The organism is Streptomyces xiamenensis (assembly GCF_000993785.3).
Classification (GTDB): domain Bacteria; phylum Actinomycetota; class Actinomycetes; order Streptomycetales; family Streptomycetaceae; genus Streptomyces; species Streptomyces xiamenensis.
Genome location: NZ_CP009922.3, coordinates 2,273,327 through 2,384,970, shown reverse-complemented (window position 1 = coordinate 2,384,970; position 111,644 = coordinate 2,273,327). Strand labels below are relative to the sequence as shown.

The window sequence follows — 111,644 nt, the reverse complement described above, 5'->3', positions numbered from 1 at the left end:
CCCCGTCCACGAGGCGTACGGCCTCACCGAGACGGCCGCCACCGCCGTCCTCGCCCCACCGCACGCCCCGCGCCTGGGCACCGTGGGCTGGCCGCTGCCCGGTACGGCGGTGCGCATCGCCGACGACGGCGAGATCCTGCTGCGCGGCGGCCAGATATGCAGCGGCTACTGGGACTCCCGCACCCGCAGCATCCGCCCCGTCACCGGCAACGGCGGCTGGCTGCCCACCGGCGACCTCGGCACGTTGGACGACGACGGCTATCTGACCGTCGACGGACGCAAGCAGGACCTCATCACCACGGCGGACGGCGGGCGCTTCGTCCCCGGACCGCTGGAACGGGCGGTGCGCGCCGACCCGCTGATCGGCCACTGCGTGGTGGTCGGCGACCGGCGCCCGTACCTCACCGCGCTGCTCACCCTGGACCCCGAAGGGCTCACCCAGTGGCTGCGGGCCGCCGGGCGCCGCCCCGCGGCGGCCGAGCGGATGGCCGAGGACCCCGAACTGCTGCGCCACATCCAGCGGGTGGTGGAGGACGCCGGACGCATCCAGCGATTCCGGCTGCTGCCCCGCCCCTTCACGGTCGCGTCCGGCTACCTGACCCCGGCCGGCACCCTGCGCCGGGCGGCGGTGCTGCGCGACCACCCCCGCGAGATCGAGGCCCTGTACGAGCGGCGGCAGCGGTGAACGGCGCGCCGCCCGGGGGCCGCGCGGGTCGCCGCGGGACCGGCCGCGTGGTGCGGGACGGGCCGATTCAGCTAAGAGCGTAGGTCCCGGCGGCGCACCGTGCGGACCCCGCAGGCCTCGCCGAGGACGTCGCCGTCCTCCAGCAGCATCGCGAGGATGAAGAGAAAGTAACCGGCGAGCCAACGGCGTACCGACTGGAACGCACGCGGGCGTCCGATGTCGGTCACGCGGACCATCCGCAGACCCCACAGCAGCTTTCCGAGGCTCGCTCGAAAGAGGCGGACCACAATCACATGGTTGGCGAAGGAGAGGCCGAGCGCCACGGCCGCCAGCACCGCCAGGAATTCACCCGGGCCATCGGTATCCGGGAACATTCCCCGGGCCAGGACGAGGCCCCCCATAAGTGCGAAAAGGACATCGGTGAACACGGCCGTCATCAGCCGGCCGGTACCCGCTTCCGGGGGCAGTGCGGGGTGGGCGGAACGCTTTTTCTGTCGCACGCATGACAGGACGCCGGTGCCGGGACGCGGGTTCCCGGAAAGGCAGGAGCCCCCGCCGATGGCGGGGGCTCCTTGGGTACTTCAATTCGACGCCCTGGGGCGGCGGATCAGGCCGGGGTGACGTTCTCGGCCTGCGGGCCCTTCGGACCCTGGGTGACGTCGAAGGTCACCTGCTGGCTTTCCTCAAGCGAGCGGAAGCCGGCAGCGTTGATGGCGGAGTAGTGCACGAAGACATCGGGGCCGCCGCCGTCCTGGGCGATGAAGCCGAAGCCCTTCTCGGCGTTGAACCACTTGACGGTTCCGGTAGCCATAAGCCCTCCCTGGGCCTATAAGGGTCGCCCTGCTCCAGAACCTGCAAGAAGTCTGAAAACGACGAAAGCCTGCGGTTACATGCTCCGCAGGCTCGTACTGCAAGGGAAACCAAACTGCAACTTGCTGCGAGCGTAGCACGCTGTGTGCACGACCGGAAGGATGGAAGTCCCCCGTCGGGGGGAATCGCAACTCGCGGCCGGCTCGCATGACACCAGGCGTACCCTCACAGGGGTGAGTACACACCCCCGGACCCGTCCCCGTGTCGGGCACATTCAGTTTCTGAACTGCCTCCCCCTGTACTGGGGCCTGGCCAGGACCGGCACGCTGCTGGATCTGGAACTCACCAAGGACACCCCCGAGAAGCTGAGCGAGCGCCTGGTCGCCGGGGACCTCGACATCGGACCGGTCACCCTCGTCGAGTACCTGCGGCACGCCGACGAACTGGTGGCCCTGCCCGACATCGCCGTGGGCTGCGACGGCCCGGTGATGTCCTGCGTGATCGTCTCCCAGAAGCCGCTTGAGGAACTGGACGGGGCGCGCGTCGCCCTCGGGTCCACCTCCCGCACCTCCGTGCGCCTGGCCCGGCTGCTGCTCGCCGAACGGTTCGGCGTCACCCCCGACTACTACACCTGCCCGCCCGACCTGGGGCTGATGATGCAGGAGGCGGACGCCGCCGTCCTCATCGGGGACGCCGCGCTGCGCGCCGCCCTGCACGACGCGCCCCGGCTGGGGCTCCAGGTGCACGACCTGGGCCAGATGTGGCACGACTGGACGGGCCTGCCCTTCGTGTTCGCGGTCTGGGCGGTGCGCCCCGACTACCTGGAACGCGAGGAGGCGACGGTGCGCGAGGTGCACCGGGCGTTCCTCGCCTCGCGTGACCTGTCGCTGGCCGAGGTGTCCAAGGTCGCCGAGCAGGCCGCGCGCTGGGAGGCGTTCGACGCCACCGTGCTGGAGCGGTACTTCACCACGCTGGACTTCCGCTTCGGCGAGCGGCAGCTGGGCGGGGCCCGGGAGTTCGCCCGCCGGATCGGCTTCGCGGGCGCGGACCGGGTACGGCTGCTGCCGCCCGGCTGACGGGCGCCGCACGTACGGGGACAGGACAGGGACGGGGAGGACCGACGGTGGAGCCGCTGGCGAGCGACGACGCGCCCGTGGTGGGCGCGTACCGGCTGCTGCGCCGCCTGGACCGTGGCGGCATGGGCCGGGTGTACCTGGGCCGCAGCGCCGGGGGCCGTACGGTCGCGGTGAAGGTGGTGCACCCGCAGTTCGCCGTCGACGAGCGGTTCCGGGCGCGCTTCGCCCGTGAGGTGGCCGCGGCCCGGCTGGTGGGCGGCAGCGGCGCGTTCACGGCGCCGGTGCTGGACGCCGACCCGGAAGCGGAGCTGCCCTGGGTGGCCACCGGCTATGTGGCCGGGCCCGATCTGCGGCGCGCGGTGGGCGAGGTGGGGCCGCTGCCGGTGCGCACCGTACGGGCGCTGGGCGCGGGCCTGGCCGAGGCGCTGGTCGCGGTGCACGGGCACGGCCTGGTGCACCGGGACGTCAAGCCCTCCAACGTGCTGCTCGCGGTGGACGGGCCCCGGCTGATCGACTTCGGGATCGCGCGGGCGGTGGACGCGGCGGGCGAACTGACCGCCACCGGCGTCTCGCTGGGCTCGCCCGCGTACATGTCGCCCGAGCAGGTGCTGGGCGCGGAGGCCGGGGATTCCGGCGCGGTGGGCCCGGCCACGGATGTGTTCTCGCTGGGCGCGGTACTGGCGTACGCGGCGGCCGGGCGGCCGCCGTTCCCCGGGGAGTCGCTGACCCAGCTGCTGTACCAGGTGGTGCACCAGGCGCCCTCGCTCGCCGGGATCCCGCAGGAACTGCGCCCTCTGGTGGCGGCGATGCTGGCCAAGGAGCCGGCCGCGCGGCCCTCGCCCGGGGAGGTGGCGCGGGCGCTGGCCGGGGACGGCGGGGCGGCGCCCCTCGTGCGGGCCGGGTGGCTGCCGCCCGAGGTGGTCGAGGGCATCGGCCGGCGGGCCGTCGAACTGCTCGACCTGGACCTGGATGTGGCGCCGCCGCCGGACGGGGGCGCGGCCGGACCCGTACCGGCTCCCGTCTCCGCTCCCGCCGCCGCGTCCTCCCCGGCCGCCGTGCCGCCCGGTTTCGGCCCGGCGATCCCGCTGCCGGTGCCCGCCCCCGCCCTCCCGCCGGCGCCGCCCGCAGCGCCGACCGTAGCGCCCCGGCCGCGGCGCGGCCTGCGGGCCGCGCTCGCCGCCGCGCTGGTGCTGGGGCTCGCCGGGGCCGGCGTGTACGCCTTCACCCGCCCGGACACGGACGGCGCCGCGGACGCCGGGGACCCGGTGGTCGAGGAGAGCCCGCGCGAACCGGTGGCACAAGAACTTCCCGAAGAGTTCCTGGGGGAGTGGCAGGGCGATCTGACCCTGGACATCGGCATCCCCGGCGGCCGGATGACGCTGACCTTGGAGGGCGGCGCGGTCGGCGAGGAGACCGGCTACGCCTCCACCAAGGACGTCCTGGGCATCTCCACCTGCGTGGACCGGATGACCCTGACCTCCGTCAGCGGGAACGAGGCGGTCTTCGACGCGCTGCTGGACACCGAGCAGTCCACCCGGGGCACCTGTGTGACCGAGGAGTTCCGGATGGTCCTGCGGCTGGACGGCGAGGGGCAGGTGCTGCGCTATACCAGCGTGCACCCGGACAGCGGGGCACAGGGAGTGCTCAATCGTCCGGGTTAGCCCCTGGCGTACGCTGGCTCCCGGAATTGCCCACCCCTGTCTCCGCCCGCCGAAGGGACGCCCTCCATGGCCCTGAGTGCTCAGCTCAAGTCCGCGCTCGACCGAGCCGCCGACGGTGGCCGGATCTCTCCGGAGGAGGCGCTGGAGCTCTACCGCAGCGCTCCGCTGCACGCGCTGGGGCGCGCGGCGGACGCGGCACGCCGTAAGCGGTACGCGGGCACCGAGCACATCGCCACGTACATCATCGAGCGGAACATCAACTACACCAACGCCTGCGTCACCGCCTGCAAGTTCTGCGCCTTCTACGCCGCTCCCAAGAGCGAGGACGTGTGGACGCGGGACCTGGACGACATCCTGCGGCGCTGCGCGGAGACGGTGGAACTGGGCGGGACCCAGATCATGTTCCAGGGCGGGCACCACCCGGACTACGGCGTCGAGTACTACGAGCAGCACTTCTCGGCCATCAAGGCGGCCTTCCCGCACCTGGTGATCCACTCGCTGGGCGCCTCCGAGATCGAGCACATGGCGCGGATCTCCGGGGTGTCGGCCGAGGAGGCGATCCGGCGCATCCACGCGGCCGGCCTGGACTCGTTCGCCGGCGCCGGAGCCGAACTGCTGCCGGAGCGCCCGCGCAAGGCCATCGCCCCGCTGAAGGAGTCGGGGGAGCGCTGGCTGGAGATCATGGAGACGGCGCACGGCCTGGGGGTCGAGTCGACGTCCACCATGCTGATGGGCACCGGCGAGACCAACGCCGAGCGGATCGAGCATCTGCGGATGATCCGCGACGTGCAGGACCGCACGGGCGGCTTCCGGGCGTTCATCCCGTACACCTACCAGCCCGAGAACAATCACCTGAAGGGCCGCACCCAGGCCACGATCTTCGAGTACCTGCGGCTCATCGCGATCGCCCGGCTGTTCCTGGACAACGTGGCGCACATCCAGGGCTCGTGGCTGACGACGGGCAAGGACGTGGGTCAGCTGACGCTGCACTACGGCGCGGACGACCTGGGGTCGGTCATGCTGGAGGAGAACGTGGTCTCCTCGGCCGGGGCCAAGCACCGTTCCAACCGGCTCGAACTCATCTCGCTGATCCGCTCGGCGGGCCGCGTCCCGGCGCAGCGGGCGACGACGTACGAGCACCTGGTAGTGCACGAGGACCCGGCGAACGACCCGGTGGACGACCGGGTGGTCTCCCACCTGTCCTCGACCGCGATCGAGGGCGGGACGGCCCACCCCGAGCTGAAGCTGCTCGACGCCCGCTAGCCGGTGGCCGGTGGCCGCGCCGGGCCCACGGCCCGGGGCGGCCACCGGCCCTGCCGCTTCGCGCGGGCCGGTCAGCTGCCGCCGAGCAGCGGGAGTCCGCCGAGCAGCGAGGTGACGGGGGCGGTGAGCCCGCCGAGCAGATCGTTGGTCGACGCGCCGTCGGAGAGCGGCTGGGTCAAGGTGGTGGTCCCCACCGGCTGGAAGTCGGCGACCTGGGTGTCCACCCCGTTGGTCAGCGGGTCGGCCACGGTGCCCGCCAGCGGGTTCAGCTGGAGGTCGAGCGGGCCGGCGAGGCCGTAGGTCAGCGCGGTCTGGGTGCCGGCCAGCGCCGCGCCGATGTTGTCGGTGGTGGGAGAGGCGGAGGCGCCGCCGGCGGCGGCGACAACGGCCCCCGTGGCGGCCGCGGTGGCGGCGGCCATCCGCAGCACGGGACGGGAGGGGCGGGAGTGGGAACCCATGAATTCCACCTGCTCGGGTAGGAAGAAGCGATACGGAACCGGCACGCCACGCTAGTGGGGCAGGGTCCCGCACTTCGCCTCGATCCGCCCCAAATCCACCGAACGGCGTAAGGCGCCGTCAACCGGTCAACCGGGTGGCTCCCCCACAGGGAGGGCCTGTCAGGGGACCCGGGGGCCGCTGATGTACGTGCCGTCCTCGTCGTACGGCCAGGCGTTGGCCTCGCAGCCGTCAAGGCCCTTGATCTGCTGCATCATCGCGGGGGCCAGGGCGCCCTCCTCCGGGCAGCCCTCGTGACCGTGGCCGAGCCGGTGGCCGACCTCGTGGTTGATGATCAGCGCCCGGTACTCGGTGACCGGCCCGGGGAACTGGGGCGAACCCTCCATCCAGCGCAGCAGGTTCACCACCACCGTCTGACCCACCTGGCAGTTGACCTCGCCGCCGGTGTCCAGCCCGTACTCGCCGCAGATGTCGTCCACCGTGCCGGGGGTGGCGACCTTCACCGTGAAGTCGACCGTGCCCTCCTCGGCGAGCTGGAAGGCGCTGATGCCGTCGGTGGTCCAGCCGCGCGGATCGGCCAGGATCGTCTCGATCTCCTGTGCGGTCTCCACCGGGTCCAGGTCGATGCCGTCCTCGATCTGCACCATGTAGCGGCGCACCGTGCCCTCGCCGACCCGGTGGCCGGTGGCCGGGGCGGTGCGGAAGGTGCCGGGCCCGGTGGACGGGATGTCGATCGGCTGTACATCCGGCGCATCGTCCTGCTCCGGCTCCTCCTCGGCGTCCGCGCCGGACTCCGGCTCCTCGTCCTGGTCCGGGGCGGGCTCCGGCTCCTCCACCGGGGGCGGCGCGGCGGCCGGGTCCTGCCCGGTACCGGCGTCGCCGTCCAGGAACAGCCGGGCTCCCATGCCCAGGACGACCAGCAGGACGAGGCCCGCGGCGGCGAAGAGAGCGACCGTCCGTCTGCGCCGCTGGAGCCTGCGGCGCCTCAGGACGGCACGGCCGGCACGGCGGATGGTTCGGTCTACGGAAGGCATCGGCGATGACGCTACAACACGTTGATCACTCCGGTGGCCTGGGTGTCCGACACCCGGGGGACCCTGCCCGCCACCACGGATCGCGACCCGCGACAATGGGACGGTGACCCGTGCCACGTTGGACAAGCAGCCCAGTGAAGTCGCCGCGATGTTCGACGCGGTGGCCGCGAAGTACGACCTGACCAATGATGTGCTGGCCCTGGGCCAGAACCGCCGCTGGCGCAAGGCCGTCGCCCGCGCCGTCGACGCCCGCCCCGGCGAGCGGGTCCTGGACCTCGCCGCCGGCACCGGCACCTCCTCCCTGCCCTTCGCCGCGGCCGGCGCGTACACCGTGCCGTGCGACTTCAGCATCGGGATGCTGAACGAGGGCAAGGGCCGCGAGCCCTGGCTGCCGTTCACCGCGGGGGACGCCACCAGGCTGCCGTTCCAGAACGATGTGTTCGACAAGGTGACCATTTCCTTCGGGCTGCGCAACGTCCAGGACACGGACGCGGCGCTGCGTGAACTGCTGCGCGTCACCCGGCCGGGCGGCCGGGTGGTGGTGTGCGAATTCAGCCACCCCACCTGGCAGCCGTTCCGCACCCTTTACACGGAGTACCTGATGCGGGGGTTGCCGCCGGTAGCCGAAAAGGTCTCCTCCAGCCCCGACGCGTACGTCTATCTCGCCGAGTCCATCCGCGCCTGGCCCGATCAGCCCGCCCTCGCGGCGCTGCTGCAGAAGGCCGGCTGGCAGCGGGTGGCCTGGCGCGACCTCACCGGCGGGATCGTCGCCCTGCACCGCGGGGCGAAGCCCGCCGCCGCCTGACTCCGTCCGACCGTTCCGACCTGCCCGACCTCAGATCCGCTCATAGACTCGTAGCCGCCGAACCCGGACCGATGGGGAGAGCCGACCGTGGCTGACATCGATGCAAGCGCTTCCGAACACTCAGCTGATGTGATCGTCGTCGGAGCCGGACCGGCCGGCTCGACGACCGCGTACCACCTCGCCCAGGCCGGGCTCGACGTCCTGCTGCTGGAGAAGACCTCCTTCCCCCGGGAGAAGGTCTGCGGCGACGGACTGACCCCGCGCGCCACCAAGCAGCTCGTGGGCATGGGCATCGATGTCTCCGAGGAAGCCGGCTGGCTGCGCAACAAGGGCCTGCGGATCATCGGCGGCGGGCACCGGCTCCAGCTGGACTGGCCCGAGCTGGCCGCCTACCCCGACTACGGACTCGTGCGGCGCCGCGAGGACTTCGACGAACTGCTCGCGCGGCAGGCCGAGAAGGCCGGCGCCCAGCTGTTCGAGCGCTGCAACGTGACCGGCCCGATCCAGGACGACCGGGCGGCCGGCCGGATCGTCGGCGTCACCGCCAAGCTCGGCGAGGACAAGCGCCAGGTCACCTTCCGCGCCCCCGTCGTGGTGGCCGCCGACGGCAACTCCTCGCGGCTGTCGCTGGCCATGGGCCTGCACCGCAACGACAAGCGCCCGATGGGCGTGGCGGTGCGCACGTATTTCACCAGCCCGCGCCACGACGACGACTACCTGGAGTCCTGGCTGGAGCTGTGGGACCGGCGCGGCGACGAGCCGCGGCTGCTCCCCGGCTACGGCTGGATCTTCGGGATGGGCGACGGCACCTCCAACGTGGGCCTGGGCATCCTCAACAGCTCCAGCGCGTTCCGGGAGCTGGACTGGCGCGAGGTGCTCAAGGCGTGGTGCGCCTCCATGCCCGAGGAGTGGGGCTACACGCCGGAGAACATGAGCGGCCCGATCCGGGGCGCCGCGCTGCCGATGGCGTTCAACCGGAAGCCGCACTACTCGCGCGGGCTGCTCCTGGTGGGTGACTCCGGCGGTCTGGTGAACCCGTTCAACGGCGAGGGCATCGCGTACGCCATGGAGTCCGGCGAGATCGCGGCCGAGGTGATCGTCCAGGCGCTGGCGCGGCAGTCCCCGGCACAGCGGGAGCTGACGCTGCGGGCGTACCCGAAGACGCTCCAGGAGACGTACGGCGGCTACTACACGCTCGGCCGGGCGTTCGTGAAGCTGATCGGCAACCCGAAGATCATGAAGCTGGCGACCGACCGGGGGCTGTCGCACCCGGTGCTGATGCGCTTCACGCTCAAGCTGCTGGCGAACCTCACCGACCCGACCGGCGGGGACGCCATGGACCGGGTCATCAACGGGCTGGCGAAGGTCGCGCCGAAGGCGTAGCCCCGGTGCGGGTTCCCGCTTGGCCTCGGCACTGATGTCAGGCCCTGCCGTCCGTGGTGGGCGGGCGGCGAGCGCCGGGGCCTGGCCAGGGCCTGCAGCCGCGGCGGCGCCGGGCTTCACGGCGCCGCCGCGGCGGGCGTACGAGGCGGCGCCGCTCAGGATGTTGTGACACGGGCCGGCCCCGGCCCTATCGTTATCATTCTTGATAATGATAACGTCGCGCCCGTGAGTGCTTCCTCAGAACGCTGGGCCGAACTGGCCTTCCACCCCGTCCGCATCCGGATCCTCGGCGCGGTGGCGGGCGGCCGGCACACGGCCTCCGGCCTCGCCGCCCAGCTCCCCGACGTGCCGCAGGCCACGCTGTACCGGCAGATCGCCACCCTCGCCAAGGCCGGCCTGCTGGTGGTGGTGGACGAACGCAGGGTCAAGGGGACGGCGGAACGCGTGTACGCGCTGCCGGAGGGCGGGGTCACCCCGTCCCCCGAGGCACTCGCCGCCGCCTCCCCGCAGGACCACGCGCGGTACTTCACCGCGTTCGTCTCCACCCTGCTCGCCGAGTACGCCCGCTACCTCACCAGGGACCACATCGACCTGGCCGCCGACGGCGCCGGGTACCAGCAGACGGTGCTGCACCTGAGCGACGAGGAGTTCGCGCGGTTCGCCCAGGGATTCGGCGAACTGGTGCGGCCCCTGCTCGCGAACGAGCCCGGCGGGGACCGGGTGCCCCGGCTGCTGGCGACCGTGCTCCTCCCGCTGACCACGACGAAGGGCGACGAGGAATGACCAGGACCCGGACCGGCGGGGCGCTGTGGACGGCGGCGCGCTCATGACCGGCATAGAGGTGCGCGGGGCGACCAAGCGGTACGGGGCCCTCACCGCCGTCGACGACCTCAGCTTCACCGTGCGGGAGGGCGCCGTCACGGCCTTCCTGGGCCCGAACGGCGCCGGCAAGACGACCACGATGCGCATGATGGTCGGTCACATCACCCCGACCTCCGGCAGCGTGACGATCGGCGGACGCCGCTACCGCGACATCCCCCGCCCGACCACGGTGGTGGGCGCCGCCTTCGACGCCGGCTCCTTCCACCCGCAGCACACGGCCCGCGACCACCTGCGGATCTACGCCGCGATGGGGGGCCATCCCGACGCCCGCGTGGCGGAACTGCTCGCCCTGCTGGCCCTGACCGAGGCCGCCGGGCGCCGGACCGCGACCTTCTCCACCGGCATGCGCCAGCGGCTCAACCTGGCCACCGCCCTGCTCGGCGACCCACGCGTGCTGCTGCTCGACGAACCGGGCAACGGCCTGGACCCGCAGGGCATGGCCTGGCTGCGCGCGTTCCTGCGCGGGCTGGCCGAGGAGGGCCGCACCGTCCTGGTCTCCAGCCACGCGCTCGGCGAGATGGAGCAGTTCGCCGACGACGTGGTGGTCATCGGGCGGGGCCGGCTGGTGACGGCCGGCCCGCTGGCCGAACTCGCCGGCGCGGCGCACGCCGTGCTGGTCCGGACACCCGACGCCACCGGACTGACCAAAACGCTGGCCGGCGCGGGCCACCGGGTGGAGGCGCTCGGCCCCCAGGAGCTGCGCGTGCGCGGGCTGGACGCGGCGGGCGTGGGTGACCTGGCCGCCCTCGAAGGGCTGCGTATCCACGGCCTGACCACCGAACACCTCGGCCTCGAACAGCTCTTCCTCGAACTCACCGGGCCCCCCGGCGCCACCGGCCCCGGCACCCCCGCCGACGGACGGAGCACGCCATGAAGCCCTTGATCCACGCGGAGCTGCGCCGGTTGCTCGCCACCCGGATGTGGCTGGGGATCCTGCTCGCCGCGGCGCTCCTGGGCGGCGGGACGATGGGCCTGCTCGCCTTCGTCGGGCCGGAGAACTTCGACCCGCCGATGCCCGGGCTGCACACCGAGGAGGGCGTGCGCTCCGTCCTCGGCTTCCTCGGTTTCACCGCCTTCGTCCCCGCCGCGATCGGCACGGTGGCCGTCACCTCGGAGTACCGGCACCGCACCGTCAACGTCACCTTCCTGTACGCGCCGGACCGCTGGCGGGTGCTGGCCGCCAAGCTCCTCACGTACGGGCTGGCGGGCATGGTCTACGGGCTGGTGCTGGCCGGCACCTCGGCGGTGGCGCTGTTCGGCGCCGCCGCCGCCCGCGGGGTCACACTGGGCCTGCCCACGGGAACCATCCTGGAACTGCTGGCCCGGCTCGGCGTCGCGATGGTCGCCTACACGGTCCTCGGCGTCGGCATGGGCGCCCTGATCCGCCACCAGATCGCGGCCCTGGCCGTGGTGGTCGGCTATCTGTACGGGGGTGAACTGCTCCTGATGATGATCCCTGGCGTCCGCCACCTCTACCCGTGGCTGCCCGGCGGGGCGACCGCGTCGCTGACCGACTTCACGGCCGTGGCCGACGCGCTGGCCGACCAGCTCTCCAGCGATCCCGTCGTGCTGCTGTCGCCGGTGGCCGGGGCGCTGATCCTGCTCGGCTACACCGCGCTCGCGAGCACGGCCGCCCTGCTGCGCCCGCTGCGCCGCGACATCGCCTGACCGCCGCCGCACGCCGTCCGGTGGCGCGGTGGTTCACGGGGCGGCGGCGCGCAGCAGGCCGGCGAAGGCGTCGGCGGCCGGGCTCGTCCAGCGGCGGGAGTGGCGGGCCAGTTGGACGGGGACGTCCGGGACCGGCGGCCCGGCGACGCTCCGGCCGGCGCGCAGCCGGGCGACGGCGTCCAGGACGTCCCCGGCCCGCTCCAGCAGCCGGCGGCCGGGGTCGGTGAGCACGGTGCCGGCGGGCAGCCGGTCGAAGAGCGGGGTGGCCGGCTCGCGTTCCAGGGTGCGGATGTGCACGGTGACCGTGGACTGGGCCAGATGCAGTTCGGCGGCGGTGGCGGTGAAGCTGCCGGTGCGGGCCAGGGTGGTGAAGGTGTGCAGGAGGCGGGTGTCCATCGGGCCCGGCTGTGCGCGAACCCGATGGAGAGCATCGGAATCCATCGTTGGACGCGATGGGGGAGCGGGTGGCAGCGTGGGGCCGTGACCGAAGGAACCCTGCGCTACACCGCGTTCACCGATGACCCGGCCGGCGGCAACCCGGCCGGGGTCCTCCTGGACGCCGCCGGCCTCGACGACGCCGCGATGCTCGCGACCGCCGCCGAGGTCGGCTACTCGGAGACGGTGTTCGTGACCGCCCGGGACGAGGCCGAGCGCCGTTTCGCGGTGCGCTACTTCAGCCCGCTCGCCGAGGTGGCGTTCTGCGGGCACGCGACGATCGCGCTGGCCGTGGCGCTCGCCGAGCGGATCGGCCCCGGTCCGCTCACCCTCGACACCGCCGCGGGCGAGATCCCGGTGCGGACGGTGGCGGACGGCGCGGGCCGGGTCCGGGCCACCCTCACCAGCGTGCCGACCCGTTCCCGCCCGGCGAGCGAGGCCGAGGTGGGCGCCACCCTGCGCGCCCTGGGGTGGGAGGCCGCCGACCTGGACCCGCGGCTGCCGCCGCATGTGGCCTTCGGGGGCAACGACCACCTGATCCTGGCGGCGGCCGGCCGGGAACGGCTGGCCGACCTCTCCTACGACTTCGACGCCCTGGCCGAGGTGATGCGGCGGCACAACTGGACGACGGTGGATCTGGTGTGGCGCGCGTCGCCGGTGCGGTTCCATGCCCGCAACCCGTTCCCGGTCGGCGGCGTCGTCGAGGACCCGGCGACCGGCGCCGCCGCGGCGGCCTTCGGCGGCTATCTGCGCGCCCTCGGCCTGGCACCGGCCGCCGGCACCCCCATCGCGATCCGGCAGGGCGAGGACATGGGCCGCCCCAGCGACCTGACGATCACCCTGGACCCGGGGGAGCCCCGTACCCACGTCACCGGCACGGCGGTCCCCACCGTCTGAGCGCCCGTCCGGCCCCAGCGGCCCGGCCTCACCCGGCCGTGTGCGCGAGGACGGCGGCGGCCAGTTCCCCGTGCGTCTCGGGCGGCAGGGTGTGGCCCATGCCCGCCACCATCATCAGCCGCGCCCCCGGGATCCGCTCCGCGATGACCGCCCCGTGCCCCGGCTTCACCGGTTCGTGGCTGCCCTCGATGACCAGCGTCGGCGCCGTCACCCGGTGCAGCACGCCCACCGGTTCGACGTCGGGCGCCGCCGCCGCGGCCAGCCGGTGGTTGACCACCGCCGACAGGTCGTTGGCCCGGTCGTGGATCCGCTCCTGGAGCCGGCGTGCCGCGTCCTCGTCGAACGGCAGCCCGGTGCCGTGCAGCACCCGCTGCTCGGAGATCATGCCGTCGATCCGCGCGCGCCGGTCCCGGGGCGGCGGGGCGGCCATCAGCGCGCGGTAGAAGGCCGTGAACTCCGGTGCCGGCGCGGGCAGGCTGCCCTCCTCCTGCGGTTCTCCCGTCAGCGCCCGCAGGAGCACCCGCCCCTCGCCGCCGCCCAGCGGCGAGGAGGCGATGAGCGTCAGCGAGCGCACCCGTTCCGGCCGCTCCACCGCGATGAGCTGTCCCAGCAGCCCGCCCGCCGAGTGGCACACCAGATGCGCGCTCTCCAGACCGTGGGTGTCCAGCACGCGGTGGACGTCGTTCTTGATCTCCTTCCAGGTGTACGGGTTCGCCGCGAAGTCGACGGTGTCCGACTTCCCGGTGTCCCGGTGGTCGTACCGGATCACCCGGCGGCCACCGGCGACGAGCCGGCCGACGAACGTGTCCGGCCACAGCACGCCCTGCGACATCGACCCCATGATCAACAGGATCGGCGCGTCCGTCGCCGCGCCGAACTCCTCGCTCCACATCCGCACATCACTCATGCCGCAGAGTCTGTCCGGATCCGGCTCCGGTGCCTTCCGTAGAACTACCGGTCGCCAGGACCATCAGCCGCGCCAGTTCCGTACGGGAGCCGATGCCGAGCTTCGGATAGATCTTGTACAGGTGGTACTCGACGGTGCGCGGGCTCAGGAACAGCCGGGCGGCGATCCGCTTGCTCGACAGCCCCTCGGCCACCAGACCCGCGATGCGCGACTCCTGCGGGGTCAGCGCGTCCAGCACCGCGGGGACCGGCGCCCGCCCGTCCTCGCCCGCCGCCCGCAGCTCACCCCGGGCGCGCCGAGCCCATGGCCCGGCGCCCGCCCGCTCGAACGTCTCGCACGCCCCGCGCAGATGGGCCCTGGCCTCCCCGGGGCGCTGCGCGCGGCGCAGCCGCTCGCCCAGCAGCAGCGCCGTCCTGGCCGCCTCGAACGCATTGGTGTGCAGCCGCAGCGCCTCGGCGAAGTCCTCCTCGCGGGAACGGACCAGCCCCCGGCAACGGGCCAGCACCGCCCGGGTCTCGGGCGTCGTGGCGTGCGCAGAGGTCCGTTCGTACGCCGCCAGCACCGCCCGCGCCGCCGCTTCCTCGCCCGCACCCATGGCGGCCTCGATGTGGTCCGGCGCCGCCCGCCACACCACGGCGGGCGACCCGGCGCCCGGACCCGCCGCCGTCAGGGCGGTGAACCGCTCGTGCGCCGCCGCGTGCCGCCCCAGGCCCAGATCCAGCAGCGCCCGCGCGTACCGGGCCACCCCCACCCGCAGGCCCACCCGGTGCGGTACGGCGATGGCCAGCGCCTCCCGCGCCAGCCGTTCGCACTCCTCCTCCGCGCCGCGCAGCGCCGCCACCATCGCCAGGTTCGCCAGATGCGCGGCCACCGTGTTCGGGTAGCCGGCCTCCCGCGCCAGACCCAGGCCCTCCTCGGAGACCGCCCGGCTGCTCGCCAGCCGGCCCGCCAGCCGTTCGGCCGTCGCCACGAACTCCAGCACGACGGGCAGTTGCCCGGTCATCCCCGACACCCTGGCCACCCGTCCGGCCCGCTCCGCCATCCCGGCCGCCAGATCCGTCTCGCCCAGCTGGCTCGCCGCGGCCGACGCCCACAGATAGTCCGCCGCCTCCCGGGCCCCGCCGGACCGCGCCCGCTCCAGCGCCCGCCGCAACAGGCCGGGCCCGGCCGGGTCGCCGTCCAGCGCCAGACCGATCCCGGCCACCGTGTCCCGCAGGAACCCGGCGGATGCGCCGCCGCCCTGCGCCCGAGGCCGATGAGGGCCGCGGTGTCCCCGACGTACGAAGCCGCCTCCGCGGCGTCGGCCAGCATCTCCAGGCTGTCGCCCGTGGACAGGATGCGGACGGCCTCGGCGGCGTCGCCGGAGTTCAGCTCGAACCGGCCCCGGAGCCGGGCGATCTCCAGGGCGAGAGCGGTGTCCGTGCCCGGCAGCTCGCGGGCCTCGGCCAGCAGGGACTCGGCCTGCCCGGGGCGGCCCCCGAGCCAGGCCGCGACGGCGGCGTCCTTCAGGCGCACCGCCCGGGGCCCCGGCTCCGGGGTCAGTTCGGCGGCCCTGGCCAGGGCGGTGGCTGCGCTGCCGTACCCGCCGCGCTCGCGCGCCCGCCGTGCCGCGGCCACCAGCTCGGCGGCGACCCGCTCGTCGCGGCCCACCGCGGCACCGGCCAGGTGCCAGGCGCGGCGGTCGCCCCCGGTCAGCTCCGCCAGGACGGCGTGCACGCGGCGGAGCCCGGCGGGGGTGGCCGCCTCGTACACCGCCGATCTGATGAGCGGATGACGGAAGCGCAGCCGGGTGCCGTCGAGCCCGGCGAGACCCGACTCCTCCAGTTCGGCCAGCGCGCACCGCGCGGCGCGGCCGGTGCCGTCGGACAGCAGCCGCGCGGTGGCGCGCAGCGCCGGATCGAGGTCGGCCTCCACAGCGGCGACCCGTGCCAGCAGCCCGGCGCCGGCGGACAGCGCCGCCACCCGGTCGCCGAACAGCCGGGCGCCACCGGGCAGCGGGTCGGGCAGCGGGGCGGCCCCGGCGAGCTGTGCGGGGGTCAGCCGGGCGGCGATCTCGCGCAGCGCCAGCGGGTTGCCGCCGGTGGCGGCGACGAGGTCCCGTGCCACGCCGGAAGGAACGGCGTGCCGCGCCCGCAGCAGTTCGGCCGCCGCGGCGTCGGGCAGCCCCCGTACCTCCACCGTCAGCGGCACCCCGGGCACCGGGGCGTCGCCGCGCACGGCGAACAGCAGCGCGATCCGTTCCGTGCCCAGCCGTCTGGCGGCGAACAGCAGAGCGTGGGCCGAGGCCCGGTCGATCCACTGGAAGTCGTCGACGATGCAGATCAGTCCGTGCGGGGCGGCGGCCTCCGCCAGCAGTGAGAGCACACCGGCACCCAGCGGATAGGGATCGCCCGCCGGCTCCGCGGCGAGCCCGAGGGCGGCGCGGACGGCGTCGCGCTGCGGCGCGGGCAGCTCCTCCAGCGCGCCGGTCACCGGCCACAGCAACTGGTGCAGCGCCGCGAACGCCAGGCCCGACTCGGCCTCGACGCCGGTGGCGCGCAGCACGCGGGCCGCGTCACCGCGCCCGGCCGCGGCGTCGAGCAGCGCCGTCTTGCCCGCTCCCGCCTCGCCCCGCAGTACCGCGGCCCCGCCCTGTCCTTCGCGGGCCCGCGCGATCACCTCGTCGAGCGCCGCGGACTCCGCCGATCTGCCATAGAGCACGGACAGACACTGTAGGAGAACCGCGCGCCGCCGGGCCGGTACGGAGTCGCTTCTCACATCGCGCGCGAGGGCCCCGGCCGACCGGCCGGGGCCCTCGACGACGACGGGTGGATCAGAGAACGCGGACCGCGCCGGTGGGGGTGTCCCACGCCATGTCGCGCTGGACGACACCGGTCGAGGAGTTCTGGGCGCCGATGAACTGGCCGCCACCGATGTAGATCGCCACGTGGTACGCGCTGCCCGCGCTGCCCCAGTACAGGATGTCGCCGGGCTGGAGGTTGCTCAGCGAGACCTGGGTGCCGGAGGTGGACTGCGGCTGGGAGGTGCGCGGGAGGGAGATGCCGGCCGAGGCGTAGGCCGCCTGGACCAGGCTGGAGCAGTCCCAGGCGTCCGGTCCTGTCGCGCCCATGACGTAGGCGTCGCCCAGCTGGGACTGGACGAAGGAGATGACGGCCGCGGCGCTGCCGCTCGCCGGTGCGGTGGCCGACTCGGTGGCCGCCGGGGCGGACGCCGCGGCCAGGGTGCTGCGTTCGGCGGAACGGGAGGCGGCGGCCTCCTCCGCCTCGCGGGCCGCGGCGGCTTCCTGGGCCTCGGCCTCCAGGCGGGCCGCCTCGGCCTCGGCCTCGGCCTGCGCCTCTTCCTCGGCGCGCAGTTCGGCCGCCGCGCGCTGGGCGGTGGTGAACGCCTTCCGCTCGGCGTCCGCGTGCTCGTGGCGCAGGCCGGTCAGGTCGGCGTAGGTCTCGGTGGCCTGGGCCGCCTCGCTGGTGGAGGTGGACAGGATCTCGTTCAGCGCGCGGAGTTCGGCGGTGGTCTCCACGGGGTCCTCGGCCGCGTGGGCGGGCGCGGCGGCGCCGGTGACGGCGACGGTGCCGACCACGCCGGAGAGGACTCCGCCGCGTATCAGAGTGCTGGCACGGGACGGCTTGCGGTGCCGGCCTCGGTAACGGATTGGGGACATGGACATCATCCGTACCAGTGATGTCCGGTTGTTCTCAATTGTTGTGGCGTGGGACACAGATACTGTAAGCGAGGTTTTGAATGGGGGGTTTGGTCCTTTTTGCTCCTCGTGATCCGGGCATATGCGCAGCGGGAGGGCGGGCCCTTGTGCTGGGCGTTGTCCGGAATGCCCGATTGGCTAGCACGCGGTGGGCCCCTGGGCAATCTGTCGGTGCGTCAGGTGGCCCCCGCCGTGGCGCACGTCACGACCACCACTGGTCGTACCCCAGCCGGACGACCAGCGCCGTCACGACCACGAGCAGGATCGCCCGCACGAAGCCGCTGCCCCGGCGCAGCGCCATGTGGGCGCCGATCCAGCCGCCCGCCATGTTGAACAGGGCCATGACGGCGGCCAGTTTCCACAGGACGGTGCCCTGGGCGGCGAAGCCCAGCAGGGCGCCCAGGTTTGTGCCGACGTTCACGACCTTGGCGGTCGCCGAGGCGGTGAGCATGTCCAGGTGGAGGATCGCCACCAGGGAAATGACCAGGAAGGTGCCGGTTCCCGGGCCGATCAGGCCGTCGTAGAAGGCGATGCCCACCCCGGCCACCGCCAGGGCCAGCCACCGGCGCCGCCGGGTCACCGCGCGGTCGTCCACGGTCGTACCGAACCGCGGTTTCCAGACGACGAATGCCGCCACTCCGAGCAGCACGACCATGATCAGCGGCTGCAGGACCTCTTTGTTCACTGCGGATGCGAACAGTGCGCCGCCGGCCGCCGACAGTGTCGCGAGGCCGCCGAGCCGGACGGCGAGACGCAGATCCACCGGTGCTTTGCGGGTGTAGGTGAGGGCCGCGATGGAGGTGCCGGTGATGGCCACCGCCTTGTTGGTGCCGAGCGCGTAGGTCGGGGCGTGCTGCGGCAGGCCGATGAGCAGGGCGGGGAGCAACAGGAGCCCACCGCCGCCCACCACGGCGTCGATCCAGCCGGCGAGTGCGGCGGCGAGGCAGAGCAGGACGACGGTGGTCAGGGATATGTCAGGCACTGCTCGGCATATACCAGATACCTGTTCCACCTGCGAATTTGCCTGTATCTCACACGTAGTGGTAGAGGCCGCGGCTTGTTTCGGTGTCCCGGCACCTCCCGATTTGGCGGGGCGTATCGGGTACGTTGCGTTCCGTGTCAGTGGGGTGGCTTACCTTGGCTTCGTCGCCTTCGTCGGGTGGGAGAGATCACAAACTTCGTCGGTGACCCAGTGTCGAAGGTCACAGGGTGCGGGCTTAGGATGCTCACCAGCCTTGTGAACTGACTCACATAGATCTGATCTTCATCGCTAGCAGTCGCCGTTGACTGGAAGGAGCGAGGTGCGGTGAACGCGTACGTTCCCATCCTCGTACTGGGGGCCCTCGGGGCCGGCTTCGTCGTGATGTCCCTGGTGCTCGCATCGATCGTCGGTCCCAAGCGCTACAACCGGGCCAAGTTGTCCGCCTACGAGTGCGGTGTGGAACCGACCCCGCAGCCGGCCGGTGGTGGCCGTTTCCCGGTGAAGTACTACCTGACGGCGATGCTCTTCATCATTTTCGACATCGAGATCGTCTTTCTCTATCCCTGGGCCGTGCACTTCGACGCACTGGGGATGTTCGGGCTCGCGCAGATGGCCGTCTTCGTCGGCCTCATCGGTGTCGCCTACGCCTATGACTGGCGCCGGGGAGGACTCGAATGGGACTGAGTTAGCCGGCGGAAGCCGTCGCGGGCCTGATACATGACAAACCCAGGAAGGGCGTTCCCATGGGTCTCGAAGACAAAATTCCCAGTGGATTCCTGCTGAGCACCGTCGAGCAGCTGGCCGGGCTGTCGCGGAAGTCGTCGGTCTTCCCGGCCACGTTCGGCCTGGCCTGCTGTGCGATCGAGATGATGACGACCGGGGCCGGGCGCTATGACCTGGCCCGTTTCGGTATGGAGGTCTTCCGCGGCTCGCCGCGGCAGGCGGACCTGATGATCGTGGCCGGGCGGGTCAGCCAGAAGATGGCGCCGGTGCTGCGGCAGGTCTACGACCAGATGGCCAACCCCAAGTGGGTCATCTCCATGGGGGTCTGCGCCTCCTCGGGCGGGATGTTCAACAACTACGCGATCGTGCAGGGCGTGGACCACGTGGTGCCGGTCGACATCTACCTGCCGGGATGCCCGCCCCGTCCCGAGATGCTGATGGACGCGATCTTGAAACTGCACCAGAAGATCCGCGAGGAGAAGCTCGGCGTCAACCGCGAGCAGGCCGCCCGGGAGGCGGAGGAGGCCGCGCTGAAGGCCCTCCCCACCATTGAGATGAAGGGGCTGCTGCGATGAGCGACGCCACGAGCGGCCCGCACGGGCGGACCGACGACGAGCGCGCCGGCGGAGTGCCGGCCCCGCGCGGAAACACCGGGGAGACCATCGCCCGGCGGCGCGGGATGTTCGGCGCCAACAACGGCGGGGACACCTCCGGTTACAGCGGCCTGCGGCGCACCGTCCGGATGCCCGGCGCCTCCTCCCGCCCCTACGGCGGGTACTTCGACGAGGTCGCCGACGAGTTGGAGGGCGCACTGGAGGAGCAGGGGGTCGACCCGGAGACGGCGATCGAGAAGACCGTCGTCGACCGCGACGAGCTGACCTTCCACATCGCCCGCGCCTATCTGCCCCAGGTCGCCCGGATCCTGCGGGACGACCCCGCGCTGCGGTTCGAGCTGTGCACCGGGGTGAGCGGGGTGCACAACCCCGCCGACACCGGCCGGGAACTGCACGCCGTCTACCACCTGCGCTCGATCACCCACACCCGGCTGATCCGGCTGGAGGTCTCCGTCGCGGACGCCGACCCGCACATCCCGTCCGTCGTCGACATCTATCCGACGAACGACTGGCACGAGCGCGAGACGTTCGACTTCTTCGGCATCGTCTTCGACGGCCACCCCTCGCTGACCCGGATCATGATGCCCGACGACTGGCAGGGCTTCCCGCAGCGCAAGGACTACCCGCTCGGCGGCATCCCCGTCGAGTACAAGGGCGCCCAGATTCCGGCTCCCGACCAGCGGAGGTCGTACAGCTGATGTCCACATCCCACACCACCCAGACCCCGCCCCGGGCGACGGCGTCGGCCGGGGCCCGGGAGACCACCGAGGGGACCGTCTACACCGTCAGCGGCGGCGACTGGGACGAGATCACCGAAGCCGTGGCCCAGCGGGCCGACGACGAGCGGATCATCGTCAACATGGGTCCCCAGCACCCGTCCACCCACGGGGTGCTGCGGCTGATCCTGGAGATCGACGGCGAGACGGTCACCGAGGCACGCGCCGGGATCGGTTATCTGCACACCGGCATCGAGAAGAACCTTGAATACCGGACGTGGACGCAGGGCACCACCTTCGTCACGCGGATGGATTATCTGACCCCTTTTTACAATGAGGCCGCCTACTGCCTGGGCGTCGAGAAACTGCTCGGCATCACGGACGAGGTGCCCGACCGGGCCACCGTCATCCGCGTGCTGCTGATGGAACTGAACCGGCTCTCCTCCCACCTGGTGGCCATCGCCACCGGCGGCATGGAGCTGGGCGCCACCACGGTGATGATCTACGGCTTCCGGGACCGCGAGCACTGCCTGGACATCTTCGAGCTCATCACCGGCCTGCGGATGAACAGCGCGTACATCCGCCCCGGCGGGCTCGCCCAGGACCTGCCGCCCGGCGCCATCGAGCAGCTGCGGGACTTCATCCGCAAGATGAAGAAGAACCTCCTCGAGTACGACAAGCTCTGCACCGGGAACCCGGTCTTCAAGGCCCGGCTGACCGACGTCGGCTACCTGGACCTGGCCGGCTGCCTGGCGCTGGGCGCCACCGGGCCCGTGCTGCGCTCCGCCGGACTCCCGCACGACCTGCGCGTCTCCGACCCGTACTGCGGTTACGAGACGTACGACTTCGAGGTGCCGACCACCGACACCTGCGACGCCATGGGCCGCTTCCTGCTGCGCCTGGAGGAGATGCACCAGTCGCTGAAGATCATGGAGCAGTGCATCGACCGCCTGGAGCCGGGCCCGGTGATGGTCGGCGACAAGAAGATCGCCTGGCCCGCGCAACTGGCGCTCGGCCCCGACGGGCTCGGCAACTCGCTGGACCACATCCGCAACATCATGGGCACCTCCATGGAAGCCCTGATCCACCACTTCAAGCTGGTGACCGAGGGCTTCCGGGTCCCGCCCGGCCAGGTGTACACGGCCGTGGAATCCCCCAAGGGCGAACTCGGCGTGCACATGGTCTCCGACGGCGGCACCCGCCCCTACCGGGTCCACTTCCGCGACCCGTCCTTCACCAACCTCCAGGCGACCGCCGCGATGTGCGAGGGCGGCATGATCGCCGACGTCATCGTCGCGGTGGCCTCCATCGACCCCGTGATGGGAGGAGTCGACCGATGACGGACGTCCAGCTGGGGATGCCCCAGCTCCCCGCGCCCGCCTACCCGGACGAGGTACGGGAGCGGCTGACCGCGGACGCCCGCGAGATCATCGGCCGCTACCCGGACTCCCGTTCGGCGCTGCTGCCGCTGCTGCACCTGGTGCAGTCGGAGGAGGGGTACGTCACCCGCACCGGCATGGGGTTCTGTGCCGACGTGCTCGGGCTGACCACCGCCGAGGTGACCGCGGTGGCCACCTTCTACTCCATGTACCGGCGCAAGCCCTCCGGCGACTACCAGGTCGGGGTGTGCACCAACACCCTGTGCGCGGTGCTCGGCGGGGACGCGATCTTCTCCGCGCTCCAGGAGCACCTGGAGCTGGGCAACGGGGAGACCACCGAGGACGGCAAGGTCACCCTGGAGCACATCGAGTGCAACGCGGCCTGCGACTTCGCCCCCGTGGTGATGATCAACTGGGAGTTCTTCGACAACCAGACCATCGAGTCCGCCAAGCGGCTCGTGGACGATCTGCGGGCCGGCCGCAAGGTGGTGCCGACCCGCGGCGCGCCGCTGTGCGACTTCAAGAAGACCGCCCGCACGCTGGCCGGATTCCCGGACGAGCGGCCGGGCGCCACCGCCGCCGGCGGCAGCGCGGGCCCCGCCTCGCTCGCCGGGCTGCGGCTCGCCAAGGGCGAGGCCGGCCCCGGCCGGGTGGTCACCCAGCGCGGCTCCGCCCCCGCGGGCGAGGAGCCGGCCGGCACCCCCAGCTCGCACGACGCGCCCCAGCAGACCTCGGCCTCCGACCCGCACCACTCGGCCGGACCCACCGCAGAGGAGGGCGAGTGATGACCACCGCTGCCAAGGACGTCCAGCACTCGGGGCCCGAGAAGCTGCTGTCCCCCGTGCTGTCCGCCTTCTGGGACGAGCCGGACTCCTGGACCCTGGACACCTACCGGGCGCACGGCGGGTACCGGGGCCTGCGCAAGGCACTGGACATGGAGCCGGACGAGGTCATCGCCTACGTCAAGGACTCCGGACTGCGCGGCCGCGGCGGGGCCGGGTTCCCCACCGGCATGAAGTGGCAGTTCATCCCGCAGGGCGACGGCAAGCCGCACTACCTCGTCGTCAACGCAGACGAGTCGGAGCCGGGCACCTGCAAGGACATCCCGCTGCTGTTCGCCAACCCGCACTCCCTCATCGAGGGGATCGTGATCGCCTGCTACGCGATCCGGTCCGCGCACGCCTTCATCTACCTGCGCGGCGAGGTGGTCCCCGTCCTGCGGCGGCTGCACGCCGCGGTGGCCGAGGCGTACGCGGCGGGTCTGCTCGGCAAGGACGCGCTGGGGCCCGGCAAGGACCTGGAGCTGACCGTGCACGCCGGGGCCGGCGCGTACATCTGCGGTGAGGAGACCGCGCTGCTCGACTCGCTGGAGGGCCGGCGCGGACAGCCCAGGCTGCGCCCGCCGTTCCCCGCCATCGCGGGTCTGTACGCCAGCCCCACCGTGGTGAACAACGTGGAGTCCATCGCCTCGGTGCCCGCGATCATGGACCGGGGCAAGGACTGGTTCAAGTCGATGGGCAGCGAGAAGTCCCCCGGCTTCACGCTCTACTCGCTCTCGGGGCACGTGGCCTCGCCGGGCCAGTACGAGGCACCGCTGGGCATCACGCTGCGCGAACTGCTGGAGCTGAGCGGCGGGATGCGCCCCGGGCACCGGCTGAAGTTCTGGACCCCGGGCGGCTCCTCCACCCCGATGTTCACCGACGAACACCTCGATGTGCCGCTGGACTACGAGGGCGTCGGCGCCGCCGGCTCCATGCTCGGCACCAAGGCACTCCAGTGCTTCGACGAGACCACCTGCGTGGTGCGCGCCGTCACCCGCTGGACCGAGTTCTACGCGCACGAGTCCTGCGGCAAGTGCACCCCGTGCCGCGAGGGCACGTACTGGCTGGTGCAACTGCTGCGCGACATCGAGGCGGGCAAGGGCCGCCCCGGCGACCTCGACAAGCTCGCGGACATCGCGGACAACATCAACGGCAAGTCGTTCTGCGCCCTCGGGGACGGAGCGGCCTCGCCGATCTTCTCGTCGCTCAAGTACTTCCGCGCGGAGTACGAACAGCACGTCACCGGGCGCGGCTGCCCCTTTGACCCCGCCAAGTCCACCGTCTGGGCGGATGACGACGCGAACGCATCTGTGGAGGTGAAGGCATGACGGTCACCACCGACGCCAAGAACGGTGGTGGGCAGGCCGCCAGGCCCGCGGAGGAGGACCTGGTCTCCCTCACGATCGACGGCATCGGGATCTCGGTCCCCAAGGGCACCCTGGTGATCCGTGCCGCCGAACAGCTCGGCATCGAGATCCCCCGGTTCTGCGACCATCCCGCACTCGACCCGGCCGGCGCCTGCCGGCAGTGCATCGTCGAGGTCGAGGGCCAGCGCAAGCCGATGGCGTCCTGCACCATCACCTGCACCGAGGGCATGGTCGTCAAGACCCAGCTGTCCTCGCCGGTCGCCGAGAAGGCGCAGCGCGGCGTGATGGAACTGCTGCTGATCAACCACCCGCTGGACTGCCCCGTCTGCGACAAGGGCGGCGAGTGCCCTCTGCAGAACCAGGCGATGACCACCGGCGACCCGGAGACCAGGTTCGAAGGTCGCAAGCGGACCTTCGAGAAGCCCATCCCGCTCTCCGCCCAGGTGCTGCTGGACCGCGAACGGTGCGTGCTGTGCGCGCGCTGCACCCGCTTCTCCAACCAGATCGCGGGCGACCCGATCATCGAGATGGTGGACCGGGGCGCGCTCCAGCAGGTGGGCATCGGCGCGGGGGATCCCTTCGAGTCCTACTTCTCCGGCAACACCATCCAGATCTGCCCGGTCGGGGCGCTCACCTCCGCGGCGTACCGCTTCCGCTCCCGGCCCTTCGACCTGGTGTCCTCGCCCGGCGTGTGCGAGCACTGCGCCGGGGGCTGCGGCATCCGCACCGATCACCGGCGCGGCAAGGTCATGCGCCGGCTGGCCGAGGACGTCCCCGAGGTCAACGAGGAATGGATCTGCGACAAGGGGCGGTTCGGCTTCCGGTACGCGCAGCAGCGCGACCGGCTGACGACGCCCCTGGTGCGCAACGCGGAGACCGGCGAGCTGGAGCGGACCAGCTGGCCCGAGGCGCTGGAGGCGGCGGCGCGCGGGCTGACCGCCGGGGCGCGGCGCGGCGCGGCGGTGCTCACCGGCGGCCGGCTGACCGTCGAGGACTCCTACGCGTACGCCAAGTTCGCCCGGGTCGCGCTGCACACCAATGACATCGACTTCCGGGCCCGGGTGCACAGCGCGGAGGAGGCGGCGTTCCTCGCCTCCCAGGTCGCGGGGCGCGGCGTCGATCTGGACGGCACCGAAGGGCTGACCTTCGGGGCGCTGGAGGCGGCGCCGGCCGTGCTGCTGGTGGGCTTCGAGTCGGAGGAGGAGGCGCCCAGCGTCTTCCTGCGGCTGCGCAAGGCGCACCGCAAGCACGGGCAGCGGGTGTTCTCGCTGGCCGGGCACATCACCAAGGGCCTGGCGAAGACCGGCGGCACGCTGCTGCCGGCCGCGCCGGGCACCGAGACGGCGTGGCTGGAGGCGCTGGCCTCCGGCTCCGGCCTCGGCCCGGACGGGAGCGCGGCGCGCGAGGCGATCGGCGCCGAGGGCGCGGTGATCGTGGTCGGCGAGCGGCTGGCCGGGGTCACCGGCGGGTTCACCGCCGCGGTGGCGCTGGCCGGTTCCAGCGGGGCGCGACTGGTGTGGATCCCGCGCCGCTCCGGTGAGCGGGGCGCCATCGAGACCGGCGCGCTGCCCGGGCTGCTGCCCGGCGGACGGCCTGCCGACGACGCGCGGGCCCGCCGGGAGATCGCCGCCGCCTGGGGCGTCGCGGCGCTGCCGGACCGGCCGGGCCGGGACACCGGAGCGATCATCGAGGCCGCGGCGGCCGGGGAGATCGGCGCGCTGGTGACCGGCGGGGTCGAGGTGGCGGATCTGCCCGATCCGGCGCTGGCCCGGCAGGCGCTGGACACCGTCGCCGCCGACGGGTTCCTCGTGTCGCTGGAACTGCGGCCCTCCGAGATCACCGACCGCGCCCATGTGGTGCTGCCGGTGGCGGCCGTGGTGGAGAAGGGCGGCACCTTCCTCAACTGGGAGGGCCGGGTGCGGCCGTTCGAGCCCGCCGTGAAGCCCGACCAGATGACACGGCGGCTGGTGCAGACCGACTCCCGCGCGCTGAACATGCTCGCGGACGCCATGGACGTCCACCTCGGGCTGCCCGATCTGCCCACCATCAGGGCCGAGATCGACGGACTGGAGCCGTGGGGCGGCGATCTGCCGCTGGGCCCGACCGCCACCCCCGTGGAACTGCCCAGCCCGGAGCCGGGCGAGGCCGTCCTGGCCGGGCACCGGATGCTGCTGGACCAGGGCCTGCTCCAGCAGGGCGACGCGGCACTGGCCGGCACCCGGCACGCCACCGTCGCCCGGCTGTCCGCCGCCACCGCCCAGGAGGCGGGGGTCGCGGACGGGCAGCCGCTGACCGTGACCGGCCCGGCCGGATCGATGGTCCTGCCGCTGGCCGTGACCGAGGAACTGCCGGACCGGGTCGTGTGGCTGCCGCTCAACTCGACCGGTGGCGGCGTGTACTCCGACCTCGGTGCCGTTCCCGGGACCGTCGTCACCATCGGCGCGACGACCGCTGAGGAGGTGAACGCCTGATGCGTACGACAACCCTCGCCCAGGAGGCGGATCTGTCGATGTTCGGGGGTGACCCCTTCTGGCTGATCCTGCTCAAGGCCGTGTTCGCCTTCGCCTTCCTCCTGCTGACAGTGCTGATCTGCATCGTCATGGAGCGCAAGGTGCTCGGCTGGATGCAGCTGCGGATCGGCCCCAACCGGCACGGTCCGTGGGGCATGCTCCAGTCACTGTTCGACGGCATCAAGCTGATGCTGAAGGAAGACATCGTCGTCAAGGGCGCGGACAAGGTGCTCTTCATCCTGGCCCCGGCCCTGGCGACGATCCCCGCGTTCATGGCCGTGGCGGTCATCCCGTTCGGGCCGGCCGACGACCCGGTGAGCATCTTCGGCACCAGCACGGTGCTGCAGCTCACCGATCTGCCGGTGGCGCTGCTGCTGGTGCTGGCCACCGCCGCGATCACCGTGTACGGCACGGTGCTGGCCGGCTGGTCCTCCAACTCCACCTATCCGCTGCTGGGCGGGGTGCGGGCCACGGCGCAGGTCATCTCCTACGAGGTGGCCATGGGCCTCAGCTTCGCCGCCGTCTTCCTGTACTCCGGGACGATGTCCACCTCGGGCATCGTGGACGCGCAGAGCGACCGCTGGTTCATGGTGCTGCTGCCGGTGTCCTTCCTGATCTACACGGTGGCGATGGTCGGCGAGTCGCACCGGCTGCCGTTCGACATGCCGGAGTCCGAGGGCGACCTGGTGGGCGGCTACCTCACCGAGTACTCGTCCATCAAGTTCGCGTTCTTCATGATGTCCGAGTACATCCACATGGTCATCGTCTCCATGCTGATGGTGACCCTGTTCCTGGGCGGCTGGCGGGCCCCGGCACCGCTGAGCTTCTGGGAGGGCGCCAACTCCGGCTGGTGGCCCATGCTGTGGTTCACCCTCAAGATGCTGGCCGTCATCTTCGTCTTCGTCTGGGCCCGGGCCTCGCTGCCGCGGGTGCGCTACGACCAGCTCATGAAGCTCGGCTGGAAGGTGCTGATCCCGGTCGCGCTGGTGTGGCTGATGCTGGTCGCCACCGTGCGCGGCATGCAGAACGAGGGCTACGGCTTCCGCGACATCGTCCTGTGGGTGGTCGGCGGCGTCATCTGCCTGCTGCTCGTCTCCTTCGTCGTGGACATCTTCCGCGACCGCGCCGACGAGAAGCGCGCCGCCGAAGAGGCGGACCGCGCCGAGGAGCCGTTCGACCCGATGGCGGGCGGGTTCCCCGTACCGCCGCTGCCGGGGCAGACCCTGCCACCGGTGCCCCGCCGGCCCTCACGCGGGCCCACGGCGGGCGTCGCGGCGAGCGACACCGCGGATACCGAGGCAACCCAAGGAAAGGAGGGCGACGGTGCCTGAGTTCCGGAATCCCGTGGGCGGCTTCGGCGTGACCTTCAAGGCCATGTTCAAGAAGCGCCTGACCGAGCAGTACCCGGAGGAGAAGAAGCCCACCGCGCCGCGCTTCCACGGCCGGCACCAGCTCAACCGTCACCCCGACGGTCTGGAGAAGTGCATCGGCTGTGAGCTGTGCGCCTGGGCCTGTCCCGCCGACGCCATCTATGTGGAGGGCGCCGACAACACCGAGGAGGAGCGCTACTCCCCGGGTGAGCGGTACGGCCGGGTCTACCAGATCAACTACCTGCGCTGCATCCTGTGCGGCCTGTGCGTCGAGGCGTGCCCCACCCGGGCGCTGACCATGACCAACGAGTACGAGCTGGCCGACCGCACCCGCGCCTCCCTGATCTTCACCAAGGAGGAGCTGCTGGCCGGCCTGCAGGACGGCATGGTCGACTCGCCGCACGCCATCTACCCCGGCGCCGACGAGCAGACGTACTACCGGGGCGAGGTGAAGGCCGCGGCGCCCGGGACCGAACGCCAGGTGGCGCGGTCCAAGGGCGAGCAGCCCCCGGCGGACGAGGACGACGCCCTGGCGGCGGCGTCCCGGCTGCGCGACCCCAATGGCGACGCGGGCGACTCCGGTTCGGGGGTGCGGGCATGAACGCCCTGACCACCCTGGCCGCCGAGAGCTCCACCTCCTCCGGTGAGGCGGTGCAGTTCTGGATCCTGGCCCCGATCGCGGTGGCCGGCGGCCTCGGCACGGTGCTGATGCGGCGCGCGGTGTACTCCGCGCTCTGCCTGGCCGGCACCATGATCATCCTGGCGCTGTTCTACCTGGCCAACGGCGCGTACTTCCTCGGCGTGGTGCAGATCGTCGTCTACACCGGCGCCGTGATGATGCTGTTCCTGTTCGTCCTGATGCTGGTCGGGGTGAGCGCGGCGGACTCCCTGAAGGAGACGCTCAAGGGCCAGCGCTGGCTGGCCGCCGGGCTCGGCCTGGGGCTCGGCATCCTGCTGATCGCCGGCATCGGGCAGGCCGCGGGCGGCTCGTTCACCGGGCTCGGCCAGGCGAACGCCGGCGGCAACGTGCAGGGCCTGGCCTCGCTGCTGTTCACCCGCTACGTGGTGGCCTTCGAGGTGACCGGCATCCTGCTGACGATCGCCGCCGTGGGCGCCACCATGCTCACCCACCGCGAGCGGATCGAGCGCATCAAGTCGCAGCGCGAGCAGTCGATCGACCGGATCAAGAACGCCACGCACGTCCCGCCGCTGCCCGCGCCGGGCGTGTACGCGCGGCACAACGGGGTGGACATCCCCGGCCTGCTGCCCGACGGCACCCCCTCCGAGCTGAGCGTCAGCGCCACCCTGCGCGGACGCGGCCAGATCCGGGAGGTGCACCGCGAGGCGCTGCGCGACCTGACCGCGCTGGAACAGCGGACCGCCACCTACCACGGTCAGCCGCGCCAGCACGGCATCAACGGCGGCGGTGACGGCAACGGCAACGGCAACGGCACGAGCGTGGCCACCGTCAACGGCGGCACCAAGGACAGCGAAGAGTCCGGGGAGGAGAACCGGTGAGCCCGGACAACTATCTGTATCTGGCGGCGCTGCTGTTCACCCTCGGCGCCTGCGGGGTCCTGCTGCGGCGGAACGCCATCGTCGTGTTCATGTGCATCGAGCTGATGCTGAACGCCAGCAACCTCGCGCTGGTCGCGTTCTCCCGGATGCACGGCAATCTCGACGGCCAGATCCTGGCGTTCTTCGTCATGGTCGTCGCCGCCGCCGAGGTCGTGGTCGGGCTCGCGATCATCGTCATGGTCTACCGGTCCCGCCACTCGGCCTCGGTCGACGACGCCTCACTGATGAAGCTGTAAGGGGTAATACCAGTGGAGTCATTGATCGGACTGCTCGTCGCGGCACCGCTGCTCGGCGCGCTGGTGCTGCTCGTGGGCGGCCGGCGGCTCGACCGTACGGGCCACTGGCTCGGTACCGGCCTGGCCTTCGTGTCCTTCGCCCTCGCGGCGGTGCTGTTCTTCGAACTGCTGGGCAGGGCGGACGGCGACCGCACCCTGCACCAGCATCTGTTCAGCTGGATTCCGGTGGCCGGTTTCCAGGCGGACGTGGCCTTCCAGCTCGACCAGCTGTCGATGACGTTCGCGCTGCTCATCACGGGTGTCGGCTCGCTGATCCATGTGTACTCCGTCGGTTACATGGAGCACGACCCGCGCCGGCGGCGGTTCTTCGGCTACCTCAACCTGTTCCTCGCCGCCATGCTGCTGCTGGTCCTGGCCGACAACTACCTGCTGCTGTACGCCGGCTGGGAGGGCGTGGGTCTCGCCTCCTACCTGCTGATCGGGTTCTGGCAGGACCGGCCGAGCGCGGCCACCGCGGCGAAGAAGGCGTTCATCGTCAACCGGGTCGGCGACATCGGCCTGTCCATCGCGATCATGCTGATGTTCACCACCTTCGGCACCTTCGCCTTCGGCCCCGTGCTCTCGAGCGCGGCGGACACCGGCGAGGGCACGCTCACCGCGATCGGGCTGATGCTGCTGCTGGCCGCCTGCGGCAAGTCGGCGCAGGTGCCGCTCCAGTCCTGGCTCGGTGACGCGATGGAGGGCCCGACCCCGGTCTCGGCCCTGATCCACGCGGCCACCATGGTGACCGCCGGTGTCTACCTGGTGGTGCGCTCCGGCGCGATCTTCAACGCGGCACCCGACGCGCAGACCGTCGTCATCGTGGTCGGCGCCGTCACGCTGGTCTTCGGTGCGATCGTCGGTTGCGCCAAGGACGACATCAAGAAGGCGCTGGCCGGCTCGACCATGTCGCAGATCGGCTACATGATGCTGGCCGCCGGGCTCGGCCCGATCGGCTACGCCTTCGCGATCATGCACCTGGTGACGCACGGCTTCTTCAAGGCGGGCCTGTTCCTGGGTGCAGGCTCGGTCATGCACGGCATGAACGACGAGGTCGACATGCGCAAGTACGGCGGCCTGCGGAAGTACATGCCGGTCACCTTCGTGACCTTCGGCCTCGCCTACCTGGCGATCATCGGCTTCCCGTATCTGTCCGGGTTCTTCTCCAAGGACGAGATCATCTACGCCGGGTTCTCCAAGGGCGGCACGCAGGGCTGGATCCTGGGCTCGGTGATGCTGCTGGGCGCGGCGCTCACCGCGTACTACATGACGCGCATCATGCTCCTGACGTTCTTCGGCGAGAAGCGCTGGCAGCCGGACGCCGCCGGGAAGCAGCCGCACCCGCACGAGTCGCCCGCCACCATGACGATCCCGATGATCGTGCTGGCGATCGGCTCGGTCGGCGCGGGCTTCGCGTTCAACCTGAACGAGTCCTTCGCACACTGGCTGGAGCCGGTCACCGGTCTGGCGCACGGCGACTCCCCGGTCGGCCACGGCACCGTGTCGCTGGCGGCCACCGCCGTGATGGTGATCGGCGTCGGGGTCGCGTACCTCCAGTACGGGCGGCGGCCGGCGCCGGTGGTGGCACCGCGCGGCAGCTTCGTCACCCGGGCGGCGCGCCGTGACCTGCTCCAGGACGACTTCAACCACGCCGCGTTCGTCACACCGGGCACGTATCTCACCCGGGGCCTGGTGTATGTCGACCACAAGCTGGTGGACGGCGTCGTCAACGGGCTGGCCGCCGCGTTCGGCGGTATGTCCGGGCGGCTGCGGCGGGTCCAGAACGGATATGCCCGCAGTTACGCGGTCTCGATGTTCGGCGGTGCGGCGATCCTGATCGCCGTGACCCTGCTGATGAGGGCGGTCTGAGATGTCATTTCCCCTGCTGACGGCCACGGCCCTGGCCCCCGCCATCGGCGCGGTGGCCACGGCCGCGGTGCCCGCGGCGCGCCGCACCCTCGCCAAATGGACGGCGCTGGGCTTCTCCGTGCTGACGGTGGTGTTCGCGGCGGCGGTGCTGCTGCGCTTCGACACCGGGCCCGGCGCCGACCGGTATCAGCTGACCGAATCCCTCACCTGGATCAGGGACTTCGGGGTCACCTACGAGCTCGGTGTGGACGGCATCGGTGTCGCCCTGATCGGGCTCACCGCGATCGTGATCCCGTTCCTGATCGGGGCCGGCTGGAACGACGCGGACCCGAAGGAAGGCGAGACACCCCAGGGCAAGCGGTGGCGGCCCACCCAGGGTTTCTTCGCGCTGATCCTGCTGGTCGAGGCCATGGTCATCATGTCCTTCGCCGCCACCGACATCTTCCTCTTCTACATCTTCTTCGAAGCCATGCTCATCCCGATGTACTTCCTCATCGGCGGCTTCGGGGACCGGGCCGGCGAGCACGACGAGGAGGGGCAGGCGCGGCAGCGTTCGTACGCCGCGGTCAAGTTCCTGCTGTACAACCTCGCCGGCGGTCTGGTGATGCTGGCGGCGGTGATCGGCCTGTGGGTCGCCACCAACGACCAGCTGGGCAACGGCACGTTCTCGCTGACGGCCATCGCGGACGCCAAGGCGGCCGGTGAGCTGACCTTCGGCACCGGCACCGAACGCTGGCTGTTCCTGGGCTTCTTCTTCGCCTTCGCCATCAAGGCCCCGCTGTGGCCGCTGCACACCTGGCTGCCGAACGCGATGGGCGAGTCGACGGCCCCGGTGGCCGTGCTCATCACGGCGGTCGTGGACAAGGTCGGCACCTTCGCGATGCTGCGGTTCTGCCTCGGCCTCTTCCCCGAGGCGAGCACCTGGGCCACCCCGGCGGTCATCGTGCTGTCGCTGGTGAGCATCGTGTACGGGGCGCTGCTGGCGCTCGGCCAGCGGGACATGAAGCGGCTGATCGCGTACGCCTCGATCTCCCACTTCGGGTTCATCGTGCTGGGCATCTTCGTGATGACCAGCCAGGGCCACTCCGGGGCCACGCTGTACATGATCAACCACGGGATCGCGACGGCCGCCCTGATGCTGGTGGCGGGCTTCCTGATCTCGCGGCGCGGCTCGCGGCTCATCGCCGACTACGGCGGGGTGCAGAAGACGGCGCCGGTGCTGGCGGGCACCTTCCTCATCGGCGGTCTCGCCACCCTGTCGCTGCCGGGCCTTGGCCCGTTCGTCAGCGAGTTCCTGGTGCTGGTGGGCACGTTCAGCCGGTACAAGGCGGCCGGGATCATCGCCACGGTGGGCATCGTGCTCGCGGCGCTGTACGTCCTGGTGCTGTACCAGCGGACCATGACCGGCCCCGTGAAGCCCGGCCTGGAGAAGCTGCCCGACCTGCGGATGCGGGAACTGGCGGTGGTGGCCCCGCTGATCGCGCTGCTGATCTTCCTCGGGGTGTACCCGAAGCCGGTCACCGATCTCGTGAACCCAGCTGTCGAACACACGCTGTCGGACGTCAACAAGAGCGATCCGCAGCCGGACGTGACCGTGACCGAAGCGGAGGGCGCCTCCCATGAATGATCTTCAGGCTCCTTCGATCGAATGGCTGGCGCTGCTGCCGAGCCTGATCGTGTTCGGCGTCGCCGTCATCGGGGTGCTGATCGAGGCGTTCGCGCCCCGGTCGGCCCGGTACGGCACGCAACTGGTGCTCACCACCCTCGGCTTCGCCGCGGCGTTCGCCGCGGTGGTGGGCCTGGCGGCGGGCGGGCACGCCACGGACAAGGCGCAGATCGCGGGCATGGGCTCGCTGGCGGTGGACGGGCCCGCGCTGTTCCTCCAGGGCGTGATCCTGCTGGTGGGGCTGCTGTCGGTGTTCCTGTTCGCGGAGCGGCGTCTCGAACCGGCCAAGCACGGCGCGCCGGTGGACTCGTTCGCCGCGCAGGCGGCGGCGGTGCCGGGCGGTGAGGCCGAGCAGGAGGCCGTGCGCGCCGGGCACATGACCACCGAGATCTTCCCGCTGCTGCTGTTCGCGGTCGGCGGCATGCTGCTCTTCCCGGCGGCCAACGATCTGCTGGTGCTGTTCATCGCGCTGGAAGTGCTGTCGCTGCCGCTGTACCTGCTGTGCGCACTCGCGCGCCGCAAGCGGCTGCTGTCGCAGGAGGCGGCGGTCAAGTACTTCCTGCTGGGCGCGTTCGCCTCCGCGTTCCTGCTGTTCGGCATCGCCCTGCTGTACGGGTACGCCGGGACCGTCACCTACGCCGGGATCGCCGAGGTCATCGGCGGGGCGCCGGCCGCTCTCGACCCGGGGCTCGCCTCGACGATGGGCAATGACGCGCTGCTGCTGATCGGCGGTGCGCTGGTGGTGATGGGCCTGCTGTTCAAGGTCGGCGCGGTGCCCTTCCACATGTGGACCCCGGACGTGTACCAGGGCGCCCCGACCCCGGTGACCGGCTTCATGGCGGCGGCGACCAAGGTGGCGGCGTTCGGCGCGCTGCTGCGGCTGCTGTACGTGGCGCTGGACGGCACCCGGTGGGACTGGGAGCCGGCGCTGTGGGGCGTGGCCATCGCGTCGATGGTGGCCGGTGCGGTCATCGCCATCACGCAGACCGACGTGAAGCGGCTGCTGGCGTACTCCTCGATCGCGCACGCCGGGTTCATCCTGGCGGGTGTGGTGGCGGTCAGCGAGGACGGCGTGTCCTCGGTGCTGTTCTACCTGGCGGCGTACTCGTTCGTGACGCTCGGCGCCTTCGCCGTGGTCACGCTGGTGCGGGACGCGGGCGGCGAGGCCACGCATCTGTCGAAGTGGGCCGGGCTGGGGCGGCGTTCGCCGCTGCTGGCCGGGGTGTTCGCGCTGTTCCTGCTGGCCTTCGCGGGCATTCCGCTGACCTCCGGGTTCGCCGGGAAGTTCGCGGTGTTCCGGGCGGCGGCGGACGCCGGGGCGATGGGCCTGGTCATCACGGGTGTGGCGGCGTCGGCGATCGCGGCGTTCTTCTACGTACGGGTGATCGTGCTGATGTTCTTCAGCGAGCCGAAGGCCGACGGTCCCTCGGTGGTGATCCCGAGCCCGCTGACCTCCTCGGTGGTGGGTCTGGCCGCGGTGGTCACGCTGGTGCTGGGCATCGCGCCGCAGTACTTCCTCGATCTGGCGGGTCAGGCCGGGGTGTTCGTGCTGCGGTAGGCCGGGCACGCCCGTGCTCACGCGGCGGTGGCCGCCCCGGACTCCGGGGCGGCCACCGTGCGTTCCGGACGGTTTTCCGCTGCCCGGCCGGGGAGTGTCAGCCGGAGTCGCCTCCGCCACCCGAACATCCGGTCGTGAGCAGGGCGGTGGCCGGCGCCGCTCCCGTCCCCCGTCCCCGTGGTGCGTGTCCAGGTGCGCATCGATCAGCGCCTGCGCGGTGCGATGTGCATGGCCCGGGCCCCTGGAATTCGCCGGTGGGGCCCGGGCCATGACGTGCTGCCTGGGGTGCCGTCAGCCTTCGGGCGTCAGGTCCGGATCCGGACCGAGGTCCAGGTCCTCCAGGTCGGGCATCTCGGACAGGTCCGGGATCAGGTTCTCCAGCTCCCGGAAGTCGTCCGCCCGCTTGTAGACGTGCGTCTCGCCCGAGGACCAGGAGACCGTCAGCGTCCCGCCGTCGAGGTCGACGGCGCCGGGGCCGAGGTCCCGGCAGTCCTCCATGGCGAGATGACCGGCCGCGAAGGCGCCCGTGCAGGTGCGCTCCTCGGCCAGGTCCGAGAAGGACACCAGCCCGCTCATGACGACCATGAAGCTGTCGTCGGGCTCGTAGCCGGTGATCCAGGAGCCCTCGAGGTCGGCGGCGGTCAGGCCGGTGCCCCCGGGCGGGGTGTCACCGGCGGCGTCGCCGGACTGCCCGCCGCTGCCGTTGTCGCCGGAGGCGTCGCCGCCCCCGTCGGCGGAGCCGCCGCTGTCGCCGCCGCAGCCGGCCAGGAGCAGGGCCACCGCCGCTGCGGCGGCGGGCACCGCCAGTCGTCCTGCCTCACGCATGGATCCCCCGTTGATCGCGTGCATGCGGTCGCTTCTCACTCCGGCCGGGTCAGAAGTCGAGGTCGAGGCCGCCCATGTCGCCGCCCAGGTCACCGAGGTCGAGGTCCTCCAGGCCCGGGATCTTGTTGTAGGTCTCGGTGGTGCCGCTGGACCAGGCGACCTGGAGCGTGTCGCCGTCCAGGGCCAGGGTGCCCTCGGTGAAGTCGGAGCCCAGCAGGCACTCCAGGGTCACCGTGCCGTCTGTGACGGTCCCGTTGCACAGGTCCGCCTCGTCCCCGCTGAGCGGCACCGCCATGGTGGCCTCGTCGGCGGAGAAGATCAGGGTGTTGGCCTCCGCGCCGGACAGGTCGGCGGTCCACCAGCCCTCGAGCTCCGCCGCGCTGGGCGCCTCGCCCGCCGGGGCGTCGTCCGCCGCGTCATCGGCGGCGTCGTCGGCCGCGTCGTCGCCACCGCCGGTGGTGGACTCCTGCTGGGAGTCGTTGCCCTTGGCGTCGTCGTCCTTGGAGTCGCTGCCGCACCCGGTCAGGATGAGAGCCGCCGCGGCTATCGCGGCGGGAGCGGCCAACCGTACTGCCTTGCGCATGTGTTCCCCTCATGCAGTGATGTGAGGGCACTTTATCCGGAGCCAACGACAGTCCCGACGAAAAGGGGCACGATCATCACATCGGTTACGCACCTATTGCGGTGGCGATTCCGCGCCGATACCTCGGGGCGGTCCGGTGCCGGGGCGCGTTCGGGCAGGACGGACACCTCCGGCGACCCGGCGACCCGGCGGGCCGGGCGGGGCAGCGGGGAACGCCGGGCCCGATCGTGCCGGGAACGAAGACCACGCCGTCCGGACCGGGTTGACGCCGATCCCGCAGGGGCACCCGGCCGGTCGCCCCTGCGGGCCCCCCGCGTGATGCCGCCGTCGTGCGTCCGGCCCGCCGGGCCGGACGCACGACGTACGACCGGGTCCGCTACGCGCCGCCGCCGTCCGGGGCGGCGGCGGGCGGTGCTCCCCGGGTCGGCTCGATCCGGCCGGTCACCTCGCCCAGGCCGATCCGGCTGCCCCCGGGCCCCGGCGCCCAGGCGCTCAGCGTCACCTCGTCGCCGTCCGCCAGGAAGGTGCGCTCGCCCCCGGCCCCGGCCGGCAGCCGCAGCGGCTCCGTGCCGCTCCAGGTCAGTTCGAGCAACGAGCCCCGCTCGCCCGGCTCCGGTCCCGAGACGGTGCCGGAGGCGAACAGGTCACCGGTGCGCAGGCTCGCGCCGTTCGCCGTGAGATGGGCCAGCTGCTGGGCGGCCGTCCAGTACATGGACGAGAACGGCGGCTCGCTGATGAGTTCGCCGTTCAGGTGGACCGACAGCCGCAGGTCGTACCCCTGCGGCTCGGCGCCCGGGCCCGTGTCGTCCAGGTACGGCAGCAGCGGGTGGCTGCGCGGCGGCGGGGCCACCGCGGCGTGCTCCAGGGCCTCCAGCGGCGTGATCCAGGGCGAGAGCGAGGTCGCGAAGGACTTGCCGAGGAACGGGCCCAGCGGCACGTACTCCCAGGCCTGGATGTCGCGCGCGGACCAGTCGTTGAGCAGTGCCACGCCGAAGACGTGGTCGCGGAAGGCGGACCGGGGCACCGGCTCGCCCGGCGTCGAGGGGGCGCCGACGACGAAACCGACCTCCGCCTCGATGTCCAGGCGGCGGCTGGGCCCGAAGTCGGGGGCATCGGCGCCCGGCGGCCTGCGCTGGCCCGAGGGGCGGACCACCGGCGTGCCGGAGACCACGACGGTGCCGGCGCGGCCGTGGTAACCGATCGGCAGATGCTTCCAGTTCGGGGTGAGCGGCTCGCCGTCCGGGCGGAACATCCGGCCGACGTTGGCGGCGTGGTGTTCGCTGGCGTAGAAGTCGACGTAATCGGCCACCTCGAAGGGGAGGTGGAAGACCGGGGCAGGGGATTCAGCGGCCGGGTGGAGGGGGAGAAGCAGCGGGGAAACGGTTTCCCGGTGCGCCGGGTTGCCGAGCCAGTCGCGCAGGGCGGCGCGTACGGACTGCCACACCGGCCGTCCGGCGGCCAGCAGCGGGCCCAGGGAGGGGGCCTGGAGCAGCGGGGTGTGGGGTGAGCCGAGGGCGCGGGCGGCCGCGCCGGCGTCCAGGACGTGGTCGCCGTACCGGACTCCGATCCGGCGCCGGGTGGGATCGCCCGGGGCGCCGGGGGTGTCCGGGCCACCGGGGGAGCCGGGCGTGCTGAACACTCCGTACGGCAAGTTGTCGAGACCGAAGAGATCCTGGGGAGTGACGGCCATGCGGTGCCTCGCCTTCGAGGTCGTCGGTTACGGGGCGGGGACAGCGTATGCCGGGTCGCTTGACGGGTACGCGCCGCTGATGGGGATGTGCCCGTGGTGATCCTTTGGTGACCGGCTACGCTGCCCAGGGACATGGCAACGGAGACAGGAGAACGCTCGTGACCGTCGTAGGTCCGTTCGGGGTGAGCGTGCGGGACCAGGCTCTGGAAGTGGACGTCCAGGCCGGTCTGGCGGCTGTCGAGGCGGGTCTGATAGAGGCCACGAAGAGCGATGTCCCCTTCATCACGGAGGCCGCCCAGCATCTGGTCCGGGCCGGGGGCAAGCGCTTCCGGCCGCTGCTGGTGATGCTTGCCGCGCGGTTCGGGGATCCGTACGCGCCGGGGGTCGTGCCGGCCGCGGTCGTGGTGGAGCTGACGCATCTGGCGACGCTGTACCACGACGACATCATGGACGAGGCGGAGGTACGGCGCGGGGTGCCCAGCGCCAACGCCCGCTGGGACAACTCGGTGGCGGTGCTGACCGGGGACTTCCTCTTCTCCCGGGCGTCCACGATGGTGGCCGACCTGGGTCCCGCGGCGGTCAGGATCCAGGCCGAGGCGTTCGAGCGCCTGGTGACGGGGCAGTTGCAGGAGACGGCGGGGCCCGGCAAGGGCGAGGACCCGGTGGCCCACTACCTGGATGTGATCGCCGGGAAGACCGGGTCGCTGATCGCGGTGGCCGGGCGCTTCGGGGCGATGATGTCCGGCGCCGACGAGGACGTGGTGGACGTGGTCACGCAGTTCGGTGAACGGATCGGGGTCGCCTTCCAGCTGGCGGACGATGTGCTCGACATCGCCAGCGACGGGGGCGAGTCGGGGAAGACACCGGGCACCGATCTGCGCGAGGGCGTGCCGACGATGCCCGTGCTGCGGCTGCGGGAGATGGCCGAGCAGGGCGGTGCGGCGCAGGACCGGCGGCTGTGCGAGCTGATCGCCGGTGACCTGAGCGACGACGCGCGGCTGGCGGAGGCGCTGGCCGGGCTGCGGGCGCACCCGGCGCTGGAGGCGGCGAAACGCGACACGCTGCGGTTCGCGGACGAGGCGCGAAGATGCCTGGCGCCGCTGCCCGACGGGCCGGCGAAGGCGTCGATGGCCGCGCTGTGCGATCTGGTCGCGGACCGCACGCGGTAGGGCCGTCGCGGCGGTGACATGAGGAAGGGGCGGTGCCTGCGCACCGCCCCTTCCTCATGTCCGCGTGTCCCGGAGACCCCCGTGGGGAGAAACCCTTACGGGTTTCGTACTCCGCGGGCCGGGCGGTCTACTCCGCGGGGAGGAGACGGGAGCCTCCCGGCGAAGGATGTCGAAAGGCCATCCGGCTGGTGCAATTGAGATTGCTTGGGGTGACGGGGGATCGAAGGCCGTTCGCGGACAGATGGGGATGAGAGTGACATGGGACTGAACGCGCGCATCCGCCGGGTGGGACTGCCGGTGGCCGTGGTGGTGGGAGCCGCCGCGATCGGGGCGGGTGTGTGGCCGGCGATCGCCAGTGACGGGGCACCGGACCTGCCCGACGTCTCGGCCGAAGAACTGCTGGTGCGGATCGCGGAGTCCGACACGACGCAACTGTCCGGCACGGTACGGGTCCAGGCCGATCTGGGGTTCTCGGGGGTGGCGGAGCTGGCCCGTGGCCTGGACGGCCCCGCGGGGCGGCTCGCGGATCTGGCGGGCGGCACCAGCACGCTGCGGATCGCCGTGGACGGCCCGGACCGGCAGCGGCTGGCGCTGGTGGAGGGCACCTCGGACCGCTTCGCGCTGATCCACCGCGGCCAGGAGGTCTGGGCGTACGACAGCGACAGCAACATCGCCTACCGGGCCGAGGTTCCGCTGGACGCGGAGCGCGGGGAGCCGGGGGCGGACGAGCTGGGGATGGCGCCGCAGGTGACCCCGCAGGCGGCGGTGGAGCAACTGCTGGAGCGGGCCGGTGAGGTCGCCGACGTCTCGGTGGACGGCACGGCGCGAGTGGCGGGGCGCAGTGCCTATCAGCTGCTGGTGGAGCCGAGGGACGAGGCGGGCGGCTCGGTGGAGTCGGCGCGGATCTCGGTGGACGCGGAGACGGGGGTGCCGCTGGCGGTGACGATGGTGGGCCCCGACGGGCCGCTGGTGGACCTGGCGTTCTCCCAGATCACCTACGGGCAGCCGTCGGGCGGCAGCTTCGACTTCACCCCGCCGCGGGACGCGACGGTGGTGGACATAGCGGCCGGTGATCCGCTCCCCGGGCTGCTGCCGGACGCGGTGCCGGACTTCCTGGCGGAGCTGCCGGTCCACTGACGGGCCGGGGCGGTCCGGCCCGGGGCGGCCGGGCCGGGCAATGACGCGCGGGGGCAGCTGGCCCGGCCCTGGCGGCCCTGGCGGGCTGGGCGGGTCAGGCGGCGCAGAAGACGTTGCCCTCGGGATCGGCCATGACCCACCAGTGGCCGGCCATGCCCTGGTCGACCTCACGGACGCGGGTGGCGCCCAGGGTTTCGAGGCGCTCGACGAGTTCGGTGAGGTGGCCGCGCTCACCGTGGACGTCGATGTGCAGCCGGTTCTTGCCGCTGTGCGCACTGCCTTCGGGCACGTTCTGGAACAGGATGCGGTGGCCCCGGCCGATGCCCGTCGCCGGGTCGTACGGCTCGTCGGGGTGCCGGACGGCGGCGAAGGCGGCCCAGACATGGCGGCCGTGATGCTCGGTGAGTGCGTCCTCGTCGATGTGCCCGGCGGCCAGCAGGCCGTCGATGAGGGTGCTGTGGTCCTCGACGGTGTAGCCGAGCGCGCCCGCCCAGAAGTCGGCCAGACGGTGGGCGTCGGCCGTGTCGACGACGAGTTTCCAGTGGAGCGCGGGTGTCGCTGCTGCGGTCATGTAACTCGTTATACTGGTTACATGGCTGGCACGGCAACTCACCACGGGATTCCGCTGCGCTCGGGTTCCGGACTGTCCTACCGGTTCGACCCCGGGGCACTGGGCTTCGAGCTGCTGCCCACCGGCGGGCCGGACTGGATGGCGCGCTACGAAGTGCTGCACACCCCCGAGGACCTGCGCCGCTGGGTGGGCCAGAGCCGCCTCGACCCCACTCCGGAGCCGGAGATCGGCGCCGAGGACGTACCGGCCGCCCGGGCCCTGCGGGACGCGCTGTGGCGCATCGGGCTCGCCCGGGTCGCGGGGGAGGGGCCCGCCGACGCCGACCTCGCCACCCTGAACGCGGCGGCGGCGCGTCCGCCGCTGGTCCCGGTGATCGGCCAGGACGGCGCGGCGGGCTGGGCGGCACCGGCCACGGGCGCGCAGGTGCTCTCGACGGTCGCCCGGGACGCGATAGCGGTCCTCACCGGCCCCTACGCGGACCGGATCCGGATCTGTTCGGGAGACAACTGCGCGCTGATGTACGTGGACACCTCACGGCCCGGACGGCGCCGCTGGTGCGCGATGGAGAACTGCGGCAACCGGCACAAGGTCCGGGCCCACCGTGCCCGGCAGAGCGGCGAGTAACGGCCACGGCGGCGGTCGCAGGACTGTCCCCGAGAGCTTCCGGCCCCCGCCTCCGTCCGCCTCCCGGACCCCGGTGCTGTCCCGGGGCCGTCAGCCGGCTGCTCCGGCCGACGGTGTCTCCTCGTCGGGCAGTGGGTGCCCCGGCTCGGGCGGCGCGAGGGCTCGTCCGCACACGGCGTGCGTCCAGTGCACCTCGTCCGCGCTCGCGTCGAACCCCCGCCCGGGCCCCCGCCCCGGGCGCCCCACCGGAGCGCGCTGTGTCATGGCTCGCCCACCTCTCTGGTCAGTGTCCGAGAGGGGGATGCCCGGTGCGGGGCCCGGACATGCCCATGACGGTCTAGCGGGAGAGCAGGCCGTCCAGATAGTCCTCCAGCCGGGCCTGGAGGAGGGAAGGGGTGAGGTCGGTGCGGCCCAGGGTGCGCCAGGGGGTGGCGACCTTCTCCGCGTCCGGCGCGTACGCCAGCGCGTCCAGCAGCCGCCAGTAGCGGCGGTCCGCCGCGTCGGCGGACAGGGCGCCGCCGGCCCGCTCGTAGTGGCCGGGGAACGCCAGGCCCGCCGCCGGGCCGTGCAGCAGGGCCAGGGCGGTGGCGCAGTGCGCCACGTCCAGGTCGGCCGGGCCCCAGGAGGTCTCCACCCAGTCGACGACGCCGCTGACGGTGTCCCCGTCGAGGAGCACATTGCCCGGGTGGAAGTCCCGGTGCAGGAACAGCGCCCGGTGCGGCGGCGGTTCGCGGTCGATGGCCGCGATCGCGTGTTCCCACAGGCCGGGGCGGCCGGTGCGCTCGGGGCGGCGCACCCGGGCGGGGGTGGTCCACGGCTGGTACGTGCGCGGCCGGTCCGCCGCGGCGACCGGGAGCCGGTGGATGCGGGCCAGCTGGCCGGCCAGTACGGCGGCGCGGGTCTGCGCGCCCTCGTCGGTGACCCGGACGGAGCCGGGCAGCAGCGTCATCAGCAGCGAGGGGTACGCGCAGTGCTCGGCCGTCGCGTCCACCCCCAGCAGCCGGGCGGCCGGGATGTCCGTACCGGCCAGCAGCCGCAGGACGTTCGCCTCCCGGGTGAGCAGCCCCTCCGCGTGCCGCAGGAAGAACGCGTCGGTGAAGGTGCGCAGCACCAGGCCGCGCCCCGCGGTGGTGGTCAGCCGGCGGATCTCGGAAGTCCAGCCGCCGGCCAGCGGCGCCACCGCCTCGACCCGTTCGCCGTCCGCCAGATGACGTTCCACCCACTGCCTGGTGCGTTTCCGCATGGCCCGCAGATTAGCGGGGAACGGGCGCGGCGGTCTCGGCCGGTGCGGGGGTGTGGGCTGCCACCGTACGGCGGGTGCGGCGGGCGGTGCGCAGCGCGTCGACCGTCAGGACGCACAGCGCGGCCCAGATCAGCAGGAAGCCGGCCCAGCGCTCGGGCGGCATCTCCTCCTGGAAGACGGTGAGGCCGAGCAGGAACATCATGGTGGGCGCGATGTACTGCATCAGTCCGACGGTGGACAGCGGCAGCCGGACGGCGGCGGCGCCGAAGAAGATCAGCGGCAGGGCGGTGGCCACCCCGCTGGCGACCAGCAGCAGGGCCTGTCCCGGACCGTCGGCGGTGAAGCCGGAGTCACCGCGCGCGGTGAGGTAGACGAGGTAGCCGATGGCGGGCAGGAACTGGAAGGCGGTGTCGGCGCTGAAGCCCTGCACCCCGTCCAGGCCGGTCTGCTTCTTCACCAGGCCGTAGGCGGCGAAGGAGAGGCTGAGCGTCAGCGCGATCCACGGCACCTGGCCGTAGGCGAGGGACATCACCAGTACGGAGGTCATGCCGATGCCGACCGCCACCCACTGGAGGCGGCGCAGCCGTTCGCCCAGCAGCAGCACGCCGGCGGCGATGGACAGCAGCGGGTTGATGAAGTAGCCGAGGGAGGATTCCAGGACCCGGTCATTGGCGATGGCCCAGATGAACAGGCCCCAGTTGACCGAGATCAGCGAGGCGGACAGGGCCACCATCGCCAGGCGCTTGGGCTGCCGCAGCAGCTGGGGTATCCAGGCCCAGCTGCGGACGACCGCGAGGATGATCAGCACCGTCGGCAGCGACCACACGATGCGGTGGGCCAGGATCTCGAAGGCCCCGAGGTCCTCCAGCAGCCGCCAGTACAACGGCAGCAGCCCCCACATGCCGAAGGCCGCGAACCCGAACGCCATTCCGGCCCGGCCGCCGCCCGCCCCTGAACCCACCGCTGCCTCCTTGTGATGCTGTCAACCTGCAAGAAGGTAGCGCCTGGGTGGGCCGTTGTCATTCCCGTTCGGAGCTATTGGTCCTGTCGCGTTGGTTACGCCAGGTGCGAGAGATCGATGTCGATCGCGAACGGCACGCCCAGCTTGAGCTGATCGTGGTGGATGCCGGTGAGCAGGTACGCCCTGGTCGCCGGGTCGACCTCATAGACATAGACAGCGGTCCGGCCCGACTTCTTGTCGTGCTCCACCCGCCAGAAGTGCGGAATGCCCGCCGCGGCGTACTTCCTGGGCTTCACCTCGCGGTCCCGCTTCAGGGAATCGGCCGAGACGACCTCAATGGCCAGCACCACGTCCTCGGGCAGGAACGAGGTCTGTTCGGGGCCGGTGTAGGCGGTCGCCTTCACCGCCATGACATCCGGCTCCGGGCGGTCCCGCTTGCCCAGGGTGACGGTCATCTCCCGGAAGATCTCCAGCCCTTCGGGGGCCAGCCGCAGAAGCTCGTTCTCCAGAAGTCGCATGGCCCTGGAGTGGAAGGCGGTCTGCGGACTCATCATGACAAGGCTCCCGTCGATCAGCTCCGTGTGGGGAGGCAGATTCGGCAGCCGGTCCAGGTCGTCGGCGGTGTAGCCGCCCACCGGAGGGCGCGGCCAGTCGTACTCGGGCTCGTGCTCGACATTCATCACTGCTCCCATGAGCCAGATCCTCGCCGACGAATCCAGCGTACGCGCCAAAAACGACAATCTCCCACTCGAACGTGCGAGCGGGAGATTGTCGGGTTGACGGATGGGGTGGAGATCAGCCCGCCACGGTCCAGGTGTCGTTGCCCTGGAGCAGCGCGGACAGATCGCCCTTGCCCTTGCGGTTGACGGCCTCGTCCAGCTGGTCCGCCATCAGGTCGTCGTACACCGGACGCCGCACGCTGCGCAGCACCCCGATCGGGGTGTGGTGCAGGGTGTCCGGGTCGGCCAGCCGGGACAGCGCGAACGCCGTCGTCGGGGAGGCGGAGTTCGCGTCGTGGACCAGCACCCGGGAGACGTTCTCCGGCGTGATCTCCGCGACCTCCATGTCGCCCGTCTCCTGGTTGCGGAAGACACCCTTGGTGCCCAGGCCGTCCTCGCCCGGCAGGCCGAAGCGGATCGGCTCGCCGTGCTCCAGGCGGATGACCGCCTCCTGCGCCCGCTGCTTGTCCTTCAGCGCCTCGAACGCACCGTCGTTGAAGATGTTGCAGTTCTGGTAGATCTCGATCAGCGCCGAGCCCTTGTGCTCCGCCGCCGCCCGCAGCACCGAGGTGAGGTGCTTGCGGTCCGAGTCCACCGTCCGTGCCACGAACGACGCCTCCGCGCCCAGCGCCAGCGACACCGGGTTGAACGGGGTGTCCAGCGAGCCCATCGGGCTGGACTTGGTGATCTTCCCGCCCTCGGAGGTCGGGCTGTACTGGCCCTTCGTCAGGCCGTAGATCCGGTTGTTGAACAGCAGGATCTTCAGGTTGACGTTGCGCCGCAGCGCGTGGATCAGGTGGTTGCCGCCGATCGACAGCGCGTCGCCGTCGCCCGTGACCACCCACACCGACAGGTCCCGCCGCGAGGTCGCCAGGCCGGTCGCGATCGCCGGGGCGCGCCCGTGGATGGAGTGCATCCCGTAGGTGTTCATGTAGTACGGGAAGCGGCTGGAGCAGCCGATGCCGGAGATGAAGGCGATGTTCTCCTTGGCCAGGCCCAGCTCGGGCATGAAGCCCTGCACGGCCGCCAGCACCGCGTAGTCACCGCAGCCGGGGCACCAGCGGACCTCCTGGTCCGACTTGAAGTCCTTCATCGACTGCTTGGCGCCGGCCTTGGGCACCAGCGACAGCGCGTCGATCACGGGAAGAGCCTCAGTGGTCATCGGAGGGGCCCCTTTCGGCGTCCTGGATGGCGTTCGCGAGCTGCTCCGCCTTGAACGGCAGCCCCGTCACCTGCGTGATGGACTCGACATCGACCAGATACCGGGCGCGCAGCAGCGAGGCCAGCTGGCCCAGGTTCATCTCCGGGACGACCACCCGGTCGTAGCCGGCCAGCACCTGGCCCAGGTTCGCCGGGAACGGGTTCAGGTTCCGCAGGTGCGCCTGCGCCACCGTGCCGCCCGCGCGGCGGATGCGCCGTACGGCGGCCGTGATCGGCCCGTACGTCGAACCCCAGCCCAGCACCAGCGTCCGCGCGTCCGCGCCCGGGTCGTCGACCTCCAGCAGCGGGACGTCGATCCCGTCGACCTTCGCCTGCCGGGTGCGCACCATGAACTCGTGGTTGCTCGGCGAGTACGAGATGTTGCCCGTGCCGTCCTGCTTCTCGATGCCGCCGATGCGGTGTTCGAGCCCCGGCGTGCCGGGGATCGCCCACGGGCGCGCCAGCGTCTGGGGGTCACGCTTGTACGGCCAGAAGACCTCGTTGCCGTCCTCCAGCGTGTGGTTCGGCCCGGTGGCGAACGACACCCGCAGGTCGGGCAGTTCGGAGACCTCCGGGACCCGCCACGGCTCGGAGCCGTTGGCCAGGTAGCCGTCGGAGAGCAGGAAGACCGGCGTGCGGTACGTCAGCGCGATCCGCGCCGCGTCCAGCGCCGCCGTGAAGCAGTCGGCCGGGGTCGCCGGGGCCACGATCGGCACCGGGGCCTCGCCGTTGCGCCCGTACATCGCCTGGAGCAGGTCCGCCTGCTCGGTCTTGGTGGGCAGCCCGGTGGAGGGGCCGCCGCGCTGGATGTCCACGATCAGCAGCGGCAGTTCGAGCGAGACGGCCAGGCCGATCGTCTCCGCCTTCAGCGCCACCCCGGGGCCCGAGGTGGTGGTGACGCCCAGCGCCCCGCCGAAGGCCGCGCCCAGCGCCGCGCCGATGCCGGCGATCTCGTCCTCCGCCTGGAAGGTACGGATGCCGAAGTTCTTGTGGCGGCTCAGCTCGTGCAGGATGTCCGAGGCCGGGGTGATCGGGTACGAGCCCAGGTACAGCGGCAGTTCGGACTGCTGGGCGGCGGCGATCAGGCCGTACGACAGCGCCAGGTTGCCGGAGATGTTGCGGTACGTGCCGGCCGGGAACGCGGAGGTGGCCGGGGCGACCTCGTAGGAGACCGCGAAGTCCTCGGTGGTCTCGCCGAAGTTCCAGCCGGCGCGGAACGCCGTGATGTTGGCCTCGGCGATCTCCGGGCGCTTGGCGAACTTCGCCCGCAGGAACGCCTCGGTGCCCTCGGTCGGCCGGTGGTACATCCACGACAGCAGCCCGAGCGCGAACATGTTCTTGGAGCGGCCGGCTTCCTTGCGGGTCAGCTCGAAGCCCTTGAGCGCCTCGACCGTCAGGGTCGTCAGCGGCACCTGGTGGACGCTGTAGCCCTCCAGGGAACCGTCCTCCAGCGGATTGCTGTCGTAGCCGACCTTGAGCATCGCCCGGCCGCCGAATTCGTCGGTGTTGACGATGATCTCGGCGCCGCGCGGCACGTCCGCGATATTGGCCTTGAGCGCCGCCGGATTCATCGCCACCAGGACATTCGGGGCATCGCCCGGGGTGAGGATGTCGTGATCGGCGAAATGCACCTGGAACGAGGACACCCCGGGGAGGGTCCCGGCGGGGGCGCGGATCTCGGCGGGAAAGTTCGGCAGCGTGGACAGGTCGTTCCCGAAGGAAGCCGTCTCGGAGGTGAAACGGTCGCCCGTCAGCTGCATACCATCGCCGGAGTCGCCCGCGAAGCGGATGATCACCCGGTCCAGGCGCTTCACTTCCTTGGCGTCAGCGCTGCCGCGCTCCTGGCCGGACGGATCGACCTGATCGACCTGGCTGGTCACTGCTTGTAGCCCTCCTTGAGGCGGCCCTTGTCAGCCATCGTACGTGGGTAAGGATCGCCTTACTGAAGCTGATCACATCATGGACGACGGGCCTGGCCGACCCGCACCCCGTTCAAAGGGTGTCCTGTGACCCCCCTCCCCACTCCAGCGTCGCAAGTCCGCTACGAATTCAGATAGGTCAGAACTGCCAGAACCCGACGGTGATCTGTGTCACTCTGCGCCAAACCGAGCTTCATGAAGATATTGCTCACATGCTTTTCTACCGCACCGTGGCTGACCACCAGGGCGGCCGCGATCGCCGAGTTCGTCCGCCCCTCCGCCATCAGACCTAGGACCTCGCGCTCGCGCGGAGTGAGCGCCGCCAGCACGTCCTGCTTGCGGCTGCGGCCCAGCAACTGGGCCACCACCTCGGGATCCAGCGCGGTGCCACCCCGGGCCACCCGCGCGACCGCCTCGGCGAACTCGCTCACATCCGCCACCCGGTCCTTCAGCAGATAACCCACCCCGCGGCTGGACCCGGCGATCAGCTCGGTCGCGTACTCCTCCTCCACATACTGCGAAAGTACGAGGACCCCCAGTTCCGGGAAATCGGCCCGCAACCGCACCGCCGCCCGCACCCCCTCGTCGGTGTGCGTGGGCGGCATCCGCACATCGGCCACCACCACGTCCGGCAGCTCGCCGCGGGCGGCGAGCTCACGCACCACCGCCACCAGCGCCTCCCCGTCACCGACCCCGGCGACCACCTCGTGCTCCCGGTCGGTCAGCAACCGGGTCAGCCCCTCCCGCAGCAGCACCGAATCCTCGGCGATGACCACCCGCACAAGCTCTCCCCGTTCCCGCTGACGTACCCCGACGACCGGCCCTGTCCGGACCGGCCGGGTTCAGGATCTCATCGGTCGCGCCAGGGCAGCTCGGCCGTCACGGTGGTCGGGCCGCCGGGCGGGGAGCTGATGGCGAGCAGTCCGTCCACTGCGGCGAGGCGTTCGGCCAGGCCGGCGAGTCCGGAGCCGGCGGTGCTGTCCGCGCCGCCGCGCCCGTCGTCGGTGACCTGGAGCAGCAGCCGGTCCTGTGCGGTGCGCCACGCCTCCAGCCGGGCGCGCGAGGCGTGGCTGTGCTTGCTGACGTTCTGGAGCAGTTCGGAGGCGGTGAAGTACGCGATCCCCTCGATCGCCTGCGCGGGCCGCACCGGCAGCTCCACCTCCACCGCCACCGGGACGGTGCAGCGGGAGGCGACGGCGGACAGCGCCGGGCCAAGACCCCGGTCGGTGAGGATCGCCGGATGGATGCCGCGCGCCAGATCGCGCAGCTCGGCCAGCGCCAGCTTCACCTCGCCGTGCGCCTCCTCCACCATGCGGGCCGCGGCCTGCGGGTCGGAGGCCAGCTTCTCCTTCGCCATGCCCAGATCCATGGCGAGCGAGACGAGGCGGGCCTGCGCCCCGTCGTGCAGATCACGCTCGATACGGCGCAGATCGGCCGCGGAGGTGTCCACGACGGCCGAGCGGTCCGACTCCAGCCGCCGCACCCGTTCCCCGGCGGCGGACGGGCCCAGCAGCCCCGTCACCAGCAGCCGGTCGACATGCGCCATGCCGCGGATCAGCAGCCCCGCCGCGTACAGGGACAGCACCCCCAGCAGCACGACCATGACGAACTCCGGCGGGCCGTCCCACAGCCAGCCGCCGCCCACGCCGTCGAGATTGACGCCCATCGGTTCGGACAGCGCCCACTGCCACAGCGGGTAGGTGACCCCGGCCCAGCCGAACGTCCACAGGAACATCACCGCGCAGAAGGTGAACAGCGCCCACGGGGCGTGCACGAGGCAGTACGTGGCGGTGCGCCACGAGACGCCGCTGCGCAGCATCGCGCCGACCCAGGCCAGCGGACCCCGGGCGCCGGGGCGCAGCCGCAGCGGCTCGGGCTCGGCGACGTCGCAGTGCAGCAGGAGGCGGGCACGCAGCCGTTCGAGGTGGCCGTAGCCGCGCAGCGCGAACAGGACCAGGGCCAGCAGCGGCACGCCGACCAGGGTGACGAGCAGCGCGCCGCTGATCGCGAGGCCGCAGACGGCGAAGAGGGCGGCGGCGAGGGCGAGCGGGAAGTTGAGCAGCAGGTGCAGGCCCTCGCGCCAGGTGCGGGCGGCGACGGGCAGCAGCCAGGGGTTGCCGGCCTGCTGATCGGCCGGACGGGTGGCCCGGGGGGCGGCCGGGTGCGGGGCCGGAGGGGCGGTGGGCCGGGCGGAGGTCATGAGGTCGGTCCTTCGCTGGGAGTGCGGTCGCGCCAGGGCAGCTCGGCCGTCACGGTGGTCGGGCCGCCGGGCGGGGAGCTGATGGCGAGCTGTCCGTCGACGGCGGCGAGGCGTTCGGCCAGGCCGGCGAGTCCGGAGCCGGCGGTGCTGTCCGCGCCGCCGTGCCCGTCGTCGGTGACCTGGAGCAGCAGCCGGTCCTCCGTACGCCACAGGGCGACCTCGGCGTGCCGGGCGCGGCTGTGCTTGCTGACGTTCTGGAGCAGCTCGGAGACCGTGAAGTAGCCGATGCCCTCGATGGCCGGGGCCGGGCGCACGGTGAGCGCGTCCTCCACGGTGACGGGGACGGTGCAGCGGGAGGCGACGGCGGACAGCGCCGGGCCAAGACCCCGGTCGGTGAGGATCGCCGGGTGGATGCCGCGCGCGAGATCGCGCAGCTCGGCCAGTGCCAGCTTCACCTCGCCGTGCGCCTCCTCCACCATGCGGGCGGCGTCGTCCGGGGAGCTGAGCAGCTTCTCCCGGGCGAGGCCCAGGTCCATGGCGAGCGAGACGAGACGGGCCTGCGCCCCGTCGTGCAGATCGCGCTCGATACGGCGCAGGTCGGCGGCGGAGGCGTCCAGCACGGTGGCCCGGTCCGACTCCAGTTCGGCGATCCGCCGCTCCAGACCGTCCGACGGTGCGAGCAGGGCCCGTACCAGCCCCCGGTCCACGTGGCTCGCGCCGCGCGCCAGCCACGGCAACAGCGGCCACAGCAGGAAGAAGCAGGGGAAGCACGCGGCGAAGGTGAACAGCCCCCACACCAGCCGCACCGGGAAGAAGAGGGCCGTGCGCCAGCCCACCGGGTCCTTGAGGGTGTTCCACAGCCAGCCGAAGAAGCCGGTGCCCCGGTAGGTGGCTGCCAGCGGGCTCGGCTCCTCGATGGGCAGGCCCAGCAGCGCCCGGGCGCGGGCCCGCTCGGCGCGGCCCAGCAGCCGGACCCCGGTCAGCCCGGCCGCCAGGAACGGCAGCCCGACCACCGTGAGCGAGAGCACGGAGGCGGCGAAGATCCACACCATGACGTAGCAGAAGGCCAGCAGATCCAGCGGCCAGCTGGTGGTGAGATAGGCCAGTTCGCGCCAGGTCTGCGCGCTGAGCGCCGGGCGCGGGCGCGGTAGCGCCCCTGTGGGGCCGGCGGGGGTCGTGGTGCCGCTCGTCATGCGTCAAGACTGCCGGGCGGGACCGGACGGGACCATGGGGGGCGTCGGTGGACCGCGGTAGGGCTACCCCCACCTTTCCGCTACCCCCTAGACTCCCGTGCTGACAGATCACCGGGCGCGCCGGAGGGGCAGGCAACCGTGCCGGAATACTTCCACGGCTACGCGGTCGTGGGCCTTGTCGCGGTGGTCGGTGCCGTCTTCGTGGCGGTGGCCTTCACCGCCGGGCGGCTGCTGCGCCCCGTGGTGCCCACCCCCGAGAAGCTCATGGTGTACGAGTGCGGGGTGGACCCGGTCGGCGAGGGCTGGGCGCACACCCAGGTGCGGTACTACATCTACGCGTTCCTCTACGTGATCTTCGCGGTGGACGCGATCTTCCTCTTCCCCTGGGCGACGGTCTTCGCGGGCGAGGGCTTCGGCGGTACGACGCTGGTGGAGATGTTCGTCTTCCTCGGCTTTCTGACAGTGGGCCTGCTGTACGCGTGGAAGAAGGGGGTCCTGACGTGGACGTGAAACTCGGTGCCCTGGCCCGGCTGGCTCCCGAGCCGATGAAGGTGGTGCTCAACTGGGGCCGCCGGTACAGCCTGTGGGTCTTCAACTTCGGACTGGCCTGCTGCGCGATCGAGTTCATCGCGGCGTCCATGTCGCGGCACGACTTCATCCGGCTGGGTGTCATCCCCTTCGCGCCGGGCCCCCGGCAGGCCGACCTGATGGTGGTCTCCGGGACGGTGACCGACAAGATGGCGCCCGCGGTGAAGCGGCTGTACGAGCAGATGCCGGAACCGAAGTACGTGATCTCCTTCGGCGCCTGCTCCAACTGCGGCGGCCCCTACTGGGACTCGTACTCCGTGACGAAGGGCGTGGACCAGATCATCCCCGTCGACGTGTACGTGCCGGGCTGCCCGCCGCGGCCGGAGGCGCTGCTCCAGGGCATCCTGAAGCTCCAGGAGAAGATCGCCGAGGAGTCGACGGCGCAGCGGTACGGGGCGCGGCCGGCCGCCGCCCCGCGGGCGTCGGCGGCGGAACTGACCAGCGGGCTGGTCACCCGGTGACGTCCGAGGAGTCCGGGGAAGCCGGGGAGTTCGGGGAGTTCGGGGAGGGTGCCACCGAGTCGGTGGCCTACGGGCTGCGGACCGTCGATGTGCCCGCTGACCGGTGGCTCGCCGCGCTGACGATCGCGCGTGACGGGCTGGGCTGCACGTTCTTCGACTGGCTGAGCGCGGTCGACGAGGGCGCGGACGGCTTCCGGGTGTGCGCGCACGTGGTCGCGCTGGGCGCGCCGCCGCGCGGGGTACTGATCCGGACCCTGGTGGGCCGGGAGACGCCGGCGCTGCCCAGCGCGACAGAGGTGTACGCGGGCGCGGCGTGGCACGAGCGCGAGACGCGGGAGATGTTCGGGGTGGACTTCCCCGGCCATCCCGGGCTGGCGCCGCTGCTGCTGCCGGACAGTTTCGAGGGCCACCCGCTGCGCAAGGACTTCGTCCTGGCGGCGCGGGTGGCGAAGGCGTGGCCGGGCGCGAAGGAGCCCGGCGAGTCGGGCCACGGCGCCCCCAAGCGCCGCCAGACCCTGCCCCGGGCGTCCCCGACCCGAACGAGTGGGGCCCGCAGAAGGGCCAGCTCCCGCCGGCTCCGTCCCGGCCCGCGCGGGGGCCGCGCCGGGGCCCGGCTCAGGACGGCGAGGAGGGCGCCGCCGCGCGCCCGCCCCGCCGCACCCGTACGGCGGGCGGCGGCTCGGCCAGCCAGCGGCCGGCCAGCGGGGAGGACCCGGGCGAGGGCGGCGCGGCACCGGAGACTCCGCGCCCGCCGCGCCGTTCGCGGTCCGCGTCGGGCGGCTCGGCGAGCCAGCGCGAGCCGGGGACCACGGAGGGCCCGGCGGCGGACGCTCCGTCGCCGGAGGCACCCCGTGGGCCGCGCCGTTCGCGGTCGGCGAGCGACGGTTCGGCGAGCCAGCGGGAGTCGGATGCTCCGTCGCCGGACGCTCCGCGCCCGCCGCGCCGGTCGCGGTCCGCGTCCGACGGCTCCGCGAGCCAGCGCGAGCCGGGAACGCCGCAGGGGCCGGCGGAGGAGGGCCCCGCGGCCACGTCCCCCCGCCCGGAGAACGGCGGCGGCTCCGCGACGCGGCGGGGCGCCCCCCGCGGCGGCGACGCGCCGTGGCACAACCCGGAGCCCGCCTTCCCCGACACCCCCCGCAGCAGCCCTGACGACAGCCGTGAGGACCCCGCCACCCCCGCCCCCGACGACGGCGGCCGGGCACCGGAGACAGCGGACGGGACCGAGCCACCGCGGGCGCGTGGCGGGGGACAGGACAGCGCTCGGCGGGCGCGTACCTCTTCCGCCCCCGAACAGCCTCCCGCCGAGCAGGAACAGCAGCGGGAGCAGGAACAGGAACCGCAGCAGGAGAACCGGAACCGGGACGAGGAAGGGGACGGCTGATGGATGTGCTGGACGTCGCCGTCCGCGTGGCGGCCGTGTTCGTCGCCTTCCTCGTCCTCCCGCTGCTCGTGGGGCAGCTGGAGCACAAGGTGATGGCCCACATGCAGGGCCGGGTCGGCCCCATGCACGCGGGCGGCTTCCACGGCTGGGCGCAACTCGTCGCGGACGGCGTGAAGTTCGTCCAGAAGGAGGACACCGTCCCGGACGGTGCCGACCGCCGGATCTTCCAGCTCGCGCCCGCCGTCGCCCTGATCCCGTACCTGGTCGTCCTCGTCGCCATCCCACTCGGCCCCGCGGGAGCGGTCGGGCAGGTCATCGACGCGGGCATCTTCTTCGTCCTCGCCGTCCTCGGCGTCGGCATCCTCGGCTCGCTCATGGGCGGCTGGGCCTCCGCCAACAAGTACTCGCTGCTCGGCGCCCTGCGCACCGCCGCCCAGCTGATGGCCTACGAGCTGCCGCTGCTGCTGGCCGCCGCCTCCGTCGTGATGGCCGCCGGCACGCTCTCGCTCACCGGCATCCTCGCCGCCTTCCACTGGTGGTGGGTGCCCTGGCAACTGCTGGGCGCGTTCGTCTTCTTCACCGCCGGGATGGCCGAGCTCCAGCGCCCGCCGTTCGACGCCCCGATCGCGCCCGAGGAGATCATCTTCGGCGCGTACACCGAGTACTCCGGGCTGCGCTTCGCGCTGTTCCTGCTCGCCGAGTACGCGGGCATCGTCGTCATCTCGGCGCTCACCGCCGTCCTCTTCCTCGGCGGCTGGCACGGCCCGCTCAGCGACTCGCTCGGCTGGCTGTGGATGCTGCTGAAGACCGCCGCCCTCAGCTTCGTCGTCATCTGGGCGCGCGTCGCCTGGCCCCGGCTGCGCGCGGACCAGATCCAGAAGTTCGCGTGGACGGTCCTCGTCCCGCTCGCCCTGGCGCAGCTCGCGCTCACCGGCGTCATCAAGGTGGTGATCTCTTGAGTTACGGATCCGGTCTCGCGAAGGGGCTGGCGATCACGCTGCGCACCATGACCCGGCGTTCGGTCACCCAGCACTACCCGGAAGTGCAGCCCGAACTGCCGCCGCGCAGCCGGGGCGTGATCGCGCTGTTCGAGGAGAACTGCACGGTGTGCATGCTGTGCGCCCGCGAGTGCCCCGACTGGTGCATCTACATCGACTCGCACAAGGAGACGATCCCGGCCGCGGCCCCCGGGGGACGCGAGCGCAGCCGCAACGTCCTGGACCGGTTCGCGATCGACTTCTCGCTGTGCATGTACTGCGGCATCTGCGTGGAGGTGTGCCCGTTCGACGCGCTGTTCTGGTCGCCGGAGTTCGAGTACGCGGAGACCGACATCCGTGAGCTGACGCACGAACGCGACCGGCTGCGCGAATGGATGTGGACGGTGCCCGAACCGCCGCCGCTGACCGAGGCCGCCGAGGAGCCGAAGGAGATCGCCGCCGCCCGCAAGGCCGCCGAACGGCAGAGCGGGGGCCCGGCCTCGTGAACCTGCTGGAGGTGATCTTCCTCCTCGTCTCGGTCGTCGTCCTCGGCGCCGCCGTGCTGTGCGTGACGAGCACCCGGCTGGTGCGGGCCGCGCTGTGGCTGGTGGTGGCCCTGGGCGGCCTCGCCGTCCAGTACCTGCTGCTCGCCGCCGAGTTCGTCGCCTGGGTGCAGGTGCTGATCTACCTCGGTTCGGTCGTCGTCCTGCTGCTGTTCGGCCTGATGCTGACGAAGGCGCCGATCGGCCCGTCCCCGGACGCCGATTCCGGCAACCGCCCCGTCGCGCTGACCGTCGCCGGAGCCAGTGCCGTCGCCCTGGTGGTGCTCGTCGCGGACGCGTTCCGGGGCGAGGTGATCGACGTGGAGACCCCGCACGGCCGCACCGACGCCATCGGCGGCAGCCTTTTCTCGCACTGGGTGCTGCCCTTCGAGGCGCTGTCGGTCCTGCTGCTCGCCGCGCTGGTCGGGGCGATCGTCGTCTCCCGCACCCGCCAGGGCCAGGAGGAGCGCCGCTGATGGAACTCCACCTGCTCTACCCGGCGCTCGTCGCCGTCCTGCTGTTCTGCGTGGGTCTGTACGGGGTGCTGGCGCGCCGCAACGCGATCCTCGTCCTCATGTCGGTCGAACTGATGCTCGCCGCCGTCATGCTGAACATGGTCGCCTTCGACGTCTGGCTGCGCGACACCCTGCACTCCGGGCAGGTGTTCACCCTCTTCCTCATCGCTCTCGCCGCCGCCGAGATCGGCATCGGCCTCGCCATCGTGCTGCTCGTCTACCGCAACCGCGGCGTCTCCTCCGTTGACCGGTTGCGCGAAACGGGGGAGCGCCGGGAGAAGGCCCAGTGACCGTTACGACCGCCGCTGTCCTCGTACCGCTGCTGCCCGCCCTGGCCGCCGCGCTGATCTTCCTCACCGGGCGCCGCGCCCCGGGCTTCGTCCAGCCGCTCGCCGTGCTGCCCACCCTCGCCGCCGCCGGGCTCGCCGTCTTCGTGGCGGTGCGGCAGGGCGGCGAGGAGCCCCTGACGGCCGCGCACCGGCTCGCCCCCACCGGCAACGACAGCCTGCCCATCGAACTCGCGCTGCGCCTGGACGGGTTCGCGGTGCTGGTGGCCGTCCTGGTGGCCGTGGTCGCCACCTGCGTCCAGCTGTACTCGACGGGCTATCTGCGCGGCGACCGGCGCTACCCCTCCTACGCCGCGCTCGTCTCGCTGTTCACCGCGGCGATGCTCCTGGTCGTCTACACCGACGACCTGATCGTCCTGCTCGTCGGCTGGGAAGTCATGGGCATCTGCTCGTACTTCCTCGTCGGCCACTACTGGGAGACCGGCGCCGCCCGCGCCGCCTCCCTCAAGGCGTTCCTGGTCACCAAGCTCGGCGACGTGCCGTTCCTCATCGGCATCCTCGCCCTCGCCTCGGACGCCGGCACCTTCCGCATCTCCACCATCGTCGCCCGGCTCACCTCCTCCCTGTCCTCCTTCGAGCTGAGCCACCCCACCCTCATCGCGCTGCTCCTGCTGGCCGGCGTCGCGGGCAAGTCCGCCCAAGTGCCCCTGCACACCTGGCTGCCGGACGCCATGGCGGGCCCCACCCCGGCCTCCGCACTGATCCACGCCGCCACCATGGTCGCCGCCGGGGTGTACTTCGTCGCCCGGCTGCTCCCGGTGTTCACCGCCTCCGCCGCCGCGCTGATCGTCCTCGCCGTCCTCGCCGCGCTCACCATGACCGGCTCGGCGCTGGCCGCCCTCGCCCAGGACGACATCAAACGGATACTGGCCTACTCCACCATCGGCCAGCTCGGCCTGATGACGGGCGCGCTGGCCGTCGCCAACCGCGAGGCGGCCGTCTTCCACCTGCTCACCCACGGCGCGTTCAAGGCCCTCCTCTTCCTGGCCGCCGGCGTCATCATCCACACCGCCGGCACCGGCTCGCTGCGCGCCCTGTCCCGGCTGCGCGGCCTCAAGGAACGCGCCCCCGACGCGTACTGGACGATGACCATCGGGCTGCTCGCCCTCGCCGCGATCCCGCCGTTCTCCGGCTTCTTCTCCAAGGAGGCCGTGATAGGCGCGGCCGAACACACCGCCCTCGACAGCGGCTCCGGCTCCGCCACCGTCGCCGGCTGGATCGTCCTGGCCGCCGCCCTGCTGACCGCGCTGCTCACCGCCGCCTACGCCGCCCGGCTGTGGCTGGTCGCCTTCCACGACCCGGTGCACGCCCGCCCCGAACCCCTGCCGGCCGCCGCCGTCCACGAGGACTCCACCCCGGCCATGACCACCGTCCTGTGGCTGCTCGCGGTCCCCGCACTGCTCCTGGGCCTCACCTACCGGGCGCTGCCCGACTGGCTGGACGGCGGCTCGCTCGCCCCCACCCTCACCACCTCGGTGCTGGCCACCGCCGCCGCCCTCACCGGCGGTCTGATCATGTACGCGGGCTGGCGGCGGGCGTACGAGGCGGACGCCGCCGTCGACCCAGGACCCGCCCTGCTGGGCCCGCTGTTCGCCCCCGCCGGAGCCGGCTTCGGCCTGGACACCGCCTACCGGACCGTGTTCGTCCGCCCCACCCGGGCCGCCGCCACACTCGTACGGTTCCTGGACCGCACCGTCATCGACACCTACGTACGCGGCGCCGCCACCGCCCCCGGGCTGCTGGGCACGCTCACCCGCCGCGCCCAGACCGGCAACGTCCAGACCTACCTGGCCGCCCTGATCGGCGGCGCCCTGGTGCTCGCCGTCGCCGCCGTACTCGTCGCCGCCGGAGGGTGAGCCCACCACCATGACCACCGCTCAGCTCCTCCTCATCGCCGTCGTGGCGCTCCCGCTCATCGGGTCCGCCACCGCCCTGCTGCCCGCCCCACCGGGGCTGCGCGGCAGCTCCCCGGAACAGGCCGTCCTGCGGCACGGCGTCACCGTCACCGGCGCCGTGCTCGCCGCCGCGATCGCGCTGCTCGCCGTCTTCGACCACGACGCGCCGGCCCGCATGCAGGGCACCACCGACATCGCCTGGATCCCGGCACTCGGCATCCGCCTGCACCTGGGCGTGGACGGCATCTCCCTGCCGCTCATCGCGCTCACCGCGCTGCTGGGCTTCCTGTGCGCCGTGTACGCGTACGTCGTGCGCCCCGCGAACGCCACCGCGTACACCGCGCTGGTGCTGCTCCTGGAGGCCGGCACCCTCGCCACCTTCGCTGTACTCGACCTGGTGCTGTTCTTCCTCGCCTTCGAGATGGTCCTCATCCCGATGTACTTCCTCATCGCCCGCTGGGGCGGCGAGGGACGCGGCCCCGCCGCCTGGAAGTTCGTCCTGTACACGGTCACCGGCTCGGTGGTCATGCTGCTCGGCCTGCTGCTGATCGGCGTCCAGGGCGGCACCTTCGACATGGTGGCCCTCGCCGAGGCGCAGGGCGCCGGCCTCACCCACACCACCCAGCTGCTCGCCGTCCTCGCCATCGGCCTGGGCCTCGCCGTCAAGACCCCCATGTGGCCGCTGCACAGCTGGCTGCCGGACGCGCACACGGCGGCGCCCACCACCGGCTCGGTGCTGCTGGCCGGCGTGCTGCTGAAGATGGGCACCTACGGCCTGGTGCGGATCGCACTGCCCATCGCCCCGGACGGGATGCGCACCTTCGCCCCCTACCTCGCCGCCTTCGCCGTCACCGGCATCATCTACGGGTCGCTGGCCTGTCTGGCGCTGGTACGGCAGGGCGCGGGCGGCGACCTGAAGCGGCTGATCGCGTACTCCTCCGTCGGCCACATGGGCTTCGTGCTGCTGGGCATCTCCACCCTGACCGCCACCGGCGTGAACGGCGCGCTGTTCGCGAACGTCGCCCACGGCCTGGTCACCGGCCTGCTGTTCTTCCTGGCCGGCGCGGTCAAGGAGCGCCTGGGCACCACCGACCTGGACACCCTGACCCGCACGGCCGGCGCCGCCCTGTACGGCCGCACCCCGCGCCTCGGCGGGCTGCTGGCCTTCGCCGCGATCGCCTCGCTCGGACTGCCCGGCCTGGCCGGCTTCTGGGGCGAACTGCTGGCCATGCTCGGCGCCTTCCACCCCGCCGACGGCCTCAGCCGCCCCGCCTACCTCACCTACCTCGCCGTCGCCGGGCTCGGCACCCTGCTCACCGCCGCGTACCTGCTGATCATGGTGCGCCGGGTCTGCATGGGCCCGGCCGGCCCGTACGAGGAGCCGCTGGCCGACCTGCGCCGGCACGAGTACGCGGCCTTCACCCCGCTCGTCGTCCTCACCCTGGTGGCGGGCCTGTGGCCGGCCGTCCTGCTGAACCTCACCGATCCCGCCGTGCAGCACCTCCTGCCGGGAGTCGCCCGATGAACCTCGTCCAGAGCGTCGACTGGGTGACGATCGCGCCGCCCACCCTGGTGGCCGTCACCGCCGTGGCCGTGCTCGTCGCCGACCTGTTCCTGCCCGCCGCCCGCAAGGGATGGCTGGGCGCGCTGACGGTGGGCGGCCTGGTCCTGGCCTCACTCGCGCTGCTGCCGCTGCGGGCGGGGGAGCGCACCAGCTTCTGCGCGCCGGACGGCGGCCCGTGCGCGTACGCGGCGGACACCTTCGCCCTGTGGATCCAGCTGCTGGTCCTGGCCGGGGCCCTGCTGACGGCGCTGCTCGCGCAACCGCTGGAGGAGGACCTGCCCGCCGGGGAGTTCTGGTTCCTGCTGCTCGCCTCGGCCTCGGGCGCGGCGCTGCTGCCCGCCGCCCGCGACATGGCCACGCTGATCATCGCGCTGGAGCTGACCACCCTGCCCGCGTACGCCCTGGTGGGCCTGCGGCGCGGCAGCCGGCGCGGGCCCGAGTCCGCCCTGAAGTTCTTCCTCACCTCGGTGACCGCCACGGCCATCGCGCTGCTGGGCGTGAGCTTCGTGTACGCGGCGGCCGGCTCGCTGCACTTCGAGACGATCGCCGCCGCCCTGCCCTCCGCCGACCCCCGGCTGGCCACCCTCGCCAAGACCGGCGTCGCGCTCACCCTGGTGGGCTTCGCGTTCAAGACGGCCGCGGTGCCCTTCCACTTCTGGGTGCCCGACACGTACACGGGCGCGCCGCTGCCGGTCGCCGCCTACCTCTCGGTGGTCAGCAAGACCGCCGGCCTGGCCGGGCTCATCCTGGTGACGACCGTGGCCTTCCCCGGCTTCGGCGACCTGTGGGGACCGGTGCTCGCGGTGCTGGCCGCGCTCACCATGACGGCCGGGAACGTGGCGGCGCTGCGCACCGACCCGGCGGCGCCGGGCGGCACGATCCGGCTGCTGGCGTGGTCCTCGGTGGGACAGGCCGGCTACCTGCTGGTGCCGCTGGCCGCGGCGGCGTACGTGGGCCCGTCGGCGGTCGGGGCGAGCGTGGCGTACGCCCTCATGTACGCGGCGGTGAACCTCGGCGCGTTCGCGGTGGCCGCCCACGTGAAGCGCCGCGCCCCCGAGCACCGGCTGGACGACTACCGCGGCCTGTACCGCCGCCACCCCGGGGCGGCGCTGGCGCTCGGCTTCTTCCTGCTGTGCCTGGCCGGACTGCCGCCCGGGGTGATCGGCCTGTTCGCCAAGGTCGCCGTCTTCTCCACGGCCGTGGACGCGGGCCTCGGGGTCCTGGCGGTGATCATGGCCCTCAACGTGGTCATCGCCCTCTACTACTACCTGCGCTGGACGGCGCTGCTCTTCGAGAAGGCGCCCGCGGAACCCGACGCGGAGCGTACCGCCGTGGCCCTCCCCGTCCGGTCCGCCCTCACCCTGGCCGCGGCGGCCGGCGCGGTCCTGTCCGTCCTGCCCCAGCTGATCCTGACGCTGACCTCCGGGGAACTGCTGTAGCGCGGCGGCGGGGGAACGGATGCCGCCCGCGTGGCGTTGTCCCCATCGGGAGTGTCCACTGTGAGTGGAGAAACTCTGTTATCCCCCGCTCCCGTCCGCTCAGCACGACCAGGAGGGCTCACCGTGCACCGCCGGCACAACGGCCTGCGTACCGCCGCGCTCCTCGGCGGTATGTCGGCGCTGATCCTGCTCATCGGCAGCCTCTTCGGCAGGGGAGGGCTGATGATCGCCCTGCTGGTGGCGCTGGCCACCAACGGGTACGCGTACTGGAACAGCGACAAGCTGGCGCTGCGCTCCATGCGGGCCCGGCCGGTCAGCGAGTTCGAGGCGCCGCAGCTGTACCGGATGGTGCGCGAGCTGGCCGGGGTCGCCCGGCAGCCGATGCCCCGGCTGTACATCTCCCCGACCGAGGCGCCCAACGCCTTCGCGACCGGACGCAACCCGCGCAACGCGGCCGTGTGCTGCACCGAGGGCATCCTGCGGCTGCTGGACGAGCGCGAGCTGCGCGGAGTGATCGGTCACGAGCTGAGCCACGTCTACAACCGCGACATCCTGATCTCCTCCGTCGCCGGCGCCATGGCCTCGGTGATCGTCTTCCTGGTGAACTTCGCCTGGCTGATCCCCATCGGCCGCGACGACGACGAAGGACCCGGCCTCTTCGGGATGCTTCTGATGATGATCCTGGGCCCGATCGCGGCCTCGCTGATCCAGCTGGCCGTCAGCCGCTCCCGGGAGTACGAGGCGGACGCCTCCGGCGCCCGGCTCACCGGCGACCCGCTGGCCCTGGCGAGCGCGCTGCGCAAGCTGGAGATGGGCACCCAGCGGGCCCCGCTGCCCCCCGAGCCGCAGCTGAACACCGCCAGCCACATGATGATCGCCAACCCCTTCCGGCGCGGCGAGGGCATGACCAAGCTGTTCGCCACCCACCCCCCCATGGCCGAACGCATCGCGCGGCTTGAGCACATGGCGGGCGGCCGTTACTGAGACGATGAGCGGATGCGGACTCTTCTCAATCTCATCTGGCTGATCTTCTCGGGCCTGTGGCTCGCGATCGGCTACGCGGTGGCCGGCCTCATCTGCTGCATCCTGATCATCACGATCCCGTGGGGCATCGCGTGCTTCCGGATCGCGGTGTACGCGCTGTGGCCCTTCGGCTATACCGTCCGGGACCGGCACGACGCGGGCGTCGCCTCGGCCCTGGGCAACGTGATCTGGCTGATCGTGGCCGGCATCTGGATCACCATCGGCCACATCGTCGCCGGCGTCACCTTCTGCCTCACCATCATCGGCATCCCCTTCGGGATCGCCCACTTCAAGATGATCCCGGTCTCCCTGATGCCGCTCGGCAAGGAGATCGTCTCCACGGACGCCCCGGCCGCCTACCCCCACTACCGCTGGTAGTCATGACCTGCACGGGGGCGGTCCGGCACGACTGACGGTCTGATGGAGGGGAGCACGGATGACCGCGGACAGAGGCATGCCGGCCGTTGCGATCCTGCTCTGGACCGTCCTCGCGGGGATGGTGCTCCTGGCCGCCGGGGCAACGGGGCTGCTGATCCACTCCGAGCGGGCCAATGACCGGCGTGAGAAGGAGGCGTTCGAGGCCACGGCGGAACTGGCCGAACGCTACATCGCGGAGGTCGCCCGCCTTGCGGCGGCCGACGGATTCCCTCAGGAAACGGCGGATCTCGACGGGGTGGCCGTGCCGGACACCCTGGTGCTCCACTTCACGCGGGACGGCGACCGGGCGGTGCTCGTGCTCATGGTGGCCGGCTACTACGAACGGGCCATCAATCCGTTCGGCGGCTCCGTGACGCGGTGCTTCCGGACGGTCTTCACGGGGCTGGACGAAGCGGCCGCAGACGGCTCCGTACGGGTGGAGACACAGTCCCACGGGGTGGGCCCCTGCCCGGCTTCCTGGCTGTCGCCCCCGAGTGATGAACGCCTGCTCCCCGTGGTCGTCCCGGACGAGGACGACCACGGGGAACAGACGGAGCAGTTGTCGCTCAGCGGTAGTTGACGAACTGAAGGGCGAAGTCGAAGTCCTTCTCCTTCACGAGCCGCTGCACCTCCTGGAGGGCGTCGCGGCTCTTGGAGGAAACCCGCAGCTCCTCACCCTGCACCTGCGCCTTGACCCCCTTGGGGCCCTCGTCGCGGATCAGCTTGGCGACCTTCTTGGCGTCCTCGGTGGTGATCCCCTCCTTGATGGTGGAGAAGATCTTGTACTCCTTGCCGGAGGGCTGCGGCTCGCCGGAGTCCAGCGCCTTCAGCGAGATCCCGCGCTTGACGAGCTTGGACTGGAAGATGTCCAGGACGGCGTTCGCCCGTTCCTCGGCGTTGGCACGGATCTCGATCTTCTCGCCCGACCAGCCGATGGAGGCACCCACGCCCTTGAAGTCATAGCGCTGGGACACCTCCTTCGCGGCCTGGTTGAGGGCGTTGTCGACCTCCTGCCGGTCGACCTTCGAAACGATGTCGAAACTGGAGTCGGCCATGGTGTCACTGGCTCCTGAGGGCTAGATCGTCTGGGCTGGATTCCCGCACAGCCTAGTCACCCGCCGCGCCCCCACCCTCCGAACAACCGAGTGGCGAACCACCCCGCGCATCAGGTATCGTTTACGACGTCGCCAGCGAGCGACAACCCCAGGCGGTGTGCCCGAGCGGCCAAAGGGAGCAGACTGTAAATCTGCCGGCTCAGCCTTCCCAGGTTCGAATCCTGGCGCCGCCACACTGGGAAAAGTGGCCCCCGATCAGCGGAAACGCGGTCGGGGGCTTACTTGTTGGGAGTACTCAGACGAGATTGACCAGATGGGCTCAATGCCCCTGTTCTTTCCTGCTGGAATCCACGTGTTGTCCGCTGGGTGTGGACGATGCGTGGAGGGGAGACGGGATGCCGAGCGGGCCTGTCGTCACTGCTGGAGGCCGATGCGGCGGTTGGCGTCTTCGTCGGTGTCGTGAACGAAGCGGAGGCAGACCCGGAGCAGCACCGCGACGCTTGTCCGGCGCGCTGGGCGACGGTCTGCGGCGCGACGCCCGCACTGCATTACGACCGGGTGCCGCCGAGGAAGCGCAGCAACTCCTCCGTGACGAATGCAGGGTTCTCCTCGACCAGCCAGTGGCCAGCCCCGGGCACATCCACCGCCTGCACGATGTTGGTCAGGTGCCCCGCCACGGTGGAGCGCACCCCATCGAGCTGCCCTTGCGCCGTCATGAGCAGGGCCGGGACCTCCACCGGTGCGGCCGCTTCGGTGTCGGCGGCGTCCTGGTCGAGGCTGCGGTAGAGCTCGAAGCCGCCCGACAGGGCTTCGGGCCGGCTGTAGGTGCGCGCGTACTCGTCGATCTCCTCGTCGCTGAACGGGGACTCTTGCGCGGTGCCGCCGAACGATGATCCCTCGTAGGCGACCTGGGGGTAGAACAGTTCCAGGTAGTCGCGGACGTTGTCCCCGACGACGGCCTCGGGGACGCGGGGCTGGGAGTGGAAGGCGATGTGCCAGCTCAGTGTGCGGTACGCGGCGCCGTCCAGCGCGGGTCCGGGCAGCGGCAGGTCGAGGTAGCCGAGGAGTTCGGTGTCCTGGGGGAACTGGGCGGCGTACTGGAAGGCGACCGCGGCGCCGAGGTCGTGTCCGACGACCCGGGCGTCACGCACGCCGAGCTGCTCGGCGATCAGTGTGTGCACGTACCGTGCCAGGGTGGCCTTGTCGTAACCGGTCGGCGAGCCGGTGCTGTCGCCCAGGCCGGGGAGGTCCACGGCGTAGACGGTGTGGTGCTCGGCGAGTTCCGGCATGATCTCCCACCAGCTGTACCAGGTCTGCGGCCAGCCGTGCAGCAGCACCACCGGCGAGCCGCTGCCGCCCTTGACGTAGTGCATGCGGACACCCTCGACGTCGGCGAACTCGTGCTGGAAGGTGCCGGTGAACTCCGGGTCGTCGTGGGTGGCGGCGGCATGGGCGGGAACATCGGCGTCCTGCGTGGCGCAGGCGGTGGCACCGGTCGTCAGCGCGAAGGCGAGCGCGGTGGCGGCCAGGGTGCGGGTGAGGCGGGACGAGCGGCGGCTGAAGCGTCGTGCTGCGGTGGTCATGTGTCCTGTGTTTCTGGTGCGGTGGTGGATCAGCGTCCGGTGGTGCCGTCGGTCAGCTCGCGCAGGATGTCCGCGTGCCCGGCGTGGCGGCCGGTCTCCTCGATCATGTGGACGAGTGCCCAGCGGATGCTGGGAGCGGGTCTGCGCGTCGGCGGGCGGGGCACGGGTGCGTCGAGGCCGGCGCACCCGTCGAGGACGGCGTCGGCGCGCGCGACGGTCTCCCGGTAGCGGGCGACGACATCGGCCACGCTGTCCGCGGCGGGGGCGTCGAAGGTCGCCTGCCAGTCGGCGACCTCCTCCCCGAGGAACGTGGCCCGCTCGACGGCGGTGAGGTGGTGGAGCAGGCCGAGCAGGTTCGTGCCCGAGGGCGTTCTGTACGTGCGGACCTGCGGTTCGGGAGCGCCCTCGACCTTCGCGGCGATCGAGTCGCGCAGGTAGCCGAGGAATCCGCGCAGGACCTCGGTCTCACTGCTTCCGGTGCGGGGCGGCGGGGTGTCGCGGCGGTGGGCGGCGGGCATCGTGCCTTCTTTCGGTGGGCCGGGCAGGTTCAGCCGGCGCGGCGGATGACCAGGACGTGGTCGGTGACCTCGGCCGTACGTCCTCCCGGGCCGGTAGCGGTCCGGCGAGGTGCGGCGGCACGCTCGACCGGCCATGTCCCCGCGTCCAGGGCGATGCCGGCGGCGACCTCCCGCGGGGACGGGAAGCGGGCGTCCTGCTCCCATGACCAGGGAGCGGCCGAGCCGTGGTCGACGACCAGCAGCCGCCCGCCCGGGCGCAGGGCGTGCGCGGCCGCACGCAGCACGGCCGCCTTGTCCAGGTCGAAGGGGGTGTGCAGGTAGTGGGCGCAGACGAGGTCGAACGCGCCGCCGGGGAAGGTCTCGCGCAGATCGTGCCGCTCGGCCGCGACGCGCCCGGCCAGACCGTGCGAGGCGGCGAGGCCGGCCAGGCGCTCGACCGCCACGGCCGACACGTCGACGGCGGTGACCTGCCACCCCTGACGGGCGAGCCAGAGCGCGTCACCGCCCTCGCCGCACCCCAGGTCCAGCGCGGTGCCGGGCGGCAGGCCGGCCACCGTCTCGGTGAGCATGGCGTTCGGCTGCGGATCCGCGGGCGCCGGGCGGTCCGCGTACAGGCCGTTCCAGAACGCGGCCGCCTCAGTGGTACTCATCGAGCGCTCCTCCTTCTCTCTTGCCGTTGCGGGGGAACGCGGCCCACTCTCGCCCGGCCCGTCGTGAATTGGCACGCCATCTTGCAGTTCCTGCAAGATGGCGTGATGAACGGTGAACCGGAGGACGCGCTGGGCTCTGTAGGGCCCCGGCTGCGGGCGCTGCGCCGCGAACGCGGCATCACCCTGGCCGCACTCGCGGCGGTGACCGGGGTCTCGGAGAGCACCCTGTCCCGGCTGGAGAGCGGGCGCCGCCGGGTGACCCTGGAACTGCTGCTCCCGCTGGCCCGCACCTACGACGTCCCCCTGGATGACCTCGTCGGCGCCCCGCGCACCGGCGATCCCCGCATCCACCTGAAGCCGGTCCGGCGGTTCGGCATGGTGTTCGTGCCGCTGTCCCGTCGGCCGGGCGGCACCCAGGCCTTCAAGATGATCATCCCGGCGAGCCCGGAACCGCTGGTGCCGACGCCGCAGACCCACGAGGGGTCCGAGTGGCTGTACGTGCTCAACGGGCGGCTGCGGCTGCTGGTCGGTGAGCGCGACCTGGTCCTGTCATCCGGTGAGGCCGCCGAATTCGACACGGCACTGCCCCACTGGCTGGGCAGCGCGGACGGCGGCGCGGTCGAACTCCTCGTCCTGTTCGGTCCGCAGGGGACACGTGCGCACCTGCGCGCCGGCCCCGGCCGGGCACCACGGGAAAAGTGAACCAGGGGCAGCCGGCGCTGAGCTTGAGCTTTGTTCCCGGTCGTCGACCCGGCCGACCTCGCTTCGATCTACTGGGACATGTACACCAAGCGGGACCGTGTCGAGGTGGTCCACCCCGAGTTCAGGACCGGCTGACACACGAACCCTCAGAGACGCTCGGGTGCGATCCGCGTGTAGCTCTCCCGGAGTGCGGTGAGCGCCGGGTGGTCGGTTCGCATCCGGAGATCGTCGATGGCGGCGATGGGGCGGACGCCGATGGCGGCGTTGGTCGCGAACGCGGCCCGGGAAGTGGCGAGCCGGTCGCGGTGGAAGGGGCGCACCGTTCCGTGGCCGGCGTCCTGGAGCAGGCGGAGGGTGACGCCGGGCAGCACATCGGCCTGCGGCCAGCTGACCTTTCCCTCGGCGTCGATGAAGCCGACGTTCCAGGTCACGCCCTCACTCACCAGCCCGCTGCCCGGATGGGCGAACAACGCGTCGTCGAATCCGGCGCGCTGGGCCTGTCGCCGGTGGTGGAGTGAGGCGAACAGGCCGGTGTGTTTGACGGCGGGCAACTCACGCTGGAACGCGCGGGTCTGCACGCTCATCGGTGCCGGCGTGAGGGCGCCGGCGGGGCGGACCGTGACCAGCGTCCGGGGCTCCGCCGGGTTCCCGGGGCGGCCCAGGTCGAGTGCGGGGTCGAAGATCGTGACGCGGGCGGTGCACGAGCCACGGCCCGCGTTCTGGACGGCCCGCCGGACGAGGGTACGCACCCGGCCGGTGTCCAGCTCGGCCTCGAAGACCGTGCGGCAGTCCCGGGCCAACCGCTCCAGATGGAGACTCAGCCCGCGTACGCCTCCGTCGTCCACGCGCAGGGACGTGAAGTGGCCCAGGTTGACGAGGGCCAGGGCACGCAGTTGTTCAGGAGAGACGGGCCTGCCGTCGAGTTCCGCCATGGGGTTCAGTCTGTCACCGGCCGCTGCCGCCTCCCTGCGGACGTGGGAGTGCGCCCCGGGCGCCGGAGCCCGGCGACGGAGAAGCCACAGCCGTCCCCCGCCGGAGGGGGAACCGGTCAGTACCGGGTCAGGAGTGGAGGGAGGGAGCCGCAGCGCAGGAGCGTGGCGCCCAGGGGGGTCAGGGAGTGGACCACCGCCCGGCCGCGGCGGACGCTGCGGACCAGGCCCGCGTTGCGCAGGACACTCGTGTGCTGGCTCGCCGAGGAGGGCAGGACCCCGGCGCGGCGGGCGAGTTCGGTGGTGGTGCCGCCATCCTGGAGGGCTTCGAGGACGGCCGCGCGGGCGTGGCCCAGCAGCGCCGCCAGGGCCTGCCTGCGGTCATCGGGGCTCCGCTGCGGGACGTCGTCGGGCACGTGGTGTTCCACGGGGTAGACGAGCACGGGTGTGTCCTCGTGGTGGAGGAGGGTCACGCCTGTGCGCAGGCAGAAGAAAGAGGGGACCAGCAGCAGTCCGCGGCCCTCGAGGTGGAGGTCCTGCTCCACCGGGTAGGAGATCTCCAGGACCCGCCCCGCCAGTGCGCGGGCAGGGGCAGGGAGGTCAGCATCCCCGTGGTGCCCTCGCCGAGGGCCGCCTCCGCGGCGCGGGTTCTGCTGTGCCGGGCCTGGGCGAGGATCGCGTCCCAGTAGGGGGCGATCGCCGTCCGGTGGTAGGCGGTCACCGCCGCCCCGAGGGCGGCCAGTGCCGGGATGCGGCTCTCGCCCAGGTCCCTGATCCAGGGGGAGGGGGCGCGCTCCTGGGCCAACGCGCCCATGTCCCGGCCGAGTTCGGCGCGCGGCGTGTGCAGGATCCGGTCGAGCGCCTCGTCCAGCGCGGCCTGTGGCGGGGTGAGGAAGTCGGGGAAGTACCCCTGGGGCGGCACCAGCGCGGCCAGCGGTTTCCAGGCCCGCGGCAGCCCGGGGCACACCGACCGCCGCCACTGCTTGAGCAGTGGCCCGCCGTCGCCGCGCTGGAGCCGGTGGAGGCTGAGGACGGTCTCCCACATCGGCAGCGGCCCCCCGGCCATCCGCGTCCGCCCGAGATCCTCCGCCGTGAAATGGATACGGAGCACGCCGTCCCCCCTGCGCCATGCCGCGACTTCCCCCTTATGCCCTGCTTCCCTACCACCTCGGCGGCCGCGTCAGTCAGCTTTCACGCAGAAGTGCAACGACCTGGGGCCGGCCCGCGCGGCGGGCAGCGTAGGGGTGTGCACAGCCGTGCGCACGACAGGAGGGGGACAGTATGAAGCTGCGGAAGGGGTTCACCATGACGGCGGCGGCGACCGCGCTGGCGCTGGGCGGTCTGCTGGGCTCGGGGGTGGGCCCGGCCGGTGCCACGACGGAGGCGGACGTGGCCGTTCAGCAGGAGCCCGCGGTCGCCGTCGGGCTCGCCGCGCAGGAGGCCGTCGGGTTCGACGACGCCGGGGCACTCGCCTACGCGGATTGCGACAACGGGTGGATCTGTTTCTTCTCCGCCACCAACGGTGGCGGCAGCAAGTGCCAGTGGAACGCCGCGCTCAACTCCGACACCCGGCCCCAGTGCAGCTGGATGAACAGCGGGACGACCGCCAAGTCCGTCTACAACCGCACGTCCTACCGCTACCACTACTACCTGGACAAGAACTACAAGAACCGGCTCGGCAGCACGCTCAGCGGCGGTCAGGGCAACCTCGCCGGCAGCTACACCATCGGATCGCTGTGCCGGCACAACGCCAGCGGCTGCCCCAACTGACAGCCCGGTACGGAAAGCCGTGAGCCCCTGATCGTCACCGTGACGGTCAGGGGCTCACGCCCGGTCAGAACAGGCCGTCCGTCGAGCGGCCGAAGAACTCGATCTCGGCGATCGCGACCTGCTTCTCCTGCGACGCGCCGTGGGCCGCCACGAGGGTGAAGCGGATCTGCACGACCTCCTTGGCCCGCAGTTTGCGCAACTGGCCGCCCGCGCCCTGGTCGAGGGAGACCTCGTGGGTGGCCTCCGAGCCGTCCGCCCGGGTGACCGTGACCTCCAGCAGGCGCGGCAGCGCCGACTCGTTGAGGTCGGCTGCGCGGGTGGAGACGCCGGGGGTGATGACCATGTCGAGCAGGTCCGTCGGGTTCGTGAAGCGCGCCTCGATCCACTCGCCCTCACCCGCGTGCGAGACGCCGGGGCCCCACCAGGTGTTGCTGAGGGTGTCGAAGGCCAGTTCCGGGCCGTGGTCCTGGAACGAGCGGGACGCGTCGACGCTGTCGGGGTAGACGGGCGCGCGCTTGGCGAAGTGGTCCCGGGTCGCCTGGACGCCGTCGGGTATGCGGACGATCAGGAAGATCGCCAGCACCGCCACCAGCCCGAGCGCCACCCACTTCATGATGTGGCCGAAGCTGCGGTTCAGCCGCGGCCGGTCACCGGCCCACGGCGCCTCGCGGCTGCTGGAGTCCAGCAGTCGCCGCCACCAGGGCAGCCGCTCGTCGTCCCGCTGCTCCACCACCATGGGCATGGCGCAGCGCGCGCAGTAGTGCCGGTCGGGACGGTTGTGGATGCCGCACCAGCGACACGGGACGCCGCCCTCGGTGTCCGCCTCCTGCCCCGGGCCCCGTACCTGCTGCCGCGCGGCGGCGGGCCGGCCCGGCAGCGTCGGGGCGACCGCCTCCGGCACCTCGGCCGGGGCGGCCGGTTCGGTCACCGGCACCAGGAGTTCGCGCGCGCGGCGGGCCGACTCCTGGTCGGTCTCCGCGCGCGAGGGCTCCCGCTGCCGCGGCGGCCCGGGGTGCTCCATGGGGGAGACATCGGTGCCCACCGGCGGGGTCGGTGTGTCGTCCGGGTGCGGCGCGTCATCCGCACCGTCCGCGCCCTTCCCCAGCCGGGACGCCGTCGCCGTACCGCCGCGCGCCACCCGCCCGGTGGTGTCCTCGGTACCCAGCATCGCGGCACCGACGGCGGCCTCCGCCGCCCGTGGGCTCGCGTCGCCGCCCTGCTTCTCCCGCCAGCTCAGCACGGCCCCGCACGCTTCGCAGAACGCCTGCCCGGGCTCGGCGCGGGTGCCGCAGTCGGCGCAGTTGAGGGTACTCATCTCTCCAAGGTCCTTTCAGCTGCCGTCACTTGGACCGTGTACGGCATGTGGGCGGGGCGCGCGGCGGCCACCAGGGTGTCCAGCCGGTGCTCGTCCGCGGGGGTGGGGTGGGGCAGCCGCAGGTGGACGTGCAGACGCGGGCGCCGCTCCCCGGGAACCGGACCGTAGGGGCGGGCGCTCCACTCGGTGCCCCCGCTCTCGGTGATCTCGGCCTCGGCGCCGAACGTCAGCCGGATCGCCTCGGCCAGGCCGCGCCGGGTGCCGCGGATCCGGTGCAGACCCGCGGCGGCTCCCACCGCCGCCCGCAGCCGCTCCTCCGTCTCCGTGCCGTCCGTCTCCGCCCCGACCCAGGTGCCCAGCCAGCGGGTGAAGTCCTCAGGCGCGAGCGAAGGGGTGAAGTACGCGTCCAGGCAGTCGAGTACGTTCAGCATCGGCGCCAGCACGTCGTCGAGACCGCCCACGAAGCGCTGCGCCAGATCGTCGTCGGCGAAGACGGCCGGCAGCATCGCGCCGATCGGTGAGGACGAGCCGAGCCCGTCGACCGAGCCCCTCACGCGCCGTCCCCGATCACCCGGATGCGGTGGTCGAAGGAGAACGGCAGCGCCCCGGGGCCCAGGTTGACGCGGTCGCTCGCCTCACCCCGCTTGCCGGACAGCGGATCGGCCGGGTGCAGGAGCACCTGGTCGACCAGTTCCACCCCCGGTACGCGCTGGAGCACCGCGAAGATCTCGCCCGCCTGCACGGGCCGCCCGAACGGCCAGCCCGTCCCGTCGGCCCCACCGGTGATCGGGTCCAGGTGCTGGTACAGCGCGTCATGGGCGCGGTGCCGCACCTGGTCGATGTCGATCCCGCGGTACGCGTGCACGGTCGCCACCGCCGTGATGCCCTGGTAGTAGGGCGGGCCCACCGCCAGCCGCGTCCCGATCGGGCGCCGTTCGTCGAGGTAGCGGGCCACCCGGCTCAGCAGCGCGTCACCGGGCACCAGTTGCTCGAACCGCAGCCGTCCGCCCCGGTCCTGCACCGCCTGCGGCACCACCAGCACCCGTACCGCGTATGCCCCGTGCTCGCTCTCCTCGCCCTCCAGGCAGGTGATGCGCGCCGTGTCGGGCGCCGCCCGCCGGGCCAGCTCCTCGTAGTCGCGCAGGGTCACCGCCCGCTCCTGGGCGCGCAGCGAGACCGGCGCCCGCAGCTTCGCCTCCTCGACGGTCTCCCCGTCCACCCCGCCCAGCGCGGCCTCGCGGTTGACGATCTGCGAGATGTACGGGACGGAGGTGCGCAGCACCCGGACGGCGCCGCGCGCCACATTGCCCGCCCGGCCGCCGCCGGTGCGGTAGCGGCGGACCCTGATGACCGCGCCCTTGGGCGGGACCATGCCGTACTGCCGCAGGGAGCCGTCGGGTTCGCGCACGCTGGGGCCGAACGCGATCTCGCCGGTCGTCGCGTCCAGGGTGATGTGCCGGTCACGGGGCCGGGAGGACGCGAAGTTCGGCACGACGTCCCAGTCCGCCCACCCCTCGCCCTCCGCGGTCTGGAGCAGCACCGGCGGGTCGTCGCCCACCACCGGCGCGTGCGCGACCCGCACCCGCTGCCCCGGCAGCCCGGTGGACTCACCCAGCGCCTCGTCGTACACCGTGTCGGCGTGCACGGCCGGTGTCGTGCCGCCCAGTGTGAACGCCTCCACCGAACTCACCGTCGGCGACGTCGTGTAGAACGGCTGGTCGGCCAGCGGCTCCGTGACGCGGCAGCGCAGCCACCCCGCCGTCCGGCCGCCACTGCGCGAGGTCACATGCCCGCCCGGCACATGGAGGACCACGTGCCCCGGCCGGTTGAGCCCGCCGGTGCCGTCCTCCCCGACCTCGCACTCCGCCCAGCCGTCCTCGGTCCACGCCTCCCAGACCAGCGGAGGCTGCCGGGGGTCGACACCGACGCCGTCCACCCGGCTGTCCAGCTCGATGCCGACCGCGCAGTTCGGCACGGCCGCGGACAGGCCGATGAGCATGCAGTCGCCCGGACTCGGCGACTCCGCGAAGCACATCGGGGCCTTGCCCTCGGCGAGGTCGGTGGTCCGGTCGGTGACCGCCTCACCCTTGTGCTGCACGGCCAGATGCCCCAGCTCGCAGGGGACGATGGGCAGGCTGCGCTCGGTGGCGAAGACGACCGCCTCCTCGCTCTCGGTGCGCGTGGTGGCGACCTCCGCGCCGGCCGGCACCGTCACCGTGTTCTCCTGCGGAGCGGAGAGCCAGAAGGTGACGTCCGCGCGGGCGGCGGTGGGCGGGAAGAGCGTGATGCCGATGAGGTCGAGGAAGGCCAGCTGGTTCTTCTCCGGCACCCGGTTGAGCCGGTACACGATCTGGTCGGCGAGGTGCGCGACCGTCTCGACCAGGGTCACCCCGGGGTCGGACACGTTGTGGTCGGTCCATTCGGGAGCGCGCTGCTGGATGTAGCGCTTGGCGTCGTCGACGAACTGCTGGAAACGGCGGTCGTCGAGATTGGGGGAGGGGAGGGCCATCAGTGGTCGCTTTCGGAAGCCGGACCGGACGTGGTGTTCGGCTCGTCGTGGGACGGAATGACATAGAACGGGAAGACGAGGTTGCGGGGGTTGTTGGTGCCACGGACCGCGTACCGGATGTCGATGTAGAGCACGCTCCGGTCGGTGCCGGCCGTCACGTCGACCTCGTGCACCTCGATCCGCGGCTCCCACCGGTCCAGGCTGCTCAGCACCTCGTGCTGGATACGCCCCGCGGTCTGCTCGTTGACCGGGGCGAAGACCATGTCGTGGATCGCGCAGCCGAACTCGGGGCGCATCGGCCGCTCGCCGGGCGCGGTGGCCAGCACGAGCCGGATCGCCTCCTCGACCTCCTGCTCCCCGCTGACCAGGGCGATGCCCCCGGTGGGGGAGATCCGCAGCGGGAAGGACCATCCCGATCCGACGAACTGTTCGGCCATGGGCCGCGTACCTGCCTTTCTCCGGGCGTTGTTGCGGTGGGGTGGGGACGCGTGACGGCGGCGGCTGCGGCCGGGGCGGTCACGGGGGGAAGGGCAGCTTGTTGAACAGCGAGGGCAAGGTGCTCTTGATGAGGACCGCGCCCCCGGCGGTCACCTTGACGAGGCCCATCGCGTCCAGGTTCAGCAGGCCCAGCGACTTGACGCCGACCTGGCCAAGACCTTCGATGGTGAGCGCGCCCGTGCTCTTGATGTCCATGGCCCCGCCGCTGGAGAGGCTGAGCTTGCGGCCCGCCTTCAGCGTGAGGTTCTTGCCCGCCTCCACCGACACGGCCCCGTCGCCCTTGATCTCGATGGCGCCGTCGCTGTTCACGATGATCTTGGTCTCGGAACGGTCGAGGTGGATGGTGAGCCGGTCGTCGCCGCTCGCGATCCGCACGCCGTTCTTGCCCGGCCGCTGGCTGAGCAGATCGACGCGGTTGCCCCGGCGGTCGGACAGGGTGTGCCGGGCGCTCTCGTTCTTCAGACCGTCGTGCAGCGGCACGTCCTTGACCCGGGTCGGCTTGTCGATCCCGTTGTAGAGCCCGCCGACGACGTACGGATGGTCGAACGCACCGCGGTCGAACGCCACCAGCACCTCGTCGTTGACATCGAGCGGGAAGATCCCGCCGCCGCCCTTGCCGCCCCACTGCGTCACCCGGCACCAGTCGCTGATGTAGGTGTCGTCCAGCCACGGGAACTTGAGCTTCACCCGCCCCTGCTCCAGCGGATCGGCGACGTCGGTGACGAGCGCGATGACCACGCTGGGCAGCCGCACCCCCGCGCTCTGCGCACCGCCACCGCCCGAGGCCACCCCGTACAGCGACCGCCACTGCCGGCCGCTGACGGTCGCGAGCGTCCGGTACGGCTCCTCACCGAAGTGGTGCTGTACGGAGGTGACGGTGTACCGGCCCTCGAACGGCTCGCCCACCCCGTCCAGATACACCGGCAGGCCGGGACGCAGCTCCGGATTGCCGTGCACGGACAGTTCCAGCTCCGTGAACGACGAGGCCACGTCGTCCGCCAGCGCCTCGGCCGCGCGCTTCACCACCGGCTGCTCGTCGTACGGGAGTCCGGCGTCCACCAGGGTCACGGACGGGAACACCCCGGCCGCGTCCGCCGGGGTACTGCCGATGCCGAACCGCTTGGTCGAGGGGTTCGTGACCTGCTCCACCACCTCCTTCTTGGAGGCGACGTTCCAGCCCCTGGCCTCCACCCGGCTCACCTGATCGCCGGCCGTCACCGCCGTGCGCAGCCGCAGCACATCGCTGCCGCCCTGGAGCACCAGCGGATTCGGGTCATCGACCCCCGACGGAGCCGGCGCGCCCGAGGCCGGCTCCGGGTCGACGAAGTGGAACTTCCCCCTGGAGTCGATCGACATGACCCGGTTGTTCTCGTCCGCGAGCCGTGCCAGGAAGTCCCAGTCGGTGACGCCGGACTGCGAGATGAACTCGTACTCGCCCCGGGTGGCATCGATCTGGCCGATCTGCACACCGTTGTCGGCCGCCAGGTCCTTCGCGATCGACGAGGCGGTCTGGCCCCGGTACGCCTTCACCCGGCTGCGCCGCATCAGCCGGAACCCGCTGTCGTACCCGCGGATGATCGCGGAGGATCCCGAACCGTCGAAGTCCGCCTCGATCCCCGTGACCTCCCCGGTGAACAGCGGATCGGTGGTGCCGTCCCCGTCGGCCACGGGTGTGATGACCACCTTCGTGCCGAACTTCACGCCGAGTTCGCCGAGGATCTCGCGGCTCGGGTCCTTGAACACCAGGCGGAACGCGGCGGGCACCCCGACCCCCTGATCCACCCATCCCTCGATGAGATCGTTCTCCAGATCCTTCGTCAGTTCGGTCCCGTCGATCGAGACGCTGAGCACACTGGAGAACGCCGCTTCCGCCATCAGGAACGCACCTCCTCGGCGGCCGGCATCATCAGCTGCGAGCCGGGGGTCAGATGTGAGGGGTCGTCGATGTTGTTGGCCTCGGCGATCGCCCGCCAGGCCGACGCGCTGCCGTACTCCCGGAAGGCGAGGGAGGCCAGCGAGTCGCCCGCGACCACCCGGTGCACCCGGCGCGCGGTCAGGGCGCCCGAGGTCGGGTTCTGCCCCGGGGTACGACTCGGTATCTCGTGCAACTGCAGCTGGCAGGTGGCGCGGATGGGCGTGCCGGAGGGCGCGAAGAGGGAGTAGGAGGCCTCGACGGAGCTGACGTACGCGGTGAAGCGGGCCGTGGAGAACGCGCCCCACTGGAAGATCACCCACGGCGGCGACGGCTGCTTCGTCCGCAGGCTCTCCTCCGTCACCTCGCAGCACTTCATCAGGTCGTCCACCTTCTTCAGCACCGAATTGCTGCCCGGTTCGTGCGAGGTGTCCAGGAAGATCTCCAGCGTCATCTGCCGCGCCTCGGCACCCATGAACTCCGGCTTGGACCCCTGGCGCACCCGGATCGTCGGCGTCGACTTCCACTGCGCGCCGCGGCTGACGGACAGCTGGGCCGGGTTGAACTCGAACGCGAACTCCTGGATGAGCGCGCCCGGCGTGGTCTTGCGGCCCTTGGGAGGCTGGTGGATGGCGAGCGTGGCACGCACGAGGCTGCTGCCCGCGCCGCCGCTCTGTCCCGTGGCCATGGCTGGTGGTGTCCCTTCGGTTGGTGGGTCGGCGCCGTGGGGTGCGCGGCCCGTACGGTGTCCGCGGACCGGTCTGCCCGGGCGGCGGTCAGTCCGCGAACCCGTGGTGGGCCAGTTCCAGGGTCTCCAGAGCCACCGACGCTCCGCCCGGTTCGAAGCCGGGGGCCTCCCAGCGGACCGGGAACACGTCGAGCAGGCTCCAGGTGACGATCTCGGACTTGTCCGCCCGCAGCGCGGTGATCGCGGCGGTGGGGCGCACCATCCCGGTCCGGATGGAGGAGATCCACTTGGCGATCTTCACACTGTCCTCGGTGACGGGGCGCGTCAGCGTGATGTTGGAGAAGGTGACCCGGGTGGGGAACTGCCACACGAAGCCGTTGTTGCCGCCCTCCTGCCGCTGCTCGGTCTCCACCTGCGCGGACAGGCCGGAACAGGTGTTGAAGTAGCCCAGGGTCCCGGTGTCGATACTGAGGCGGAAGAAGGGGGTGCTGGCCGGGTCGCGTCGCTGTGACATCGGGAGGGCCTTTCTGCGGGCGGTGTGGTGCGGTCGTCGGGCCGGTGGGCGGCGGTCAGTAGCGGTTGTCGCGCAGCTTCCCGATCCGTTCGCGGTCGAGGCGGAGTTCGGTCCGCAGCAACCGGGCGACGCGCCCGATGATCTGGCGGCTGAGCTGGTCGAGCTGGAACTCGCTCATGTGCAGCGGGTCGGCGACCTCCGCCTTCCGCTGCGCCTTCTGCTCCGCGGTCCAGGAGGACTCCGGGGAACTGCCCGACTGCCATCGGGCGGAGGGCGGCGGGGGCGGCGAACCGGGCGGGGGCGACGCTCCCTGCGGTGACCGCTGGACGGGAGGAGCCGCGGCGGCCCGGTACGTGCGCGCGGGCGCCGGCGGCGCGGGCGCGGCTGATGAGGCGGGTGGTGCCGGTGGGACCGGTGGGGCGCTCCGGGCGATCGGCATGGCCACGGGCGCCGGGGTGGTCGCCGGGGCGTGGCCGACCGCCGGGGTGGTGTCGGCCGCGCGGGGCGCGGCCGACGGCATCGCGAGGCGCTGCACGGTGGCGGGACGGGCGGGAGCGACGGCCGGTGCCGGGCGCGCCGCCGCCCACCGGGCGGTCGCCGCCACGGGCCGGACGGCCGCGGGGGCCGGTGCCGGGGTCGGCGACGCTGCCGGGCTTCCCGCCGCCGGCAGGGGCGTGACGGTGGACGCGGGTGCCGCGGTGGCCGGGGTCCGGGCGGGCGAGGTGGCGGGGCGCACGGCCTCGGTACGGGCGGCGGGCGGCACGGCGGGCGGCACGGCCGCGTCCGGGACGGCGAGCGGACCGCCAAGGCCGGCCGGGCGCGGTCCCGGCCCGGCCGGAGCGCGGGGTCCGGGCGGTGCCGGGGCCCGGAGCGCCGAGCGCTGCACCGGGGCCGAGGGTGCGACGGGGCCCGCCGGTGCCGGCCCGGAGGAGAGGGGAGCGCCCACCGGATGCGGACGGGGGCGGGGGTGCGCGGCCGGGGCCGGTGCCGGGCGCTGCCGGACGCCGGTGGGACCGTCCGGCAACTGCCGTGCGGGGGAGCCGAGTCCCGGCCGGACGGATCCCGTCGGCGCTGCCGGACGCGGCGCGGAGGCCCCGGGCGGGGCCGGGGTCCGCGGGCTCGCGGCGGCCGGTCCCCCGCCGGGCACCGACGGCGCGGGGGTCGTACGCCGGACGGGGGCGCCCAGGGCCGGAGCCGTGCCTCGGGGGGAGCGTGCCGTGGCGCCGGGGGCGGGTGTGCCGGCCGCCGTGCGCTGGACGGTGGGCGGCTGTGCCGGGGCGCCGCCCGAGGAGGGCGCGGTGCCTTCGGCGCGCGCCCGGCCGGGGCCGGACGCGGCGGTCGCTGCGGCGGTCGATGCGCTGGCGGACGCGCTGGTGGATGCCGTGGTGGAGCGCTGGAAGACGGCCGGTACGGCGGGCGGGTGGGCGCTGTGCGCCGCACGCGGTGAGCCGTTGTCGCTCGCCGACGGTGAGCCGGCGCGCGGCGTGGTGTCGGCACGCTGGACCACGGGGGTACGCGGCCGGTCGTCGCCGGCCCGGGGGGCCGACGGGCGGACAGGCCGGCCCTCGGCGCTGCGCGCCGCGCCGTCGCTCCCCTTCGCCTGTGCGGTCGGGGCGGGCACGGCGGGGGACGTCGGCGTCACCGGTCGCCGCGGCGCCGCCGGTGGTGCGGTGTGCGCGGCGTGTCGCTGGACGGGCCGCGCGACGGGGGTGCCGCCGGTCGCCGGTGCCGCCGGTCGCGGCGAAGCCTGCGGCAGCGCGGCGTCGCCCGTCGGCCGGACCGGTGCGCCGGCCGGTGACGTGCCGGACACCTCCGGGCGGGGCGCCGGGGCCGGGGACGTGGCGCGCCGGGTGGCGGAAGGGGCCTGCCGGTCCCCGTCGGCCGCGTGCCCCCCTCTGGCGGCTGCGGTGTCCGGGGACCGCCGGCCGGCCGGGGCCTGCGGTGTGTCGCTGCCGGCGGACCGCGTCGGCAGGACCGCGGGCGGTGCGGTGCTGCGAGTGCGCTGGACGGCGGGGGTTCCGGGTGTGCTGTCGCCGGTCTTCGGGGTCTGCGGGGCGGTGGGGGCCATCGGCCGGTTGTCGCCACGGGGCCGGGGCCGCGGGGTCACCGGCGCCGGGGCGGACGGGGTGCCGGGCCGGACGGTGGACGTGGCGCGCCGTCCGGCCTCGCCCGCCTGGGTGCTGGGGGCGGACGGCGCGGTGGGCGTCGCGGGCCGCGCGCCGTCGTTCACCGGGCTGCTCGCGCCGCGCCGGACGGCGGGGGTTCCGGGTGTGCTGTCGCCGGTCTTCGGGGTCTGCGGGGCGGTGGGGGCCATCGGCCGGTTGTCGCCACCCGGCCGGGGCTGCGGGGTCACCGGTGCCGGGGCGGACGATGCGGAGCTCGCGGTGCGCTGTACCGCCGGGACGTCCGGTGTGCCGCCGCCGGACCGCGTCGGCCGGACGGCCGGTGTGGCGGCGGGCGCGGGGCCGACCGGGGCTCCCGCCGGGCTGCCCCCGCTCGACCGTGCCGGCCGGACCGTGGGCGCGGGGGCGGACGTGCTGCCGCTCGCGGTGCGCCGGACGGCGGGAGTCCCCGCCCGGCTGTCGCCGGTCGCCGGCGTCGCCGGTTGCCGCGCGGGCCGTGCCGGTGTGTCGCCGGTCGCCGGTGCCGTCGTCGAGCGGGCCGGTTCCGTCGTGGGCCGCGCGGACGGCGTACGCGGGGCGGCACCGGCCGTGCCGCGCGTCACGGCCGGTGCCGCCCCGCTCGCGGTGGCGCTGTCCCGGCTCCCGCTGCCCCGGCTCTGGCTCAGGTCCCGGCTGTGGCTGTGGCTCTGCGGACGGTTCCGGTCGGTGGAAGACACCTGCCGCTGCACGGGGTTGCCCGCCGGGCCGGCCGGCGACGCGGACACGGCCGGGGACGTCGGGGCGCCCGGCGCGGCGGGGGTGGCGGGTCGCGGGGCGGCGGAGGCCGACCCCGGTGCGGCGGCCGTCCGCCGCACGGGCGCGGTGGTGTCGGCCCCGGAGCGTCGCGCGGGCGCGGCCGGCGTGGGCGCGTCCTCGCTCGCGTCCTGCCGGGCCGGCGGGCGCAGCGAGACGGCGGTCTCGGGGGCCCGCTGGATCGGCGCGCCGAGGGCCGGGCGAACCGGACGGGCCGGAATCCCCGGGTGGCCGGGGGCGGCCGTGCCGAGGGGAGGAGTGGGGGAGCCGGCACGCTCGGCCGCCGGGGAAGGAGACCGCCCCGGCGCCGTGTTGGCGCGCGGGGTCGCGACGCGCTGGACGGCCGGCGCCGTCGGCGCCGAGCCCCCGCCGCCGTCCCGTCCGCCTCCCCCGGAAGCGGACGGCGGCCCGGATGCCGCCGCACCCGGGCCGCCGGTCGGGTCCGCGCCCCGCGCCCCGGACGCCGGCTCGCGCCGGAACGCGGGCAGCACCCGGCGCGGTGCGCCCGCCGGTGCTGTGACGGATGTGGTCAGGGAACGCGGCTGCGGCGCGGTGCTGCTGACGGGCCGTACCCGCGTGCCCGCGGGGCGGGACGGGGCGGGCCCGGGGGCGGCGGCCCGGGGTGCGAAGGTGTCCGCGTCCGGCTGCACGGCGGGGACGACGGGCGGGGAGAAGGAAGGGGAAACCGGCCGGGTCGTGGGGCGTTCGAGACCCGCGACCGCCGGCCTGGCCGCCTCCAGGTGCCGCCCGGCATTGCTCGCGGGCGACCGGCCGTCCAGGATGGCGGGCGGCCGGGCGTGCACCGAGGAGGGGTTCTGGAACGTCGCCAGCTGCCCGCCGAACCGCGCGTTCGCGATCCGCTGTTCGGGAGCCACCGCCGGCCGGATCGGCGCCGTGACGCTCCACGCGGGGACGACCGGCCCGGTGGCCGCGCCCGCCGCTCCGGACGGGCCGGCCGGGGGCGGACCCCCGGCCTCCGCCGCCCCCGTCCCGGCACCGGGCCGGGCGGCGTCCGGCGAAGTCCCCGCACCGTCCGTGCGGCGCAGCAGACGATCCAGGAAACCCACTGCTCAGCCCTTCGTTTCGGCGCCCTGCACCAGGGACGCGATCTGCTGCACGTAGCCGCGGCGATCGTGGTGTTCCAGGTCCAGGATCTCCGTGTGTGCCCAGTGGAAGTGGTAGGCGAGGTACGCGATCTCCTCGTGCAGCCGGTCGGTCGCGTACGTCATGATTCCCCCAGGCGGCTCCCGCCGAGTTCCACCTCGAAGGCCTCGGAGCAGTGCGGGCAGGCCACCGTGGCACGGGTGTGCCCCTCGGCGTTGATCTGGCGGTAGAAGTCCTGGAGGAACGCCAGATCGGAGGCGAACATCCCCTCCACGGTGCCGTCGTGCACCGACGGCAAAGTGCCGAGCTGGGTGATGACGCGACCGAGGAGCACCACCGACAGGTACGCCGGGTTCTCCTGCACGCGGATGTCGCGGAGCGGGAGCAGTTCGTCCCGCGCCGTCGACAGCCGCATCACCCCGTTGCGGTGGACCGTGCCCTGCGCGTCGACGTACCCGCGGGGCAGTTCGAAGGCGAACTCGGTGCGCAGCGGCTCCGGTTCCCGCGCCGGTGCCGGAGCCGGAGCGGGTGCGCTCTCGGCTTCGGGCTCCACCGCGGGTACCGCCGCCGCCGGAGCGGCGGGGTGCTCCCTCGTGGTTCGTGCGGTGCGCCTCATTCCCAGCTCAGCCGCTCGTAGCTGATGGTGGCGGTCATCGTCAGGGGGTCCGTCGAGCCCGCGGACACCGCGGACGGCGTGGCGGTACCGCACCACGCGTTCTCCAGGTTGATCCGCAGCGTCTCCCCGTTCTCCCAGTCGTTGAAGACGATGGAGGCGTTCTTGCGGGCCTCACCCATGAGGCCTTCCTGCGAGGCCTTGATCCACTCCTGGATGATCTTTTCCTTGGTGATGCCGAACACGATCTGGCAGGTGCCGCCCTTCTCCGCACCCGGCATGTTCTTGGTGACGGGGATGCCGTCCGCCGTGTTCTGCATGTAGGTGATCGTGTCCTGCTCCTGCTGGAAGCCACTGATCTCGTGGACGGCTTCGACCTGGATGCCATCGATCTGGAAGCCGAAATTGCGGCTGAGGAGGGCATCGCCCAGCGTCATCGACATGCTTTTGGTTCTCCTTCAGGGGCCCCGGGTGATGCGGCCCGGGGGGAACAGAAATGGTGGGGCCCGGCCCCGCGGAGGCCGGCCACGACCCACCGGCCGCCGGGCCGGAGGCCGTGACCGGCCACCGGGTCTACTCCTCCAGCTCGCCGGTTCCGCTGGAGTGCTGCGCGAGCCGGAAGATGACGAACTCGGCGGGCTTGACCACGGAGACGCCCACCTCACAGATGACCCGGCCGAGGTCGATCGACTCCGGGGTGTTGGTCTCCTCGTCGCACTTGACGTAGAACGCCTGGCTCGACTGGGTGCCGAACAGGGCGCCCTCGCGCCACTCGTTCATCAGGAACGCGGTGACGTTGCGCCGGATGCGGGCCCACGTCTTGTGGTCGTTGGGCTCGAAGACCACCCACTGGGTACCCAGGAGGATAGCTTCCTCCAGGTAGTTGAAGTACCGGCGGATGTTGAGGTAGCGCCAGGCCGGGTCGGAGGACAGGGTGCGCGCGCCCCAGACCCGGATACCGCGGCCGGGGAAGGACCGGATGCAGTTGACCCCGATGGGGTTGAGCAGGTCCTGCTCGCCTCGGGTGATCTGGAGTTCCAGATCGACGGCACCGCGCACGACCTCGTTGGCCGGAGCCTTGTGGACGCCGCGCTCGGTGTCGTTGCGGGCCCAGACACCGGCGACGTGGCCGCTCGGCGGCATCAGGCGCGACTTGCCGATGGCCGGGTCGAAGGTCTTGATCCACGGGTAGTACAGCGCGGCGTACTTGGAGTCGTAGCCGGCCGTCTCCTGCCGCCAGACCCGGATCTGCCGGGCGTTCATGCCCGGCGGCGGGTCGATGATGGCGACCCGGTCGCCCATCAGCTCGCAGTGCGCGATGAGGCCGAGCTGGACGGCCTTGACGGACTCCAGGTCGATGGTGCCGCGCTGGTAGGCGGCCATCAGGTCGGGGACCGCGACCATGGAGATCTCGTCGACGGCCTCCAGGCCGCCGAAGCCGGTGCGGTCGGCGGAGTCGCCCAGGTACTGGCCGGGGCCGGGGTGCGAGTCGGCCGGGACCGGCACGCCGGCGGCGGGTGTGGCCGCCGGCACCGGGGCGGTCAGCGTGACCGTCTGGTTCTCGGGGCGCGCGAGCTGCCCGGCGGGGGCCGCCTCGGCCACCGCGATGAGCTTGGAGCGCTCCTTGACCTGGGTGACGACGTAGGCGCGGTTGCCCTTCTTGGCCGTGACGTCGAAGCTCTCGACGATCTTGCCGTCGTCCTTGACGTTCAGCTTGAACCGCTCCGCGGGGCCCTCGCCCTCGGCGTCGGCGACCTCCACGCTCAGCGGGCCGCGCGGGCCGGGAGCGATGGCGTTCACCGTGAAGGTGCCCAGCTCCTGGGGCTCGGCCGGCGGCAGCGCCGCGGGGCCGTCCTGGGCCGGACCGCCGAGTGCGGCCTGGCCGTTGCCGCCCTGCCCGGCGACGGCGGTGTCCGTGGCCGAGCCGCCGACGCGGACGACGTAGGCCGCGGTGCCGCCGTTGTTGAAGAAGCCGTAGACGGAGTGCGCGAGGTAGTAGCCGTCGGTGAAATCACCGAAGGAGGCGACGTACTGGGACCAGTTCGTCACCAGTGTCGGCTCGTTCAGCGGACCGCTGGGCGCGAGGCCGACGAAGGCGGCGACGGATGTGCCCACACCCTCGATCGGACGCGTCCCGCTGGCCACCTCCTCGACGTAGACGCCGGGCGACAGATAGGACGGCATGGTGTGCATCTCCTCGGGGTATGAGTAGCGACAGCACCACCTTGACGTGCCTCGGCACGGCAGCGGAACGACCCTGGGGCCCATGTGATGGGCAATGTCCAGTCCCTGGGGGGCAGTTCGTGCGGACCTCGTACGGGCTCCCCGGGCAGGGCACGGGCCCCGCTCCGGTTCGCCGCTGCCCGCCGCCGTACGCGCGATGTCCCCGTGTCAGGGCCTTCCTGACGCGGTTCCAGAAGGGCAATCGGCTTGCCCTTTCGCGCCCGAAGTACGGTGTCGACGGCTCCTGACCGCCCACGGTGTCTTCACTACGCTCGCCCACGTGACTCTGTGGACCTCCCTGGAACCCGCCTCCGCGACCGTCGCTCCCGGTGACAGCACGCGGGTACGCCTGCGTCTGCGCAACACCGGAGACGTGGTCGACGAGTACCGCTTCGAGCCCGTCGGGGAGTTGGCGCCCTGGACGACGGTGGAGCCGCAGACGCTCCGGCTCTACCCGGGGACGACCGGAGCCGTCGAGCTGACCTTCGCCCCGCCCCGTACCCCCGACGCGACCGCGGGGCCGAATCCGTACGCGGTACGGATCACGCCCACCGAGCATCCCGAGGCGGTGGTGGTCCCCGAGGGGAACCTGACCGTGCTGCCCTTCACCGAAGTGCGCGCCGAAGTGGTGCCGCCCACCGTGAAGGGCCGGTTCCGGGGCAAGCCCCAGCTCGCCGTCGACAACCTCGGCAACACCCCGATCACCGCCTCGCTCAGCGGCAGCGACAACGGCGACCAGCTCTCCTACGACCTGCAGCCCAGCAATGTGCGGATCGAGCCGGGCCGGGCCGCGTTCGTGAAGGTGACGCTGCGGCCGAAGACCCTCAGGTGGCTCGGCGGCAAGGACGAGCGGCCGTACCGCCTCGTCGTCCAGCGCTCCGGCAAGGAACCGCTGCCGGCGGAGGGCACGTTCCTCCAGCGCGGCTTCCTGCCCGGCTGGCTCGCCGCCTTCCTGGGAGCGACTGTCGCGCTCGCCCTCGCCTTCGCCATGCTCTGGTACAACCACGACCCGAAGGTCAAGAGCCTGGCCACCGAGCTGACGAGCGAGGTCAGTGAGCCCATCGACCCGCCGCCCGCCTCGGCCGAACCGCCGCCCCCCTCCCCCGAGCCGGAGCCCGAGCCGGAACCCGAGCCCGAGCCGGAACCCGAGCCCGAGCCGGAGGCCGAGAGCGGCGGTGGCGACGAAGAGGAGGAAGAGGAAGGCCCTCCGATGGAGAACGTCACACTGCTGAACGCCACGACCGAGCGCTGCGCGGACATCCCGGGCGCAAAGCCCGAGTCGGGTTACAAGGTCGAACAGCACAGGTGCCGGGATGACCAGAACAGCCAGCTGTGGAATCTGGAGGTGCGCCTGCCCGAAGGTGGACCGGCCGGCCTGCCGCTCTTCCAGATTCGCAATGTCTGGGCCGACTTCTGCATGGACCTGGCGGGTCAGCACGCCCACAAGGAGGGGACGGTGCTGTTCCAGTACAGGTGCGTCGACAACACCGACGACAACCAGCTGTGGTGGCTGGATCCGAAGGACGACGGCACCTACTGGATCCGCAACTTCAAGAGCAACCACCTGTGTCTGGTCGTCGACGGTCTGGACGCCACCGAGGTCGACCATCCGCTGACCCTCGGCGAGTGCTCCTCCTCGGAGCACTCGCGGTGGACGATCTACGACAGGGAAGCCGACAAGGAGCTGTGACGGACCCCGGGCGGGGCGGGCCGGTGTCCGCGCCCGGCGCGCCCCGGCGGTGACCGTCCGCAACCACACGCACGCGCCACCACCGCCGCCCGGTATTGCCGGGCGGCGGTGTCCGTCGGCGGGCGCTCGCCTCAGGTGGCGCGTTTGCGCCGGATCGCCCGTGTCCGCCGGATGGGCCGCAGTTCCCGGGACCCGCCCGCGCGGGGCTTCGGCAAGGACAGGGACCGCTGGGTGCTCCGCTCGGCGGCGGACGGCCCGTCGGACATACCCCGCGCCCGGACGACGGCCTGCTTGATCGGCGGGGCGACGTCGTACTCCGGGTACAGCGGGAAGGGCGCGGTGAGCGTCACATCGACGGACGGCTTGAGTTCGCCGCCCAGCGCCGACCAGATGTCCGCGAGCGAACGGGCCTCACCGTGCGGACCCGCCACCGTCAGCAGCACCGGCATGCCCAGGGCCCGCAGACTGTCGGGAAGTTCGGAGGGGTTCAGCGTGTCCCGGGGCAGCAGCGTGGCCAGTACGGCCGAGAGCAGACGGTGTTCGTCCTCCGGCTGCTTCGTCCACGCCGTCACCAGGTACGACAGCCGCAGCCAGCGGGGCGTCTCGCGCCGCTTCACGGTGATGTCGCGGTCATCGCGCACCGCGACCTGGCCGCGCTGCCGGCGGCCGGTGTCCTCCCGGATGTCGTACAAGTACGCGTTGATCACCGGCCCGTTGCGGCGTGCCGCCCAGTCACGGCTCGGCACCTCGAACGAGACATCGATGCCGGAGCCGGTCAGCGAGCCGCCGCCGAGCAGTCCCTTCAGAACCTCGTCCACCTCGTGGATCACCGTCGTACTCCCACCGTTGCGTGTCAGCGCCGTTCCGGGTCAGGCACGGACGCCGCAGATCATGCCTGGCCGACGGCCTTTCCGCACATGGGCCCCGGGGCCGGGCGCCGGGCACACCCACTGCCCCGGAAGGCAACAGCCGGATGCCCGGCGAGGGGCGGCCACGATCAGAGGTATCCCTCTTTGAAGGCGTAGGCCACCGCGTGGGCCCGGTTGCGCAGATGGAATCGGGTGGTCAGCCCGTGCATCACGTTCTTGATGGTGCGTTCGGAGTAGGCCAGCTTGGCGGCGATCTCCCCGGTGTCGAGGCCGTCGGCCGCCAATCGCAGCACCTCCACCTCACGGGGTGTCAGTCCGCTGGTGGGTACGCCCTCGCGGCCCGCCGCAGAACGGTGCAGCGCGCCGACCTGGTTGATCAGCCGGCCGAGCAGATCGCCCGGCAGGGTGCCGTCGCCGCGGGCCGCCGCCAGCACGGCCTGCACCAGGCGCTTCTCGGTGGCCTCGTGCCGCCAGACGATGGCGCTGATGCCGCAGGCGACCACGTCCAGGAGTTCGGCCTCCCGCAGCGTGCCGACGACGAGGACGGCGCGGGCACCGGCCGTGCGCGCGATACGCCTTAAGACGGAGAGGGTGGCACCGTCGAGGGTGTCGGCGATGAGCAGGACGACGGTGCCGGAGGTGAACGCGGTCTCCTCGCGCAGCTCGATGTCGGGGTGTCGCCCCAGCAGACTGAGCGCGCCTTCGCGGGAGAGTGGTTCGGCGGTGTGCACCGCCACGGGTATCCGTGAATCCGGGGGAGCGTCGGGTATCGCTCCCCGGCTGGTGTCCGGGTTCCGGATTGAGCTGGGCAAGATCTCCCCTAAGTGGGCTCGTTGGCAGTGACGACGGAGTCGTTCATGGCTCTCACGGTAAAGACCACCCCAAGAGGGCACTATGTTGCGCGGAATCTCCTGCCCATGTTCCGGCGGGGTCCTGAAAGGCCCTCACCAGCAGGGCAACTGTGGCTGCACGCTACGCCGTACGGGTACGCGGGCCGGCGACCCGGCGGTGCTTCGGCGCGGCGCCACGTGCCGCGACACCGGCACCGCTCGGCCCTGACCGCACGGGCGTACCGGGGCGGCCCTCCGAGGCGGTGACGAGGTACCCGCCACCGCCCGCCGGGGCAAGGAAAGTGCGGGGGAGAGGTGGTGCGCGGGAGACGCCGGACGTACCGGGCCCCGGTGTGTGATGGTGATGGGGTGTGATCGCGGCCCGCGCGGTCAGGGCCATGGGGACCGGCCGGGGCCGCCGCCCGGATCTCCGTGGCGATCCGGCCCGCGGCCCCGGCGGAGGAAGTCCGTCAGCCGGCGGTGGCGGCGCGGGTCACCGCGGCGTCGACAGCGGTCGAGCCGTTGACCAGGTTCAAGGTCAGGCCGGCCGTCGCCGGGGTGTCCAGCAGGGCGAGCAGCACCGCCGCCACGTCGTCCCGGGTGATCTCGCCGCGCGGAGCGTCCGGGGAGAGGTCCACCAGGCCGGTGCCGGGGGCGTCGGTCAGCATGCCGGGGCGCAGGATCGTCCACTCCAGGGCGGTGCGCGCGCGCAGGTCCGCGTCGGCGGCGGCCTTGGCCCGCAGATAGGCGGCGAAGACGGGGTCGGTGCCGGGCGGCGGCTCCTCGTCCACGTTGATGGCCGACACCATCACATAGCGCCGCACCCCGGCCGCCTCCGCCGCGTCCGCGAGCAGGGCCGCCGCCGCCCGGTCCACCGTCTCCTTGCGGGCCGCTCCCGAACCCGGCCCGGCGCCGGCGGCGAAGACGACCGCGTCGGCGCCCTCCAGATGCTTCGTCAGTTCGGCGACCGGCGCCGACTCCAGGTCGCAGACGAGGGGTTCGGCGCCCGCCGCGAGCAGTGCCGTGGCCTGTTCCGGCTTGCGGATCAGGCCCGCGGGGCGGTCCCCGCGCGCGGCCAGCAGCCGCTCCAGACGCTGTGCGATCTTCCCGTGCCCTCCGGCGATGACTGTGCGCATGCTCCCGAGCTTGGCACACCCGGCCGGTGTTCACGGAGAGCCCCGGGCCCGCGGTCACCGCCTTGGGCCCTCGCGGGGTACATCGCCCCACGGTACGGCCCGCGGACACCTCGTCGGCCGCGCGCCACACGGCGTTCCCCGGGGCCCCGACCCGTCGTCAGCTCCTGGGAGCCGGCTGGCGCGGCAGCTCCGTCAGGGGGACCGCAGGGGAGCCGCAGTACTCACGGACGGCGGAGGTACGGGCCACCACCCGGCCCCGGTGGATCACCAGCCGGCTGTACGCCAGGGACAGCGCGCCCGGCAGGTTCTCGCCGCGCACCGCCAGCAGTTCCGCCGGGAAGCCGGGCTCGATGCGCACCTTCGGCAGCCCCAGCACCGCCCGCGCCGCCGAGCTGATGGCCCGGTACGCCCCGGTCGTGTCGCACGCCCCGCGCACCGCCAGCAGGTACGCGGCCTCCAGCGGGTCGCCGCGGCCCACCGGATTGCCCGCGTCCCGTACCGCCCCGCTGCCCGCCGCCACCGTGACACCGGCGGCCAGCAGCGTCCGGACCGGCGGTGTCGGGGGCCGGGAGGGACGGGTTGGCGCGGGCAGGGCCGCGCACGGCGACTGCGGCAGGCAGCTGACCGCGACCCCGGCCGCCGCCAGCTGGTCGGCGGCGCGCGCCGCGGTGTCCGGGGGCAGAAGGGAGAGCCCGGCGCACGGGCCCAGCGTGACCGCCGTACGGCACGCCCCCGCCGCCGTCACCAGCCGGGCGAAGCGGGCCGGGTCGTCCGCGTCCGTGTGCAGGTCGATGGCGCACCCCTGGGCGTCGGCGATGGACAGCACGATGTCCGCGTAGCCGGCCGGGTCCGGGTCGAGGTCGGGACAGCCGCCCAGCGCGGTGCCGCCGAGCTGGGCGGCGTCCGCGAGCTGGGCGCGGTTGTCGGCGCCGGCCCGCCCGGTCAGCAGCCGGGGCGCGGCCACCGGCTGGAGCTCGGCGAGCCCCAGCAGCGCCCGCCGCGCCGCCTGGGCGGCCTCCAGCGCGCGCAGCCCCAGGATGTCGCCGATCCTGATCTGGCTGCGCTGGGCGGTGGCGCCGTGGCTGAGCTGGAGCAGCGACGCCTCGATGATCCGCCGCCGCAGCTGGTCGGGCCCCTCGGGGGGCGGCCCCGGGCAGCCGCTGGTGAGGGCGGTGTCGTGGTGGGCGTGCGGCTCGGCGGGGGCCGGCAGGAGCAGATAGCCGGTGAGGTCGAGCCGCTGGACGCCCGGCGCGGTGGCGGGCAGGCTGCCGGGGGTTCCGACGGCCTCGACGCGCTCGCCGGTCAGCCGGACATCGACGGTACGGCCGTCGGCGAGCCGGGCGCCGCCCAGCAGCAGTGCGGTCGCGGCGGCATCGCGGTGGTCGGGCACGAGGCGAGGCTACGGCGCCCGGGGTGGCTGGGTGGGGAAGACGCCATTAGTCGTACTGCTGTGGTTTCCGGCGACTTGGGCGGTGTTGACGGAGCCGGGGCGGCCGTTTACGGATTTCGTCTTCGGCCCGGGAGCGTGTAATCTCTTTCTCGCTCGCCCCAATAGCTCAGTCGGCAGAGCGTCTCCATGGTAAGGAGAAGGTCAACGGTTCGATTCCGTTTTGGGGCTCTGAGATGTGAGGTCTTCCTCCTGTTGGCGGGAGCCGCGCAGCTCGTGGCGGCGTAGCTCAGTCGGTAGAGCAAACGGCTCATAATCGTTGTGTCACCGGTTCAAGTCCGGTCGCCGCTACTTCACTCCGAGTAGCCGATTGCGGGGTCGGTCCTCCGATCGGCTACTCTTTCCTGTGTTTAATCCGTCCATCCGTCAAGGAGCACTCACGTGGCTGCCACCGACGTCCGCCCGAAGATCACGCTGGCCTGCGTGGAGTGCAAGGAGCGGAACTACATCACCAAGAAGAACCGGCGTAATGACCCGGACCGCTTGGAGATGAAGAAGCACTGCCCGCGTTGCAACGCCCACACGGCGCACCGCGAGACCCGCTGACTTGTCACTGTTGCGAGGCCGTCCCCGACCTGTCGGGGGCGGCCTCGCGTGATTTTGGGAGGTTGACGGCCGATGGCCCTGGATCAGTCCTTCGCCGGGCGGACCTATCCGCCCACCGAGCCGTACGAGGTGGGGCGCGAGAAGATCCGCGAGTTCGCGGTCGCGATCGGTGACGAGAATCCGGCGTACACGGATCCGGCCGCCGCGCGGGCGCTGGGGCATCCGGATGTGATCGCTCCGCCGACGTTCGTCTTCGCGATCTCCTTCGCCGCCGCCCAGGCGGTGATCCACGACCCGAAGCTGGGCCTGGACTACACCCGCGTGGTGCACGGCGACCAGAAGTTCCGGTACAGCCGTCCGGTGGTGGCCGGGGACGTCCTGACGGTCACCTCGGTGATCGAGTCCGTGAAGTCGATGGCGGGCAACGACATCCTCGACGTCCGCGGCGATGTGCACGACGCCGCCGGGGAGCACGTGGTGACCGCGTACACCAAGCTGGTGTCGCGCGCGCCGGAGAAGCCGGAGGGGGAGAAGTGACCGCACGGATCGCGTACGCCGATGTCGAGGTGGGTACGGAGCTGCCGGCCCGTACGTTCCCGGTGACCCGCGCCGACCTGGTGCGGTACGCGGGCGCCTCGGGGGACTTCAACCCCATCCACTGGAACGAGCGCTTCGCCAAAGAGGTCGGGCTGCCGGACGTGATCGCGCACGGCATGTTCACGATGGCCGAGGCTGCCCGGGTGGTCACGGACTGGGCCGGGGACCCGGCGGCGGTGGTCGAGTACGGGGTGCGCTTCACCCACCCCGTGGTGGTACCGAACGACGACACCGGGGCCGAGATCGAGGTGTCGGCGAAGGTCGCGGCCAAGCTGGACGACGAGGCGCGCACGGTCCGGGTGGACCTGGTGGCGCGCAGCGCGGGCCAGAAGGTGCTGGGGCTGTCCCGGGCCGTGGTCCGGCTGGGCTGAACGCCGGCCCGTTCGATCCCGTTGACAAGATAGTGATTGGTCAATAACTTACTCGCATGGCCAGGGACAGCGGCAGGATGTCGGCGGAGGAGCGGCGTACGGCCGTCATCCGCGCCGCTGTCGTGGAGTTCGCCAGGGGAGGGTACGCGGGCACCACGACCGCCGCCATCGCCCGCCGGGTCGGGGTCTCGCAGCCGTATCTCTTCCGGCTGTTCCCCGACAAGCGGGCGATCTTCCTGGCCGCCGCCGAGCACGGTACGGCGGAGATCCGGCGGACCTTCGAACGTGTCTCGGAAGGTCTGGATCCCCGGGCCGCGCACGACGCGATGGCCCAGGCGTACACCGGCCTCACCGCCGACCGCGACAAGCTCATGTTCCAGATGCAGATGTACGTCGCGGTGCACACCGCGGAGGCGGGTGGGGACGAGGACTTCGCGGCCCGGATCCGCGCCTACTGGAACGAGCTGTTCGAGGCCGTGCACCTGCGGCTGGGCGCGGACGGCGTGGAGACCGCCGATTTCCTGGCCAACGGCATGCTGATCAACGTGATGCTGGCGCTCGGCTTCCCGGCGGACCATCCGCTGTGGGTCGCCTGCGCACACGATCACGAGGGCAAGAAGCGGTTCGGATAGCCGGTCCCGTCCGGTCTTCGGTCCGGTTCGCGGGCACACGTCTGTCCGCACAAGTTATTGAGCAATCACTAGTTTTCTGGGAGGGAACATGCCCGATGCCCCGAACGGGGGCACGCAGCGCCCCCACGTCGTCGTCTGGACGCTGCTGCTGACCGGCTTCGCCACCTTCATGGCCAGCCTCGACAACCTCGTCGTCACCACCGCCCTGCCCATCATCCGTGAGGACCTCGGCGGTGACCTGGCCGCCCTGGAATGGATCGTCAACGGCTACACCCTGCCGTTCGCCTGCCTCCTGCTGTTCGCCTCGGCCCTGGGCGACCGCTACGGCCGCCGCCTGGTCTTCGGCGCCGGCATCGCCCTGTTCACCCTCGCCTCCGCCGGTGCCGCGCTGGCCGGCTCCACGGACGCGCTGATCGCCGCCCGCGCCGTCCAGGGCGCCGCCGCCGCGGCCCTGATCCCGCTCAGCCTCACCCTGATATCCGCCGTCGTACCGCCCGAGCGGCGGGGCGCCGCCTTCGGCGTGTGGGGCGCGGTCAACGGCCTCGCCGTCGCCGCGGGCCCGCTCGTCGGCGGGGCCGTGACCGAACATCTCTCCTGGCACTGGATCTTCTGGCTCAACATCCCCATCGGCCTCCTCGTGCTGCCGTTGGTGTTCCGGCGGCTCCCGGAGAGCCGGGGCCCGGTCAAGCGGCTGGACGTGGCCGGCACCGTACTGGCCAGCGCCGGCCTGCTGGGCATCGTGCTGTCCATCGTGCGCGGCCACGAACACGGCTGGACCACGGGCCCGGTGCTGGCGGGCTTCGCGCTCGGAGCCGTGCTGCTGTACGCGTTCGTCCGCTGGGAGCTGCGCACCCCCGAGCCGCTGCTGCCGATGGGCTTCTTCCGCTCCCGCACCTTCACCGCGATCAACATCACCAGCCTGCTGATGTACGCGGGGATGTTCGGCTCGATCTTCCTGCTGACCCAGTTCCTCCAGCTGATCATGGGCTACTCGCCGATGGAGGCCGGGGTGCGGATGCTGCCGTGGACCGCCATGCCGATGATCGTGGCGCCCATCGCCGGGGCCTTCACCGACCGTGTCGGCGGCCGGCCGATCGTCGCCTCGGGCCTGGTGCTGATGGCGGTGGGCATGGGGTGGTTCGCGCTGTACGCCGACCCGGGCGTCTCGTACGGCGGCATGGTGCCGGCGTTCGTGCTGTGCGGCATCGGCATGGCCATGTTCTTCGCCCCGTCCGGGGCGATCGCGATGGGGGCCGTACCCGAGGGACGGCAGGGGGTGGCCTCCGGTGTCAACAATTCGGCGCGGGAGGTCGGCGGGGCGCTGGGCGTCGCCGTCCTGGCCTCCGTCTTCGCCGCACGCGGCGGGTACGGCTCGGCGCAGGCGTTCACCGACGGTCTGGTGCCCGCGCTGTGGCTGGCCGTGGGGCTGCTGCTGGTCGCGGCGGCCGTCATCGCGCTGCTGCCCGAGCGGCGGGCGCCGAAGGCTCCCCGGCCGGCCGCCGCCCGCCCGGCCGGCCCCACCGACCCGACGACCGACCCCCGGCCGGCCGACCGCGTGCCCGCCTGATCACGGACGACGCGCGGGGCGCCCCGGCCGGAACGATCCGGCCGGGGCGGGCGTCGCCCCGGACCCGCCCCGGCGCGCGATCCGGCCCGCTCCGCCCTCGCCCCGGTCCGGGCCCCGCGCGGCGGCGGACCGTATTCTGGACGGGTGCTCGAAACCTCTGACCCCGCCGGTACCGCCGGCGCCGCGCTCGCCGATCTGACCACCTTCCGGCTCGGCGGCCCCGCCGACCGGCTGATCACCGCGAGCTCCGACGCCGAGGTGATCGCCGCCGTCCAGGAGGCTGACGGCACCGGCACCCCGCTGCTGATCATCGGCGGCGGCAGCAATCTGCTGATTGCGGACGAGGGCTTCCGGGGCACCGCCCTGCGGATCGCCACCACCGGCTTCGACCTGGACGGCACCCGCCTGGAACTCGCCGCGGGTGAGAACTGGTCGGCGGCCGTCGCCCGCACCGTGGAGGCCGGCCTGGCCGGCATCGAATGCCTGGCCGGCATCCCCGGCTCGGCCGGTGCCACCCCCATCCAGAACGTCGGCGCCTACGGCCAGGAAGTGGCCTCCGTCATCACCGAGGTCATCGCCTACGACCGCGCCGAGCACCGTACGGTCACCCTCCCCGCGGCCGACTGCGGCTTCGGCTACCGGCACAGCCGCTTCAAGGCCGACCCCGAGCGGTTCGTGGTGCTGCGGGTGCGCTGCGCGCTGGAGGACGCGGGCGGGCTCTCGGCACCGATCGCGTACGCCGAGACCGCCCGGACGCTGGGCGTCGCCGCGGGGGAGCGGGTGGCCGCCGCCACCGCCCGCGAGACCGTGCTGAAGCTGCGGGCCGGCAAGGGCATGGTGCTGGACCCGGAGGACCACGACACCTGGTCGGCCGGTTCGTTCTTCACCAATCCGCTGCTGACCGCGCAGGAGTTCGCGGCCTTCCGCGAGCGCGCCGCGCGGCGCCTTGGCCCCGGCGTCGAGCCTCCCGCCTTCCCGGCGGCCGACGGCCGCACCAAGACCTCCGCGGCCTGGCTGATCGACAAGGCCGGCTTCACCAAGGGGTACGGGACCGGCCCGGCCCGGATCTCCGGCAAGCACACCCTGGCCCTCACCAACCGGGGCGGCGCGACCACCGCCGACCTGCTGGCGCTGGCCCGCGAGGTACGGGACGGGGTACGGGACGCCTTCGGCGTCACCCTGGTCAACGAACCGGTGACGGTCGGCGTCAGCCTCTGAACCACGGGGGCGGGCGCCCCCTCCGTGCCGGCCGGTACCGCAGGACGACTGTCGACAGCAGGGGGGCGTGGGGACGCCCTGGGAGGGAACAGGGGCTGTGCGCGCACACGGAGACCACCACCAGAACGTGGAGCAGCGTCGCGCCGGGCGGGTGTCCGTACGGCCGGCCGACCCGGCCAGGAGCGTGAGCACGCCCCCCTCGGCATCCGTCGGCTCCGCACCCGTGGCGGTGCGGCCCCTCCCGCGCCCGGCCGGGAACGCCGCCGTCCCGCCGATGGGGACGAGCGGTGCGATCATCGGCCCGGCCGTCGAGCGGGTGGAGGACGGAGCGGTCGGCGGGCACGGCGGGATCAGCAACCGGGCCTGCGGACGGATCAAGGAGAAACCCACCAACCACGTGGAGCGGGAGTTCTACGCGGAGCTGCGCGCGGGTGAGCACCCCGACCTGGACGGCGTGGCGCCGCACTCCCACACCGCCCGGCAGGTCACGGCGATGGACGGTCACCAGGGCGCGGGCGACGACTCGACCCACGTCTACGTCGACAATCTGACGTTCGGCATGAACCGGCCCACGATCCTCGACATCAAGGTGGGCGCGTCCACGGCCAGCTGGCACGAACTGCTCCGCTCCATGTCGAAGGCGGCCGCCCTGGCGAAGAAGCTCAGGATGAAGGCGACCGACCGGCTGACCGGCTCCGCGAGCCGCGGCTACCGGGCAGTCGGCAGCTCGGGCCTCACGGGAGGACGGCTGGCCACCGGACGGCGCACACCGCGGATCGTGCGCGACTTCGCCCGCGAACCCGGCGTCGCCGAGGCGATGCTGCCGCAGCTGATCCGGGTCAGGGAGGCGGCCCGCGCCTCCGGCCTGGCCTTCGTCGGGGCGAGCGTGCTCATCGCGGTGGACGAGGCGCCCCCCGAGGGCCGGCCGGTGCCCTCGGTGAAGGTCGGCCTCATCGACTTCGCCCACACCTTCGGCCCCCGGTCGGCCGGCGCGAAGCGGGTGGAGAAGTACCGCGAGCGGTTCGACCAGGGCATGGACCGGCTGATCGCGGACGTGCGGGCGGCCGGCGCGGCGGGCCCTGCCCAGCCGGGGGCCGGGGCCGCGCGCAGGGAGCCGACGGGGGCCGGCGGCCGGTAGCGCGCCACGGCAGCGCCCGCCGGGCCCCGGTTCACCGGATCCGGCCGGGCGTCACAACGCCAGCCACTCCTCGATCTCCACCATGATCTTCTCCTGGATGTCGGTCGGCGCCGCCGAGCCGCGCACCGACTGCCGGGCCAGCTCCGCCAGCTCGCGGTCGGTGAAGCCGTGGTGCTCCCGCGCGATCTCGTACTGGGCCGCCAGCCGCGAGCCGAACAGCAGCGGGTCGTCCGCCCCCAGCGCCATCGGCACACCCGCGTCCCACAGGGTGCGCAGCGGCACATCCGGCAGCCGCTCGTACACGCCGAGCGCCACATTGGAGGCGGGACACACCTCGCAGGTCACCCGGTCCCGGGCGAGACGCTCCAGCAGCCAGGGGTCCTCGGCGGCCCGCACCCCGTGCCCCACCCGTGCCGCCCGCAGATCGTCCAGGCAGTCCCGGACGCTGGAGGGTCCCGACAGCTCGCCGCCGTGCGGGGCCGCCAGCAGGCCGCCCTCCCGGGCGATCGCGAACGCGCGGTCGAAGTCGCGGGCGAAGCCGCGCCGCTCGTCGTTCGACAGCCCGAAGCCGACCACCCCCTGGTCCCGGTAGCGGACGGCGAGCCGGGCCAGGGTGCGGGCGTCCAGGGGGTGCTTCATCCGGTTCGCGGCCACCAGCACCCGCATCCCGACCCCGGTCTCCCGGGAGGTGACCCGCACCGCGTCCAGGATGATCTCCAGCGCCGGGATCAGCCCGCCGAGCCGGGGCGCGTACGAGGTGGGATCGACCTGGATCTCCAGCCAGCGCGCCCCGTCCCGCAGATCCTCCTCGGCCGCCTCGCGCACCAGCCGCTGGATGTCCTCCGGCTCCCGCAGACAGGAGCGGGCCATGTCGTACAGCCGCTGGAACCGGAACCAGCCGCGCTCGTCGGTGGCCCGCAGGCTGGGCGGCTCGCCGCCGCGCAGCGCCTCCGGCAGATGCACGCCGTACTTGTCCGCCAGCTCCAGCAGGGTGCCGGGCCGCATCGAGCCGGTGAAGTGCAGATGCAGGTGGGCCTTGGGCAGCAGCCGGACGTCACGTACACGATCCATCCACGAATCTTGCCGCATTGCGCCGTCCGGCCGGTAGCCGCGTCACCCGAACGTGAGTCAGCTCGCTTCCGCCAGCAGCTTCTGGAGGCGGGAGACACCCTCCACCAGGTCGTCGTCGCCCAGGGCGTACGACAGCCGCAGATAACCGGGGGTGCCGAACGCCTCACCCGGGACCACGGCGACCTCGGCCTCCTCCAGGATCACCTCGGCCAGCTCCACCGAGGTCGCGGGCCGCCGGCCGCGCAGCTCCTTGCCCAGCAGGCCCTTCACCGAGGGGTACACGTAGAACGCGCCCTCGGGCTCCGGGCAGACGACCCCGTCGATCTCGTTCAGCATCCGCACGATCGTGCGACGCCGCCGGTCGAACGCCTCGCCCATCTCGGCCACCGCGTCCAGATCCCCGGAGACCGCGGCCAGCGCCGCCGCCTGCGCGACGTTGCTCACGTTGGAGGTCGCGTGCGACTGGAGGTTGGTGGCGGCCTTCACCACGTCCTGCGGACCGATCAGCCAGCCCACCCGCCAGCCGGTCATCGCGTACGTCTTGGCCACCCCGTTGACGATCACGGTGCGGTCGGCCAGCTCCGGGACGACCACCGGCAGCGAGGAGAACTCGGCGTCCCCGTAGACCAGATGTTCGTAGATCTCGTCGGTGAGCACCCACAGACCGTGCTCCACCGCCCAGCGGCCGATCGCCTCGACCTGCTCACGCGGGTAGACCGCGCCGGTCGGGTTGGACGGGGAGACGAACAGCAGCACCTTGGTGCGCTCGGTGCGGGCCGCCTCCAGCTGCTCCACACTCACCCGGTAGCCGGTGGTCTCGTCCGCGACGACCTCCACCGGGACGCCCCCGGCCAGCCGGATCGACTCGGGGTAGGTGGTCCAGTACGGCGCCGGGACGATGACCTCGTCGCCCGGGTCCAGCAGCGCCGCGAACGCCTCGTAGATCGCCTGCTTGCCGCCGTTGGTCACCAGCACCTGCGAGGGCTTCACCTCGTAGCCGGAGTCGCGCAGCGTCTTGGCGGCGATGGCCTCCTTCAGCTCCGGCAGCCCGCCGGCCGGCGTGTAGCGGTGGAACCTCGGCTCCCGGCACGCGGCCACGGCCGCGTCCACGATGTACCCGGGGGTGGGGAAGTCGGGTTCGCCGGCGCCGAAGCCGATCACCGGCCGGCCGGCGGCCTTGAGAGCCTTCGCCTTGGCATCGACGGCCAGGGTCGCGGACTCGGAGATCGCCCCGACGCGGGCGGAGACCCGGCGCCCGGGGGCTGCTTCTGCGGACTGTGCGGTGGGTGTCGCTGCGCTCATAAGGGCATCGTTGCAGACCGGAGTGGACCGTGGCACCCGGGTTGCGGCTGTTGTCCGTTCGACGGGCGGCGATTGAACACGTACACTCTCCACGCAGTGGGGCCGGGTGAGGTAAGTTTTCCCGGTGCCGCGAGCAAAGGGTCGTAGCTCAATTGGTAGAGCACTGGTCTCCAAAACCAGCGGTTGGGGGTTCAAGTCCCTCCGGCCCTGCTACGCAGCAGGCAGTACAGAGTTAGTAGTGGTAGTAGGCACGTACCGCAATGCAAGCCGTCCGGGGGACCGGGCGGCTTACGACCATGACCGGGATCAGGTGAGGGCGAGTGGCTGGGATCACGGACTCCGTCGAAACGCCGGAGCCCCGGGGGACGGCGCCGGCCGAGGACGCGGGCGGCGTGCCAAGCGGGGCCCGCTGGGCAAGCTCGCGCTCTTCTACCGGCAGGTCATCGCCGAGCTGCGCAAGGTCGTCTGGCCCTCACGGCGCCAGCTGACGACGTACACCTCCGCGGTGATCGTTTTCGTTCTCGTCGTCATCGGCATCCTCACCGTGCTTGACTGGGGATTCAGCCGGGTCGTCGAGTACGTCTTCGGCTGACCCCGCTCCGGACGGGGCGAGGCGGGCACGGACGTACGGTCGTAGGTACCCACCCGTGCCGCGGCGATCCCGCCCGGATGTTCCACGTCAATGTGAAGCAGGAAGAAGCAGCCACCGTGTCTGACCCGAAGTCTGACCCGAATCTGACCGACGACGCCGCCGAGGGCGACGACACCGCGCGCGACATCGTCGAGGCAGCGGACACCGTCGACCAGACCGAGGCTGCCGACGCCGCGGCGGGCGAGCCCGCCGAGTCCGCCGCCGTCCACGAGGAGGACGCGGACGAGGTCGCGCAGGAGGCGGACGCCGAGGGCGAGGCGGAGGCCGAAGCGGACGCCGAGGCCGAGGCCCCCGAGCCGGTGGACCCGGTCGCGCAGCTGCGCGAGGAACTGCGGGTGCTGCCCGGCGAGTGGTACGTGGTGCACACGTACGCGGGCTACGAGAACCGGGTCAAGACCAATCTTGAGCAGCGCGCCGTGTCGCTGAACGTCGAGGACTACATCTTCGCGGTCGAGGTGCCGCAGGAAGAGGTCGTCCAGATCAAGAACGGCGACCGCCGCACCATCAAGCAGAACAAGCTCCCCAGCTACGTGCTGGTCCGGATGGACCTGACGAACGAGTCCTGGGGCGTCGTGCGGAACACCCCCGGTGTCACCGGCTTCGTCGGCAACGCCTACGACCCGTACCCGCTGACGCTGGACGAGATCGTGAAGATGCTGGCGCCGGAGGCCGAGCAGAAGGCCGCCGAGCAGGCCGCGGCCGAAGGCGGCGCCCCGGCGGCCGGCCGCCGCGTCGAGGTCCAGGTCCTGGACTTCGAGGTCGGCGACTCGGTCACCGTCACCGACGGCCCGTTCGCGACCCTCCAGGCGACGATCAACGAGATCAACGCCGACTCCAAGAAGGTCAAGGGCCTGGTCGAGATCTTCGGCCGGGAGACCCCGGTCGAGCTGAGCTTCGACCAGATCCAGAAGAACTGACCGCAGGACGCGTCACCCGGGCCCGTGGCGGGTCCGGAAGAACGACCTCCGCGGCTTTCGCCCCGGTACCGCCTTCCACCGCGGTACCGGGGCGCCGTTAGTCTGGGGCGCATGCGCGCGCTCATAGTCGAGAACGATGACCGGGTCGCGCGCGCCCTGAGCCGGACGCTCCGCGCCGAGGGATACGACGTGGAGCGCGCCCGCAGCGTGCGGGAGGCGGCCGGGGCGATCGGTACGGCCGATTTCGCCATCGCCCTCGTGGATCTCGGCCTCGACGACGGGGACGGCGTCGAGGTGATCCGGATGCTCCGCGACCGCGCCGCCACGGGAGTCATCGCCGTCACCGCCCGTGGCGAGCAGACCGACCGGGTACGCGGCCTGCGGGCCGGCGCCGACGACTATCTGGTCAAGCCCTTCGGGGTGGCGGAACTGCTGGCCCGCATCGAGGCCGTCACCCGGCGGCTGCGGGTGCTCCAGACCGGCCTCACGGCGCGCGGCACCATCGGCCACGGCGATCTGCTCATCGACCGGGACCGCCACGAGGTCTCCCGCGACGGCGCACCGCTGCGGCTGACCCGCAAGGAGTTCGAGATCCTGGTGCTGCTGGCCAGGAACACCGGCACCGTGGTGGAGCGCGAACACATCCTCGACCAGGTCTGGCAGTCCGCCTGGGAGGGCAGCAGCCGCACCCTGGACACCCACATCGCCTCGCTGCGCTCCAAGCTCGGCGACACGGCGCGCATCACCACGGTGCGCGGCGTCGGCTACCGGCTCGAACCGGCCGGCGCGCCGGTGGACGGATAGCCACCCGTGCGCCGGCGCATCATCGTCGCGCTGCTCCCCGTGCTGGCCCTGCTGGTGGTGGGCATCGGCATCTCGTACGCCGCGGTGGTGAGCGAGCGGACCACCCAGCAGGTGTTCATCGACCGCAGCGGGGACGCCGTACGGTTCGCCAATCTCGCCGAGGCGGCCATCGCCTCCGGCGAGCGGACCCGGCTGCACGCGGAGCTGGACGCCTACCACGAGCTGTACGACTCACCGGTGTGGGTGCTCGGCCTGGACGGTGGCCTGGTCCACGACCCGGGCCCGCTGCCCCCGGACGGCGCGGCGGTCACCGAGGACATCCAGCGGGCGTTCGCCGGGGCGCGGGCGACCGAGGCGGCCACCGTGTGGCCCTGGCAGCGCGGGCCGCTGCGGGTGGTGGAGCCGGTGGGCCGCGACTCCCAGGTGACCGCTGTCGTCGTCATCGAGGCGCCCACCGACGGGCTGCGCGCGGCCAGCATGCGCCGCTGGGGGGTCGGCGCCGCCCTGTTGCTGGTTCCCGTGCTCGCGCTGATGGGCGGCCTGTGGCCGCTCACCCGCTGGATTCTGCGCCCGGTGCGCGACCTGGAGCGCATCGCGATGGACGTGCGCGGCGGCGAGCTGGGGGCGCGCGCCCCTGTGGAGCACGGCCCGCCCGAGCTGCGCGGGCTCGCCTCCTCGTTCAACGCCATGGTGGACACGGTGCAGCGCTCCCTGGAACGGCAGCGGATGTTCGTCGGCGACGTGGCCCATCAGCTGCGCAACCCGCTGGCCGGGCTGCGGCTCTCGGTGGAGAATCTGCGGCCCTGGGTCCGCCAGCCCCCGGCCCGGGAGGCGGTGGAGGACGCCGTGGACGGCGCCGTGCAGATGGGCGAGATGTTCGAGGCGATGCTCGCGGCGACGGCCGCGGCCAGCCGGGAGCGCGTACGGGACAGCGAGGCGTGGACGCTGGCGCGGGTCTTCACCACCGCCCGGCCGCACTGGGAGGCGGTCACCGGCGAGCACGGGCGCACGCTGCGCGTGGAGGACCCGGACCCCGAACTGGTACTGCGGCAGCCACCCGGCGGTCTGGTCGCGGTGCTGGACGAACTCGTGGACAACGCGGCGTGGCTCTCGGACGGCAGCACGGTCACGGTACGCGCCTTCGCGGACGCCGACGGCCGCTTCGGCACCGTCATCGTCGCCGACGACGGCACCGGCCTGTCGGCACAGGAGCGCGAAGCGGCCCGCGGCCGGTTCTGGCGGGCGGCGCGGCACCAGAACATCCGCGGCACCGGACTGGGCCTGGCGATCATCCACGACGTGGTGGAGGACGTCGGGGGTGAGGTGCGGCTGGAGCCCAACACCCCGCGCGGCCTGCGGGTCGCCGTCCGCCTGCCCGCGGTACGCCGGCCGGGCCCCTGACCCCGCTGCCGGGACCGTCCCCTGCCACCCGCCCCGCGCTCCCCGCCGGAGCCGCTACAGCTTGACGGACCGGAACCAGGCGGCCGCGCCCGGGTGCAGCGTGATGGGCACGGTCGCGGCGGCCGTACGGGGATTGATCTGGTACGCCTCGGGCCGGGTCCTGGCCAGCGCCGCCGCCCCCTCGACGGCGGTCCGGGTGAAGAACCGGGCGGCCTCCGTGGGGAAGCCGGAACGCACCGCGATCAGGGTCGGCACGGCCAGCGTGGCCGTGGTGGCCACCTCCGGATAGACCGCGCCGGAGATCGTCACCGGCAGATACTCACCGGGGTGCGCGTACCGCATGGCCTCCGCCTCCGCCGCGAGATCGACGAAGTGCACCGGCGGCGCGTTCGCCAGCAGCCAGGAGATGGCGGGGGTGGGCATCGCGGTGAGCGAGAACACGGCGTCCACCTCGCCGTCGACCAGGGCCCGCGCGGCGGCGGTCTGCCCCAGGTCGCGGACCTCGACCGGCACCCCGGCGGCCTCGATCAGCCGCCCCCCGGTGAAGCGGGTGCCCGAGCCCGGCAGCCCGAGGGCGACCGGCCGCCCCGCCAGGTCGGCCAGGGCACGGATGCCGCTGTCCCGCAGCGTGACCAGGTGCACCACCGAGTCGAAGATCCGCAGCAGTGCCACGGTCTCGCCGTCGTACGGGCGCAGCACGTCCACGTTGCCATAGGCGAGGTCCACCTCGCCGCCGCGCAGCAGCCGCAGATTGTCGACGGACGCCTCGGTGAAGACGACCTCCACGGCCTCGCGGTCCAGCGCCTCGTTCCACAGGGCGGCCAGTGCCGCGCCGGACTCCCGGTAGGTGGCCCCCTCGGGGCCCGTCGCCAGCTTGAGGTCACCGATGCCGAGGTCGGGTGAGGAGCCGCACGCGGCGGCCGCCAGCCCCAGCGGGGCGGTGAGCAACGCGCGCCGGGAGAGCCCGAGCGGCGAACGACCCGACTCCAATGTCAGATCAACCCCAAATTCTTTCCCGATGCGTTGCTGTGACGCCTGCCCGCCCGCACTGTGATGCGATCCACATTAACAGTCACAGGGATGGACGACCCATGACGAATTCCCCCGCCGCCTCGCCCCCGGCGCCGAAGCTGGTGAAGCCGAAGAAGCGGATCTATCAGCATCTGTACTTCTGGGTGCTGATAGGCATCAGTATCGGCATCGGCATCGGTCTCGCGGCGCCCGGGGTGGGCGCCGACATGAAGTGGATGGCCGACCTCTTCATCAAGCTGGTCAAGGTCGTGATCGCCCCGACCATCTTCGCCACGGTGGTGGTGGGAATCGCCGGCATGGGCAACCTGGCCAAGGCCGGTGGTCTGGCCCTCAAGACGGTGCTCTACTTCAACATCACCACGGTGTTCGCCCTGGCCATCGGCCTCGTGGTGATCAACATCTGGCAGCCGGGCTCCGGTCTGGGCTACGACATCGCCTCCTTCGACACCTCGGCGGCCGACGCGACCATCGAGTCCGCGGGCGCGACCGAATCGGGCTTCTCCGGATTCCTCCTGAGTCTGGTCCCGACCTCGTTCGCCAGCGCCTTCGTCGACGGCCAGCTGCTCCAGGTGCTGCTGCTGGCCATCCTGTTCGCCATCGCGCTGAGCATGCTGGGCTCGCGCGCCGAGGGCATGGTGCGCGGTCTGGACACCTTCGCCAAGGCGATGTTCGGCGTCATCAAGCTGGTCATGTGGGTCGCCCCGCTGGGCGCGATGGGCGGCATGGCCTTCACCATCGGGCAGCACGGCAGCTCGATCCTCGGCTCGCTCGCCTCGTTCATGATCTCGTTCTGGGTGACCTGTCTGCTGTTCATCACGCTGGTGCTGGGCGTGGTGTGCCGGATGACCGGCTTCAGCCTGATCAAGTACGTCCGCTTCATCAAGGACGAGCTGCTCATCGTGCTGGGCACCTCCTCCTCCGAGACGGTGCTGCCGCGCATGATGACCAAGCTGGAGGCGGCCGGTACGCCCAAGCACGTGGTGGGCATGACCATCCCGACCGGCTACTCCTTCAACCTCGACGGCACCGCGATCTACATGTCCATGGGCGCGCTGTTCATCGCGCAGGCCTTCGGCGTGGACGTGTCCATCTGGACCCAGATCGGTCTGCTCGTCTTCATGCTGATCTCCTCCAACGGTGCCGCGGGCGTCTCCGGCGCCGGTCTGGTCACGCTGGCCGCGTCGCTGGCCGCGTTCGACTCGGTGATCCCGGTCGCGGGCATCGCGCTGATCGTCGGCATCGACCGCTTCATGAGCGAGGGCCGTGCCCTGACCAACCTCACGGGCAACGGCATCGGCACGCTGGCGATCGCCCGCTGGACCGGTGACCTGGACCGTGAGCGGCTGAAGTACGTGCTCGACAACCCGAACTCGGTGGACGTCGACGAGCTCATGAAGCAGGAGGCGCAGGGCCTGAACACCGCGCAGGACCGGGACGCCGCCGGTGTTCCGGCGCAGGCGGACGACAGCGAGCGGGCGGACGCGGACGTCACCGCCGGCCGTGGCAAGTAACCCCCGGGGGTGACACGGGGCCGGGGCCGCACCCCGGCCCCGCCCCGTTCCCCCGCCGGCGGATTTTGGCGGCATGGCCGTACCCGATATCGTTGTGCGGTATGCCTCCGTACGGATGATGTCCGGTCCGATCGGCCAGGACCGATCGGCAGCGACCGTCCGCCGGCGGGGGCCACAACCTCTCAATCAATGACCCGGAGAGAGCATGCCTCCCAAGAAGAAGAAGGTCACGGGGCTGATCAAGCTCCAGATCCAGGCCGGCGCCGCCAACCCGGCTCCGCCGGTCGGCCCCGCGCTGGGCCAGCACGGCGTGAACATCATGGAGTTCTGCAAGGCCTACAACGCGGCGACCGAGTCGCAGCGTGGCTGGGTGATCCCGGTGGAGATCACGGTCTACGAGGACCGTTCCTTCACCTTCATCACCAAGACTCCGCCGGCCGCGAAGATGATCCTCAAGGCCGCTGGTGTGGAGAAGGGCTCCGGCGAGCCCCACAAGACCAAGGTCGCCAAGATCACGGCGGCCCAGGTGCGGGAGATCGCCACCACCAAGATGCCCGACCTCAACGCCAATGACCTGGACGCCGCGTCCAAGATCATCGCGGGTACCGCCCGTTCCATGGGTGTGACCGTCGAGGGCTGAGCCCCCGTACCACCGTGGCAGGGCCAGGCGCTGGTCCGGACCACGACTCCACAGCAGCAGCATTTCGAGGAGCAGCAGTGAAGCGCAGCAAGAACTTCCGCGGCGCGGACGCCAAGATCGACCGGGAGCGCCTGTACGCGCCCCTGGAGGCCGTCCGTCTCGCCAAGGAGACCTCTTCGCAGAAGTTCGACGCGACCGTCGAGGTCGCCATGCGGCTGGGTGTCGACCCCCGCAAGGCCGACCAGATGGTCCGTGGCACCGTGAACCTTCCGCACGGCACCGGCAAGACCGCCCGGGTCCTGGTCTTCGCGACCGGTGACCGTGCCGCGGCCGCGGAGGCCGCCGGAGCCGACATCGTCGGCTCGGACGAACTGATCGACGAGGTCTCCAAGGGCCGCCTGGACTTCGACGCCGTGGTGGCGACCCCGGACCTGATGGGCAAGGTCGGCCGTCTGGGCCGGGTGCTCGGTCCGCGTGGTCTGATGCCGAACCCCAAGACCGGCACCGTCACCCCGGATGTCGCCAAGGCCGTCACCGAGATCAAGGGCGGCAAGATCGAGTTCCGCGTGGACAAGCACGCGAACCTCCACTTCATCATCGGCAAGGCGTCCTTCGACGACGCCAAGCTGGTGGAGAACTACGCGGCGGCCCTTGAAGAGGTCACCCGGCTGAAGCCGGCCGCCGCCAAGGGCCGCTACATCAAGAAGGCGACCTTCACCACCACCATGGGCCCCGGCGTTCCCGTCGACCCCAACCGCAGCCGCAACCTCCTGGACGAGGAGCCCGCCGTCTGATTCCGGCGGAAGGCTGATCGCGTCAGCGGTCACGAGGCCCGTCCCAGCTCTGTCACAGAGCCGGGACGGGCCTCTTGTGCGACAGACCCACCGGTTAGTGTCGGAAGGGAACTGAGTTCCAACGCTCCATGATTGTGGGGGAGAAGATGCGTCCCGTTCGCAAGGCTCTGCTGGGGATGGCCACGGCGGTGCTGCTGGTCGGCACGGCGGCGTGTGGTGGCAGCGACAGTGGCACCTCCGACGCCAAGGGCAACGAGGGCTCCGGCGACGACAAGAGCGGCTCCGGCACCTCCGCGCGCAGCGCGTTCGAGGCGCTGACGGCGGCCGCGCGGTCCACCGAGGAGATCACCTCGGCCGATGTGGTCTCGGTGACGCAGCAGGCGGGCACCGAGACGAGCATGAGCGGCTCGCTCTCCTGGGCGGACGGCCTGGAGATGACCGCCGTGATGACCAACGAGGAGTTCGGCGCCGCGGCCGGCGGCCCCGGCGAGGTCGAGGTCGTGTGGGTCGACGGCGTGATGTACATGAACCTGGGCGAGGAGTTCGCCACGGAGACGGACGGCCGTCCCTGGATGGCGATGGACCTGGCCGGTCTCCTGGAGGAGGCGGGCGAGGACGCCCTGGGCAGCGTGCTGTCCTCGACCATGGACCAGGGCGCGCAGAGCCCGGCCGACCAGGTGGCGATGCTGCTGGAGTCCGAGGATGTCGAGTGGGTCGCCGAGGAGGAGCTGGACGGCGCCACCGTCAACCACTACGCCGGCACGCTGGCCATGGAGGATGTCTTCGAGCTCCAGGGCACCTTCGACGGGCTGAGCGAGGAGGAGCGCGCCGCACTGCTCGACCTGCTCTCGGAACAGGGCACCGAGTTCTACGAGCTGGACGTCTGGGTCAACGAGGACGACTTCCCGGTGAAGGTCAGCCAGTCGTACGACACCGACATGGGCCCGTTCGCGCAGGAGACCACCTACAGCAACTTCGGGACCGAGGTGAACGCCGAGGCGCCGCCGGCCGACGAGGTCGTCGACTTCCTGGAGATGATGCAGATGATGGGCGCCGGCATCTGACGTCCCCTGCCGGAAGGCGATTTGCCTGAGCCGAGCACGTTCGCGTAATCTTCCACAGAAGCCAAAGACCGCTGGTTGTCGCCGTGCCCTTCGGGTGTGGTGGCCGAAGGATCCGCTGATCGCGGGCGACCTGCGCAGGTGACTGTGGAAGACCGAAGCGATTCATGTCTGCCCCGTGCGCCTGCGCCGGGGCGTTTGTTGTGTACAGCCCCTTCCGAGCGGTCCGACATCCCGGAAGGAGGGCCGAGGTTCATGGCGAGCCCCGACAAGGTCGAAGCCGTCGCGGAGATCAAGCAGAAGTTTGAGAACTCCAACGCGGCGGTTGTCACCGCGTACACCGGTCTCACCGTGGCGCAGCTCAAGGACCTGCGCCGTTCTCTCGGTGAGAACACTCAGTACCACGTGACGAAGAACACGCTGACCAAGATCGCGGCCAACGAGGTCGGGATCTCCGAGCTGGACGAGTACCTCACGGGCTCGACCGCCGTCGCCTTCGTCACCGGTGACCCGGTGGAGGCGGCGAAGGGTCTGCGTGACTTCGCCAAGAACAACCCCGCTCTGGTCATCAAGGGCGGTGTGCTCGACGGCAACGCGCTGAGCGCCGAAGAGATCAACAAGCTCGCGGACCTCGAGTCCCGCGAGGTACTGCTCGCCAAGCTGGCCGGCAACATGAAGGCGTCCATGGCCAAGGCCGCGGCGACCTTCCAGGCCCCGCTCACGGAGTTCGTCCGCACCGTGGACGCGCTGCGCGAGAAGGCGGAGCAGGGCGGTGCCGGTACGCCGGCTCCCGCCGAGGCCGAGTCCGCCGAGTAACTGCGGCGTTCGGTCACAGCGGGCCCGTGAACGCCCGCCGAGAAACATCATTCCGGCACCTGCCGACTAAGTGGAAGGACCGCCCACCATGGCGACCAAGCTGACCCAGGAAGAGCTGCTGGAGCAGTTCGAGAACCTGACCCTGATCGAGCTCTCCGAGCTGGTGAAGGCGTTCGAGGAGAAGTTCGACGTCAAGGCCGCCGCCCCGGCCGCCGTCGCCGTCGCCGCCCCCGGTGGTGCCGGTGGTGGCGCCGAGGCCGCCGAGGAGCAGGACGAGTTCGACGTCATCCTCACCGGTGCCGGCGACAAGAAGATCCAGGTCATCAAGGTCGTGCGTGAGCTGACCTCGCTGGGCCTGAAGGAGGCCAAGGACCTCGTCGACAACGCGCCGAAGGCCGTCGTCGAGAAGGTCGCGAAGGACGCCGCGGCGAAGGCCAAGGAGGCCCTCGAGGGCGCCGGCGCCTCCGTCGAGGTCAAGTGACCTCCTGACGTTCCGGTCTTCTGACCTCATGACGTCACCCTGAGTCCATGCGACTCAACCGAGGGCGATCACCCAGTCGGGTGGTCGCCCTCCGGCGTTGTGGTGACGGCTTGGGCACCTGGGGCGATCGGCAGGTATGGTGATCTTCGGCTGTCGCCAGGCCCCTCGGGGCCTTGACGAACTGCTTCCGGCACGCGATTCTCAGGTCGCGTCGCACATCGGTCCCTGATTCGAGGCATGGATCGCTGGCGAAGCGGGAAAGGTTGCGGCAGGCGGGTCCGCACCCGGCGACCGAGGCAGCCGGAGGCGGACGCGAGGGCACAGCGAGGGTGGCTCCTTGTTGAGGTGGCGCAGGCATTGGACATCAGTGGGTCTTGTGACTACACTGACCCTTTGCGCTGCCTAGCTGCCTCCTGCCCGTCACCAGGGGGGCGGGTATGCGCGCAGAGAGTCCGAGCCCTCGGAAGGACCCCCTCTTGGCCGCCTCGCGCAATGCCTCGACCACTAGTACGAATAATGGCACCAGCACCGCACCACTGCGTGTCTCTTTTGCGAAGATCAAGGAACCCCTTGAGGTTCCGAACCTCCTGGCGCTGCAAACCGAGAGCTTTGACTGGCTGCTCGGCAATGACGCCTGGAAGGGTCGCGTCGAGGCCGCGCTGGAGAGTGGGCAGGACGTCCCCAGGAAGTCCGGTCTGGAGGAGATCTTCGAGGAGATCTCCCCGATCGAGGACTTCTCCGGGTCGATGTCCCTGACCTTCCGTGATCACCGGTTCGAGCCGCCGAAGAACTCCATCGACGAGTGCAAGGAGCGCGACTTCACGTACGCCGCGCCGCTCTTCGTCACCGCCGAGTTCACCAACAACGAGACCGGCGAGATCAAGTCCCAGACGGTCTTCATGGGCGACTTCCCGCTCATGACCGACAAGGGCACCTTCTGCATCAACGGCACCGAGCGTGTCGTGGTCACCCAGCTCGTCCGGTCGCCCGGCGCGTACTTCGACAGCAGCATCGACAAGACCTCCGACAAGGACCTCTTCTCCGCCAAGATCATCCCGTCCCGGGGTGCCTGGCTGGAGATGGAGATCGACAAGCGCGACATGGTCGGTGTCCGCATCGACCGCAAGCGCAAGCAGTCCGTGACCGTGCTGCTGAAGGCGCTGGGCTGGACCTCGGACCAGATCCTGGAGGAGTTCGGCGACTACGAGTCGATGCGGGCCACCCTGGAGAAGGACCACACCCAGGGCCAGGACGACGCGCTGCTGGACATCTACCGCAAGCTGCGTCCGGGAGAGCCGCCGACCCGCGAGGCCGCGCAGACCCTGCTGGAGAACCTCTACTTCAACCCGAAGCGGTACGACCTGGCCAAGGTCGGCCGGTACAAGATCAACAAGAAGCTGGGCGGCGACGAGCCGCTGGACGCCGGCGTCCTCACCGTCGAGGACATCGTCGCCACGATCAAGTACCTGGTCCGGCTGCACGCCGGTGAGACCGAGACCACCACGGAGTCCGGCCGCACGATCATCGTCGAGACCGACGACATCGACCACTTCGGCAACCGCCGTCTGCGCAACGTCGGCGAGCTCATCCAGAACCAGATCCGTACCGGTCTGGCCCGGATGGAGCGCGTGGTCCGCGAGCGCATGACCACGCAGGACGTCGAGGCCATCACGCCGCAGACGCTCATCAACATCCGGCCGGTCGTCGCCTCCATCAAGGAGTTCTTCGGCACCAGCCAGCTGTCGCAGTTCATGGACCAGACCAACCCCCTGTCCGGGCTCACCCACAAGCGCCGCCTCAACGCGCTGGGCCCCGGCGGTCTGAGCCGTGAGCGGGCCGGCCTGGAAGTCCGTGACGTGCACCCCTCGCACTACGGCCGCATGTGCCCGATCGAGACGCCCGAAGGCCCCAACATCGGTCTGATCGGCTCGCTGGCCGCGTTCGGCCGGATCAACGCCTTCGGTTTCGTGGAGACCCCGTACCGCAAGGTCGTCGACGGTGTCGTCACCGACGACGTCGACTACCTGACCGCCGACGAGGAGGACCGCTTCGTCATCGCGCAGGCCAACGCCAAGCTGACCGACGAGCTGACCTTCGCCGAGGCCCGCGTCCTGGTGCGCCGTCGTGGCGGGGAGATCGACTACATCCCCGGCACCGAGGTCGACTACATGGACGTCTCGCCGCGCCAGATGGTGTCGGTCGCGACCGCCATGATCCCGTTCCTCGAGCACGACGACGCCAACCGCGCGCTCATGGGCTCGAACATGATGCGCCAGGCGGTGCCCCTGATCAACGCCGAGGCGCCGCTGGTCGGCACCGGCATGGAGTACCGCTGCGCCACCGACGCCGGTGACGTCATCAAGGCCGAGCAGAACGGTGTCGTCTCCGACGTCTCCGCCGACTACGTCTCGATCGCCAACGACGACGGCACCCACGTCACCCATCGGCTGGCCAAGTTCTCCCGCTCCAACCAGGGCACCTCCTTCAACCAGAAGGTCCTGGTCGAGGAGAACGACCGCGTGATCGCCGGGCAGGTCATCGCCGACGGCCCGTCCACCGAGCGCGGTGAGATGGCGCTCGGCAAGAACCTGCTGGTCGCGTTCATGCCGTGGGAGGGCTACAACTACGAGGACGCGATCATCCTCTCCCAGCGTCTGGTGCAGGACGACGTCCTCTCCTCGATCCACATCGAGGAGCACGAGGTCGACGCCCGCGACACCAAGCTGGGCCCCGAGGAGATCACCCGGGACATCCCGAACGTCTCCGAAGAGGTCCTGGCCGACCTGGACGACCGCGGCATCATCCGCATCGGTGCCGAGGTCGAGGCCGGCGACATCCTGGTCGGCAAGGTCACCCCGAAGGGCGAGACCGAGCTGACCCCCGAGGAGCGCCTGCTGCGCGCGATCTTCGGTGAGAAGGCCCGCGAGGTGCGTGACACCTCGCTGAAGGTGCCGCACGGCGAGACCGGCAAGGTCATCGGGGTGCGCGTCTTCGACCGCGACGAGGGCGACGAACTGCCCCCGGGCGTCAACCAGCTGGTGCGGGTGTACGTCGCGCAGAAGCGCAAGATCACCGACGGCGACAAGCTGGCCGGCCGGCACGGCAACAAGGGTGTCATCTCCAAGATCCTCCCCGTGGAGGACATGCCCTTCCTGGAGGACGGCACCCCGGTCGACATCATCCTCAACCCGCTGGGTGTCCCCTCCCGGATGAACCCCGGCCAGGTGCTGGAGATCCACCTCGGGTGGCTCGCCTCGCAGGGCTGGAAGGTCGAGGGCACCGAGGAGGAGTGGAAGCAGCGCCTCGCCGCCATCGGCGCCAACGAGGTCGCCCCCGGCACCAACGTCGCGACC

110 protein-coding genes, 4 tRNA genes and 2 pseudogenes (2 of these 116 running past the window's edge) are annotated in these 111,644 nt (G+C 72.1%); 66 read left to right on the top strand and 50 right to left on the bottom strand.

The window, feature by feature from the left end; all coding sequences use genetic code 11:
* Positions 1-685 carry the end of an AMP-dependent synthetase/ligase gene (locus SXIM_RS10925; RefSeq protein WP_030736637.1) on the top strand. The gene continues 1,217 nt to the left of window position 1, outside the view, so the window shows 685 of its 1,902 coding nt (coding positions 1,218-1,902); its start codon lies off the left edge, out of view; the stop codon is at positions 683-685.
* Positions 686-756: 71 nt separating this feature from the next.
* Here the strand turns inward: SXIM_RS10925 and SXIM_RS10920 are convergent, their stop codons facing one another.
* Positions 757-1,185: an RDD family protein gene (locus SXIM_RS10920; RefSeq protein ID WP_148236097.1), complete on the bottom strand. Its 429-nt coding sequence runs from the start codon at positions 1,183-1,185 to the stop codon at positions 757-759.
* A 107-nt stretch (positions 1,186-1,292) separates the two neighbouring features.
* The gene (locus tag SXIM_RS10915) at positions 1,293-1,496 is read right to left on the bottom strand and encodes a cold-shock protein (protein WP_030736632.1); all 204 of its coding nucleotides are present in this window, start codon (positions 1,494-1,496) and stop codon (positions 1,293-1,295) included.
* 232 nt (positions 1,497-1,728) lie between these two features.
* On the opposite strand from SXIM_RS10915, the gene SXIM_RS10910 reads away from it, so the two are divergent.
* From SXIM_RS10910 to mqnC, 3 genes are all read left to right on the top strand, one after another.
* Positions 1,729-2,571 (top strand): menaquinone biosynthetic enzyme MqnA/MqnD family protein, encoded by an 843-nt coding sequence (locus SXIM_RS10910; RefSeq protein WP_030736630.1) that lies wholly within the window; start codon positions 1,729-1,731, stop codon positions 2,569-2,571.
* Positions 2,572-2,618: 47 nt separating this feature from the next.
* Entirely contained in the window at positions 2,619-4,232 is a 1,614-nt protein-coding gene (locus tag SXIM_RS10905) for a serine/threonine-protein kinase (RefSeq protein ID WP_046723777.1), read from the top strand.
* Between the two features lie 66 nt (positions 4,233-4,298).
* A complete protein-coding gene (mqnC, locus tag SXIM_RS10900; RefSeq protein ID WP_030736624.1) occupies positions 4,299-5,495 on the top strand; it encodes a cyclic dehypoxanthinyl futalosine synthase in 1,197 nt (398 codons plus the stop codon).
* A gap of 71 nt (positions 5,496-5,566) precedes the next feature.
* Here the strand turns inward: mqnC and SXIM_RS10895 are convergent, their stop codons facing one another.
* Positions 5,567-5,953, bottom strand: a complete 387-nt coding sequence (locus SXIM_RS10895) for a hypothetical protein (RefSeq protein WP_030736619.1) — start codon at positions 5,951-5,953, stop codon at positions 5,567-5,569.
* A 159-nt stretch (positions 5,954-6,112) separates the two neighbouring features.
* The gene (locus SXIM_RS10890; protein WP_030736615.1) at positions 6,113-6,985 is read right to left on the bottom strand and encodes a DUF3152 domain-containing protein; all 873 of its coding nucleotides are present in this window, start codon (positions 6,983-6,985) and stop codon (positions 6,113-6,115) included.
* Between the two features lie 103 nt (positions 6,986-7,088).
* Between SXIM_RS10890 and SXIM_RS10885 the strand changes: the two genes are divergently transcribed.
* From SXIM_RS10885 to SXIM_RS10865, 5 genes are all read left to right on the top strand, one after another.
* On the top strand, positions 7,089-7,790 hold the full coding sequence (locus SXIM_RS10885; RefSeq protein WP_046723775.1) for a demethylmenaquinone methyltransferase: 702 nt from the start codon (positions 7,089-7,091) through the stop codon (positions 7,788-7,790).
* Positions 7,791-7,886: 96 nt separating this feature from the next.
* The gene (locus SXIM_RS10880) at positions 7,887-9,173 is read left to right on the top strand and encodes a geranylgeranyl reductase family protein (RefSeq protein WP_030736608.1); all 1,287 of its coding nucleotides are present in this window, start codon (positions 7,887-7,889) and stop codon (positions 9,171-9,173) included.
* 225 nt (positions 9,174-9,398) lie between these two features.
* On the top strand, positions 9,399-9,956 hold the full coding sequence (locus tag SXIM_RS10875) for a helix-turn-helix domain-containing protein (RefSeq protein WP_046723772.1): 558 nt from the start codon (positions 9,399-9,401) through the stop codon (positions 9,954-9,956).
* Between the two features lie 43 nt (positions 9,957-9,999).
* Positions 10,000-10,929, top strand: coding sequence for an ABC transporter ATP-binding protein (locus SXIM_RS10870; protein ID WP_046725581.1), 930 nt, complete (start codon positions 10,000-10,002; stop codon positions 10,927-10,929).
* Entirely contained in the window at positions 10,926-11,723 is a 798-nt protein-coding gene (locus SXIM_RS10865) for an ABC transporter permease (protein ID WP_046723770.1), read from the top strand. The genes SXIM_RS10870 and SXIM_RS10865 overlap by 4 nt, the downstream gene beginning before the upstream one ends.
* Positions 11,724-11,861: 138 nt before the next feature.
* Here the strand turns inward: SXIM_RS10865 and SXIM_RS10860 are convergent.
* Positions 11,862-12,119 (bottom strand): annotated as a pseudogene (locus tag SXIM_RS10860) (LysR family transcriptional regulator); the annotation flags it as partial.
* Positions 12,120-12,143: 24 nt separating this feature from the next.
* Here SXIM_RS10860 and SXIM_RS10855 point away from each other — a divergent pair.
* The gene (locus tag SXIM_RS10855) at positions 12,144-13,055 is read left to right on the top strand and encodes a PhzF family phenazine biosynthesis isomerase (RefSeq protein ID WP_046723769.1); all 912 of its coding nucleotides are present in this window, start codon (positions 12,144-12,146) and stop codon (positions 13,053-13,055) included.
* Between the two features lie 28 nt (positions 13,056-13,083).
* On the opposite strand, the gene SXIM_RS10850 is transcribed toward SXIM_RS10855, so the two are convergent.
* From SXIM_RS10850 to SXIM_RS10835, 5 genes are all read right to left on the bottom strand, one after another.
* Positions 13,084-13,962, bottom strand: a complete 879-nt coding sequence (locus SXIM_RS10850; RefSeq protein ID WP_046725580.1) for an alpha/beta fold hydrolase — start codon at positions 13,960-13,962, stop codon at positions 13,084-13,086.
* A complete protein-coding gene (locus SXIM_RS28045; protein WP_168222722.1) occupies positions 13,955-14,965 on the bottom strand; it encodes a helix-turn-helix domain-containing protein in 1,011 nt (336 codons plus the stop codon). The genes SXIM_RS10850 and SXIM_RS28045 overlap by 8 nt, the downstream gene beginning before the upstream one ends.
* Positions 14,962-16,662 (bottom strand): AAA family ATPase, encoded by a 1,701-nt coding sequence (locus tag SXIM_RS28040; RefSeq protein WP_168222721.1) that lies wholly within the window; start codon positions 16,660-16,662, stop codon positions 14,962-14,964. The genes SXIM_RS28045 and SXIM_RS28040 overlap by 4 nt, the downstream gene beginning before the upstream one ends.
* A 112-nt stretch (positions 16,663-16,774) precedes the next feature.
* Positions 16,775-17,620 (bottom strand): C40 family peptidase, encoded by an 846-nt coding sequence (locus tag SXIM_RS10840; protein ID WP_046725579.1) that lies wholly within the window; start codon positions 17,618-17,620, stop codon positions 16,775-16,777.
* Between the two features lie 241 nt (positions 17,621-17,861).
* A complete protein-coding gene (locus SXIM_RS10835) occupies positions 17,862-18,641 on the bottom strand; it encodes a sulfite exporter TauE/SafE family protein (protein ID WP_030736581.1) in 780 nt (259 codons plus the stop codon).
* Positions 18,642-18,965: 324 nt separating this feature from the next.
* Between SXIM_RS10835 and SXIM_RS10830 the strand changes: the two genes are divergently transcribed.
* The 14 genes from SXIM_RS10830 to nuoN are packed head-to-tail and all read left to right on the top strand — an operon-like array spanning position 18,966 to position 35,087.
* Positions 18,966-19,325, top strand: a complete 360-nt coding sequence (locus SXIM_RS10830) for an NADH-quinone oxidoreductase subunit A (protein WP_030736578.1) — start codon at positions 18,966-18,968, stop codon at positions 19,323-19,325.
* A 59-nt stretch (positions 19,326-19,384) separates the two neighbouring features.
* Positions 19,385-19,939, top strand: coding sequence for a NuoB/complex I 20 kDa subunit family protein (locus tag SXIM_RS10825; protein WP_030736575.1), 555 nt, complete (start codon positions 19,385-19,387; stop codon positions 19,937-19,939).
* On the top strand, positions 19,936-20,676 hold the full coding sequence (locus SXIM_RS10820) for an NADH-quinone oxidoreductase subunit C (protein WP_030736572.1): 741 nt from the start codon (positions 19,936-19,938) through the stop codon (positions 20,674-20,676). The genes SXIM_RS10825 and SXIM_RS10820 overlap by 4 nt, the downstream gene beginning before the upstream one ends.
* Entirely contained in the window at positions 20,676-22,034 is a 1,359-nt protein-coding gene (locus SXIM_RS10815; protein ID WP_030736569.1) for an NADH-quinone oxidoreductase subunit D, read from the top strand. The genes SXIM_RS10820 and SXIM_RS10815 overlap by 1 nt, the downstream gene beginning before the upstream one ends.
* On the top strand, positions 22,031-22,858 hold the full coding sequence (gene nuoE, locus SXIM_RS10810; RefSeq protein ID WP_030736566.1) for an NADH-quinone oxidoreductase subunit NuoE: 828 nt from the start codon (positions 22,031-22,033) through the stop codon (positions 22,856-22,858). Before SXIM_RS10815 ends, nuoE begins: the two co-directional genes overlap by 4 nt.
* Complete coding sequence (gene nuoF, locus SXIM_RS10805) at positions 22,858-24,222, top strand: NADH-quinone oxidoreductase subunit NuoF (RefSeq protein WP_030736563.1); 1,365 nt, start codon at positions 22,858-22,860, stop codon at positions 24,220-24,222. Before nuoE ends, nuoF begins: the two co-directional genes overlap by 1 nt.
* Positions 24,219-26,732: an NADH-quinone oxidoreductase subunit G gene (locus tag SXIM_RS10800; protein ID WP_046723767.1), complete on the top strand. Its 2,514-nt coding sequence runs from the start codon at positions 24,219-24,221 to the stop codon at positions 26,730-26,732. The genes nuoF and SXIM_RS10800 overlap by 4 nt, the downstream gene beginning before the upstream one ends.
* Complete coding sequence (nuoH, locus tag SXIM_RS10795) at positions 26,732-28,102, top strand: NADH-quinone oxidoreductase subunit NuoH (protein ID WP_030736557.1); 1,371 nt, start codon at positions 26,732-26,734, stop codon at positions 28,100-28,102. The genes SXIM_RS10800 and nuoH overlap by 1 nt, the downstream gene beginning before the upstream one ends.
* Positions 28,095-28,742, top strand: a complete 648-nt coding sequence (gene nuoI / locus SXIM_RS10790; protein WP_030736554.1) for an NADH-quinone oxidoreductase subunit NuoI — start codon at positions 28,095-28,097, stop codon at positions 28,740-28,742. The genes nuoH and nuoI overlap by 8 nt, the downstream gene beginning before the upstream one ends.
* A complete protein-coding gene (locus SXIM_RS10785) occupies positions 28,739-29,659 on the top strand; it encodes an NADH-quinone oxidoreductase subunit J (protein ID WP_046723766.1) in 921 nt (306 codons plus the stop codon). Before nuoI ends, SXIM_RS10785 begins: the two co-directional genes overlap by 4 nt.
* A complete protein-coding gene (gene nuoK / locus SXIM_RS10780) occupies positions 29,656-29,955 on the top strand; it encodes an NADH-quinone oxidoreductase subunit NuoK (protein WP_030736549.1) in 300 nt (99 codons plus the stop codon). Before SXIM_RS10785 ends, nuoK (SXIM_RS10780) begins: the two co-directional genes overlap by 4 nt.
* A gap of 12 nt (positions 29,956-29,967) precedes the next feature.
* Positions 29,968-31,863 carry an NADH-quinone oxidoreductase subunit L gene (gene nuoL / locus SXIM_RS10775; RefSeq protein ID WP_030736547.1) on the top strand — a complete coding sequence of 632 codons (1,896 nt, stop codon included), beginning with the start codon at positions 29,968-29,970 and terminating at the stop codon, positions 31,861-31,863.
* A gap of 1 nt (position 31,864) precedes the next feature.
* A complete protein-coding gene (locus SXIM_RS10770) occupies positions 31,865-33,490 on the top strand; it encodes an NADH-quinone oxidoreductase subunit M (RefSeq protein ID WP_046723764.1) in 1,626 nt (541 codons plus the stop codon).
* Positions 33,483-35,087 carry an NADH-quinone oxidoreductase subunit NuoN gene (gene nuoN / locus SXIM_RS10765; protein ID WP_030736541.1) on the top strand — a complete coding sequence of 535 codons (1,605 nt, stop codon included), beginning with the start codon at positions 33,483-33,485 and terminating at the stop codon, positions 35,085-35,087. Before SXIM_RS10770 ends, nuoN begins: the two co-directional genes overlap by 8 nt.
* A 291-nt stretch (positions 35,088-35,378) precedes the next feature.
* Here nuoN and SXIM_RS27375 read toward each other — a convergent pair whose 3' ends face one another.
* From SXIM_RS27375 to fahA, 3 genes are all read right to left on the bottom strand, one after another.
* Positions 35,379-35,936 (bottom strand): hypothetical protein, encoded by a 558-nt coding sequence (locus tag SXIM_RS27375; RefSeq protein WP_030736539.1) that lies wholly within the window; start codon positions 35,934-35,936, stop codon positions 35,379-35,381.
* A gap of 25 nt (positions 35,937-35,961) precedes the next feature.
* Positions 35,962-36,495, bottom strand: a complete 534-nt coding sequence (locus tag SXIM_RS10755; protein WP_046723760.1) for a hypothetical protein — start codon at positions 36,493-36,495, stop codon at positions 35,962-35,964.
* Between the two features lie 376 nt (positions 36,496-36,871).
* A complete protein-coding gene (gene fahA, locus SXIM_RS10750; protein ID WP_043178321.1) occupies positions 36,872-38,185 on the bottom strand; it encodes a fumarylacetoacetase in 1,314 nt (437 codons plus the stop codon).
* A 158-nt stretch (positions 38,186-38,343) separates the two neighbouring features.
* On the opposite strand from fahA, the gene SXIM_RS10745 reads away from it, so the two are divergent.
* Together SXIM_RS10745 and SXIM_RS10740 are read left to right on the top strand one after the other, a co-directional pair.
* Positions 38,344-39,354: a polyprenyl synthetase family protein gene (locus SXIM_RS10745; protein ID WP_030736527.1), complete on the top strand. Its 1,011-nt coding sequence runs from the start codon at positions 38,344-38,346 to the stop codon at positions 39,352-39,354.
* A 258-nt stretch (positions 39,355-39,612) separates the two neighbouring features.
* Positions 39,613-40,491 carry a LolA family protein gene (locus SXIM_RS10740; protein WP_053116158.1) on the top strand — a complete coding sequence of 293 codons (879 nt, stop codon included), beginning with the start codon at positions 39,613-39,615 and terminating at the stop codon, positions 40,489-40,491.
* A gap of 94 nt (positions 40,492-40,585) precedes the next feature.
* Here the strand turns inward: SXIM_RS10740 and SXIM_RS10735 are convergent, their stop codons facing one another.
* Positions 40,586-41,062 (bottom strand): VOC family protein, encoded by a 477-nt coding sequence (locus SXIM_RS10735; RefSeq protein ID WP_046723758.1) that lies wholly within the window; start codon positions 41,060-41,062, stop codon positions 40,586-40,588.
* 21 nt (positions 41,063-41,083) lie between these two features.
* On the opposite strand from SXIM_RS10735, the gene SXIM_RS10730 reads away from it, so the two are divergent.
* Positions 41,084-41,686: a CGNR zinc finger domain-containing protein gene (locus SXIM_RS10730; RefSeq protein ID WP_030736519.1), complete on the top strand. Its 603-nt coding sequence runs from the start codon at positions 41,084-41,086 to the stop codon at positions 41,684-41,686.
* Between the two features lie 90 nt (positions 41,687-41,776).
* Here SXIM_RS10730 and SXIM_RS27370 read toward each other — a convergent pair whose 3' ends face one another.
* The 9 genes from SXIM_RS27370 to SXIM_RS10690 form a co-directional block, all read right to left on the bottom strand.
* The gene (locus SXIM_RS27370) at positions 41,777-41,950 is read right to left on the bottom strand and encodes a hypothetical protein (protein WP_168222760.1); all 174 of its coding nucleotides are present in this window, start codon (positions 41,948-41,950) and stop codon (positions 41,777-41,779) included.
* Between the two features lie 73 nt (positions 41,951-42,023).
* A complete protein-coding gene (locus SXIM_RS10725; RefSeq protein WP_046723757.1) occupies positions 42,024-42,929 on the bottom strand; it encodes a phosphotransferase family protein in 906 nt (301 codons plus the stop codon).
* A 10-nt stretch (positions 42,930-42,939) separates the two neighbouring features.
* Positions 42,940-43,857: an EamA family transporter RarD gene (gene rarD, locus SXIM_RS10720; RefSeq protein ID WP_046725578.1), complete on the bottom strand. Its 918-nt coding sequence runs from the start codon at positions 43,855-43,857 to the stop codon at positions 42,940-42,942.
* 128 nt (positions 43,858-43,985) lie between these two features.
* On the bottom strand, positions 43,986-44,582 hold the full coding sequence (locus SXIM_RS10715) for a Uma2 family endonuclease (RefSeq protein ID WP_046723755.1): 597 nt from the start codon (positions 44,580-44,582) through the stop codon (positions 43,986-43,988).
* Between the two features lie 103 nt (positions 44,583-44,685).
* The gene (locus SXIM_RS10710; protein ID WP_030736506.1) at positions 44,686-45,771 is read right to left on the bottom strand and encodes a 2-oxoacid:ferredoxin oxidoreductase subunit beta; all 1,086 of its coding nucleotides are present in this window, start codon (positions 45,769-45,771) and stop codon (positions 44,686-44,688) included.
* Positions 45,761-47,689 carry a 2-oxoacid:acceptor oxidoreductase subunit alpha gene (locus tag SXIM_RS10705; RefSeq protein ID WP_030736502.1) on the bottom strand — a complete coding sequence of 643 codons (1,929 nt, stop codon included), beginning with the start codon at positions 47,687-47,689 and terminating at the stop codon, positions 45,761-45,763. The genes SXIM_RS10710 and SXIM_RS10705 overlap by 11 nt, the downstream gene beginning before the upstream one ends.
* 161 nt (positions 47,690-47,850) lie before the next feature.
* Positions 47,851-48,510, bottom strand: a complete 660-nt coding sequence (locus tag SXIM_RS10700) for a response regulator transcription factor (RefSeq protein ID WP_030736500.1) — start codon at positions 48,508-48,510, stop codon at positions 47,851-47,853.
* A gap of 68 nt (positions 48,511-48,578) precedes the next feature.
* On the bottom strand, positions 48,579-49,928 hold the full coding sequence (locus SXIM_RS10695) for a sensor histidine kinase (protein ID WP_078846885.1): 1,350 nt from the start codon (positions 49,926-49,928) through the stop codon (positions 48,579-48,581).
* Entirely contained in the window at positions 49,925-51,121 is a 1,197-nt protein-coding gene (locus SXIM_RS10690; RefSeq protein ID WP_046723754.1) for a sensor histidine kinase, read from the bottom strand. The genes SXIM_RS10695 and SXIM_RS10690 overlap by 4 nt, the downstream gene beginning before the upstream one ends.
* A gap of 138 nt (positions 51,122-51,259) precedes the next feature.
* On the opposite strand from SXIM_RS10690, the gene SXIM_RS28035 reads away from it, so the two are divergent.
* The 3 genes and pseudogenes from SXIM_RS28035 to SXIM_RS28805 form a co-directional block, all read left to right on the top strand.
* Entirely contained in the window at positions 51,260-51,631 is a 372-nt protein-coding gene (locus SXIM_RS28035; protein WP_030736494.1) for an NADH-quinone oxidoreductase subunit A, read from the top strand.
* Entirely contained in the window at positions 51,601-52,170 is a 570-nt protein-coding gene (locus SXIM_RS10680) for an NADH-quinone oxidoreductase subunit B (RefSeq protein ID WP_030736492.1), read from the top strand. Before SXIM_RS28035 ends, SXIM_RS10680 begins: the two co-directional genes overlap by 31 nt.
* A pseudogene (locus SXIM_RS28805) lies at positions 52,167-52,553 on the top strand (NADH-quinone oxidoreductase subunit C); the annotation flags it as partial. The gene SXIM_RS10680 and the pseudogene SXIM_RS28805, both read left to right, overlap by 4 nt.
* A 232-nt stretch (positions 52,554-52,785) precedes the next feature.
* Here the strand turns inward: SXIM_RS28805 and SXIM_RS28800 are convergent.
* Positions 52,786-53,199, bottom strand: a complete 414-nt coding sequence (locus SXIM_RS28800; RefSeq protein WP_053116157.1) for a hypothetical protein — start codon at positions 53,197-53,199, stop codon at positions 52,786-52,788.
* A 351-nt stretch (positions 53,200-53,550) separates the two neighbouring features.
* Here SXIM_RS28800 and SXIM_RS10670 point away from each other — a divergent pair, with 351 nt between their 5' ends.
* The 10 genes from SXIM_RS10670 (at position 53,551) to SXIM_RS10625 (ending at position 62,850) form a co-directional block, all read left to right on the top strand.
* On the top strand, positions 53,551-54,510 hold the full coding sequence (locus tag SXIM_RS10670) for a complex I subunit 1/NuoH family protein (protein ID WP_030736487.1): 960 nt from the start codon (positions 53,551-53,553) through the stop codon (positions 54,508-54,510).
* Between the two features lie 47 nt (positions 54,511-54,557).
* Entirely contained in the window at positions 54,558-55,034 is a 477-nt protein-coding gene (locus SXIM_RS10665; RefSeq protein ID WP_046725576.1) for a 4Fe-4S binding protein, read from the top strand.
* Positions 55,031-55,546 (top strand): NADH-quinone oxidoreductase subunit J family protein, encoded by a 516-nt coding sequence (locus tag SXIM_RS10660; protein WP_046723752.1) that lies wholly within the window; start codon positions 55,031-55,033, stop codon positions 55,544-55,546. Before SXIM_RS10665 ends, SXIM_RS10660 begins: the two co-directional genes overlap by 4 nt.
* Positions 55,546-55,875, top strand: coding sequence for an NADH-quinone oxidoreductase subunit NuoK (gene nuoK, locus SXIM_RS10655; protein WP_030736481.1), 330 nt, complete (start codon positions 55,546-55,548; stop codon positions 55,873-55,875). The genes SXIM_RS10660 and nuoK (SXIM_RS10655) overlap by 1 nt, the downstream gene beginning before the upstream one ends.
* Positions 55,872-57,788, top strand: coding sequence for an NADH-quinone oxidoreductase subunit 5 family protein (locus SXIM_RS10650; protein WP_046723750.1), 1,917 nt, complete (start codon positions 55,872-55,874; stop codon positions 57,786-57,788). Before nuoK (SXIM_RS10655) ends, SXIM_RS10650 begins: the two co-directional genes overlap by 4 nt.
* 10 nt (positions 57,789-57,798) lie before the next feature.
* Positions 57,799-59,352, top strand: a complete 1,554-nt coding sequence (locus SXIM_RS10645) for a complex I subunit 4 family protein (protein ID WP_046723749.1) — start codon at positions 57,799-57,801, stop codon at positions 59,350-59,352.
* Positions 59,349-60,830: an NADH-quinone oxidoreductase subunit N gene (locus SXIM_RS10640; protein WP_046723747.1), complete on the top strand. Its 1,482-nt coding sequence runs from the start codon at positions 59,349-59,351 to the stop codon at positions 60,828-60,830. The genes SXIM_RS10645 and SXIM_RS10640 overlap by 4 nt, the downstream gene beginning before the upstream one ends.
* Before the next feature lie 123 nt (positions 60,831-60,953).
* Positions 60,954-61,814, top strand: coding sequence for a zinc metalloprotease HtpX (gene htpX, locus SXIM_RS10635; protein WP_030736470.1), 861 nt, complete (start codon positions 60,954-60,956; stop codon positions 61,812-61,814).
* 12 nt (positions 61,815-61,826) lie between these two features.
* Positions 61,827-62,231 carry a YccF domain-containing protein gene (locus SXIM_RS10630; protein WP_030736467.1) on the top strand — a complete coding sequence of 135 codons (405 nt, stop codon included), beginning with the start codon at positions 61,827-61,829 and terminating at the stop codon, positions 62,229-62,231.
* Between the two features lie 58 nt (positions 62,232-62,289).
* Positions 62,290-62,850, top strand: a complete 561-nt coding sequence (locus SXIM_RS10625) for a hypothetical protein (protein ID WP_046723745.1) — start codon at positions 62,290-62,292, stop codon at positions 62,848-62,850.
* Here the strand turns inward: SXIM_RS10625 and SXIM_RS10620 are convergent.
* Complete coding sequence (locus tag SXIM_RS10620; RefSeq protein WP_046723742.1) at positions 62,837-63,325, bottom strand: YajQ family cyclic di-GMP-binding protein; 489 nt, start codon at positions 63,323-63,325, stop codon at positions 62,837-62,839. The two genes, SXIM_RS10625 and SXIM_RS10620, sit on opposite strands and share 14 nt — an antisense overlap.
* Before the next feature lie 151 nt (positions 63,326-63,476).
* Here SXIM_RS10620 and SXIM_RS10615 point away from each other — a divergent pair.
* Positions 63,477-63,558: transfer RNA gene (locus SXIM_RS10615), tRNA-Tyr, on the top strand.
* A 315-nt stretch (positions 63,559-63,873) separates the two neighbouring features.
* Here the strand turns inward: SXIM_RS10615 and SXIM_RS10610 are convergent.
* The 3 genes from SXIM_RS10610 to SXIM_RS10600 are packed head-to-tail and all read right to left on the bottom strand — an operon-like array spanning position 63,874 to position 66,076.
* A complete protein-coding gene (locus SXIM_RS10610) occupies positions 63,874-64,908 on the bottom strand; it encodes an alpha/beta fold hydrolase (RefSeq protein WP_046723739.1) in 1,035 nt (344 codons plus the stop codon).
* Positions 64,909-64,937: 29 nt separating this feature from the next.
* On the bottom strand, positions 64,938-65,426 hold the full coding sequence (locus tag SXIM_RS10605) for a DinB family protein (RefSeq protein WP_030736459.1): 489 nt from the start codon (positions 65,424-65,426) through the stop codon (positions 64,938-64,940).
* Between the two features lie 29 nt (positions 65,427-65,455).
* Positions 65,456-66,076 (bottom strand): SAM-dependent methyltransferase, encoded by a 621-nt coding sequence (locus SXIM_RS10600; RefSeq protein ID WP_030736457.1) that lies wholly within the window; start codon positions 66,074-66,076, stop codon positions 65,456-65,458.
* Positions 66,077-66,181: 105 nt separating this feature from the next.
* On the opposite strand from SXIM_RS10600, the gene SXIM_RS10595 reads away from it, so the two are divergent.
* Positions 66,182-66,778: a helix-turn-helix domain-containing protein gene (locus tag SXIM_RS10595; RefSeq protein ID WP_046725575.1), complete on the top strand. Its 597-nt coding sequence runs from the start codon at positions 66,182-66,184 to the stop codon at positions 66,776-66,778.
* Positions 66,779-66,924: 146 nt separating this feature from the next.
* Here SXIM_RS10595 and SXIM_RS10585 read toward each other — a convergent pair whose 3' ends face one another.
* From SXIM_RS10585 to SXIM_RS27795, 3 genes are all read right to left on the bottom strand, one after another.
* Complete coding sequence (locus SXIM_RS10585; protein WP_046723738.1) at positions 66,925-67,710, bottom strand: aminotransferase class IV; 786 nt, start codon at positions 67,708-67,710, stop codon at positions 66,925-66,927.
* Positions 67,711-67,826: 116 nt separating this feature from the next.
* Complete coding sequence (locus SXIM_RS27800) at positions 67,827-68,150, bottom strand: ArsR/SmtB family transcription factor (protein ID WP_218941159.1); 324 nt, start codon at positions 68,148-68,150, stop codon at positions 67,827-67,829.
* Positions 68,151-68,176: 26 nt separating this feature from the next.
* On the bottom strand, positions 68,177-68,818 hold the full coding sequence (locus SXIM_RS27795) for a hypothetical protein (RefSeq protein ID WP_218941158.1): 642 nt from the start codon (positions 68,816-68,818) through the stop codon (positions 68,177-68,179).
* Positions 68,819-68,988: 170 nt separating this feature from the next.
* Here SXIM_RS27795 and SXIM_RS10575 point away from each other — a divergent pair, with 170 nt between their 5' ends.
* Complete coding sequence (locus SXIM_RS10575) at positions 68,989-69,477, top strand: peptidase inhibitor family I36 protein (protein WP_053116156.1); 489 nt, start codon at positions 68,989-68,991, stop codon at positions 69,475-69,477.
* Positions 69,478-69,541: 64 nt separating this feature from the next.
* Here the strand turns inward: SXIM_RS10575 and SXIM_RS10570 are convergent, their stop codons facing one another.
* From SXIM_RS10570 to SXIM_RS10535, 8 genes are all read right to left on the bottom strand, one after another.
* Complete coding sequence (locus SXIM_RS10570; protein WP_046723737.1) at positions 69,542-70,792, bottom strand: NADase-type glycan-binding domain-containing protein; 1,251 nt, start codon at positions 70,790-70,792, stop codon at positions 69,542-69,544.
* Entirely contained in the window at positions 70,789-71,346 is a 558-nt protein-coding gene (locus SXIM_RS10565; RefSeq protein ID WP_030736450.1) for a phage tail protein, read from the bottom strand. Before SXIM_RS10565 ends, SXIM_RS10570 begins: the two co-directional genes overlap by 4 nt.
* A complete protein-coding gene (locus SXIM_RS10560) occupies positions 71,343-73,301 on the bottom strand; it encodes a putative baseplate assembly protein (protein ID WP_030736449.1) in 1,959 nt (652 codons plus the stop codon). The genes SXIM_RS10565 and SXIM_RS10560 overlap by 4 nt, the downstream gene beginning before the upstream one ends.
* Positions 73,301-73,738, bottom strand: a complete 438-nt coding sequence (locus SXIM_RS10555) for a GPW/gp25 family protein (protein WP_030736446.1) — start codon at positions 73,736-73,738, stop codon at positions 73,301-73,303. The genes SXIM_RS10560 and SXIM_RS10555 overlap by 1 nt, the downstream gene beginning before the upstream one ends.
* A gap of 79 nt (positions 73,739-73,817) precedes the next feature.
* Positions 73,818-75,674: a VgrG-related protein gene (locus SXIM_RS10550; RefSeq protein ID WP_030736444.1), complete on the bottom strand. Its 1,857-nt coding sequence runs from the start codon at positions 75,672-75,674 to the stop codon at positions 73,818-73,820.
* Positions 75,674-76,399: a CIS tube protein gene (locus tag SXIM_RS10545; protein WP_030736439.1), complete on the bottom strand. Its 726-nt coding sequence runs from the start codon at positions 76,397-76,399 to the stop codon at positions 75,674-75,676. Before SXIM_RS10545 ends, SXIM_RS10550 begins: the two co-directional genes overlap by 1 nt.
* Before the next feature lie 88 nt (positions 76,400-76,487).
* Positions 76,488-76,913 (bottom strand): phage tail protein, encoded by a 426-nt coding sequence (locus SXIM_RS10540; RefSeq protein ID WP_030736436.1) that lies wholly within the window; start codon positions 76,911-76,913, stop codon positions 76,488-76,490.
* A 55-nt stretch (positions 76,914-76,968) separates the two neighbouring features.
* Positions 76,969-77,688, bottom strand: coding sequence for a hypothetical protein (locus SXIM_RS10535; protein WP_148236095.1), 720 nt, complete (start codon positions 77,686-77,688; stop codon positions 76,969-76,971).
* A 442-nt stretch (positions 77,689-78,130) separates the two neighbouring features.
* Here SXIM_RS10535 and SXIM_RS10530 point away from each other — a divergent pair, with 442 nt between their 5' ends.
* Positions 78,131-80,950 carry a hypothetical protein gene (locus SXIM_RS10530; protein WP_148236094.1) on the top strand — a complete coding sequence of 940 codons (2,820 nt, stop codon included), beginning with the start codon at positions 78,131-78,133 and terminating at the stop codon, positions 80,948-80,950.
* On the opposite strand, the gene SXIM_RS27365 is transcribed toward SXIM_RS10530, so the two are convergent.
* The 4 genes from SXIM_RS27365 to SXIM_RS10515 form a co-directional block, all read right to left on the bottom strand.
* On the bottom strand, positions 80,899-81,057 hold the full coding sequence (locus SXIM_RS27365) for a DUF6760 family protein (protein ID WP_168222759.1): 159 nt from the start codon (positions 81,055-81,057) through the stop codon (positions 80,899-80,901). The two genes, SXIM_RS10530 and SXIM_RS27365, sit on opposite strands and share 52 nt — an antisense overlap.
* Entirely contained in the window at positions 81,054-81,548 is a 495-nt protein-coding gene (locus tag SXIM_RS10525) for a hypothetical protein (RefSeq protein WP_030736429.1), read from the bottom strand. The genes SXIM_RS27365 and SXIM_RS10525 overlap by 4 nt, the downstream gene beginning before the upstream one ends.
* Positions 81,545-81,988, bottom strand: a complete 444-nt coding sequence (locus SXIM_RS10520; protein WP_030736426.1) for a phage tail protein — start codon at positions 81,986-81,988, stop codon at positions 81,545-81,547. Before SXIM_RS10520 ends, SXIM_RS10525 begins: the two co-directional genes overlap by 4 nt.
* 130 nt (positions 81,989-82,118) lie before the next feature.
* The gene (locus tag SXIM_RS10515) at positions 82,119-83,729 is read right to left on the bottom strand and encodes a phage tail sheath family protein (protein WP_046725573.1); all 1,611 of its coding nucleotides are present in this window, start codon (positions 83,727-83,729) and stop codon (positions 82,119-82,121) included.
* A gap of 319 nt (positions 83,730-84,048) precedes the next feature.
* Between SXIM_RS10515 and SXIM_RS10510 the strand changes: the two genes are divergently transcribed.
* Complete coding sequence (locus tag SXIM_RS10510; protein ID WP_046723733.1) at positions 84,049-85,458, top strand: RICIN domain-containing protein; 1,410 nt, start codon at positions 84,049-84,051, stop codon at positions 85,456-85,458.
* Between the two features lie 131 nt (positions 85,459-85,589).
* On the opposite strand, the gene SXIM_RS10505 is transcribed toward SXIM_RS10510, so the two are convergent.
* The 4 genes from SXIM_RS10505 to SXIM_RS10490 all read right to left on the bottom strand — a co-directional run bounded on the left by SXIM_RS10505 (position 85,590) and on the right by SXIM_RS10490 (position 89,683).
* Positions 85,590-86,288 carry a Pvc16 family protein gene (locus tag SXIM_RS10505; RefSeq protein ID WP_046723732.1) on the bottom strand — a complete coding sequence of 233 codons (699 nt, stop codon included), beginning with the start codon at positions 86,286-86,288 and terminating at the stop codon, positions 85,590-85,592.
* 167 nt (positions 86,289-86,455) lie between these two features.
* Positions 86,456-87,127, bottom strand: coding sequence for a helix-turn-helix transcriptional regulator (locus SXIM_RS10500; protein ID WP_046725572.1), 672 nt, complete (start codon positions 87,125-87,127; stop codon positions 86,456-86,458).
* A gap of 500 nt (positions 87,128-87,627) precedes the next feature.
* Positions 87,628-88,293: an NAD(P)H-binding protein gene (locus tag SXIM_RS10495; protein WP_030736411.1), complete on the bottom strand. Its 666-nt coding sequence runs from the start codon at positions 88,291-88,293 to the stop codon at positions 87,628-87,630.
* A gap of 157 nt (positions 88,294-88,450) precedes the next feature.
* Positions 88,451-89,683, bottom strand: a complete 1,233-nt coding sequence (locus SXIM_RS10490) for an amidohydrolase family protein (protein WP_030736408.1) — start codon at positions 89,681-89,683, stop codon at positions 88,451-88,453.
* Between the two features lie 155 nt (positions 89,684-89,838).
* Here SXIM_RS10490 and SXIM_RS10485 point away from each other — a divergent pair.
* The 9 genes from SXIM_RS10485 to SXIM_RS10445 all read left to right on the top strand — a co-directional run bounded on the left by SXIM_RS10485 (position 89,839) and on the right by SXIM_RS10445 (position 95,809).
* Positions 89,839-89,911, top strand: a tRNA-Thr gene (locus tag SXIM_RS10485).
* Between the two features lie 47 nt (positions 89,912-89,958).
* A tRNA-Met gene (locus SXIM_RS10480) sits at positions 89,959-90,031 on the top strand.
* 90 nt (positions 90,032-90,121) lie between these two features.
* A complete protein-coding gene (gene rpmG, locus SXIM_RS10475) occupies positions 90,122-90,286 on the top strand; it encodes a 50S ribosomal protein L33 (RefSeq protein WP_004571794.1) in 165 nt (54 codons plus the stop codon).
* Between the two features lie 72 nt (positions 90,287-90,358).
* Positions 90,359-90,823 carry a MaoC family dehydratase N-terminal domain-containing protein gene (locus SXIM_RS10470; RefSeq protein WP_030736405.1) on the top strand — a complete coding sequence of 155 codons (465 nt, stop codon included), beginning with the start codon at positions 90,359-90,361 and terminating at the stop codon, positions 90,821-90,823.
* A complete protein-coding gene (locus SXIM_RS10465; protein ID WP_030736402.1) occupies positions 90,820-91,254 on the top strand; it encodes a MaoC family dehydratase in 435 nt (144 codons plus the stop codon). Before SXIM_RS10470 ends, SXIM_RS10465 begins: the two co-directional genes overlap by 4 nt.
* Positions 91,255-91,331: 77 nt before the next feature.
* The gene (locus SXIM_RS10460; protein ID WP_030736399.1) at positions 91,332-91,886 is read left to right on the top strand and encodes a TetR/AcrR family transcriptional regulator; all 555 of its coding nucleotides are present in this window, start codon (positions 91,332-91,334) and stop codon (positions 91,884-91,886) included.
* Between the two features lie 88 nt (positions 91,887-91,974).
* Positions 91,975-93,453, top strand: a complete 1,479-nt coding sequence (locus SXIM_RS10455) for an MFS transporter (RefSeq protein ID WP_046723731.1) — start codon at positions 91,975-91,977, stop codon at positions 93,451-93,453.
* A gap of 144 nt (positions 93,454-93,597) precedes the next feature.
* Entirely contained in the window at positions 93,598-94,671 is a 1,074-nt protein-coding gene (locus SXIM_RS10450; RefSeq protein WP_046723730.1) for a UDP-N-acetylmuramate dehydrogenase, read from the top strand.
* Between the two features lie 97 nt (positions 94,672-94,768).
* On the top strand, positions 94,769-95,809 hold the full coding sequence (locus tag SXIM_RS10445) for an inositol polyphosphate kinase family protein (RefSeq protein ID WP_148236093.1): 1,041 nt from the start codon (positions 94,769-94,771) through the stop codon (positions 95,807-95,809).
* 51 nt (positions 95,810-95,860) lie between these two features.
* Here the strand turns inward: SXIM_RS10445 and SXIM_RS10440 are convergent, their stop codons facing one another.
* Together SXIM_RS10440 and SXIM_RS10435 are read right to left on the bottom strand one after the other, a co-directional pair.
* Positions 95,861-96,880 carry an adenosine deaminase gene (locus SXIM_RS10440; RefSeq protein WP_030736386.1) on the bottom strand — a complete coding sequence of 340 codons (1,020 nt, stop codon included), beginning with the start codon at positions 96,878-96,880 and terminating at the stop codon, positions 95,861-95,863.
* A 57-nt stretch (positions 96,881-96,937) separates the two neighbouring features.
* Entirely contained in the window at positions 96,938-98,182 is a 1,245-nt protein-coding gene (locus tag SXIM_RS10435) for a pyridoxal phosphate-dependent aminotransferase (RefSeq protein WP_030736383.1), read from the bottom strand.
* 137 nt (positions 98,183-98,319) lie between these two features.
* On the opposite strand from SXIM_RS10435, the gene SXIM_RS10430 reads away from it, so the two are divergent.
* The 5 genes from SXIM_RS10430 to SXIM_RS10410 all read left to right on the top strand — a co-directional run bounded on the left by SXIM_RS10430 (position 98,320) and on the right by SXIM_RS10410 (position 101,956).
* Positions 98,320-98,392: transfer RNA gene (locus SXIM_RS10430), tRNA-Trp, on the top strand.
* 100 nt (positions 98,393-98,492) lie between these two features.
* Positions 98,493-98,774, top strand: a complete 282-nt coding sequence (secE, locus tag SXIM_RS10425) for a preprotein translocase subunit SecE (protein ID WP_246156866.1) — start codon at positions 98,493-98,495, stop codon at positions 98,772-98,774.
* A gap of 77 nt (positions 98,775-98,851) precedes the next feature.
* Positions 98,852-99,751: a transcription termination/antitermination protein NusG gene (gene nusG, locus SXIM_RS10420; RefSeq protein WP_046723727.1), complete on the top strand. Its 900-nt coding sequence runs from the start codon at positions 98,852-98,854 to the stop codon at positions 99,749-99,751.
* A 111-nt stretch (positions 99,752-99,862) separates the two neighbouring features.
* Positions 99,863-100,555, top strand: a complete 693-nt coding sequence (locus SXIM_RS10415; protein ID WP_030736373.1) for a response regulator transcription factor — start codon at positions 99,863-99,865, stop codon at positions 100,553-100,555.
* 6 nt (positions 100,556-100,561) lie between these two features.
* A complete protein-coding gene (locus SXIM_RS10410; RefSeq protein ID WP_046723726.1) occupies positions 100,562-101,956 on the top strand; it encodes a HAMP domain-containing sensor histidine kinase in 1,395 nt (464 codons plus the stop codon).
* A 54-nt stretch (positions 101,957-102,010) separates the two neighbouring features.
* Here SXIM_RS10410 and SXIM_RS10405 read toward each other — a convergent pair whose 3' ends face one another.
* Positions 102,011-102,946, bottom strand: coding sequence for a TAXI family TRAP transporter solute-binding subunit (locus SXIM_RS10405; RefSeq protein WP_046723725.1), 936 nt, complete (start codon positions 102,944-102,946; stop codon positions 102,011-102,013).
* Positions 102,947-103,047: 101 nt separating this feature from the next.
* Between SXIM_RS10405 and dctA the strand changes: the two genes are divergently transcribed.
* From dctA to rpoB, 7 genes are all read left to right on the top strand, one after another.
* Complete coding sequence (dctA, locus tag SXIM_RS10400; protein ID WP_234306952.1) at positions 103,048-104,499, top strand: C4-dicarboxylate transporter DctA; 1,452 nt, start codon at positions 103,048-103,050, stop codon at positions 104,497-104,499.
* A gap of 205 nt (positions 104,500-104,704) precedes the next feature.
* Complete coding sequence (gene rplK / locus SXIM_RS10395; protein WP_030736361.1) at positions 104,705-105,139, top strand: 50S ribosomal protein L11; 435 nt, start codon at positions 104,705-104,707, stop codon at positions 105,137-105,139.
* 77 nt (positions 105,140-105,216) lie between these two features.
* Complete coding sequence (gene rplA, locus SXIM_RS10390; RefSeq protein WP_030736358.1) at positions 105,217-105,933, top strand: 50S ribosomal protein L1; 717 nt, start codon at positions 105,217-105,219, stop codon at positions 105,931-105,933.
* A gap of 146 nt (positions 105,934-106,079) precedes the next feature.
* Positions 106,080-106,997 carry an SCO4651 family lipoprotein gene (locus SXIM_RS10385; RefSeq protein ID WP_148236092.1) on the top strand — a complete coding sequence of 306 codons (918 nt, stop codon included), beginning with the start codon at positions 106,080-106,082 and terminating at the stop codon, positions 106,995-106,997.
* 252 nt (positions 106,998-107,249) lie between these two features.
* The gene (gene rplJ, locus SXIM_RS10380; RefSeq protein WP_030736354.1) at positions 107,250-107,810 is read left to right on the top strand and encodes a 50S ribosomal protein L10; all 561 of its coding nucleotides are present in this window, start codon (positions 107,250-107,252) and stop codon (positions 107,808-107,810) included.
* A gap of 88 nt (positions 107,811-107,898) precedes the next feature.
* On the top strand, positions 107,899-108,291 hold the full coding sequence (rplL, locus tag SXIM_RS10375; protein ID WP_030736352.1) for a 50S ribosomal protein L7/L12: 393 nt from the start codon (positions 107,899-107,901) through the stop codon (positions 108,289-108,291).
* A 476-nt stretch (positions 108,292-108,767) separates the two neighbouring features.
* Positions 108,768-111,644, top strand: the 5' portion of a protein-coding gene (rpoB, locus tag SXIM_RS10370; protein ID WP_046723722.1) for a DNA-directed RNA polymerase subunit beta. The gene runs 609 nt beyond the window's last position; only the first 2,877 of its 3,486 coding nucleotides appear in the window; its start codon is at positions 108,768-108,770; its stop codon lies off the right edge, out of view.

What these genes read in the sequence shown, in the direction of transcription:
- SXIM_RS10870 (WP_046725581.1), top strand. Translation starts at nt 10,000, where the DNA reads ATGACCGGCATAGAGGTGCGCGGGGCGACCAAGCGGTACGGGGCCCTC.
- SXIM_RS10785 (WP_046723766.1), top strand. Translation starts at nt 28,739, where the DNA reads ATGAACGCCCTGACCACCCTGGCCGCCGAGAGCTCCACCTCCTCCGGT.
- SXIM_RS10670 (WP_030736487.1), top strand. Translation starts at nt 53,551, where the DNA reads ATGGATGTGCTGGACGTCGCCGTCCGCGTGGCGGCCGTGTTCGTCGCC.
- SXIM_RS10770 (WP_046723764.1), top strand. Translation starts at nt 31,865, where the DNA reads ATGTCATTTCCCCTGCTGACGGCCACGGCCCTGGCCCCCGCCATCGGC.
- SXIM_RS10600 (WP_030736457.1), bottom strand. Translation starts at nt 66,076, where the DNA reads ATGAGTACCACTGAGGCGGCCGCGTTCTGGAACGGCCTGTACGCGGAC.
- SXIM_RS10570 (WP_046723737.1), bottom strand. Translation starts at nt 70,792, where the DNA reads ATGAGTACCCTCAACTGCGCCGACTGCGGCACCCGCGCCGAGCCCGGG.
- SXIM_RS10610 (WP_046723739.1), bottom strand. Translation starts at nt 64,908, where the DNA reads ATGACCACCGCAGCACGACGCTTCAGCCGCCGCTCGTCCCGCCTCACC.
- SXIM_RS10800 (WP_046723767.1), top strand. Translation starts at nt 24,219, where the DNA reads ATGACGGTCACCACCGACGCCAAGAACGGTGGTGGGCAGGCCGCCAGG.
- nuoF (WP_030736563.1), top strand. Translation starts at nt 22,858, where the DNA reads ATGACCACCGCTGCCAAGGACGTCCAGCACTCGGGGCCCGAGAAGCTG.
- SXIM_RS10440 (WP_030736386.1), bottom strand. Translation starts at nt 96,880, where the DNA reads ATGGATCGTGTACGTGACGTCCGGCTGCTGCCCAAGGCCCACCTGCAT.
- SXIM_RS10520 (WP_030736426.1), bottom strand. Translation starts at nt 81,988, where the DNA reads ATGTCGATGACGCTGGGCGATGCCCTCCTCAGCCGCAATTTCGGCTTC.
- SXIM_RS10385 (WP_148236092.1), top strand. Translation starts at nt 106,080, where the DNA reads ATGCGTCCCGTTCGCAAGGCTCTGCTGGGGATGGCCACGGCGGTGCTG.
- SXIM_RS10605 (WP_030736459.1), bottom strand. Translation starts at nt 65,426, where the DNA reads ATGCCCGCCGCCCACCGCCGCGACACCCCGCCGCCCCGCACCGGAAGC.
- nuoN (WP_030736541.1), top strand. Translation starts at nt 33,483, where the DNA reads ATGAATGATCTTCAGGCTCCTTCGATCGAATGGCTGGCGCTGCTGCCG.
- SXIM_RS10865 (WP_046723770.1), top strand. Translation starts at nt 10,926, where the DNA reads ATGAAGCCCTTGATCCACGCGGAGCTGCGCCGGTTGCTCGCCACCCGG.
- nuoK (WP_030736481.1), top strand. Translation starts at nt 55,546, where the DNA reads ATGGAACTCCACCTGCTCTACCCGGCGCTCGTCGCCGTCCTGCTGTTC.
- SXIM_RS10620 (WP_046723742.1), bottom strand. Translation starts at nt 63,325, where the DNA reads ATGGCCGACTCCAGTTTCGACATCGTTTCGAAGGTCGACCGGCAGGAG.
- SXIM_RS10725 (WP_046723757.1), bottom strand. Translation starts at nt 42,929, where the DNA reads ATGCGGAAACGCACCAGGCAGTGGGTGGAACGTCATCTGGCGGACGGC.
- rplL (WP_030736352.1), top strand. Translation starts at nt 107,899, where the DNA reads ATGGCGACCAAGCTGACCCAGGAAGAGCTGCTGGAGCAGTTCGAGAAC.
- SXIM_RS10435 (WP_030736383.1), bottom strand. Translation starts at nt 98,182, where the DNA reads ATGAGCGCAGCGACACCCACCGCACAGTCCGCAGAAGCAGCCCCCGGG.
- SXIM_RS10855 (WP_046723769.1), top strand. Translation starts at nt 12,144, where the DNA reads ATGGAGAGCATCGGAATCCATCGTTGGACGCGATGGGGGAGCGGGTGG.
- SXIM_RS10755 (WP_046723760.1), bottom strand. Translation starts at nt 36,495, where the DNA reads ATGCGCAAGGCAGTACGGTTGGCCGCTCCCGCCGCGATAGCCGCGGCG.
- SXIM_RS10625 (WP_046723745.1), top strand. Translation starts at nt 62,290, where the DNA reads ATGACCGCGGACAGAGGCATGCCGGCCGTTGCGATCCTGCTCTGGACC.
- SXIM_RS10690 (WP_046723754.1), bottom strand. Translation starts at nt 51,121, where the DNA reads ATGACGAGCGGCACCACGACCCCCGCCGGCCCCACAGGGGCGCTACCG.
- SXIM_RS10455 (WP_046723731.1), top strand. Translation starts at nt 91,975, where the DNA reads ATGCCCGATGCCCCGAACGGGGGCACGCAGCGCCCCCACGTCGTCGTC.
- SXIM_RS10640 (WP_046723747.1), top strand. Translation starts at nt 59,349, where the DNA reads ATGAACCTCGTCCAGAGCGTCGACTGGGTGACGATCGCGCCGCCCACC.
- fahA (WP_043178321.1), bottom strand. Translation starts at nt 38,185, where the DNA reads ATGGCCGTCACTCCCCAGGATCTCTTCGGTCTCGACAACTTGCCGTAC.
- SXIM_RS10470 (WP_030736405.1), top strand. Translation starts at nt 90,359, where the DNA reads ATGGCCCTGGATCAGTCCTTCGCCGGGCGGACCTATCCGCCCACCGAG.
- SXIM_RS10840 (WP_046725579.1), bottom strand. Translation starts at nt 17,620, where the DNA reads ATGTCCCCAATCCGTTACCGAGGCCGGCACCGCAAGCCGTCCCGTGCC.
- SXIM_RS10460 (WP_030736399.1), top strand. Translation starts at nt 91,332, where the DNA reads ATGTCGGCGGAGGAGCGGCGTACGGCCGTCATCCGCGCCGCTGTCGTG.
- SXIM_RS10815 (WP_030736569.1), top strand. Translation starts at nt 20,676, where the DNA reads ATGTCCACATCCCACACCACCCAGACCCCGCCCCGGGCGACGGCGTCG.
- nuoE (WP_030736566.1), top strand. Translation starts at nt 22,031, where the DNA reads ATGACGGACGTCCAGCTGGGGATGCCCCAGCTCCCCGCGCCCGCCTAC.
- SXIM_RS27375 (WP_030736539.1), bottom strand. Translation starts at nt 35,936, where the DNA reads ATGCACGCGATCAACGGGGGATCCATGCGTGAGGCAGGACGACTGGCG.
- SXIM_RS10575 (WP_053116156.1), top strand. Translation starts at nt 68,989, where the DNA reads ATGAAGCTGCGGAAGGGGTTCACCATGACGGCGGCGGCGACCGCGCTG.
- rplK (WP_030736361.1), top strand. Translation starts at nt 104,705, where the DNA reads ATGCCTCCCAAGAAGAAGAAGGTCACGGGGCTGATCAAGCTCCAGATC.
- SXIM_RS10545 (WP_030736439.1), bottom strand. Translation starts at nt 76,399, where the DNA reads ATGGCCACGGGACAGAGCGGCGGCGCGGGCAGCAGCCTCGTGCGTGCC.
- SXIM_RS10710 (WP_030736506.1), bottom strand. Translation starts at nt 45,771, where the DNA reads ATGACCACTGAGGCTCTTCCCGTGATCGACGCGCTGTCGCTGGTGCCC.
- SXIM_RS10740 (WP_053116158.1), top strand. Translation starts at nt 39,613, where the DNA reads ATGGGACTGAACGCGCGCATCCGCCGGGTGGGACTGCCGGTGGCCGTG.
- SXIM_RS10890 (WP_030736615.1), bottom strand. Translation starts at nt 6,985, where the DNA reads ATGCCTTCCGTAGACCGAACCATCCGCCGTGCCGGCCGTGCCGTCCTG.
- dctA (WP_234306952.1), top strand. Translation starts at nt 103,048, where the DNA reads ATGACGAATTCCCCCGCCGCCTCGCCCCCGGCGCCGAAGCTGGTGAAG.
- SXIM_RS10715 (WP_046723755.1), bottom strand. Translation starts at nt 44,582, where the DNA reads ATGGGAGCAGTGATGAATGTCGAGCACGAGCCCGAGTACGACTGGCCG.
- SXIM_RS10630 (WP_030736467.1), top strand. Translation starts at nt 61,827, where the DNA reads ATGCGGACTCTTCTCAATCTCATCTGGCTGATCTTCTCGGGCCTGTGG.
- SXIM_RS10825 (WP_030736575.1), top strand. Translation starts at nt 19,385, where the DNA reads ATGGGTCTCGAAGACAAAATTCCCAGTGGATTCCTGCTGAGCACCGTC.
- SXIM_RS10540 (WP_030736436.1), bottom strand. Translation starts at nt 76,913, where the DNA reads ATGTCACAGCGACGCGACCCGGCCAGCACCCCCTTCTTCCGCCTCAGT.
- SXIM_RS10735 (WP_046723758.1), bottom strand. Translation starts at nt 41,062, where the DNA reads ATGACCGCAGCAGCGACACCCGCGCTCCACTGGAAACTCGTCGTCGAC.
- SXIM_RS27365 (WP_168222759.1), bottom strand. Translation starts at nt 81,057, where the DNA reads ATGACGTACGCGACCGACCGGCTGCACGAGGAGATCGCGTACCTCGCC.
- SXIM_RS10595 (WP_046725575.1), top strand. Translation starts at nt 66,182, where the DNA reads ATGAACGGTGAACCGGAGGACGCGCTGGGCTCTGTAGGGCCCCGGCTG.
- SXIM_RS10730 (WP_030736519.1), top strand. Translation starts at nt 41,084, where the DNA reads ATGGCTGGCACGGCAACTCACCACGGGATTCCGCTGCGCTCGGGTTCC.
- SXIM_RS10415 (WP_030736373.1), top strand. Translation starts at nt 99,863, where the DNA reads ATGCGCGCGCTCATAGTCGAGAACGATGACCGGGTCGCGCGCGCCCTG.
- rplJ (WP_030736354.1), top strand. Translation starts at nt 107,250, where the DNA reads ATGGCGAGCCCCGACAAGGTCGAAGCCGTCGCGGAGATCAAGCAGAAG.
- SXIM_RS10550 (WP_030736444.1), bottom strand. Translation starts at nt 75,674, where the DNA reads ATGGCGGAAGCGGCGTTCTCCAGTGTGCTCAGCGTCTCGATCGACGGG.
- mqnC (WP_030736624.1), top strand. Translation starts at nt 4,299, where the DNA reads ATGGCCCTGAGTGCTCAGCTCAAGTCCGCGCTCGACCGAGCCGCCGAC.
- SXIM_RS10820 (WP_030736572.1), top strand. Translation starts at nt 19,936, where the DNA reads ATGAGCGACGCCACGAGCGGCCCGCACGGGCGGACCGACGACGAGCGC.
- SXIM_RS10495 (WP_030736411.1), bottom strand. Translation starts at nt 88,293, where the DNA reads ATGCGCACAGTCATCGCCGGAGGGCACGGGAAGATCGCACAGCGTCTG.
- nuoH (WP_030736557.1), top strand. Translation starts at nt 26,732, where the DNA reads ATGCGTACGACAACCCTCGCCCAGGAGGCGGATCTGTCGATGTTCGGG.
- SXIM_RS10695 (WP_078846885.1), bottom strand. Translation starts at nt 49,928, where the DNA reads ATGACCTCCGCCCGGCCCACCGCCCCTCCGGCCCCGCACCCGGCCGCC.
- SXIM_RS10850 (WP_046725580.1), bottom strand. Translation starts at nt 13,962, where the DNA reads ATGAGTGATGTGCGGATGTGGAGCGAGGAGTTCGGCGCGGCGACGGAC.
- rarD (WP_046725578.1), bottom strand. Translation starts at nt 43,857, where the DNA reads ATGGCGTTCGGGTTCGCGGCCTTCGGCATGTGGGGGCTGCTGCCGTTG.
- SXIM_RS27370 (WP_168222760.1), bottom strand. Translation starts at nt 41,950, where the DNA reads ATGACACAGCGCGCTCCGGTGGGGCGCCCGGGGCGGGGGCCCGGGCGG.
- SXIM_RS10895 (WP_030736619.1), bottom strand. Translation starts at nt 5,953, where the DNA reads ATGGGTTCCCACTCCCGCCCCTCCCGTCCCGTGCTGCGGATGGCCGCC.
- SXIM_RS10665 (WP_046725576.1), top strand. Translation starts at nt 54,558, where the DNA reads ATGACCCGGCGTTCGGTCACCCAGCACTACCCGGAAGTGCAGCCCGAA.
- SXIM_RS10555 (WP_030736446.1), bottom strand. Translation starts at nt 73,738, where the DNA reads ATGGCCGAACAGTTCGTCGGATCGGGATGGTCCTTCCCGCTGCGGATC.
- SXIM_RS10525 (WP_030736429.1), bottom strand. Translation starts at nt 81,548, where the DNA reads ATGAGGCGCACCGCACGAACCACGAGGGAGCACCCCGCCGCTCCGGCG.
- SXIM_RS28045 (WP_168222722.1), bottom strand. Translation starts at nt 14,965, where the DNA reads ATGACCGGGCAACTGCCCGTCGTGCTGGAGTTCGTGGCGACGGCCGAA.
- nusG (WP_046723727.1), top strand. Translation starts at nt 98,852, where the DNA reads ATGTTCCACGTCAATGTGAAGCAGGAAGAAGCAGCCACCGTGTCTGAC.
- SXIM_RS10645 (WP_046723749.1), top strand. Translation starts at nt 57,799, where the DNA reads ATGACCACCGCTCAGCTCCTCCTCATCGCCGTCGTGGCGCTCCCGCTC.
- SXIM_RS10585 (WP_046723738.1), bottom strand. Translation starts at nt 67,710, where the DNA reads ATGGCGGAACTCGACGGCAGGCCCGTCTCTCCTGAACAACTGCGTGCC.
- SXIM_RS10915 (WP_030736632.1), bottom strand. Translation starts at nt 1,496, where the DNA reads ATGGCTACCGGAACCGTCAAGTGGTTCAACGCCGAGAAGGGCTTCGGC.
- SXIM_RS10515 (WP_046725573.1), bottom strand. Translation starts at nt 83,729, where the DNA reads ATGCCGTCCTATCTGTCGCCCGGCGTCTACGTCGAGGAGGTGGCCAGC.
- SXIM_RS10560 (WP_030736449.1), bottom strand. Translation starts at nt 73,301, where the DNA reads ATGGCCCTCCCCTCCCCCAATCTCGACGACCGCCGTTTCCAGCAGTTC.